The sequence below is a fragment of the Micromonospora sp. NPDC048868 genome, assembly GCF_043198195.1.
GTDB lineage: Bacteria > Actinomycetota > Actinomycetes > Mycobacteriales > Micromonosporaceae > Micromonospora > Micromonospora reichwaldensis.
This window is the reverse complement of record NZ_JBICUN010000025.1, coordinates 1-93,250: the sequence shown is the minus strand read 5'-3', so window position 1 is coordinate 93,250 and position 93,250 is coordinate 1. Positions and strand designations below refer to the sequence as shown.

The following is a 93,250-nucleotide window of genomic DNA, read 5'->3' as shown; positions in this document are numbered from 1 at the left end:
CCCTCAACGCCCTGATCCTCGCCTACGGCGACCGGATCACCATCTAACAACCTCGATCACACCACAGGCCCAAACACGGAAATCGACACACTCCCACGGACGGCGGTGGTCGCCGGTGCCGGACGTTGGTCGGGGGGATGGGTGGTCAGTCGCATTGACTTCCTTCCTGCGTACGGGTGGTGGTGGTGCGTGGTGGTCCGCCTGGCATGCGGCTGCCCGGGGACCGGATGCCAGGCGGGTCGGCGTCGGCCCGCTCTGGTTCCGTAGACGACGGCAGGGTCACGTCGACAACGGAAATTCAGAACTTTGTTTGGATCGCCTACTTACTTGGACAGTGACGGGCGACGATCTTTACAGGCGCATTTCGGTGTGCGAGCATGCCGTGAGCTGCGTCGTCACCGGTGCAGGACCGGCAGGAGGACGCCGGTCCGGGCGGCGGGAGGCACGCCGGATCCGGTCGGTCCGCCCACCCGCGACGTGAGGAGGGACCGCCACCGTGACCGGCAGCGACGTCCACGCGCCGGCCCACGACGCGGAACTGGGCCCGGGGACGCGCGACCCGTCCCACCCGGACGTGCCCGCCCTGGTCGCCGCCGCCCGCGCGGGTGACGGGGCGGCGCTCACCGAGCTGGTCTCCGCGCACCTCCCGCTCGTCTACGGGATCGTGGGGCGGGCGCTCAACGGGCACGCCGACGTGGACGACCTGGTCCAGGAGACGATGGTCCGGGTCATCCGGGGCCTGCCGGACCTGCGGGAGCCGGAGCGGTTCCGCGCCTGGCTGGTGTCCATCGCGTACCGGCAGGTGCAGCTCCACCTGCGCGGTCAGGCGCGGACCCGGCGCCGCGAGCAGGAGACCGACGCGGACCTGCCCGACCCCGGCGGCGACCTGGCCGAACGGACCGTGGCCGAGCTGATCCTCAGCGAGCAGCGCCGGGAACTGGCCGAGGCCACCGGCTGGCTGGACGACGACGACCGGCGGCTGCTGCGGTGGTGGTGGCGGGAGGCGATCGGCGAGCTGACCCGCGCCGAGCTGGCCGACGCGCTGTCGGTCAGCCCGAAGCACGCGGCGGTACGGCTGGGCCGGATGCGGACGCGCCTGGACGAGAGCCGGCTGATCGTCCGCGCGCTGCGCGCGACACCCCGCTGCCCGGAGTTGGCCGCGCTGCTGCGCGGCTGGGACGGCACCGCCGGACCGCTGTGGCGCAAGCGGCTGAGCCGGCACGGCCGGGGCTGCCCGCGGTGCGGATCGCACGGGCACGTGCTGCTGGCACCGGAGCGGCTGCTGCCGGGGATGACGACGTTCCCGGTCGCCGCCGGGCTCGTGGCGGGCGTCCCGGCGGCCCCGGCCGCCGGGACGTTCTGGGCCATGGTCCAGGGCTTCTTCGCCAACAAGGTCGTGGCGGGCGCCACGGTCGCCACGGTCGCGGCCGGGGGCATCGGCTACGCCGTGCTCCAGGCCCCCGACCCGGGCGGCGTCCCCGCCCCGGCCGGCCCCACGGTGGCCGCGCAACCGTCCCGGCCCACGGGTGCGCCCACCGCCGCCGGGCCGACCCGACCCGCCGCCCCGGCGGCGGGGGCCGAGATCCACGTCGCACCGGGCGGCTCGGACGCCGGCACCGGCAGCGCCGACCGCCCGTACGCCACGCTGGGCCGGGCCGTCGCGGCGGTACGCCCGGGCCAGACCATCGTGCTGCGCGGCGGGACCCACCGGCTCACCGAGCCCCTGGTCATCACCACCAGCGGCACCGCGCAGAGACGCATCACCGTCAGCGGCTACCGCGACGAGCGGGCGGTGGTCGACGCGAGCCGGGTGCCCGCCGGCGAGTGGGCGATCACGCAACGGGCGAGCTACTGGACCGTACGCGGGCTGGAGATCAGGAGCGCGCCCGACCACGCGTACGTCTGCGTCTCCTGCCGCCACACCGTCTTCTCCCGGCTGTCGGTCCACGACAACGGGGGCATCGGCCTGCTGCTGCGCGACCCGGGCACGGTGGGCAACCAGGTGCTGGACAGCGACTTCCACGCCAACCACGACACCTCGGACGACGGCGGCACGGCGGACGGGCTGGCGTTCAAGTACGGCTCGGGCGCCGGCAACCTCGTACGCGGCTGCCGGATGTACCACAACTCGGCCGACGGGCTGGACCTCAGCGAGTTCACGGACCCGGTGAGCGTCGAACGGTCCTGGGCGTACGGCAACGGGGTCGACCGGTGGGGGATCCCCGGCTTCACCGAGGGCGGCGGCAACGGCTTCAAGCTCGGCGGCGGTGACCCCGCTCCCGAGGTGCGGCACCGGGTGACCCGGAGCGCGGCCTGGGACAACGCCGGGTACGGCTTCACCGAGGCGGCCAACCACGGGCAGCTGCGGATCACGAACAGCACGGCCTACCGCAACGGCAAGGCCGGGTTCGCGTTCGTCGGCTCGCCGTCGGTGCTGCGGCACAACCTGGCCCTCGCCAACCGCGACGAGACATGGCTCGGCGGGACGGTCGACGACGAGGACAACTCGTGGAACCAGCGGGACTGGGCGACGACGACCCTGCGCAGCGGCGATCCGTCCTCGGCCGAGGGGCCACGGGGTGCCGGGGGCGCGCTGCCGGAGACCACGTTCCTGCTGAACCGCCGCGATCCGGCGATGGGCGCCGACATGCGGTGACGGCGGTGCCGCCGACCAGGCGCAGCCGGCGGGGTGAGCCGTCGACATCGTGCGGCCGGCACCCGTACGGCCGGCGGGAGGGGTTACCTTGCGCAGATGGATCTGGCGTACCTGCGGGCGCACCCGAAGCACCTGCCGACCTTCCTGACCCACCAGCGGATCCGGGAGACGCCGGTCGCCGGCGGCGACATCTGTGCCGCGTCCCGGCTGACGCTGGACGACGGGCACTCGGTGTTCGCCAAGACCTGGCCGGAGGCCGCCGGACGGCCCGCGCCGGAGGGCTTCTTCGCCGCCGAGGCGGCCGGCCTGCGCTGGCTGCGCGAGGCCGGGACGGTCGCCGTACCGGAGGTGGTGGCGGCGCTGCCCGGGCTGCTGGCGCTGGAGTGGATCGAGCCCGGCGAGCCGACGCCCGAGGCGGCCGAGCGGTTCGGCCGGGAGCTGGCCGGGCTGCACCGGGCCGGGGCGTCGGCCTTCGGGGCCGGGTGGAACGGCTTCATCGGGGCGCTGCCGGCGGACAACACACCCGATGACGGCCCCTGGTCGGGTTGGTTCGCGCGGGCCCGGCTCGTCCCGTACCTCCGGATGTCGGTCGACGGCGGCGCGCTCACCGGCGCCGAGGCCGGCCTGGTCGAGCAGGTCGTCGAGCGGATCGGCGAGTTCGGCGGTGACGAGCCGCCGGCCCGGATCCACGGGGACCTCTGGCCGGGCAACGCGCTCTGGGGCGCGGACGACCGGGTCTGGCTGGTCGACCCGGCGGCGCACGGCGGTCACCGCGAGACCGACCTGGCGCAGCTCGCGCTCTTCGGCGGCGCGCCGCACCTGAACCGGATCCTTTCCGCATACGCGGAGACGTGGCCGCTGACCGACGGGTGGCGGGAACGGGTGCCGCTGCACCAGCTCCACCTGATGCTGGTGCACACCGCACTGTTCGGCGCGGCGTACCGGGATGCGGTCGCCCGTACCGCCCGGTCGGCCCTGGCCGGGCTCGGGCGCGCTACCGTCGACGGGTGACCGCCGCCCCGCCGACCGACGGCGCCCTCGCCGACCGGTACGGCCGCGTCGCCCGGGACCTGCGGGTCTCCCTCACCGACAAGTGCAATCTGCGCTGCACCTACTGCATGCCGGCCGAAGGGCTGGCCTGGCTGCCCGGCCCGCAACTGCTCGGCGACGACGAGATCGTCCGGCTGGTCGGGGTCGCGGTGCGCCTGCTCGGCGTGACCGAGGTCCGGTTCACCGGCGGGGAGCCACTGATCCGGCCCGGCCTGGCCGACATCGTGGCCGCCGTGGCGGCGCTGGAGCCGCGCCCCCGCATCTCGCTCACCACCAACGGGATCGGGCTGGACCGGCTCGCCCCCGGGCTGCGCGCCGCCGGGCTGGACCGGGTGAACGTGTCGTTGGACACGCTGGATCCGGAGCGGTTCGCCCGGCTGACCCGGCGCCCGCGCCTGGCGGACGTGCTGGCCGGGCTGGCCGGGGCCGCCGACGCCGGGCTGACCCCCGTGAAGATCAATTCGGTGCTGATGCGGGGCGTCAACGACGACGAGGCGCCCCGACTGCTCCGCTTCGCCCTCGACCACGGCTACGAGCTGCGGTTCATCGAGCAGATGCCGCTGGACGCCCAGCACGGCTGGGACCGGCGGACCATGGTCACCGCCGACGGGATCCTGGCCGCCCTGCGCGGGGAGTTCGACCTGGTCCCCGACCCGGCGGAGCGCGGCGCGGCACCGGCCGAGACCTGGCTGGTCGACGGCGGCCCCGCCCGGGTCGGCGTGATCGCCAGCGTCACCCGGCCGTTCTGCGGCGACTGCGACCGCACCCGGCTCACCGCCGACGGGCAGGTACGCGCCTGCCTCTTCGCCACCGAGGAGTCCGACCTGCGCGGGGCCCTGCGGGCCGGGGCGGACGACGACGAGCTGGCCCGGCGCTGGCGGGCCGCGATGTGGGGCAAGCGGGCCGGGCACGGCATCGACGACCCGGCATTCCTCCAGCCCGCCCGGCCGATGTCCGCGATCGGAGGCTGACCGTGGCAGAACCGACGCGCCCGGCCGACCCCGGGCCACCGGCCCAGGCACGCCCGGCTGACACCGGACCGCCGGCCCAGGCACGCCCGCTCCGCACCGGGCCGCCCGTCCAGGACGCCGGGGCGCCGGTTACCGTCCGCTACTTCGCTGGGGCGCGGGCCGCCGCCGGCCGGACCGAGGAGACCGCATCCGCCGGGCGGTCCCTGGACGAACTCGTCGTGGAGCTGACCGACCGGCACGGTGAGCGGCTCGCCGTCGTCCTGAAGGTGGCGAGTTTCCTGGTCGACGGCGTGACCTGTCATGATCGGCAGGCACCGCTACCGGCCGGGGCCACGATCGACGTCCTGCCGCCCTTCGCGGGCGGCTGAGGGAGGCGCACACATGCTGGCGGCACTGGCGTTCGTCGCCACCATCGCGCTCATCACCGGCCTGATCCACCTCTACCTGTGGAAGCGCCTGGTGCGGGACACCACCGCCCCGGGGCGCTGGCGGCGGATCGGCGGGATCACCGCCCTGGTGCTCGCGTTGCTCGTACCGGCGACCATGGCCGGCACCCAGGCGGGCCTCTACTGGCTCGCGTGGCCGGGCTACCTCTGGCTCGCCGTCATGTTCTACCTGCTGGTCCTGCTCGTGGCGCTGGAAGTGCCGATGGCGGTGGCGAAGCTCGTGCTGCGTCGCCGGGTCGCCGCCGTGGAGCCCACCGCCGCCGCGCCCGAGCCCGCCATGGTGGGCGCGGCCGGGCCGGCGGACCCGCCGGCCGCCGACGCCGTCGCGCAGCCCGACCACGACCCTTCCCGCCGGTTGCTGCTCGCCCGCGGGACGGCGATCTTCGCCGGGCTCACCGCCACCGGCCTCACCGGGTACGGCATCCGCACCGCCCTCGGCCCGCCGCAGCTCGACCGGGTGCAGATCCCGCTGGCCAAGCTCCCCCGCAGCATGGACGGCCTGCGGATCGCCGCGGTCTCCGACATCCACCTCGGTCCGCTGCGCGGACGCGCGCACACCGAGCGGATCGTCGCCGCCATCAACCGCCTGGACGCCGACATCGTCGCCGTCGTCGGCGACCTGGTCGACGGCTCGGTGGCCGAGCTGGGCGAGGCGGCCGAGCCGCTGCGCGGCCTGCGCTCCCGGCACGGCAGCTACTTCGTCACCGGCAACCACGAGTACTACTCCGGTGTCGAGGAGTGGGTGCAGGAGCTGGACCGGCTCGGCCTGCGGGTCATGCAGAACGAGCGGACGGAGATCCAGGCCCGGGGCGGCGTGCTCGACCTGGCCGGGGTGAACGACGTCACCGCCGCCGGCACCGGTCTGGCGGCCCCGGCTGACTACGCGGCGGCGCTCGGCGACCGCGACCCGAACCGCCCGGTGGTGCTGCTCGCCCACCAGCCGGTCGCGGCGACGGAGGCGGCGAAGTTCGGCGTCGACCTCCAGCTCTCCGGGCACACCCACGGCGGCCAGATGGTCCCGTTCAACCTGCTGGTGAAGCTTCAGCAGCCGGTGGTCTCCGGCCTGGGCGAGGTGGACGGCACCAAGGTCTACGTCACCAACGGCGCCGGCTTCTGGGGCCCGCCGGTCCGCGTCGGCGCCGAGCCGCAGATCACCCTGGTGGAGCTGCGCTCCCGCTGACCCATAGCGCGGGCGGCCGGCGTTGTCCAGCACCGGATGCTCAGGTCACGGGTGTGCGTGGCGACGGGTGGGTAATGGCGCGGGCGTGACAGGATGCGGCGTGCCTCCGTTCAGTCCCGCACCCCCCGGCGGCGTCCCGCCGTTCGTCGCGGATCTGCACATCCACTCGAAGTACTCGCGCGCGTGCAGCCGCGACCTCACCCTGCCCAACCTCGGCTGGTGGGCGCGGCGCAAGGGCATCGGGGTGCTCGGCACCGGCGACTTCACCCACCCCGCCTGGTACGACCACCTCCGCGAGACGCTGCACCCGGCCGAGCCCGGCCTGCACCGGCTCAGCCCGGAGGCGGAGCGGGACATCGCCCGCCGGCTGCCGCCCCGGCTGGCGAGCGAGGCGGAGACGGATCCGGTCCGGTTCATGCTCAGCGTGGAGATCTCCACGATCTACAAGCGGGACGACCGCACCCGCAAGGTGCACCACCTGATCTACCTGCCCGACCTGGACGCGGTGGCCCGGTTCAACGCGGCGCTCGGGCGGATCGGCAACCTCGGCTCGGACGGCCGGCCGATCCTCGGCCTGGACTCCCGGGACCTGCTGGAGATCACCCTGGAGGCCAGCGCCGACGGCTACCTGGTGCCGGCGCACATCTGGACGCCGTGGTTCTCCGCGCTGGGCTCCAAGTCGGGCTTCGACGCGATCGCCGACTGCTACGCCGACCTGGCCGAGCACATCTTCGCCGTGGAGACCGGCCTCTCCTCCGACCCCGACATGAACTGGCGCGTCGGCAGCCTGGACGGCTACCGGCTGGTGTCGAACTCCGACGCGCACTCGCCGCCGGCGCTGGCCCGGGAGGCGACCGTCTTCGCCACCGCCCGCGACTACTTCGCGATCCGGGACGCCCTGCGTACCGGTGACGGGCTCGCCGGCACCATCGAGTTCTTCCCCGAGGAGGGCAAGTACCACGCGGACGGGCACCGGCTCTGCGGGGTCAACTGGTCGCCCGAGGAGACCCGGGCCGCCGATGGCCGCTGCCCGGAGTGCGGCAAGCCGCTGACCGTGGGCGTACTCAGCCGGATCGAGGAGCTGGCCGACCGGCCGTCGGGGCACCGCCCCGCGCACGCCCCCGACGTCACCCACCTGGTGCCGCTGGCCGAGATCCTCGGCGAGACCAACAAGGTGGGCGCCCGGTCCAAGCGGGTCGAGGGGAAGCTCCACGAGCTGATCGCCGCCCTCGGCCCGGAGCTGGAGATCCTCACCAGCACGCCGCTCGACGAGATCGGCCGGGTCGGCGGGGAACTGCTCGCCGAGGGCATCGGCCGGCTGCGCCGGGGCGACGTGCGCCGGGTCCCCGGCTACGACGGCGAGTACGGCGTCATCACCCTCTTCGACCCGGCCGAGCTGGGCGGCAACGCGGGCGGGGCCCAGGAGACGCTCTTCGACGTACCCGTGCCGGCGCAGCGCACCCCCGCGGAGCCGGCGCCGAAGCCCCGGGCCAAGCGCCCGGCGGCGGCCAAGCCCGAACCGAAGCGCAAGGCCGCGCCGGCCGCGCCCCCGCCCCCGATCGCGCCGACGCCCTCGCCGCACGAGCCGTTCGAGCCGATGCTCGCCGGCATGGAGGAGGTCGGCACCGGCCTGCTGGACCGCCTGGACGCCATGCAGCGGGTGGCCGCCTCCGCGCCGGGCGGGCCGCTGCTCATCGTCGCCGGGCCGGGCACCGGCAAGACCCGGACGCTGACCCACCGGATCGCCTACCTCTGCGCGGAGCTGAACGTCTTCCCGGAGCAGTGCCTGGCGATCACGTTCACCCGGCGGGCCGCCGAGGAGCTGCGGCACCGCCTCGACGGGCTGCTCGGGCCGGTCGCCGAGGACGTCACCGTCGGCACCTTCCACTCGCTGGGCCTGACGATCCTGCGGGAGAACGCCGACGCCGCCGGCCTGCCGACGGACTTCCGGATCGCCGACGACGCCCAGCGGGCGGAGGCCCGCGCCGAGGCCGGCGACGACGATGCCGGCTACTCGGCGCTGCTGCGCAAGCAGGACCTCGTCGACCTGGACGAGCTGCTGACCCTGCCGGTCGCGCTGCTGAGGGCCGACAAGAAGCTGGTACGGCACTACCGGGAGCGCTGGCGCTGGATCTTCGTCGACGAGTACCAGGACGTCGACGAGGTGCAGTACGAGCTGCTGCGCCTGCTCAGCCCCGCCGACGGCAACCTCTGCGCGATCGGCGACCCGGACCAGGCGATCTACTCCTTCCGGGGCGCCGACGTCGGCTACTTCCTGCGCTTCTCGCAGGACTTCACCGACGCCCGGCTGGTCCGGCTGAACCGCAACTACCGCTCCTCCGCGCCCATCCTGGCCGCCGCCGTGCAGGCCATCGCGCCGTCGTCGCTGGTGCGTGGCCGCCGGCTCGACCCGGCCCGGCTCGACCCGGAGGCCCCGCTGGTGGGTCGCTACCCGGCGGCCTCCGTCTCCGACGAGGCCGACTTCGTCGTACGCACCATCGACGAGCTGGTCGGCGGCCTCTCCCACCGGTCGCTGGACTCGGGGCGGATCGACGGCCGGTCCACCTCGCTGTCGTTCTCCGACATCGCGGTGCTCTACCGCACCGACGCGCAGGCCGCACCGATCGTGGACGCCCTCGCCCGGGCGAACATCCCGGTGCAGAAGCGCTCGCACGACCGGCTGCGGGACCGGCCCGGGGTGGCCGCCATCGCCCGCGAACTGCGGCACGCCGACGGGCTCGACGGCTCGCTGGCCGCCCGGGTCCGGCTGGCCGGTCAGGTGCTGGCGGAGCGCTTCGCGGTGCCCACGCTGGACGGTGCCAGCGCGGTACGCCCGGAGGACGTCCGCTCGGCCGTCGACCTGCTCACCCCGCTGGCCCGCCGCTGCGGCGACGACCTGCCGCTGTTCCTCTCCCAGCTCGCCACCGGCGCGGAGGTGGACGCGCTCGACCCGCGCGCCGAGGCGGTCACCCTGCTCACCCTGCACGCCGCCAAGGGGCTGGAGTTCCCGGTGGTCTTCCTGGTCGGCGCCGAGGACGGGCTGCTCCCGCTGCGCTGGCCCGGCAGCACCCCCGACGACGACGCGATCGCCGAGGAGCGGCGGCTCTTCTTCGTCGGGCTGACCCGCGCCCAGGACCGGCTGTACGTGACCCACGCCGCCCGCCGCACCCGGCACGGCACGGAACGCGACTGCGCCCCGTCGCCGTTCCTCGACGTCATCGACCCGGGCCTCTTCGAACGCTTCGGCGAGGCCGAACCCCGCCGCCCCCGCGACCGCCAGCTCCGCCTGATCTGAGCCACCCCGTCGGGCTGTGGGTCCTTCCGGCCGTGAGTGACCGCTCGGGCGGTCAGGGCGGCCCGGTGTGCCTGTCCGTGCGGGGGGCGCGTCAGGCCGTCAGGCACCGGCGCGCCGGTGCGTGCGGCGGCCTCAGGCGGCCAGTGCGGCCAGCCAGGCACCGGTGAGCAGGGCCGGGCCCAGCGGGAGCGGGGTGTCGCGACGCACTCTGCCGGCCACCAGCAGGACGAGCACCAGCACACCGTGCAGCAGGTGCGGCAGGAGCAGCCCGAGCGCCAGGGGCGACCCGCCGAGCCAGCCGAGCGGCAGGCCCAGGACGGCGGCGAGCTTCACGTCGCCGAAGCCCAGCCGGGAGCCCGGCAGCACCGCCAGCACCACGTGGCAGGCGAAGCAGAGCGCCGCCCCCGCCACCGCGCCGAGCAGGCGCCCGGGGCTACCGGCCGTCGCCGCCACACCGGTCAGCCCGACGGCGGCGACCAGCGCGGCGGCACCGACCAGCGGGTCGGGCAGCCGCAGGCAGGCCAGGTCGACCAGGGCGAGCACCAGCCCGACGGCGGCCAGCACGAGGAGCACCGGCAGGACCGGCTCCGTCCCCAGGGCCGCCGCGAGCCCGGCGAAGGCGACCGCACCCGCCGCCGCGCCCCACCCGGCGGACGGCACCGCCCCGGCGACGCGCGGTGCGAGCGGCGCGGTGAAGTGGCGGGCGGCCCGGGGTGCGGCGAGGCCGGCCAGGGCGCCGAGCAGCGCCACGCATGCCAGCAGCCCGGTCGACACGGGCGGACGCTACCGGCGCGACGGCTCCGGCGCGGCCCCCTGGACGGGACGTCGCGGTCTCTCGGTGCTCACCACGAGGGCCACCCCGGCGACGATGACCGCGCCGCCGAGCACCACCCGCGCGGTGACCGGCTCGGCGGCGAACAACGCGCCGAGCGCCACCGCGACCACCGGGTTGACGTAAGCGTACGTGGAGGCCAGCGAGATCGGGGCGTGGTGCAGCAGCCAGACGTACGCGGTGAAGGCGACGAGCGAGCCGGCCACCATCAGGTACGCGAGCGCGAGCCACGACCGGGTGGTCACCGCGCCCAGGTCGAAGCCGCGCAGCTCGCCCCGGCCCACCGAGAGGAGGGCCAGCGCCGCCGCCCCGGCGAACATCTCGTAGACGGTGGCGACGAACGGATCGGCGGGCATCCGCATCCGCCCGGAGAGGAAGGAGCCGATCGACCAGCAGGTGGCCGCCGCGACCACGGTCAGCGCCCCGGTGAGCGGCACGGCGTCCGTCCCGCCGGTCGGCAGCACCAGCAGCACCAGGCCGACGAAGCCCAGCGTCACCCCCGCCAGCGTCCACGACCGGGGCCGGTCGCCGGTGACCGTACGCAGCAGCACCACCAGCAGCGGAACGGTCGCCACCAGCAGGGCGGCGACCCCGGACGGCACCGCCACCCCCACCGGGCCGGACTCGGCGAGCACCACCAGCCCGTTGCCGCAGGCCAGCAGGAGGACCCCGACCAGCGCGGCCGAGGCGAGCTGTCGCCGGTCGACCCGCAGCGCGCCCCGCCCCCGCAGCGCCCGCAGCACGATCGCCAGCACCAGGCCGGCGGCGGCGAACCGGGCGGCCGCCGAGCCGAGCGGCGGCATGGACTCCACCACGATCTTGATGCCCAGGTAGGTGGAGCCCCACAGGACGTAGACCAGCAGCAGTGCGGTCCAGAGCAGGGCCGGCGCGGCAGCAGCCGTACGACCCGCCCCGGCGGCCGGGCCGGGCGGGGTACCCGCGTCGACGGGCGGCTGCGCACTCGGTGGAGGTGGGCTCATCGGTGGACACGCTACGGTGACGTCGGCGTCGGCGTCCCTGGTTGGTGGCCGGCCTCTCACCACTCGCACGGGAGGCGTGCATGGCGAACTACGGACCACCGGGTCGCGGGGACCCGGACCCGTGGCACGGGCGGCACCCCGACGAGTCGTACGGTCCGTCGGCCGGGTCTGCGGGGCAGGAGCCCTGGGCGGACGCGTACGGCCCACCCCCGCCGGGGCACGGCCCGGTGCCGTACGCCGCCCGGAGCGACGGCACCGCCGTCCCCTCCCCGTACGCGGCAGGTCCCGCCCCGCCACCGCGAAGGCGGCGCGGGCGGACGGCCCCGGTCGTCGCGGTGCTGGCCACGGTGACGTTGCTGGTGCTGGTCGGCGGGGCCGCGGTGCTCTACCTGCTCGACCAGGACGACAGGAAGCCCGTCGCCACGCCGAGCGGGCCCGCGCCCGCGGCCCGGACCGACCCGCCGGAATCCCCGGCGGGCGCGACAGCCGCCACGCCGAGCACACCCGCCCCCGAGTCCTCCACCGATCCGCGCTTCGTCAAGGCCGGCCAGTGCGTCCGCAACGACGGGCCGGCCGGCGGCAAGCCCAAGCTGCTGATCAGCGACTGCGCGCCGCAGACGTACGAGGTGCTGCGCCGGATCGACGGGGCGACCAGCGGCGAGAAGGACGCCGCGGCGAAGTGCGCCAAGGTTGACGGCTACACCAACTGGTACTTCTTCGACAGCGAGCTGGACACCCTCGACTTCGTGCTCTGCCTGAAGCAGCGCTGAGCCACCGCACCCCTGAGGAAGAGATGACGACCTACGGATCACCCGCACAGCCGGACGACCCCTACCAGCGCCCGCCCGGCACCCCGGGCGGCCCGCCCCCCATCGACCCGACCCTGCCGGAGTGGGGGCAGCCGCCAGCCGCCGCGCAGTGGGGCCAGCCGCCGGCCAGCAACGAACCGCAGTGGGGCCAGCCGCCGTACGGGGGTGAAGCGCCGGCCACCCCGCAGTGGGGCCAGCAGGACCCGGCGTGGAACCAGCCCGCGCAGCCGCCGGCGCCGGAACCGGGCTACCCCCCGCCGCCCTCCTCCGGGGCCGGGTACCCGCCGCCCACCTCGGGGGCGGGCTACCCGCCACCGACCTCCGGGGCCGGATACCCGCCGCCCACGTCCGGGGCCGGATACCCGCCGCCCTCCTCCGGGGCCGGCTATCCGCCGCCGCCCGGGGTGCAGCCGCCGGCGGGCCAGGGGGGCTACCCGCAGGCGGGACCGTATCCGCCGGCCGGGCCGGCACCCACGCCCGGCAACCAGTGGGGCGCCCCGCCGCCAGGGCCCGGCGGGTACGCGATGCCGCCGGCCGCTCCGCCCGCGAACAAGAGCGGTGGCAAGGTCGCGATGATCATCGGCCTGGTGGCGGTGCTCCTGCTCTGCCCGTGCCTCGGCCTCGCCGGCTGGGGATTCTGGCAGGCCGGCGACGACGACCCGGTCACGGCCCCGACGGTGAACGCCACCGCCGGCCCGACGGGCCAACCGACGAGCAAGCCGACGAGCAAGCCCACGGACGAGCCCAGCGTGGAGCCGACCACCGCCGCACCGAGCCCCAGCAGGAAGGTGTTCGCCAAGGGCGACTGCGTGGTCAACGACGGCACGGCCAGCAAGGCCGAGCTGCGTAAGGTGCCCTGCGGCCCCAACACGTACGAGGTGCTCCTGCGGATCCCGGGTACGGCGGACGGTGACCGGTGCAAGACCCGGGCCCCGGAGGCGACCGCGAACTACGTGCACGACAACTCGATCGACATCCTCGACTACGTGCTCTGCCTGAAGAAGCGCTGATTACCAAAACTAGGGCTGTCTAGCATGGACGCTAGACAGCCCTAGTTTTGTGTCGAGACCGATCCCGGTGACCCGACACGCCGGTTGCCCCATCTACGGATGTCTAGTCCCCCAGCTAGACGGCCCGATACTGTGCGATGCGTGGATCCGGTCCGCAACCCGTACGCCCCGGGCGCCGGTCAGCGTCCCCCCGAACTCGCCGGGCGGGGGCGCGAGCTGGACGTCTTCGACGTCGTGCTGGAGCGCATCGCCCGGGGCCGGCCGGAACGCAGCCTGATGCTCACCGGCCTGCGCGGGGTCGGCAAGACGGTGCTGCTCAACACCCTCCGCTCCCAGGCGATCAACCACCTCTGGGGCAGCGGCAAGATCGAGGCCCGACCGGACCAGTCGCTACGCCGACCGATCGCCGCCGCGCTGCACATGGCCGTCCGGGAACTGGCGCCCCGGCACCGCGCGCCCGACCGGATCGACGCCTTCCTCGGCGTGCTCAAGGCGTTCGCCCAGCGGACCGCGCCGACCGGTCGCGGCACCGCCGCCCCGAAGCTGCGCGACCGGTGGCAACCGGGCATCGACGTGCCCGCCGCCAGCGGCCGCGCCGACTCCGGCGACATCGAGATCGACCTGGTCGAGCTGCTCACCGACGCCGCCGCGGTGGCCGCCGACGTCGGCACCGGCATCGCGATCTTCATCGACGAGATGCAGGACCTCGGCCCGGAGGACGTCTCCGCGCTCTGCGCCGCCTGCCACGAGCTGTCCCAGCTCGGCGCGCCACTGATCGTGGTCGGCGCCGGGCTGCCGCACCTGCCTGCCGTGCTCAGCGCCGCCAAGTCGTACTCGGAGCGGCTCTTCCGCTACCAGCGCATCGACCGGCTCGACCGGATCGCCGCCGACCAGGCGCTCTGCGCGCCGGCCGAGCGCGAGGAGGTCGAGTACGAGCAGAAGGCGCTCGACCTGCTCTACGAGAAGTCCGGCGGCTATCCCTACTTCGTCCAGGCGTACGGGAAGGCGACCTGGGACCACGCGCCCCGCTCGCCGATCACCGCCGCCGACGTACGGGTCGCCGCGCCCGAGGCCGAGGCCGAGCTGGCCGTGGGCTTCTTCGGCTCCCGCTTCGAACGGGCCACCCCGGCCGAACGCGAGTACATGCGGGCCATGGCCACGCTGTCCCTGGTGGAGGGCGAGGCGGACGGCGGGGGACGCGACGACATGGACGCCGCCGTGCCGACGGCGGAGATCGCCCGGGCCCTGGGGCGCAAGCCGGCCAGCCTCTCCCCGGCCCGGGACGCGCTGATCAAGAAGGGCCTCATCTACTCCGGTGAACGCGGTACGGTCGCCTTCACCGTCCCGCACTTCGGCCGCTACCTGCGTACCCAACCGGCCTGACCGGCCGCGCCGAGCCGCGACGGGCGTCAGACCTTGGACCAGGGCGGCGGGAAGAGCACCTCGCCGCGCGGCGGCGGACCCTCGCCGCTCGTGGCCGGCGGCAGCACCAGCGCCTGCCAGGGGTCGCCGAGACCCGACCAGGGGCTGGTCAGGCCCATCCGGTCGGCCCGGCCGAAGCCGAACCGGTGGTAGTAGCCCGGGTCACCGAGCACCACCACCAGCCGCTCGCCCAGCTCCGTGGCCGCCTCGATGGCGGCCTGCACCACCGCCGTGCCGAGCCCGATCCGCCGCCGGTGCGGCGCGACCGCCACGGGGCCGAGCGCCAGCGCCGGCGCGGTGTGGTCGTCGGACTTGACCCGGACCCGGGTGAGCAGGGCGTAGCCGACGACCTCACCGCCGTACTCGGCGACCATCGCCAGCTCCGGCAGCCAGGCGTCGCTGTCCCGCAGCTCCGCGACCAGCCCCACCTCGGGCGGCGTGGTCACGTCGGGGCGGGCGAACGCGCCGGCCAGCACCCGCCGGACCGCGCCGGTGTCGGCCGGGTCCTCAGGTCGCAGCCGCAACGTCGTCACGCGGGGCACGTTACCCCTCACGGGCCGTCCATCAGCGACGGTCGCTCGAATCGGCGTGGCGCGAGGTGCACGTCCACCGATCCGGATCGGCGGTTGCGGGGGTAGCCGGGCCGACGACGGGGTATGACTGACCCATGAAACCCGTACGTTCCCTCGCCCGCGCCATGCTCAGCGGCATCTTCGTGGTCAGCGGGTTCACCAACCTCCGGAACCCCGGGCGGCTGGTCCCGGCCGCGAAGCCCGTGACGGACCGGGTGACTCCGCTGCTGGAGAAGACCGACCCCCGCATCCCCACCGACACCGAGACGCTGATCCGCGTCAACTCGGCGGTGCAGGTCGGCGCCGGGCTGATGCTCGCCACCGGACGGTTCGCCAGGCCGGCGGCGCTTGTCCTGGCCGGCACGCTGGTCCCGGTGACCCTCGCCGGGCATCCCTTCTGGAACAACGACGACCCGGCGGCGCGGCGCAACAACCAGATCCACTTCCTGAAGAACCTCGGCCTCTTCGGCGGGCTGCTGCTCGCCGCCGCCGACACCGGCGGCAAGCCGGGGCTGCGGTGGCGGACCGGGCACCGGATCGGCCACTCCCGACGTTCCATGCAGCGAGCCGTCCGTACCGCCCGCAGGGAGGCCCGAATCGCCGTACGATCGGCAGCGACGGCCCGTCGACTGCCTGGCTGACCTGCGTCGATACCTCCCCCCGCCCGGGCCTTCACGTGTCAACGCCGCGAATCACCTGAACCACCCGACAGGCGTTAACGCGGTGGAAATGTCAAAAACATGTGTGGGATCGGACACGGTCGCATAACGCGGGAGGCATTAACGTGAGGCGCCGTTCTAGGCTCCGTGCAGGACCTGGACGGGTAGGACGACCTTGGTACGGGGGTGGCCACGCCATGCCGGCGACCGTCGGAAGACGGGTGGACCGCCTCGCCCCAGTCCGTCGCGTAACGCGTGGGATCGATCGTAGGACAGTCGTACGGGCTGGCATCGTGGCCGCCGTCGCCTATGCCGCATGGCTCGCCATCGGTGCTTTCGGGCGGCCGTACAACTTCTTCGACATGAAGATCTACCACGGCGCGGTGGTGTGGTGGGCGAGCGGTCACGAGCTCTACGAGTTCATCGCACCCGGCACCACCCTCGGCTTCACCTACCCGCCGTTCGGCGGCCTGGTGATGCTGCCGATGGCGCACCTGCCGGTCGAGCTGGCCGGGACGGTCAACGCGCTCGCCAGCATCGCCGCCCTGGCCGTCGTGCTGGCCGGGCTGCTCCGCCCCATCGTCGACCGGCTCGGCTGGCCCCTCTGGTTCACCGTGGGGATCGCGACGCCGCTGGCGGTCGCCATCGAGCCGGCCCGGGAGACCCTCGGCTACGGCCAGGTGAACCTGCTCCTCTTCGCACTGATCATGGCCGACCTGATCGGCCTGCGCTGGCGGGCCCGCCGGGGCACCCACATCCCCCCGACCGACGGCCCGCTGCTGCGCTTCGTCTACAGCGGGGCGTGGGCCGGCGTGGGCATCGGCCTGGCCACCGCCGTCAAGCTGACCCCGGCGCTGTTCATCGCCTACCTGATGATCACGCGGCAGTGGCGTGCCGCGACCACCGCGATCGGCACGGTGATCGCGGTGACCATCGGTTCCTTCGCGGTCGTCGGCACCGAGTCGCGGGCCTACTTCGGCGGCGTGCTCTGGCAGACCGAGCGCGTCGGGGCCGCCGACATGACGCCCAACCAGTCGCTGGCGGGGCTGCTGGCCCGGCTGTACGACTCGATCGAGACGCCCGGCCTGCTCTGGCTGGCGTTCTCGGTGCTGATGCTGGCGGTCGGCCTCTCCCGCGCCGTCAACGCCCGCGCCGACGGCGACGAGCTGACCGCGTTCACGCTTGTCGGCCTCACCGCCAACGTGATCAGCCCGATCTCCTGGACGCACCACCTGGTCTGGGTGATCCCGGCGATCATCGTGCTGGCCGACGCGGCCGTACGCCGTCGCGAGGCCAGCCGCGGGTTGGCGCAGCGGGCCGGCCAGGGCGGGTACGGCGGGCCGCCGGGGGTGACGGGGCTGCGCCCGCCGATCTGGTACCCGACGCTCACCGGGCTCCGGCACGGCGTCGCCGCCGTCGGGCTCTACCTGCTCTTCCTGGTCTCCCCGATCTGGCCGTACGAGCACCAGCTCCCCGAGGTGTCGCACTACCAGGACGGCCTCTTCGGCGCCCTGATGGAGAACTCGCTGGCGCTGGCCCTGATCCTGCTGGTCGCCGCCCTGCCGTGGCGCCCCGGCGCCGAGCCGGCCTTCTACGCCGACCGGTTCGGCCGGCAGGCCGCGCCGAGCCTGCGCCGCTGACCGGGTGGGCCGCCCCTCAGGGGCAGTTCACCCACTCCTCGGTGCCGTCGGCGAAGACCTGCCGCTTCCAGATCGGTAGCCGCGCCTTGACCTCGTCGACCAGTCGGGCGCAGGCCGCGAACGCGGCGGCCCGGTGGGCGGTGCTGACGGCCGCCACCAGGGCCGCGTCGCCGATGGCGAGCGGGCCGACCCGGTGCGACACGGCGACCGCGTACACGTCCGGGTCGGCGGCTATCTCGGCCGCGACCTCGCGCAGGATCCGCGCGGCGCTCGGGTGGCCCTCGTACTCCAGGCTGGTCACCGCCCGGCCGTGGTCGTGGTCGCGGACCACCCCCTGGAACGAGACGACCGCGCCGGCCCGGTGGTCGGCGACCGCCGCCTCGTGCGCGGCGAGGTCGAGCGGCCGGTCGGTGACCTCGCCGAACGTCGTGGACCGGCCCGACGCGTCGGCCGTCGGCGTGGTCACCACGCACGCTCCCCGGGCAGCAGCGGCAGCGGTACGACCGGCACCCGGTCCCCCGGCTCGCCGGAGGTGCCGGGGCGGATGACGGCGAACCCGTCGGCGCCCGCCAGCCCGCGCAGCATCGCCGAGCCGACGTGCCGGACCGGGTGGGCGGTGCCGGCGGTCCGGTCCAACCGGACCAGCGCCAGGTGGGTGTACTCGCCCCGGCCGCGCACCGGCTCGGCGAGCGTGGCGTGCGGCAGCACCGGCATCGGGCGCCCCGCCAGCCCGGCCAGCAGCGGGGCGACAAGCGAGACCAGGGCGACGATGGCGGACTGCGGGTTGCCGGGCAGCCCGGCGACGAACCGGACCCGGCCGTCGGCGTCGGCCAGCCGCGCCAGCAGCATCGGGAAACCGGGCCGCACCGCCACCGTGTTGACCACGTAGTCGGCGCCGAGCGCCTCCAGCGTGGGATGCAGGTGGTCGACCGGCCCGTGCATCGTGCCGCCGGTGGTGCACACGAGGTCGGCGGTGCTCAGCGCCGCGCGCAGGGCGGCCACGTGCGCGGGGAGCGTGTCCGCCACCGGTCCGACCATGTCCGACGGGCGGACCAGGCAGCCGTACCGGCGCAGCCAGGCCGGCACCGCCGGCCCGAGCGCGTCGCGCACCCGTCCGGCGCCGGGCGGGCCGGCGGTCAGCAGCTCGTCGCCGAAGACCAGCAGCGCGGCGCGGGGCTGCCGCCGCACCAGCAGGCTGTCGTGCCCGCAGGAGGCGGCCAGGCCGATCAGCGCCGGGTCGACCGGCGTGCCGGCGGGGACCAGTTCCTCCCCGGCGTACGCCTCCTCGCCCGGCTCGCGCCACTCCGGCGCCGGCCGCGGCGTGCCGTCGACGAGGCCCTCCGGCGTACGACGGGACTCCTCCACCCGCAGCACGGATGTGGTGCCCTCCGGCACCATCGCGCCGGTGGCGATCTCGACGGTCGTCCCGTCGTCGGTCAGCGGGGCGGGGGTGCCGCCCGCCAACACCCGCCCGACCGGCCGCCACGGCCCGGTGCCGCGCACGGCCCAGCCGTCGACGCTGGAGGTGGGGAAGGCGGGCAGGTCCGTACGGGTGGCCAGCGGCTCGGCGAGGGTGTGCCCGTCGATCTCGGCGAGCGGCCGGCTGACGGCGGGGAGCGCGGCGGCCAAACCGACCGCGTACACCCGGGAGCGGGCCTCCTCCCAGCCGGCGGGCGGGGGCGCGGTGGCCGGCTCGGCGGCCGGGGCGGTTTCCGTGCTCACCGGCCGAGCCTAACGGTGCGGCATGCCGGCCGCGCCGTCAGCGGCGCCGCGCCCACCGGTTGGTCGCGGCCCTCCCGCGTCGTCAGTGGTCGCCGCCGCGGAGCTGGTCGACGGCGTGGCGGAGGATCGGCCCGAGCACGGCGAGGCCGTCCCTGGCCCCGCCGGTCGACCCGGGCAGGTTGACCACCAGCATCCGGCCGACGACGCCGGCGAGCCCCCGGGAGAGCGCGGCGGCGGGGACCTTGTCGCGGCTGTGCGCCCGGATCGCCTCGGCGATGCCGGGGACCTCGTGATCGAGCAGCGCCCGGGTCACCTCGGGGGTGCGGTCGGAGGGGTTGATCCCCGTACCGCCGCTGGTCAGCACCACGTCGATCCCGTCGGCCAGGGCGGCACGCAGCGCCTCACCCACGGGCTCGCCGTCGGGCACCACCACCGGCTCGTCCACCTCGCAGCCGAGGTCGCGCAGGCCCGCGACGAGCAGGGGGCCGCTGGTGTCCGCGTACACCCCCGCCGCGGCGCGGTTGGACGCCACGACCACCCTGGCCCGGATCACGGCCGCTCCTGCGGGCGGACCCACAGGCCGGTCTTGCCGCCCTCCTTGCGCAGCACCCGGACCGCGTCGACGCTGGCCGCCGGGTCGACCGCCTTGACCATGTCGACGAGCGCCAGCCCGGCGACGGCCACCGCGGTCAGCGCCTCCATCTCCACACCGGTGCGGTCCGCCGTCCGCGCGGTGGCGGTGATCTCGACGGTGTCGTCGGTGAGCGTCAGGTCGACCGTGACGCCGTGCAGGGCGATGGGATGGCAGAGCGGGATCAGGTCGGGGGTGCGCTTCGCGCCCATGATGCCGGCGAGGCGGCCGACCGCCAACGCGTCGCCCTTGGGCAGCCCGTCGCGGCGCAGCAGCTCGACGACCTCGGGCGTGGTGCGGAGCCGGCCGGCGGCGACGGCCAGGCGGCCGGTGACCGCCTTCGCGGAGACGTCGACCATACGGGCCGCGCCCGCCGGATCGACGTGGGTGAGCTGCGCGGGATCGGTCACGCTCGCGAGCCTATCTTTTCCGGTACGCGTGCACGGGGGTCACCCGCGCGGGCACGCCGGGCGACGACGGGGCCCGCACCGGCTGAACCGACGTCCCTTTCGATCGCGCGACGGCCGCGACTCCTCGCAACTGGGCACCACCCCTGTCGCGAATTCGGAACGCGTTTCCGGCCCGTTGTCCCGCGGCCGTTTCCCTCCCACTTCATGGACCGGACCGATAGCCCGCCCTTCCCGGTGGACGGTAGCTCGGGATGACGTCCCGTAACGACGGGACGTCATTGACTCCGCGACGCCACGGAAGCGATCATCACCATCGGGAGAATCCTCCGGCCGCATCGATCGGGGCGGCAACGGGCAACGTACGGAGTGCATCTTGCTCCCGTCGTTCCGTGACCTCGTCGGGGCGGCGGCAGGCGGTGAGCGCTGACGGAACCACCCGGGCGGACGGGCGTACCGGCACGGAAGCGGTGGTCTCGACCACGCGATGTGCCCAGGGCACGCGCCACGACCCGGTGCCACGTCGTCGGCCGCTGCAAACTGCACCGTCGTGTCCGATGCGCCGACGCCGCCACCGGTTCATTATCTAGCGTTAACCGGAAGTCGATAGACACACAGCACTGAGTTCCCGGCCAGAAGCAGAAAGTCACGCCGCAGGGCACGGTTCTCATCCATTGCCCATAGTCACATATATCCCTCCATAATTGGCCGAACCGCACTTAGGCTGTCGGCGTCGCGGAACACAGCCGCGCAAGGGCCAACGCGAAACCGGGGAGGGATAGCGATGTCGGCACACGAGTGGAACTGAGGATTGTGGCTGGCGCGTGACCGCGGGTAATCTTGGCGTGCTTTGCAGTCGGAAGCAGTCGGGATGCCGTGACACGACCAGACGTGGGCAAGACAGAGGCCGAGCGGCGGCTCACGCTGCACGTCGGCCTCGTCTGCGTTGTGGCCGCCATCGCGGCCGCCCTGTGTCTCCGCGAGCTGACCCGGCTGGACTGGTCACGCAACCACCTGACGCTCTCGCTCACTCTGGTCTGCCTGGCCCTCCTCGCCATGACGATCAAGTGGCGGATCCGGATCCGCGCGACGGTCCACGCCATCTCCTGGAGTGAGACGGCGATCATCCTGAGCCTGGCGGTCGCGCCAACCCCGCTGGTGATCCTGACCACCGGCATCGGGGTGGCGATGGCCCAGTACCTCGCCAAGCTCCCGCCCCTGAAGGCCGCCTTCGGAGTGGCCAAGACCATGCTGCTGGCGGTGGGCGGCGGAGCAGCCCTCCACGCGACCGGAGGATCACCACCGATCACCGACCTGTGGCCGGCCCTCGGCCCGATCGGGGTCGCCTACGCCGTCACGGTCGTCCTCGACGAAGTGCTGACCCTCCCGGTCATCGCACTCGCCACCGGCACCCGGCTCAGGCAACTCTTCCGCGAGGGCCTCGGGCTGCGCCTGACGAGCGCGCTGGCGCGCTTCGTCCTCATCGTCACCACGCTGTTCATCCTCCACGGGGACCCCCGGCTCCTGCTGGCGGTGCCGCCCCTCGTACTCAGCCTCCACCTGCTCTACTCCAACCAGGTCAAGGCCCGCACCGAGCAGCAGGCGTGGCAGCGGCTGGCCCGCACCACCGACGCGCTCAACGTGGTCGACCTGGACAAGGTCCTCACCACGGCGGTCACCCAGGCCGCCGAGCTCTTCTCCGCCGACGAGGTGGAGATCGAGCTGCGCGACGGCGGCCGGACAGTACGCGGCGGTGCCGTCGCCATCACGTACGACGGGCCGGCCGGCGAGCCGACCGCCGTGGACGGCACCGTGGTCCCCGCCGCCCTGGAGGGGCACGACCGGACGGTCGACGTGGGCGTACTGCGGCTGCGGTTCCGGGGGCCCGTGCAGCTCTCCGAGCGGGAGCAGTACACGCTGCGCACCTTCGCCTCGGCGCTCTGCACGGCCGTGCGCAACGCGCAGGCGTACGCCGAGCTGGCCCGGGTCGCCGACGAGCACGCGTACGCCGCCACCCACGACGCGCTGACCGGGCTGGCCAACCGCCGGCACCTGCTCGACCAGGGCACCGAACAGCTCGACACCCGGCACGCCGACGGGGTGACCGCGCTGGTGCTTATCGACCTCAACCACTTCAAGGAGGTCAACGACACCCTCGGGCACGCCGCCGGGGACCACGTCCTGGTGCAGGTCGCCGAACGGCTGCGCGACGCCGCCCAGGAGGGGGACCTGGTGGCCCGGCTCGGCGGCGACGAGTTCGCCGTACTCCTGCGGGGTCTGCCGGCCCCGGCGGTGGCCGCGCACCGCGCCGAGACCCTGCTCGCCACGCTGCACGAGCCGTTCGACCTCGACGGCATGCGGATCAGCGTCGAGGCGAGCGGCGGGATCGCCGCCGCACCCGCCACCGGCGGCATGCCGGAGCTGCTGCGCCGCGCGGACGTGGCCATGTACCAGGCCAAACGGGCCGGCCAGCGGACCTCGACGTACGCACCGACCCGCGACACCGCCGACCTCGGCCGGCTCACCCTCGGCGGCGAACTGCCGCGCGCCGTCGCCGACCACGAGTTCACCGTCAACTTCCAGCCCATCGTCGACCTCGGCACCGGCCGGGTCACCGGCGCGGAGGCCCTCGCCCGCTGGCACCACCCCACCCACGGGATGATCGACCCGCTGCGCTTCCTGGAGGCGGTGGAACGCTCGGGCCTGCTCCCCGCCTTCGCCGAGGCGATCCTCGACCAGGCCCTGCTCGCGGCGGGCAGCTGGCGGGACGCCGGCTTCGACGTGCCCGTGGCGGTCAACGTGTCGCCGCGCAGCCTCCTCGACGCCCGCTTCCCCGGCTCCGTGCTGGCCCGGCTGCGGGCCCACGACCTGCCCCCCGACCGGCTGGTGCTGGAGCTGACCGAGACGCTCACCCTCAGCCAGCTCGACGTGGTCGACCGGGTGCTCAGCCGGCTGCGCGACGAGGGGGTCCGGCTGGCGCTCGACGACTTCGGCACCGGCTACTCCTCCCTGTCGCTGCTCTCCCGCATCCCCGTGCACGAGCTGAAGATCGACCGCAGCTTCGTGACCGCCATGGAGACCTCCGCCGAGGCCGCCGCCGTCATCCGCTCCACCCTCGACCTGGGCCGCAGCCTCGGGCTCGACGTGGTGGCCGAGGGCGTGGAGAGCGAGCCGCAGCGCCGGGCCCTCTGGGAGCTGGGCTGCACCGCCGGCCAGGGGCACCTCTTCGCCCGGCCGGTGCCCGCCGGCACGCTCCTCGCGGCGTTCCGGCGCGGCTCCGGGGGCAGCCCCGGCACCCTCGCCCCTCCACTGCACGACGCCGGAGCCGTGATCCGGCTCGCCCCGGGCCGCCGGCCGGGCGGGCGCGGCCGCACCGACCGCCACCTGCCCGCCTGACGCGGCGGCAGGCGCCATCCGCCCACCTGACGCGGCGACGCGCACCTGCTGCCAGACTGGCCCGCGTGACCGCCGCCCCGACCGCCCGCCGCCGTGGCTGGCAGCGCCTCGACTCCGCCGCCGGCGGCCTCGCCCTCGACCTCGGCCTGTACGCCGCGTCGGCAGCGTTCGCCGCGATCACCGCCGCCACGTCCACCCTGCTCCCGCACCGGGCCTGGGGCGCCGTCGCCGCCGTCGGATACCTCCTCGCAGCCATCGCCGCGACCGGCCAGCTCCTGCTGCGACGGCGCGACCCCGCAGCGCCGGCGGCCGGGCTGCGGGCCCGCTGGGCGGTCACCGGGTTCGCCTGGTTCGCCACCGCCCTGCTGCCGCTGGCCTGGCAGAGCATCCAACGGGCCGGCGGACGCACCGACCGGGCACAGGAGGAGGTGCTGGTCGTCGAGGAGTCCGGCCGGCGGCTCGTCGACACCGGCACGCCGTACCTCGGGCCCGACGCGATCGCCGCCCTGCCACCCGGCGAACAACTGCTCGGCTACACCCCCTACCAGCCGGGAATGGCACTGTTCGGGCTGCCCCGGGCGGCCGTCGACGCCTGGTGGACCGACGCCCGCGTCTGGTTCGCCGTCGGGACCGCGCTGGCGCTCGCCCTGGCCGTCCGCGCCCTCACCCGCGGCGTACGCCGGAGGGCGGACGACCACACCGGTGCCGCCCTGCTCCGGGGCGTACAGGCCGCCACCGTCCTCCCGATCTGCGCACTCACCCTCGCCACCGGCGGCGACGACCTGCCCGTACTCGCGCTCTGCCTGCTCGCCCTCGCCCTCGCCGCCGCCGGACGGCCGGGCCGGGCCGGTCTCGCGGTCGGCCTGGCCGGGGCGCTGAAGCTCTTCGCCTGGCCGGTCGCCCTCGTGCTGATCATTTGGGGCCTGACCCGGCGGGCCGGCCTGCGGGTCGCCGCAGGCGCGATCGGCGTGCCCGCCGCCGCGCTGCTGCCGGCCCTGCTCGTCGACCGCGACGCGCTTGTCGAGAACGTGCTCCGCTTCCCGCTCGGGCACGGCCTGGTGACCAGCCCCGCCCAGTCGCCGTTCCCCGGCCACCTGATCGCCACCGCGCTGCCCGCCGGCCGCGCCGTCGCCGTCGCCCTCCTGCTCGCCGCCGGCCTGGCCATCGCCGTCCGGCTCGCCCGCCGCCCGCCCCGCACCGCCGCCGCCACCGCCCTGATCTGCGGGTACGGCCTGCTCGCCGCGATCCTGCTGATGCCCACGACCCGCTTCGGCTACCTGCTCTACCCGCTCGCCCTCCTCGCGTGGGCCCCCGCCCTGCACCCCCCGGTTTCCGCGAACCGGCGGGCGGAGGCCGGCGACACGGCGTAGACCTGAGGCATGACCACCTACCGCGACCGCGAAGAGGCCGGCCGGACGCTCGCCGAACGGCTCACCGCACTCATCGGCGCACCGGACGTCATCGTCCTCGGACTCGTGCGCGGCGGCGTGCCCGTGGCCCGGGTGGTCGCCGAGCGGCTCGGCGCACCCCTCGACGTGCTGGTCGTCCGGAAACTCGGCATGCCGTGGGCGCCCGAGGTGGCCTTCGGCGCGCTCGGCCCCGGCGGCGTGCGGGTCCTCAACGACGTCGTCGCCAGTCGACTCACGGAGGGCGACGTCGCCGAGGTCGTCCGCCGCGAGGAGGCCGAGCTCGAACGGCGGGAACGGCTCTACCGCGCCGGTCGTCCACCGCTCGACCTGACCGGGCGCACCGCCGTGATCGTCGACGACGGCCTGGCCACCGGGGCCACCGCCCGCGCCGCCGTCCAGGTCGCCCGTCACCTCGGCGCCCGCCGGGTCGTGGTCGCCGTCCCGGTCGGCTCCCAGGAGGCCTACGAGATGCTGGCCGCCGAGTCCGACCAGGTCGTCTGCGCCCAGCACCCGCCGGAGTTCATGGCGGTGAGCACCTACTACGAGGACTTCCACGAGGTCGCCGACTCCGAAGTCACGGAAGCGCTGACAGCGACTGCGTGACCGGACCGGGTACGGTCGGAGGATGAGCCTGACCTGTCCCAAGTGTCACGGAGAAATGCGCCAGTACGAGCGCAGCGGCGTCACCATCGACCAGTGCGGCGAATGCCGGGGGATCTTCCTCGATCGCGGTGAGCTGGAGAAGCTGTTCGAGGCGGAGGCCAACTGGAGTCGCCAGCAGGGCGCGGCCCCGGCACAGCCCGCCCACCAGCAGGGCGGCTACCCCGGCCAGCCGAGCCACCAGCAGGGCGGTTACCCGCCCCCGCCGCCCCCGCCGCCCGCTCCCGCCCCGCACCAGCCGGGCTACGGCGCCGTCCCGCCGCCGCCCCCGCCGGTGCACGGCTACCCGCCGGCCCCCGCCTACGGCCAGCAGCACCACGGCTACCACGGGCACTACAAGCGCAAGAAGCACAAGAGCTTCCTGGACGAGATGTTCGGCTGAGCCACTCCGTCGACCGGGCCGGCGCCTCGACCGGCCCGGTCACCCGTGGTTCGGTTCCACGCCCCGCGCCACCGCCGTTCGCCGTGCCGAGCGGCGGCGGCCGTGCGACGCTGCGCTCCATGACGCACCGCGGACGACACCTCGCGCTGGCGCAGGCGTACGACGGGATCACCCGCGTCGTCGCCGACCTCGACGACGCGGACCTGCAACGGCCCACCCGGTGCCGGGGCTGGCTCGTCGCGGACCTGCTGTTCCACGTGCTCTGCGACGCCCAGCGAGCGCTGGTCGCGCTGGCCAGCCCCGCCGAGGGCCCGGCCGACGTGGACGACGTGACCTACTGGCGCGCGTTCCCGTCCGAAGGAAACGGCGACGGCGCGCGGCACGCCTGGTGGGCCCGCCGCTCCGCAGCCGCCTTCGACCGCCCCGGCGGGATCGTCCGGCTCTGGGCCGACACCGCACCCGCCGCCGTACGCGCCGCGGGCGCGGCCGACCCCGACGGCCACGTGACCACCCAGGGGCACGTGCTGCGGGTGCCGGACCTGCTCGCCACGCTGACCACCGAGGCCGTCGTGCACCACCTGGACCTGGTCCTCGACCTGCCCGACGCGCCCCTGCCCGGGGTGCTGGCCACGCGGGTCGCCGTGACCACCATGGACGGCCTGCTCAGCGACGACGCCGTCCGGCCGGCCGCGTGGAGCGACGCCGAGTTTCTGCTCAAGGCCACCGGCCGGCTGCCGCTCACCGACCGCGACCAGCTCGAACTCGGCGAGGTCGCCGGCTGGTTCCCGCTGCTGGGCTGACCGGCGCGGCCGTCCTCAGACGATGGCCATGTCCACGAAGCGCGACAGGTGGAGCTGCGCGGCCACCGTCACCGTGTCGGTCGGACCATTTCTGTGTTTGGCAACAATAAAATCCGCCTCCCCGGCACGCGGCGACTCCTTGTCGTAGTAGTCGTCGCGGTGCAACAGGATCACGACGTCGGCGTCCTGCTCGATCGAGTTGTGGGTGGCGATGCCGTTGGCGATGAAGTTGTGGGTACCGAGGACAGTGGCGTCGAAGACGTCGTGGCTGCCGAGTGACTCGATCGACACGATCTCATCCCAGAAGATGTCGTTCGTAGCGTGCAGGTCGAGGTCGGCGGCTTCGAGGACCGATGCGATCTTCGCAAGCCTGGATCGACTTGGTGCGTGCTTCCACAACGTGCTGCCACAGAACTGGGAGTCGATCGCTGCGGCGAACTCGCGGTGGGTCATGCCGTTCTCCGCCAGGATCTCCCGGACCCGGCCCCACACCTCGCGCGGCACCGTGTCGACGTTGGTGTTGCTGCGCATCGCCGTGAGCGATGTGAGCAGCTCGGCGCAGTTGAGCGCCCTGTCGCCGTGCACGCCGATCTCCCGGAGGAACCGCAACTGGTCATCCCGTCCGGAAACGTCAAGCGTGTACTGAGGTCGGTGACGTTCGACCGGCACCACTTTGATCCGAGCGGTGATGCCGTATCGCAGCAGCAGCCGGGATATGTCCTCCAGCATCCGGCGGCTTGTCGACGAGAAGTAGATGCGGCCACCACGGCCGGACTTGTTCACGGTCACCGAGCCGTCCGTGGCCCACATGTGCCGGAGGAAGAGTGTGATCTGCTCCTTCGGCACGCCGAAGACCGCCGCCGGGATGAACTTCTCATGCGACCGCAGGCCGAACAGTCCCAGACCGTCCAACCACTCGGCGATCGGATTGCGCCGGCCGCGAGCGAGACGGTAGGGAGCGGGAAGCCTCAGGGTGGTGACCCTGGCTGCCTCGTAGTCGTCACGGATGGCGGTGATGCCGAAATGTTTGGCGGCCTCCGCCACGGCCTGCAGATTGCCTTCGTCGCGGCTCGCGTACCGAATAGGCTGCCGGCGCACGAACGAGCCGTCGCCTAGCAGGTGCGCCAGCAGGACGACCTCCGGCTCCGCCCACGGTCGGATCGTGAGTGGAGGCGGAACGTGCCGGGGGGTGGCGAGACGCGCTCCCGGCGCCAACTCCCCGAGCGGCAACCATCCGGCGAAGGTGAGAAACGGATGGTTCGACGTCGCGTCAATCTGCTTACCCGAGGCCAGCTTCATGCGGAACACCTCCCGATTGCCGCTCGGGAAGACGTGGGTCATCGTTCGCGGGGTGTAGCGCAGTGTCTCGTCCAGCGCCCATACCGGGACGTCCTTGGTTCCGTCGGCGAGCAACTCGCCGAGGGTCACTTCGGAGTTGTTGTCGGCCCGGATCAGCCGGGTCTCCGCCGTCAGGCAGCCCGATTCACGCAAGTCGGACAGCTGTGGTCGCTTGTCGGTGCGCTGCTCCGGGCCACGGTTCAGCTGGCTGACCGCGATCACCGGGCACTCCACCTCCTTGGCGAGCAGCTTGAGGCCACGGGAGAGGTCCGCGACCTCCTGCTGCCGGCTCTCGGTGCGCTTCGGAGAGGTCATCAGCTGGAGATAGTCGACCACGATCAGCTTGAGGTCGTGCCGCTGCTTGAGCCGGCGTGCCTTGGCCCGGATCTCCATCAGGTTCATGCTCGGCGTGTCGTCGACGAAGAGCGGCGCCTCACTGATCTCGCCCATGCAGCGGGCGAGCTTGGTCCAGTCGTCGTCGGAGAGCTGGCCGCTGCGTAGGACGTGCAGGGGCACGCGCGCCTCGGCCGACAGCAGCCGCATGACGATCTCGACCTTGCTCATTTCCAGCGAGAAGATGGCTGCCGCTTGATTTGCCCGAATTGCAGCATTTCGGGCGAAATCCATACTTGCTGTCGATTTGCCTAACCCGGGGCGTCCGGCAACGATCACCAGCTGCCCTGCGTGCAAACCGTTGAGCAGCCGGTCCAGGTCGGTGAAGCCGGTGGGGACGCCGGTCATGACGCCGCCCTGGGCGCCCACCGCCTCGATCTCGTCCAGTGTCGGCTGGAGCATGTCGGCGAGTACGGCGAAGTCCTCGCTGACGCGGCGCTCGGTGACGTCGTAGACCGCCTGCTGGGCGAGGTCCACGATGTCGTCGACGTCGCGGCTGCCGCCCTGGCTCGTGCCGTAGCCCAGCTGCACGATCTTGGTGCCGGCCTCGACCAGGCGCCGCAGGACCGCCCGCTCGCTGACGATCCGGGCGTAGTACGCCGCGTTCGCGGCGGTCGGCACGCTGGCGATCAGCGTGTGCAGGTAGGGGGCGCCGCCGATCCGCACCAGGTCGCCGGAGTCGGCCAGGGCCGCCGCCACGGTGATGGAGTCGGCCGGCTCGCCCCGGCCGTAGATCTCCAGGATGATGTCGAAGATGGTGGCGTGCACCGGCCGGTAGAAGTCGTTGGTCTTGAGGATCTCGACGACGTCGGCGATGGCGTCCTTGGAGAGCAGCATGCCGCCGAGGACGCACTGCTCGGCGGCGACGTCCTGTGGCGGGGTCTTGTCGAACTGGCCGTCGCGCTGCGGCGGCGGGGACGCCTGCCCCCCGCCCGATCGCGAGTCCGCCCGCATGTCGTCGGTGACCGACACGGGTCCCCCCTCCACTGCGTCGGATCCGGATCCAGCCCTGTCGCCGGGATGGACAACCTCGACCTGCCGGTCGATCGGGGGTCATCGCACGACCGGTCGGGGGCCAACCATACGGAACCCGAGGTCAGCCCCTCAACCACGTCGGTGGACGAGCCTCGGGACAACCTGTGGACGCCGGGGGACAAGCATGTGCGCAGGCTGTGCACAGCCTGTGGACAACGGCTGGGGAATTCTCCGCCGCAAGGCGCTGAGCTGCGGAAACACAATCCCCAGCCTGTGGATGGCAAGTTTTCGGTCGAACTGCGCGGTCGAACGTCCCGTACTATCTCCAGCGAACGGCTACACCTGCACAGGGGATTGCGCCATCGGTTGAGAAGGGTCACGCTCCGGCCGTGAGTAACCGGGACTGGGGACGCGGAGATGGCGGTCCGCGCGAGCCGGTCGCCCCCTGGGACGATCCCGCCGACCCGGCACCGGTCGATCCGTACGAGCGCGCTCCCGCGCGGCACCGCACGCCGAGCCGGCGCCGGGCCGTCGAGCGCGGGCAGCGGGAGCCGGTCGACAGCTACCTGCCGCGTTGGGCCCTGGAGTCGGGGATCCGCAGCGCCGACGGCGGTGGCCGCCATGCCGCGCCCGACGACGAGGTGGGGGTCGAGGCCGAGCAACCGCACTCCGGTGCCTGGCGGGCCACGGAGACCACGAGCAGCTGGCACCGGGTCAGCGAGACGAGTTGGCACGAGTCCCCGGCGATCGGCGCGGCCCCGCAGTCGGAGCACACCGGGGAGTGGACGTTAGGCGCGGCCCCGCAGTCGGAGCACACCGGGGAGTGGACGTTCGACCGTCCGCAGGAGCGGGGATACTCCGGGCGGCGGCGGGCCGAGGACGACCCCGTCTCGGGGTCGGCGCCGCTGAGCCGGCCGAGGCGCCTGCCGTCGGAACGCCCGCAGGTCGTCTGGTCCGGCCTGGAGCAGGCGAACGCGTCCGGGTCCGTACCGGATGGGGAGGCCGAGCGGCCGGCCCGGCGGGGCCGGCGGGCGGCGGAGGACCGCCCCGCCGTCGATCCCTGGGACCGGGAGTCGCACCTCGCCGCGTCCGGGAGCACACCCTCCCTTCCGGCGGTGGACGCGTGGGACGCGTCGGGTGTGCACGCGTGGCGCCCGGCCGGTGAGGTCGAGGGCTGGGACCACACCGACACTGGCCGGTGGGACCGGGCCGACGACACCGGCAGCTGGGACCGGAGCGACGGCACGGGTCGGTGGGACCGGACCGACGGTACCGGTGAGTGGCGCCGGTCCGATGACACCGGTGCGTGGGAGCGGTGTTCCGACGACGGTGGGTGGGACAGGACCGCGCCGGGTTCCGGCGGGGGCGCCGTGCAGGATTTGCCCTGGCCGGGGCGGGACGACCGGAGCGAGGGTTTCTGGTCGGGCACCCGGCTGGCGGGCGACGATCCCCGCTGGATGGACCCGCCGGCGTCGGCGCCTCGGTCACCCGTGGTGCCCTACTCCGCGCCGCGGCCGCGTGCGGCACCGCGTCGGCGCGTGGCCGAGCCGGTCGGTGCCGCGACGGCGTCGGCCGTACGCCGTCGGGCCGGGACCGCCGGGGCGGGGGCGTGGGGCCGTCGTATCGAGGACGACCTGCTCGATCCCGATCCGGGCGGGCCGTGGCGGTCGCTGCTCTACACGGTCGCGTGCTATCTGGTGCCGGCGGCGCTGATCTTCGTCTGGTTGCTGACCCTGGACGGGCAGGTGCCGGCGGGGTGTGTCACCGACATCAGCGGAGGGGGTTGCGACTCGCCCCGGGCGCGGGCGCTCGGCTCGCTGGCAGCGGGCCTGCCGCGCTTCGGGTTGGCGCTGGCCAGCAGCCTGGTCGTGGCGCTGCTGCTGCGCCGGGTCGGGACGACGTGGCGTTCGGCCAGCGTCGCGCTGGCGGCGGCCGTGGTCGGCGGCGGTCTCTCGACGGTGATGATCAGCGCGGTGACGGGCCAGCCGATCGGCTGACAGTCAGTGCGACCGCACGACCATGCTGCCGCTGCGCGCCGAACGCGCCGGCCGGCTTGTCGGGCTGATGATCAGCGCGGCCGCCCGATGGCTGACGCGCCGCCGCCCTGGTCGGCCCACATTACGACGAACTGGCCGCCCGCGAGCGGGAGCGTGCGCCGCAGGCCGTACACGAACAGGGCCCGCACCGGTCGGTGCGGGCCCTGTCGTGGTGCTCGGGTGAGGTGTCAGCCCTGGACGACGTTGAGGTCGAACTTGGCGCTCACCTCGGGGTGCAGCTTGATCTGCACCGGGTAGGAGCCGATCGACTTGATCGGACCGGACAGCTCCAGCCGACGACGGTCGAGGGCCGGACCACCGGCGGCCTTGACGGCGTCGACGATCTCGGCCGGGGTGACCGAGCCGAAGAGCCGACCGCCGTCGCCGGCGCGGGCCTTCAGGTTGACCTTGAGGCCCTCGAGCTGGCCCTTGACCTCGTTGGCGTGGCCGAGGTCGCGGATCTCGCGGGCCGAACGGGCCCGCTTGATGACCGTGACCTGCTTCTCCGCACCCTTGGTCCAGGCGATCGCGAAGCCCTGCGGCAGCAGGTAGTTACGGCCGTAGCCGTTCTTGACCTCGACGATGTCGCCCGGGGCACCGAGGCCGGACACCTCCTGAGTCAGGATGATCTTCATATCGGTGCCTCCTCTCAGCGGGCCGTGGCCGTGTACGGCAGGAGCGCCATCTCACGGGCGTTCTTGACCGCACGGGCGATCTGCCGCTGCTGCTGCGAGGTCACGCCGGTCACCCGCCGAGCGCGGATCTTGCCGCGGTCGGAGATGAACTTGCGCAGCAGCGCGGTGTCCTTGTAATCGATGTAGGTGATCCCGTCCTTGTCGAGCGGGTTCACCTTCTTCTTCGGCTTGCGAAGTGCAGCGGCCTTGGCCATTGCTCGTGCTCCTGGTTTGCGATCGCGGGCGCTCGGCGCCATTAGAACGGGGGCTCCTCGTCGAAGTTGCCGCCACCCGAACCACCGCGCGAGGGTGCCGGTGCAGCCGATGCCCAGGGGTCGTCGAAGTTGCCTCCGCCGCCGCCCTGGCCGCCTCCACCACCACCGCCGCCGAAGCCGCCGCCACCGCCGCCGGAGCGGGACATCTTCTGCACCTTCGCCGTGGCGTAGCGCAGCGACGGGCCGATCTCGTCGACCTCGAGCTCGATGACGGTGCGCTTCTCGCCCTCGCGCGTCTCGTACGACCGCTGACGCAGCCGGCCCGAGACGATCACGCGGGCGCCCCGCTGGAGCGACTCGGCGACGTGCTCCGCCGCCTGCCGCCACACGGTGCACGCCAGGAAGAGCGGCTCGCCGTCCTTCCACTCGCCGGAGGCCTTGTCCATGAACCGGGGCGTCGAAGCGACCCGGAACTTGGCGACCGCCGCACCGGACGGGGTGAACCGCAACTCGGGGTCATCGGTCAGGTTGCCGATGACCGTGATGGTGGTGTCTCCTGCCATGACATCTCCTCGCGCACTCATCAGTTCTGCCGTCCAGGCTCTCAGAGCCCTCCGACAGTGCCGATGAGGCTGATCCGGGTGGACCGGGGTTGAATGCTTTAGCGCATCTCCGGCCGGATGACCTTGGTGCGCAGCACGGACTCGTTGAGCCGCAGCTGACGGTCCAGCTCGGCCACCGCTGCGGGCGTCGCCTGCAGGTCGATGACGGCGTAGATGCCTTCGGCCTTCTTGTTGATCTCGTACGCGAGGCGCCGGCGGCCCCACACGTCCGTCTTTTCGACCGAGCCACCCGCGGTCCGGATCACGTTCAGGTACGTGTCGAGAGACGGGGCGACGGTGCGCTCCTCGAGGCTGGGGTCGAGGATCACCATGACTTCGTAATGACGCAAGACGTGCTCACCTCCTGTGGGCTAAGCGGCCACGGTCCTTCCGTGGCAGGAGGTCGTGCGTCGTGGCCCGCGCCGGTTCCGGGGGAACCCGGCCGTACGCGGACAACCGGACCAGGATACCCGGTCCCGACGATCATGCCCGGGGTGGTCGGTGGAGCCCTTCCACCGGGCGAGGCGAGACGGGGGCCCGCATCGACGTCGCTGTCGATGCGAGCCCCCGTACACGAGGCCGCGGGGCGTCCCGTCCGCATTCCTTGGGTGGGACCTGGGGAGGAACGACCACACCGATGAGGTTGGACCGGGGACGCCCCGCGGAGCTTTATCGTGTTGTTACCTGACGTTACAACGGCTCTTGCCCCTTGTCGGGGGAAATAGCGGAATTCTCCGACAAATTTCCCGATGAGCCCAGTTCCGTCGGGGCGGGCCCCCGCCGCGCCGGGCCGCGCGACGGGGGTGCCCCCGCTCTCGGGCGGTTCGACGCGCCTCCGGGACGGGCCGACCAGCGGCCGTTCCGGGCCGGCGGCGGCAACCGTGGATCCCACTCGCATCAACGACCGCCGCCGCCGGGAGGTGACGCGAGGAACGGCGAGTCCGCCACCGCCGTCATCCCGGCTGTCGGCGACGCGACGTAGGCTCCCGTGCATGCGTATCGGAGCCCACGTCGATTCGACCGACCCGGTGGCGGAGGCGACCGCCCGCGGGGCCGAGGCCGTGCAGTTCTTCCTCTCCGACCCTCAGGGGTGGAAGGCGCCGAAGCCGCGGGAGGACACGGACCGGCTGCGGGCGGCGGGCGTCGACCTCTACGTGCACGCGCCGTACGTCATCAACGTCGCGACCCTGAACAACCGGATCCGGATCCCCAGCCGCAAGCTGCTGCTCGGGCACGCCCAGGCGGCCGCCGCCATCGGCGCCAAGGGGCTGATCGTGCACGGCGGGCACGTCAACGCCGGCGACGACCTGGCCGTCGGCTTCGACAACTGGCGCAAGACCTTCGCGTACGCGGCGGACTCCGGCGGCTTCGGCGTGCCCGTCCTGATCGAGAACACCGCCGGCGGTGACAACGCCTGCGCCCGGCGGCTCGACGCGCTCGCCCGCCTCTGGGACGCCGTCGGCGATCACGAGGTGGGCTTCTGCCTGGACACCTGCCACGCCCACGCCGGCGGCGAGGAGCTGCTCGGGCTCGTCGACCGGGTCAAGGCGATCACCGGCCGGATCGACCTGGTGCACGCCAACAACTCCAAGGGCGCGTTCAACTCCGGCCAGGACCGGCACGACAACCTCGACGGCGGCACGATCGACCCGGAGCTGGTGGTGGCGGTCATCCGCGCGGCCGGCGCACCGGTCATCGTCGAGACCCCGGGCGGGGTCGACGGTCAGGGCGCCGACATCGCCTTCCTCCGCGACCGGCTGGGCGCGGGGAGCCCGGCGGCATGACGACCGAGCAGTCCGCCTCCGGCAGCCCTCGTCCCGACGCAGCCGCCGAGAAGGCCGACACTGCCGGGAAGACGGGAGCCGCCGGAAAGACCGACCCGGCCGCCGCCACGCCCGGCCCGGCCGCCGCCGGGACCGCCGGGGCCGAACCCAGGACCGGCGGGACCCGATCCAAGGCTGAAGCAGCCGAGCCCAAGACCGGAGCGGCCGAACCCAAGGCTGGTGGAGCCCGACCAGGTGCCGACACGGCCCAGGCCGGGGCCGGGACACACGCCGGGGCCGTCGGGACCGACGGGACCGACGCGACCGAGACGACCGAGACGACCGAGACGGGGAACGGTAAGACCGACGCCACGGCGGGCGGGGCCGACAAGACCGCAACCAAGGCGGGCAAGGACGACGCCAGGGCGGGCAAGGACGACGCCAGGGCGGGCGCAACCGACAAGGACGACGCCAAGGCCGGCTCAGCCGACAAGGTCGACGCCAAGGCCGGCTCAGCCGACAAAGACGGCGCCAAGGCGGGTGCAGCCAGCAAGACGGACACCAAGGCGGGCAAGGACGGCGCCAAGGCGGGTTCAGCCGACAAGCCGGACGCCAAGGTGGGTTCAGCCGGTGTGGCCGGGGCCGGCGAGGGCAAGGGCGGCGACAAGGCGGAGGGCAAGAGCCAGGACGGGGGTGACAAGGAGGGAAAGCCGGACCGGTGGGAGGCCTTCGCGTCCGCCCCCGAACCGGTGCCCTCCCGGATCGGGCGCGCCGCGCGGGCGGTCGGTCGCCTGCTGATCCACGAGTGGACGCTCGCGACGCTCGCCTCGCTGGCGTTGGCCGTGCTGCTGACCTGGCCCACGCTGCGCTACCCGCGACACACCCTGCCGCAGGACTACTGGGACCCCAGCCTCCAGGCGTGGCAGATGGCCTGGTCGGGGCACATCCTGCTGACCAACCCGGGGCAGCTGTGGCAGTCGAACACCTTCTTCCCGGAGTCCTGGAGCTTCGCCTTCTCCGACACCCTGCTCGGCTACGCCCCGGCGGGCATGATCGGCACCGGTCCCGAAGCCGCCGTGCTCCGCTACAACATCATGTTCGTGCTGGCCCACGCGCTCGCCATGCTCGGGGCGTACGCGCTGGCCCGGCAGCTCGGCGCCGGCCGGATCGGCTCCGCGGTGGCCGGGGCGAGCTTCGCGTACGCGCCGTGGCTGCTGGCCCAGGCCGGGCACCTGCACGTGATCTCCAACGGCGGCATCCCGCTCGCGTTGGCGATGCTCGCCCGGGGGCACGGCTGGTCGTTGCGGCACGGGTACCGTCCCGAGCGCCGGCACGACGGCTGGGTCTACGCCGGCTGGTTCGTGGCGGCCTGGCAACTCAGTCTCGGCTTCGGCATCGGGCTGCCGTTCGCGTACTTCCTCGCCGGGACCGTGCTGGTCGCGGCCGTCACCTGGTTCCTGCGGCGGTGGGTCGTCCGGCCGGTCAAGCGCCCGTTCGGCCGCCGGTTGCTGATCGCGGACCTGGTCGGCGGGCTGTTCTTCGCCGGCGTCGGCGGCCTGCTGGCCATCCCGTACTTCAAGGTGGCGGGGGCGCACCCGCAGGCGGAGCGTTCCATCGGCGACATCGGCGTCTACTCGCCGCCGGCGGCCGGCTTCTTCACGGCGCCCGCCGAGTCGCGGGTCTGGGGCACCCTGCACGAGGGCGCGCGGGCGGCGCTGCCCTGGCACCCGGAGATGACCCTGCTGCCCGGCTTCGTGCTCTACGCGCTCGCCGCCGGCGGGCTCTTCTTCTCGGTGTGGAAGCTGCGCCACCGGCTGCTGCTGCTCGCCGGGGTGGTGGTGACGATGGTGCTCGCCATGGGCACCCGGTTCTTCGACGGCACCTTCACCTACGTGCCGCTGTTCGACCATCTGCCCGGCTGGAACGGCATCCGTACCCCGGGCCGGCTGATGCTCTGGACCACGCTGCTGCTCGGGCTGCTCGCGGCGGGCGCGGTCAGCGCGTTCGCCACCCGGGTTCGGGAGGTCTACGCCGAGCGGATCCCCTCCTGGCCGAGCCCGTGGCTGCGGCTGGCCACGCTGCTGCCGCTGGTGCTGGTGCTCGGCGAGGGGTTGAACGCCACGCCGCACCCGGTCGTGCCGTCCCAGCCGGCCGCGATGCGCACCGTGGACGGGCCGCTGCTGGTGCTGCCGAGCAGCCAGAGCCTCGACCAGCCGGTGATGCTCTGGTCCACCAGCAAGTTCCAGGACGTGGTCAACGGGGGCAGCGGTTTCACCCCGCGCCAACTCGACGACGTACGCCGGGTGACGCTGGCCTTCCCCGACCAGACCAGCGTCGACTACCTGCGCGTCCTCGGCGTACGCAACGTGCTCCTGATGCGGGAGCACATCGCCGGCACGCCGTGGGAGGTCACGGTGGACGCACCGGTCGACGGGCTCGGCATCACCCGCGAGGAGATAGGGAACATCGTGGTCTACCGCTTGTGACCCTCATCGCCCTCACATTCGCCGCGAAGCAGCCTCCCGGTCGTCCAGTCTGCCGAAGAGCTTGCGGGCAGCGGAGAGGATCGCCAACACGGCGACCGTGAACAGCCCGAACAGCCCGTTCAACCCCCAGTCGACCGTGTCGGCGGAGAAACACAGGTTGTCCGGTGTGCAGTCGGCGTCGCCGAGTTCGAACCTGCCGGCGATGACTCCGGCGGGAAGGCAGGCCAGCGCGACACAGCCGCCCAGGCCGAAGAACCACCCGGACACCCGCCGGACGAGGGCCAGGCCGAGCCAGACCGTGACGAGCAGCACGGGCAGGATCGCGTCGACGGCGCTCACACCGGTCAACGGGTCAGGGACTTCCGACAGGACGCCATCAGGACGTCACTCGCCGGCCACCGTCCCCGTCCCCGCCGCTGGCGCCCGGGGTCGTCAGCGCCGAGCTGGCCGCCAACTCCGTCGGTTGCGGCGAGGCCGGGGCTGGTCGACGCCAGCGAGCCACCCAGGGTGCGTCCCTGGCGCCATTGAACACGCCACCGTCCGGATCGTCCGGATAGGTCTTGCGGACCGCGTCCAGTTCGGGGTGCAGGATCTCCCGGACGACCAGCACGCACAGCAGCACGACGGTGGCCAGGCGCAGCGTCGAGGCCAGCACGAAGACGCCCTCCGGGAAGACCGGCTTGCTGGTCGCCGCGCCGAGCAGCTCGCCGTAGAAGGCCACGAAGTAGCAGACCTCGGCCACCTGCCAGGCGAGGAAGGCGCCCCACTTCGGGCGGGCGAGCACCACCAGCGGCAGCAGCCAGAGCACGAACTGCTGCGACCACACCTTGCTGAAGATCAGGAAGGCGGCGACCACCAGGAACGCGAGCTGGGCGAGCCGGGGCCGGCGCGGCGCCAGCAGCCCCAGCGCGGCCACCCCGAGGCAGGCCAGCCCAAAGAGGGCGTACGACAGGGTGTTCAGCGTCGGGATGTTGGCGTTCAGCCACTCGAACGGCCCGAGGTCGGCGGGGTTGGCGTTGCCGAACTTTCCGTCCACGTAGCGGCCGATGTACCAGAGGGTGCCCCAGTCGATGGGCCGGGTCGAATTCAGCTCGAAGAAGCGGTCCCAGTTCTCCCGGTAGGGAATGGCGACCGGAAGGTTCACGAGGACCAGGGAGACGAGGGCCGCGCCGAAGGCGGTGAGAGCGGCGCGGAGCCGCCCGGCGCGCAGCCCCAGCACCAGGATCGGGCCGAGGATGAACAGCGGCCACATCTTGGCCGCCCCGGCGAGACCGAGCAGGATCCCGGCCGCCAGTGGTCGGCTGCGGGCCCAGGCGAAGAGGCCGAACGCGGCCAGGCCGATGGCGAGCAGGTCCCAGTTGACCGTGGCGGTGAGCATCAGCGCGGGAGCGAGCGCGAAGAGCGCGGCGTCCCATGGTCGACGGCGGCGTAGGGCGAGGAGCACTGCCACGGTGGCGACCGCCAGCGCGCCGAGCACCAGCGCGTTGAGGTTGTAGAACCACATGCCCTGGTTGAGCCCCGGGTCGTTCTGGCCGAGGGCGTGCACGGGCAGGCCGAGGGCGCCCATGAAGTACCCGGTGAGCACCGGGTACTCGACGGGGTGGTCCTGGTAGGGCACCGCACCCTCGTTGAGCCGCTCGGCGTAGTAGAGCGCCAGCACGTCGGTGTAGCAGAAGCGGGTGTACTGCACGTTGTTCTGCCAGGCGCCGTCCTGGCAGGGCGACTTCTGCACCCAGTGCAACGCCAGGGTCAGGCAGACGAGGGCCAGGACGATGCGGGCCGCGGTCCAGAACCGACTCTCCCGCCCGGCGGGCCGGTCCAGGGCGACGGCGTGGTCGCCCAGCGGGCCGCCGATCGCGCCGGAGACGCCCCGGACGAAGCCGTCGGAGCGGGACGGATGGTCAGGGGCACCGGCGTCGTCGATGCCTCGCGTCGACTGCGTGCTCATGAAGGTGCATCCTGCCGTACATCGGGCCTCCGCGTCCCCTCCCTCTCACGACACGTCGATACGTGAAACGCCGCCGGCGGCCGGAAAGTTGCTCCGGCCGCCGGCGGCGTTCGTCGATCAGTCGTTGTCCGGCCTGGGTGTCAGGCTCGGTAGCAGCCCGCCGCCGCCGCCGTCCCGGCCGGGGCGCGGGTCGGTCGGGGTGGTGGGCACGCCGGGGCCACCGGGGCCACCGGGAGGAGTGCCGCCGCCGTTGTTTCCACCGCCGTTGTTGCCGCCGGGGCAGAACAGGCCGAGCGGATCGCAGTTCGGCGGGCCCGACGGAGGCGGCGGGGGCGGGGGCGCCTCACCGTTGCCGCTGTTCGGGTCGCCAACGTTCGCCGCGGGCGGGAAGTCCTTCTTCTCCCATTTCTTGGCCTTGTGTGCCTCGTCCATGAACCGTTCCCAGATGGTGCCCGGCAGGTTGCCGCCACTGATCTTGTTGCCGTTCTTCAGCTTGAGCGGCTTGCGGTCCTTGACGTTGCCCACCCAGACGGCGGTGGCGATCTGCGGGGTGTAGCCGATCATCCAGGCGTCGCCGTTGTCGTCGCTGTCCGCCTTGAGTTCCCAGGTGCCGGTCTTGGAGGCCGCCTTCCGGCCGTCGTCGAGCTGGTGGTTGACCTGCGCCGGATACCGCTCCAGCACCGAGGTCACGTCCGCCACGACGTCCTTGTCGATACGCTGCTCACCCTTGAGCGAACCCTCGTCGGCGATCTTCTTCCACTTGCCGGTCACCTCGTCCCGCTTCTCGACCGAGAAGAGGAAGTGGGCCTTGTGGTAGCGGCCCTGGTTGGCGAAGGTGGCGACGCCGTTGGCGTGGTCCAGGACGGTGATCGGATACTGGCCGTAGCCGACGACGTGGAAGAACGGGTTCGGCGCGATCTTCTTCGGGTCTTCCTTGGTGAGGTCGTAGCCCTTCGGCGGGTCGGTGTCCGAGCGCCACATCATGCTGACGCCGGCCTTGGCCGCCATGTCGACGACCTTGTCCGGGCCGATCTCCTGGGTGACGTGGTAGAACGGCACGTTCAGGGACTTGAGGGTGGAGACCGTCAGGGTGCAGGAGTTGCCGCACTCGGGGTTGTCCACGCCGGCGTTGCTGACCTTGAACTTGGTGCCTTCGGGCGTGAAGGCCCTGCCCTTCCAGCGCGACTCGAGGGCCTTGCGCTCCTTGAGCGCCGCCGCCAGGGTGTAGATCTTGAAACTCGAGCCCGGCGGGTGACCGCCGTAGGGGTTGCCGGAAGCGTCGAGGTTCCTGCCGGCGTAGTCGGTGCCGGTGCCGTTGTCGCCGCCGTAGTAGGCGAGCACGCGACCGTTCTTCGGCTCGATGGCGACCACCGCCGCCATCAGGTTCGGCGGCTGGCCGGCGAGTTCCGACCCCTTGGTCTTGCGCTGGGCGGTCTCGACCGCCGCCTCCTGGATCTTCGTGTCGATCGTGGTGCGGATCTTGTAGCCACCCGACATGAGCGCCTGGGAACAGAGCGGCTTGGCGTCGGTGATCTGCTCCTCCTTGTCGACGCAGATGCCCTTGTCCCGCATCTCCTGCTTGACGTAGTTGATCACGTTGCCGTACGGGGTGTTGACGCCGAAGTCGATGCCGGCGCCGCCCTGGTTCGGCTTCTTGGGCATCGGGTACTCGGCCAGGGTGGGTGCCGCCGGCTTGCCTGGGGCGTTCAGCCAGCCCTCGGCGACCATGCCGCCGATCACGTACTCCCAGCGGGACTTGGCTTCGGCAAGGTTCACCGCCGGGTCGTAGCCCTTGTGGCCCATCCCGGCCTCCGGCTGCTTGATCAGCGCGGCGAGGACCGCGCCCTCGGCCACGCTCAGCTTGTTCGCCGGCTTGCCGTAGTACGTCTGCGCCGCCGCCTCGATGCCGTGCGCGCCCCGCCCGAAGTAGATGATGTTCAGGTAGTGCTGCATGATCTGCGGCTTGGTGTACTCGTCGTTCAGCTTGGAGGCGAGGATCGCCTCCTTGACCTTCCGGGCGTAGGTGTCGTCCTTCAGGTTGTCGAACGCGTTGCGCGCGTACTGCTGGGTGATCGTCGAGGCGCCCTGCTTGCTGCCGCCGGAGACGTTGTTCCACGCGGCCCGGACGATGCCCTTGTAGTCCACACCCGAGTGCTCGTAGAAGTTGCGGTCCTCGGCCGCGGCGACGGCGTCCTGCACCCACTTCGGGATCTGGTCGATGGTGACCAGGGTCCGGTTCTGCGTGCCGACCTTCGCGATGATCGTCTTGTTGTCGGAGGCGTAGAGGGTGGTCGCCTGCGGCGGCGTGGTGTCCTCCGGAAGGACCACGTTTGTCGAGTAGTAGGTGAAGCCGACGACGCCGAGCCCGGCGAGCATGATGAACACGGCGAAGGCGGCGATCAGCATGTTGACCCGCTTGCGCTTCTTCGCCCGCGACGAACCGGCCGGGTCGCCCGCGCCGCGCCCGCGCCGGCCGGGGCCGGTCGGCCCGCCGGGCCCACCAGGGCCGCCTGCGGCCGGGGAGACGCTCGCCCGGGCCGAGGCACGGCCGCTGACGCCGCCGACCGCCGCCGATCCGACGCTGGCCCGTCCGGCCGGGGCGGCGCCGACGGCGGCGGAGCCCACCGAGGCGCGACCTGCCGGCCCGCCGGCCGGGGAGACCGGCACCGAAGCGCGACCCGAGCCCGCCGCCCGGCCGGTGCCGGGCGCAGGCGAGACCGGCACGGCCCGGCCCGGCGCCGCCCGACCGACCGAGGCCGAACCCACCGAGGCTGTTCCGGCGCGCGGCGGGACGGCTGCGGACGCCGAACCGGAGACGGAACCGCCGCGCGGCGGAACGGCGGCCGAGCCGCCGACCGAGGCCCGCCCGCCGGCGGCGCGGGGCGCGACCGAGGCGCGGCCCGCGGGTGCCGTACCGTCCTGTGCAGCCGACCAGCCGCCCCCGGAGGCGTCACCGCCGGGGTCGCCGTGCTGGCCCGGAATCTGGGCCCGCCCGCGCGGGGAACTGGAATCGCCGTACGAGTTCATTCCTCACACCCTGCCGTCGCGGTGGGACGCGACTGCGCCGCCACCGGTTTGCCGTGAGATGGGACACCTGTCGAGGGCGGCACGTGCGTGCCGGCCGACCGGTGCCACTTGCGAATCAATCGGGCCAATCAGACCAACGATCCGTCGGTCTCCCCAGGCGTGCGTGCGCTGGCCGGGGTCGGCCGATCGAGCGAAGATCACCGTTGCGCCTCTCGCCTCCGTCGACTGCCCGCACCGTTACCCGAGGCGGCCGCGCCGCCCACCGCGTCCTGCTCCTGCCCACCCTCCGGATTCCCGGCCAGGCCGTCCCGGCCGAGCAGGTACTGCTCGACGAGATGGTTCCAGTCACAGCCGAGGCACACCTCCACCACGAAGACCTGGAACTCACGCACCGTCATCGCCAGCACCGGCAACTCGGCCAGTCTCCGGGCCTGGCCGGCGGACTGCTTGAGTTCGTCGCCGTAAATGTAGTGGACGTGGGTCAGGTTCTCGCTCCGGCAGATCGGACACCGCTCGTCGGTCGGCTCACCGTGGAAGCGGGCGGCGTTCTTCAGGTAGGGCGAGGCGTCGCAGACGTCGTACGTGCCGACCCGGCCCGCGAGGAGCTCACGCAGCACCGCTCGCTTCCGGAGCGAGTAGTCGACTACCTGGCGCTGCGTACGCATGCGGAGAAGGGTACGCGGTCTCGTCGGACGGGGCGACCACGGTGACGATGCGTGACCGGAGAACCTCGGAGCGGAGGTTTGCCCTGATCACGGCGATCCGCTAGCGTGCGATGTATCGGTCCGATACATCGCGGCGGTTACCGCTCCGCGTAGAGGGTACAGAGAGGATGGCCCGTGCTCGAGCTCGCCATCCTCGGCCTCCTGCAGGAGTCTCCGATGCACGGCTACGAGCTGCGCAAGGAGCTGACCGCCAAGCTCGGTGCGATCAGGGCGGCGATCAGCTACGGCTCGCTCTATCCCACGCTGCGCAGGTTGCAGGCGGCGGGATGGATCACCGAGGCCGCGGAGGCACCCGCCACGGTCGAGGAGGTTCCCGCGCTGACCAGCCGACGAGGTCGGGTGGTCTACGAAATCACCGCGGAGGGCAAGGAACGCTTCGCCCAACTGATCGCGCAGACCGGGCCGGAGACGTACGACGACACGGGTTTCGGCGTGCACTTCGCGTTCTTCGCCCGGACCGACCAGGCGACCCGACTCCGCATCCTCGAGGGTCGCCGGCGAAAGATCGAGGAACGCCGTGAAGGGCTTCGCGACGTGCTCGGCAGGGCGGCCGAGCGGCTCGACGCCTACACGCTGGAACTGCAGCGCCACGGCCTGGACGCCTGTGAGCGCGAGGTCCGCTGGCTGGAGGAGCTCATCGCCAACGAGCGCTCCGGCCGTGCCCCGACGGTCCCGTCAACCGGGACGGCCGGCGGCCGACGAGAAGACAACAGCCCGCCTCCGCCTGGAGAGTCCAGGAAAGAGCGGCCGTGATGAAGAAGAAGGAGGCAGACGCTATGGGCTCCGTCCGCGTCGCCATCGTCGGTGTGGGTAACTGCGCCTCGTCCCTCGTACAGGGCGTGGAGTACTACCGGAACGCCGACCCGAACGACCGCGTCCCGGGTCTCATGCACGTCACCTTCGGCGACTACCACGTTTCGGACGTGCAGTTCGTCGCGGCGTTCGACGTGGACGCCAAGAAGGTGGGCATGGACCTCGCCGAGGCGATCGTCGCCAGCGAGAACAACACCATCAAGCTCTGCGACGTGCCGCCGACCGGCGTCACCGTGCAGCGCGGTCCGACCTTCGACGGTCTGGGCCAGTACTACCGCGAGATCGTCGAGGAGTCCGACGCCAAGCCGGTCGACGTCGCCCAGGCGCTGCGCGACACGCAGGTCGACGTCGTGGTCTCGTACCTGCCGGTCGGCTCCGAGCAGGCCGACAAGTTCTACGCCCAGGCCGCGATCGACGCCGGCTGCGCGTTCGTCAACGCGCTTCCGGTCTTCATCGCCTCCGACCCGGAGTGGGCCAAGAAGTTCGAGGACGCGGGCCTGCCGATCGTCGGTGACGACATCAAGAGCCAGGTCGGCGCCACCATCGTGCACCGCGCGCTGGCGAAGCTGTTCGAGGACCGGGGCGTCGAGCTGCTGCGCACGTACCAGCTCAACTTCGGCGGCAACATGGACTTCATGAACATGCTGGAGCGCAACCGCCTGGTCTCGAAGAAGATCTCGAAGACCCAGTCGGTCACCTCGCAGATCCCGCACGAGATGAGCAAGAGCGACGTGCACATCGGCCCGTCGGACCACGTGCCGTGGCTGGACGACCGCAAGTGGGCGTACATCCGCCTGGAGGGTCGCTCCTTCGGCGACACCCCGCTCAACGCCGAGCTCAAGCTCGAGGTGTGGGACTCGCCGAACTCGGCCGGTGTCATCATCGACGCCGTCCGCGCCGCGAAGATCGCGCTGGACCGGAAGATCGGCGGCCCGATCCTGTCGGCCTCGTCGTACTTCATGAAGTCCCCGCCGGTGCAGTACGCCGACCACGACGCGCACGCCGCCGTCGAGGCGTTCATCGCCGGTGACGCCGAGCGCTGACGCGCCGACAGCAGCACCGTCGAGGGCCGGGTCCGCACGGATCCGGCCCTCGCCGCGTCCGGCCCTTCCGCAGCCGTACGCGCAACGGGCCACCGACCTCACACGGGGTCGAACGGACGGCGACTCGCCGTTACGCTGACCGACGTGACGTCCCTCCCTCACGGCGGCGCGCGACGGGTCGTCGGGGCTCTCGCCGTCGCGGTGCTCCTTCCGGTCCTCGTCGGCTGCGCGGCGCCGGGATCCGACCCGACCACCACGCCGGCCGGCGGCGTGGCGCTGGCCGACGGCACCACGACAGCGGGTGGCACGGCACCGGCAGCCAGCACGGCACCGGACGGCGGCGTCGGCTCGGCCCGCCCGGCCGCCTCCGCGACGCCGCCCGAGGCCGACTGCGCCAGGGCGGGCACGCCGGTCGCGCGCCCCGGGCAGGTCGCCCCGTCCGGTGGCGGGGTCCCGGCCGTCACGTCGCGTCCGCCCGGCACCCGACAGCCGCTGACCGACGAGCAGCGCCGCGCGGAGGAGTTCCGCCGCCAGCAGGCGGCCAACGACGCCTTCCGGCAGCGCGGGACGCTCGGCGAGGAGGCGGCCACCGGCGCACGGGCCTGCGCTGCGGACGTCAGGAGGAGCCTCAGCCTGCTGACCGCCGGCGGCCGGGACCAGCCCGGGCAGGAGGCCGTCCGGCGGGCGATCGTGGCGACGGGGCTGACCGGGGTCACCGTGCGACCACCGGGCCGGCTCGACCTCGGCCCCGTCGACGGGCTGGTCTTCGCGGGCTGGACCGGCCGGGCGTGCGTCTTCGGCAACGTCCGGGCGGGCGACGTCACGGTCGAGATCGGCACCCGCATCGCCGACGGCGGCTGTCTGCCCGCCCCGAGCTGAACCGGGCGGATGCGGACGGGACCGCGTCAGGACCAGGCGCGGCGCAGGGCGACCCCGGCCTCCAACTCCAGCAGCTTCACCTTCCGCTCCAGGCCGCCGCCGAAACCGACCAGCTTGCCGCCGGCGCCGACGATCCGGTGACACGGCACGAGCACCGGGATCGGGTTGCGGTTGCAGGCCACCCCGACCGCGCGGGCGGCACCCGGGTCGCCGAGCCGGCGGGCCACCTCGCCGTAGGTGAGCGTCTCCCCGTACGGGATGCGGGTCATCTCCCGCCAGACGCCCCGTTCGAAGTCGGACCCGCCCGGTGCGGCCAGCGGCACCGCGAACCCGGTCAGCTCGCCCGCGAAGTACGCCCGCAGCTCCGCCAGCGCCTGTCGGGCCGCCTCGTCGCCCGGCTCCTCGGCGGCTGCGTCGACCCGGCCGAAGTGGGCCTGGCACACGTGGGTGCCGTCGGTGGCGACGGAGAACTCGCCGATCGGGGAGTCGAGCACGGTCCAGCGCATCCGCCCATTGTCCCCGGTGCCCCGACAGTGCCTCCCACCCGAGCCGCCGGGCATCCGGGTCGCCGACGAGAGGCGGCCGGGCCGGTCATCTGCCGACGGTGGTCAGGGGTTGCCGAGGACACGGGTGGCTCCTTCTCGCCGATGTCGAGATCGGCGCTCGATCCGAATCTTGTCAACAGCTAGATTGCGGGCGGCGGCAAAGTTCGGACGCCGGGGAGCGTCAGAGCTACCGGAGGTGGGCGGTGACCGAAGGGACCGACGGGGAGTTCACCGCGTTCGTCAACGAACGGGGAAACGTCCTGCTGCGCATCGCGTACGCCCTGGCCGGCGACCAGCACGGCGCCGAGGACCTGCTGCAGAACGCGCTGGCCAAGGCGTACGCCCGGTGGCCCCGGATCCGCGGCGACGCCGAGCCGTACGTGCGGCGGATCCTCTACCACGACCAGGTCTCCGGATGGCGGCGCCGGTCGCGGCGGCCCGAGGTGCCGGTCGCGGTGCTGCCCGAGCGGGTCGGCAGCCGGGACAGCGGTCAGGACGCCGACCTGCGGATGCTGCTGCGTGACGCGTTGCTGTCGCTGCCGCCCCGGCAACGTGCCGTGCTGACCCTGCGATACCTGGAGGATCTCAGCGTCGAGCAGACCGCCGCGCTGCTCGGCTGCCGTGCCGGCACGGTCGCCAGCCAGACCTCGAAGGCACTGGCCAGACTGCGGCAACTGGTACCCGTCCTCGACGACAGCGTCACGGAGGAGGTCCGATGAACGGCTCCGGGGAGGACGTCCTGCGTTCCGCCGTACGGGAGATCGCGGCCGAGGCGCGGGCTGCGCCCGACCTCGCCGACCGGGCCCTACGACGGGGCCGACGGCTGCGTCGCCGTCGCCGCACGACCGCCGCCGGCGGTGCCGTCGCGGCGCTGGTCGCCCTCGTCGGGCCGTACGTATGGCTGCGATCCGGCGCACCCCCGGACGCCGCCACCGGGGCACCGGTCGTCACCCCGGTGGCGACGGTGTCGGCCGCCCCGCGCACGATGCCCGTCGTCCCCGCGCCGACCGGCGACTGGACGCGGGCGGTCGTGACACTGCCCGGCGACTGGGTGCTGACCGGAGCCACCTCCACCGGCACTCCCGCCGTGCAGGGGTACGCCCTGGACCGCGAGCGCGGCCGGTACGTCGCCGCCGACCGCCGGTACGAGGAGACCTGGGCCGCGCCCCGGGGCGGAACCGCCGCCGTCGTCGACTACGAACGCGCCGGCCGGATCGGCCTGCTCGACCTGGGCCACGGCACGGTCCGCTGGATCCGCACCGGCAGCCACATCATGACCCCGCACTGGTCGCCGGACGGGCGGCGGTTGGCGCTGACCGTGCTGGACAAGGAGAGCGGCAGCTTCTCCCTCGGCGTGCTCGACGCGGCCACCGGCGCCTACCGCACCTTCCCGGTGGACACCGACCGGTACTTCTGCACCGACCACTGCTTCTTCACCTGGAGCCGGGACGGCCGGGAGGTCGCGCTCCAGCAGACCGATCCCGGTGCCCCGCGCTCGGAGTCCCGGCCGCACACGCGCCGGGGCGTGCAGTTCTTCTCCGCGACGAACGGCCGGCCGACCCGGTTCGTGCCCGTCCCGGGCGACCCCGCCGGCCCATGGTCGTGGTCGCCGGACGGGCGGCTCGTGATCATCAAGGGCCAGGACGGCCCGAAGTTGGCGGAGGTGGCGACCGGGCGGGTGATCGGCCTGGCTCCCGCCGAGGACGCCGTGTGGGTCGCGGGCGACCGGCTGCTGCACCGCGTCGGCTGGACGGCCGAGATGGCGCTGGTCGACCTCGACGGTCGGGAACTGGCGCGGCAGGCCCTCCCCGCGTCGCTGGACGTCAACCTGACCCTCGCGATCGCGCCCCGCTGAACGGCCCCGCGTCGCGGCCCCGCCGAACCGCCGGCTTCCCGACCGACGTTGCGGGGCACCGATACCGTGCAGGCCGTGGCCACGGGGACGCTGATCTTCCTCATCATCGGCGGCGCGGGCGTCGCGGTGCTGGCGCTCGCCCTGCTCGGCGGCGAGCTGCTCCACTTCGGCAACCCGGACTTCGACGGTCCGGTGTCGGTGGAGGCGGTCGCCGGGTTCACCGGAGCGCTCGGCTTCGGCGCCGCGATCGTCAACGAGCTGGTCGGTGGGCGTACGCCCGGCATGATCGCCGTGGCCCTGGCCGGCGGCGTCGTCGCGGCCGTGCCCACCGCCTGGGCCGCGGCCCGGCTGAGCCGGGCGGCCCGCGACATGCGCACCGACCCCACCCCCACCCGCCACCACCTAGTCGGCGCGCTCGGCCTGGTGGTCACCCCCGTGCCCGCCGACGGCTACGGCGAGGTCCGGGTCCGGGTGGCCGGCCAGCCGGTCAAGCTCAACGCCCGCGCCGACCGACCGATCCCGGTCGGCGCCCAGATCTTCGTGGTCGAGGCGCTCAGCGAGACCAGCGTGCACGTCGAGACCTACTGAACCCCCCTCATAGAAAACAGGACGGTCACATGCCCCTTCTCATCGCCATCGGCGGCGCGGTCCTCCTCGTCCTCGTGCTCGTGCTCTTCGTGCTCTCCCGCATCAAGGTGGCCGGGCCGAACGAGGCATTCATCGTCACCGGCCGCAAGGGCCGCACCACGCAGACCGCCGACGGTGGCCGGTCGACCGACAACTCCGGGCAGAAGGTCGTGCTCGGCGCGTCCGTCTTCGTCCTGCCCGTGGTGCAGAAGCTCCAGTCGCTCGACCTGTCCAGCCGGCGGATCGACGTCGGCATCAAGGGCGCGGTCAGCAAGCAGGGCATCCGCGCCGACCTGCACGGCGTCGCGATCGTGAAGGTCGGCGGCACCGAGGACGCCATCCGCGCCGCCGCGCAGCGCTTCCTGCACCAGCAGGACGAGATCGAGGACTTCACCCGGGAGGTGCTGGCCGGCGCGCTGCGCTCGATCGTCGGCCGGCTCACCGTCGAGGAGGTCATCCGGGACCGGGCGGCGTTCGCCAGCGCGGTCGCCGAGGAGGCCGAGCACTCGATGACCAACCAGGGCCTGGTGCTGGACACCTTCCAGCTCCAGGACATCCTGGCCGAGGGCTCCTACCTCCAGGACCTGGGCCGGCCGGAGGCCGCCCGGGTGCTCAAGGATGCGGCCATCGCCGAGGCGCGGGCCCGGCAGCAGGCCGAGCAGGAGCGGCTGCTCGCCGAGGAGGCCATCGCCGAGGCCAACCGGAACCTGTCGCTGAAGCAGGCCGCCATCCAGGCGGAGATCGACGCGGCCAAGGCGAAGTCCGCCGCCGCCGGACCGCTGGCCCAGGCCGAGCGGGACCAGGCGATCCTCTCCGAGCAGCAGAAGGTCGCCGAGCGCAACGCCGAGCTCAAGCAGCGTCAGCTCGACACCGAGGTGCGCAAGCCGGCCGACGCCGCCCGGTACAAGGTGGAGCAGGAGGCCGAGGCGTCCCGCAACGCGGCCGTGCTGAACGCCGACGCGCAGCGCCAGGCCGTCATCGCCGCCGCCCAGGCCGCCGCCGAGCAGGCCCGGCTCACCGGTGAGGGCGAGCGGGCCCGCCGGGCCGCGCTGGCCGAGGCCAACGCCATCGAAGGCGCCAAGGAGGGTGAGGCCGAGCAGCGCCGCCGCTCCGCCATCGCCGAGGCGGTCGAGCGGGAGGGTGCGGCCGAGGCCGCGGCCATCCTGGCCAAGGGGCAGGCCGAGGCCGACGCGATGGCCCGCAAGGCCGAGGCCTTCGCGGCGTACGGCGAAGCCGCCGTGCTGGACCTGCTGGTCAAGGTGCTGCCGCAGGTCGTCGAGGCGGCCAGCGCCCCGATCGGCGCGATCGACAAGATGACCGTCATCTCCACCGACGGCGCCTCGTCGCTGACCAAGTCGGTGGCGGGCAACGTGGCCCAGGGGCTCCAGCTCGGCAGCGACCTGACCGGCATCGACCTGGCCGGCCTGCTGGGGAAGCTCGGCTCGGCGGCGGCGACCACCGGCAACGGCAAGCCGCCCGTCGACGGCACGGCGGTCGAGACCCGCTGACGCGACCCGACACGACTGCCCGGGCTTGGGCAGAACGGCGCCCGCCGAGCCGTGCTCCTGAGACGGCTCGGCGGGCGCCGACGTTCGGTGGGGCGGTGGGGCGAAGATCACCTGACGGTGGTGACCGTCCGGCGGAGGCCCGGTGGGCCGGCACCCGCCGCGCCGCCCGAGGAGCCGACACGGCGGGTGCCACAGGGGCCGTCAGACAACGTCGACGGTGAACTTCTGTGCGGTTCCGAGACCCAAGGTCGGGCTGGACCAGTCGATCGTCCGGTCCGAGATCAGCGGGTTGGCACCGGCGGTGATCGCCTGCCCGTCAACGTACGCACGCAGATAGATGGAGCCGTCCGCGTTGTAGTCGATGAAGTCGAACACCTCTGCGGGGCCGACGGTGGTGCTCGTGGCGATCAACGGCTTCGTGCCTTCGCTCGCCGCGGTCACCAACTTGCCGTTCACCAGGGGGCGCAGCGTGAAGAAGCTGCCCTCGGGGAGGAAGGCCAGTTCGTACTTCTCCCAGCCGCCGACGGCAGCGGCGCCGGCGATCAGCGGCTTCGTGCCCGCACCGTCCGCGGCGACGAACCTGCCGTTCGCCGCCGCCCTGAGGCTGACGATCGGGTTCGGTGCCTCCAGGTCGAACTTCGCCGAGGCGCCGATGGCATCGGCGCTCGCGATCAGCGGCAGCGTGCCCCCGCCGTCCGCGACGACGAACTTGCCGTTCACCACTGCCTTGAGGCTGACACTGCCATCGGTGTTGTGGACGATCTGGAACTTCTCCCACCCGCCGATGGCAGCGGCGCCAGCGATCAACGGCTTCGTGCCCGCACCGTCCGCCACGACGAACCTGCCGTTGGCCCGTGCCCGCAGCCCGACGTACCCGCTTCCGGCGTCGACGATGTCGAACTTCTCCCACCCGCCCATGGCAGCGGCGCTGGCGATCAACGGCTTCGTGCCCGCACCGTCCGCGACCACGAACCTGCCGTTGATCCGCGCCTTCAGCCCGTACGAACTGCGGGCCACCGGCCCGGTACCGACCTGGAGAAAGCGGTCCAGCGAGCGCTGCGTGTCGTGGACGGCGCCGGAGAGGCCACCGGTCACGATGCTGTCGCGCACCTGCGACGGGCTCCACGTCGGGTTCGCCGCCAGCAGCAGCGCCGCGGCGCCGGCGACGTGCGGTGACGCCATCGAGGTGCCGCTCAGCGTCGCGGCGCCCGTCGTGGAACCGATGGTGGCGGAGGTGATGCTGACGCCCGGCGCGAACGTGTCGACGCAGGCGCCGTAGTTGGAGAACCAGGCCCGCGCGTCGATCTTGTCCGTGGCGCCGACCGTGATCGCTGCCGGCACGGACGCCGGGCTCACCAGGCAGGCGTCCTGCATGGAGTTGCCCGAGGCGACCGCGTAGGTGATGCCGCTGGCGATCGAGGCGTTCACCGCGTCGTTGACCGCCTGGACGTTGCCGCCGAAACCGAGGCTCATGTTCGCCACGGCCGGCTTGACGGCGTTCGCGGTCACCCAGTTGATACCGCTGAGGAGTTCCTCGCTCGTGCCGGAGCCCTCGCAGTCCAGGACCCGCACCGCGACCAGCTTGACGTCCTTGGCGACGCCGTACCTGGTGCCACCCACCGTGCCCGCCACGTGCGTGCCGTGCCCGTCGCAGTCACTGGCGTCCTTGGTGGAGGTGCGGTCGGACATGGCGTTGAAGCCGTAACTGGCCCGGCCGCCGAAGTCCTGGTGCGTGATGTTGATACCGGTGTCGAGGACGTACGCGGTGACGCCCGCCGCCGACGTGCCGGGGTAGGTGTAGGAGCCGTCCAGCTTCGGCGACACCTGGTCGATCCGGTCCAGGCCCCAGGACGGCGGACTGCTCTGGGTCCCGGTGGCGGAGGCCCGTACGACGGGCTCCACGTAGGCCACCTGCGGGTCCAGCGAGAGCCGCTTCACCTGACCCGCGCTGGCCTCCATCGAGTACCCACGCAGGCCGTTGGTGAAGACCTTGCGTACCTTGCCCCCGTTCTTCTGCGCGAGCGCGGACGCGGCGGCCCGGGTCTCGCTCGGTGTTGCCTTGCCGTCCTTGAGGACGACGATGTAGCGGCCCGGTACGACCTCGCCGGGTTCGGCACCGCGCACGGGTGCCCGGGTCGGTTCGGCGGGCTCGGCCATCGCCGCGCCGCCCGAACCAGCGACGGCGACGGCCGTCGCGGAGGCGAGAAGCAGGCCCGCCACCGCTGAGCGGCGCGCAACGCCACGACGTCTCACAAATGACTCCCCGTTGATTCGAAGGACCGTCCGCTGTGGACTCGGACCGGTCACACGGCCAGCCTCTACCGGACTCGGAGGGCTGGAGAATTCCGCCCCATCATCAGTAATGATCAGTAGCTGACGCGTCAGCCATTCGGTCGATACGTTGGCGTCTCGTACTCGCTATGCGAAGCGGTACGCCCCGCCGTCGGAGGACGCCGGCCGGCATCGGCACCGGTCTGCGCTACAGGCCCTCGTCGCGGGCCCAGCGCAGCAGCTCCGCCTCGGCCTCGTCGCGGTCCAGCGGGCCGCGCTCCAGGCGCAGCTCCTTGAGGTGCTTCCAGGCCTGTCCGACGACAGGCCCCGGCGGTACGCCCAGCAGCTCCATGATGGCGTTGCCGTCCAGGTCGGGCCGGACCCGCGCCAGGTCCTCCTCGGCGGCGATCCGGGCGATCCGCTCCTCCAGCGCGTCGTAGTCGGCGGCGAGCTGGGCCGCCTTGCGGCGGTTGCGGGTGGTGCAGTCCGACCGGGTCAGCTTGTGCAGCCGCGGCAGCAGGTCACCGGCGTCGGCGACGTAGCGGCGCACCGCCGAGTCGGTCCACTCGCCCCGGCCGTAGCCGTAGAAGCGCAGGTGCAGCGCCACCAGCGCGGTCACCTTGGCGGTGATCTCCTTCGGGTAGCGCAGCGCCTTCAGCCGGGCCTTGGTGAGCCGGGCGCCGACCACCTCGTGGTGGTGGAAGCTGACCCGGCCGTCCGAGCCCACCGCCTTCGTCGCCGGCTTACCGACGTCGTGCATCAGCGCGGCCATCCGCAGGACGAAGTCCGGCCCCTCGGTCTCGTACGAGACGGCGTTGCTCACCACGGTCAGGGTGTGCTCGTAGACGTCCTTGTGCTGGGCGTGCTCGTCGATCTCCAGCTTGAGCCCGGTCAGCTCCGGCAGGAAGCGCTCGGCGAGCCCGGTGTCGACCAGCAGCCGCAGCCCGGTGATCGGGTCAGCGCCGCAGAGCAGCTTGGTGAACTCGTCGCGGATCCGCTCGGCCGTGATCCGGTCCAGGTCGCCGGCCATCCGGGTCATCGCCGCGTACGCGTCGGGGTGCACCGCGAAGCGCAGCTGCGCGGCGAAGCGGGCCGCGCGCAGCATCCGCAACGGGTCGTCGCCGAAGGACTCCGCCGGGGTGCCCGGGGTGCGGATCACCTTGGCGGCCAGGTCGTCCAGCCCGCCGTGCGGGTCGGTGAACCGGTGCTCGGGCAGGCTGACCGCCATCGCGTTGATGGTGAAGTCGCGCCGCCGCAGGTCCTCGGCGAGGTCGGTGCCGTACTCGACGACCGGGTTGCGGCTGACCTGGTCGTAGGACTCGGCACGGAAAGTGGTGATCTCCAGCCGCAGCCCGTCGCGCTGGCACCCGATGGTGCCGAACTCCCGGCCGGTCTCCCAGATCGACTCGGCCCAGCCGCGCACGATGCGCAGGGTCTCGTCCGGGTGCGCGTCGGTGCAGAAGTCGAGGTCGTCGCCGAGGCGGCCGAGCAGGGCGTCGCGTACCGAACCGCCCACCAGGTGCAGCTCGTGGCCGGCCCGCGCGAACCGGCGGCCCAACTCGTCGGCGACCGGGGAGACCCGGAGCAGTTCGGCGACGGCGTTGCGCTGCGCGGCGGTGAGTTCGCGGCGGTCGGCGGCGTGGGGAGCGGAGGCTTCGGACATGGGAGCGCCAGACTATCGGTCCCGACGGGGATGCGGTCCGCCGGGCGCGGGTAACGGGTGGCCGTTGACTATCGTCTGTGACGTGCGGGCCGTGGCCCGGCTCCGACGTACCTCTCTGCCTTGGAGGCGACAAGATGAGCGGCGGTCTCTACCGCAGCGCGAACGCCGCCCAGGGCGGCGCCGCGCCCGGCCGGCCGTCGGACGGCGCCACGTTCATCTCCGCCGAGCCGCTCAACCAGCCGGCCATGGAGTCGACGGCGCCGCCGCAGGAACAGGTGGGCGAGGCAAGCGCCGCGACCAACAGCGCGGTGATGGCCATGGGCAGCCTGGTCAGCCGCGGTACGGGCTTTCTGCGCAACCTGGTGATCGCGGCGGCGCTCGGCGGCGCGCTGGTCGGTGACGCGTACACCACCGCGCAGATCCTGCCCGGGATGGTCTACGAGTTCCTGCTCGGCGGCGTACTCACCAGCGTGCTGATCCCGGTGCTGGTACGGCGGCGCAAGTCGGACTCGGACGGCGGCCAGGCGTACGCCCAGCGGCTGCTCACCCTGGCGGTCCTCGCCCTCGGCGTGGCGGCCCTGCTCGCGGTCGGGTTCGCCTCGACGCTGACCTGGCTCTACGGCAGCGGCGAGTCGACGGACGGCTATTCGGGCCTGGTCACGGCGCTGGCCCGCCTGATGCTGCCGATGATCTTCTTCTCCGGGTTGAGCGCGCTGATCAGCGCGGTACTCAACACCCGGGGTCACTTCGCCGCCCCCATGTGGGCGCCGATCCTGAACAACCTGGTGGTGATCGCCACCGCCGGCCTCTACATCGCGATCTTCGGCGCGGACATCATCAAGCCGGAGGAGATGACGACCGGGCGGATCCTGCTGATCGGCGGCGGCACCCTGCTCGGCGTCGCCATCCAGGCCGCCGGCCTGCTGCCGGCGCTGCGCAAGGTGGGCTTCCGCTGGAAGCTGCGCTTCGACTTCCGCGAGCTGGGCCTGCGCGAGCTGGGCCGGCTCGGGGCGTGGATGTTCTGCTACGTCGCGGTCAGCCAGATCGGCCTGATCGTGCTGTTCAACCTGCTGAACCGGGCGGGCAGGGAGAACGCCGCCGGCCCGCTGATCTACAACAACGTCTTCCTGCTGCTGATGACGGCGCACGGCATCATCGCCGTCTCGATCATCACCGCGCTGATGCCCCGGATGAGCGCCGCCGCCGCCGACGGCCGGTACGCGGACGTGGCCGCCGACCTGTCCCGGGGCACCCGGACGGTCACCGCGGTGCTCGCCCCGATCGCGGTCTGCTACGCCGTGCTCGCCTCCCCGATCTCGTTCACGCTGTTCCGCTGGGGCGCCTTCGACGAGGGCAACGCCACCGCCACCTCGCTGGTGCTGCTGGCCGCCGCGCTCGCCCTGGTGCCGTTCGCGGTCAGCCAGCTCTTCACGTTCGCCTTCTACGCCCTGCCGGACACCCGCACCCCGGCGCTGATCAACATTCCGGTGGTGGCGCTGCGCATCGGGGTGCAGATCGTGCTCTTCGCGGTCTTCTCGGCAAGCTTCGCCGGCGCCGGCATGATGATCGGCAACGCCGTCTCCTACCTGGCCGCCGCGATCGCCTCCGCCTGGCTGCTACGTCCCCGGGTGGGTCGGATCGGCCTCGGCGAGATCATGCGCACCAGCGCGCGGGTCGCGGTCGCGGCGCTCGGCGCGGCGGTGGTCGGCCTGATCGTGGTCAAGCTGCTGCCCGGCGACGACACGCCGAGCCGCCTGGAGGCCGTCGTCCAGCTCGTGGTCGGTGGGGCGGTGATCGGCGGGACGTACCTCGGGCTGGCCATGGTCCTGCGGATCGGCGAGATCACCGAGGTCGTGGGCATGGTCCGCCGCCGGCTGGGCCGCTGACCGATACCCGTCTCCTCGGGCGGGCGACACGCTGCGGGCGGACTGCACTCTCTGTGAACGAGGATCACCAGCCTGGGGATGCGCCTGTGGATAACTCCGTGATTCGCCGCTCAGGCACCGAAAGGGCCTGTGGATAACCAGCCGTACGGCTGAGCATGGCGGTCCGGTCGGGGGGAACCCGGCTGCGTCGGCGCGCTCGCCGCAACGGCCGGCCCCCTCCCTGCGGGCGCTTGCGGCCAACCTCTAGATTGGCCAGTACATGTGCCAGCAACGTGGCTGACAACGGGAGCAACCGGACAAGTCGGTCGCGTGCCGGCAGCTCGGCCCGGGAGCGGCGCGAAGATGACATGTCGGGGAGACGGCCAACCCGGGTAAGGTCGCTCTCGACGGGTACGGCAGGCGCCGACGCTCCGCGTCGACACCGGTCGGCCGGTTCCTTCGAAGGCAGAGCGGGAAGCCACATGCCCAGCAGCGCGGGTCCATCGATCGACACGATCACCGAGGGAGGACGGGTGACCCAGGTCGGCGAAGGTCAGGAGGCGGAGGAGAGCGCTCCTCAGGTCATGACCTTCGGTGCTCCCACGGCCGGTGAAATCCTCGCCGAGCGTTACGAGCTGGTCGAGCACATCAACAACGACAGCGCGGGTCGGCTGGTCTGGCGCGGGGTCGACGTCATCCTGCGCCGTCCCGTCGCGGTCGTGCTGCGCTACCCGGGTGGCGACTCGGCCACCGAGATGCTCCAGGGCGCCGTCGCGGCCAGCCGCGTCATCCACCCCAACCTGGTCGGCGTCTACGACGCGATCGACGAGGCCGAGCGGGCGTACGTGGTGCGGGAGTGGGTCGACGGGCAGTCGCTGCGCGAGCTGGTCACCGACGGGCCACTGGACCCGGCGCGCGCCACCACCATCGGCAACGCGGTCGCCAGCGCCCTCGCCGCCGTGCACGCCACCGGCATGGTGCACGGCAACGTCCACCCCGGCACGGTGATGATCAGTGACGACGGCCGGGTGGTGCTGGCCGACGCGCGCACCGACGGCGCCGACAGCCAGCAGAGCGACGTCCGCGCGATCGGCGGGGTCCTCTACTTCGCCCTGACCGGGCACTGGCCGCACGCCGAGGCCCCGCTGCGTGGCGCCACCGCCGGCCACGGCCGGGCCGCCATCCCCGACGCCGTACGCGACGCGGGCGGCGCGCTCGCCGCCCCCCGGCAGGTGCGGGCGGGCGTGCCGGCGTACCTCGACGACCTCACCATGGACCTGCTCGACGCCGAGATCGAGCCGCCCTCGTCGGACGTGCTCGCGGCCGAGCTGGCCCGGCTGGACGTGCCGGCCGACGAGCAGTTCCTCGACAGCGCCGGCCCGCTGCGCTTCGCGGCCGACACCGGCGAGGAGCCGTCGCCGCTCGCCGCCGCCGGCGGACGCAAGGTCGCGATCGGCATCGCCAGCCTGCTGGCGGTCGCCCTCGTCGGCCTGCTGATCGGCATCACCGCCCTGGGCGGCGGTGACGACGACCCACAGACCAACCCGGTCGCGGCGCCCTCGTCGAACGCGCCCGCCGGCGACGCCACCCCGGCCGCCATCACGGCCGGGCCGCTGAAGATCAGCACCGCCCGGATCATCGACCCGGAGGGCGACCGGACCGAGGTCCGCAACGCCGACAAGGTGTACGACGGGGACGAGGACGAGGGCTGGGAGACCCAGACCTACCGGGGCCGCGCCAACTTCGGCAACCTCAAGAAGGGCATGGGTGTCTGGATCGACCTCGGCGGCGAGCACACGGTCAAGTCCGTGCAGGTGCTCCTGTCCGCCCGGGGCGCCTCCGCCCAGCTCTACGCCGGCACCACCGACCGGCCGTCGTCGTCCTCCGGTGACGCCCAGCTCTTCGCGGACTACAAGAAGACCGCGATCGGGCAGCCGTTCGAGGAGCACGAGGGCACCAAGATGACCTTCAACGGCTTCAACGCCGACCAGAAGTACCGCTACCTGCTGTTCTGGATCACCGAGCTGCCGTCGAGCGACGGCGGCTACAAGCTCGGCGTCCAGGAGATCACGGTCCAGGGGTCGTGAGGCGGCCACCGCGCTCCGGGCACCGCATCCGCCGGACGTGGTGATGGGCGTACGCGGGGAACGGGTGACCGGTGGACCGGCGGGTCCGCCGGTCTCGTCGTCGGTGCCGCCGTCCGGGCCAGCGGACCTCGACCTCCTGCACGCCCACGTGGCCGGCGACCCGCACGCCTTCGCCGAGCTCTTCCACCGGCACCGGGACCGGCTCTGGGCGGTGGCCCTGCGCACGCTCGGCGACCGCGAGGAGGCCGCCGACGCCCTCCAGGACGCCCTGCTCTCCGCCCACCGCGCCGCCGGGCGGTTCCGGGGCGACTCGGCGGTCACCACCTGGCTGCACCGGATCGTGGTGAACGCGTGCCTGGACCGGATCCGCCGCCGCCAGGCGCACCCGACGGTGCCGCTGCCGGACGGCGTCCGGGACACGGACTCCGGCACCGGGGGCGTCGAGCCGGCGGCACCCGTGCAGGACCACGACACGGCGCTCGTGGTCCGGCAGGCGCTCGCCGAGCTGCCGGCCGAGCAGCGGGCGGCGCTGATCCTGGTCGACGTGCAGGGCTACCCCGTGGCCGAGGTGGCCCGGATCCTCGACGTGGCCGAGGGGACGGTCAAGAGCCGGTGCGCCCGGGGCCGGGCCCGCCTGGCGACACAGCTCGGACATCTGCGCCCCACCAGGCAGAAGCCGGAGCCGCAGACCACCCCGCAGCGGGCGGAGCCGGCCCCGGCGACGGGCCCGAACGTGCCGGCCGTCACCCGAGGGAACCCCCGGTCGCCCGAGGGCGTCCGATCGGGGTCGGGACGGTCCCGGCGGGATCTCCACCAGGAGGACGCGTGACTGCCGGGGGGTACAGGGAGGTCGACCACGACCTGCTCGCCGACTACCTCGGCGGGGCGCTGGACGGCACCCCGGACGAGGATCTCGTCGCCCGACTGGTCGACGAGGACCCCGACTGGGCGCAGGCGTACGCGCTGCTGGCCCCGGCCGTGGCGGACGTCCACGCGGACCTGGCCACCTGGGGCGCGTCCGCGCCCGAGATGCCGGCCGACGTCACCGACCGGATCGTTGCCGCCCTGGCCCACGCCACGGCGTCCGACCCCGCCACCGCGTCCGGCCTCGGCACCGCGTCCGGCCCCGCCACTGCGGACTCCGCCGGGCCGGGCCGATCCGAGCCGGACCGTTCGGGGCCGGGCCGGGCCGAGCCGGGCGGCCGGAGGGCTGGGGACGACGCGACGTCCGCCGGGGAACGGCCGGCGGAGGGGCAACCTACGGTCAGAACGGGCATCGGGGCGGTACCGGCACAGCCGCTCGGCGGGTCCGGGAGACGTCCTGCCGGCGTACCCCGGTCGGAGCCGGGCCGCGGCGGGGCCACCGGGCCCGGCCGACGACGGCGCCGCTGGACCCGGCTGGCCGGGCCGGTCGCGCTGGCCGCCGTGTCGATCGCGGCGGTCGGGCTCGGCGTCGACCAACTCACCAGGGACCAGCAGACGGGCGGGGCCGCGGACACGGCGTTGCCCGCGACGAACCGTGAGGGCGCCGCCCCCGCCGCCACGCCCTTCCGGATCGCCGGCGAGCCGTCGGTACGCAGCGGAACGGACTACACGCCGGAGTCCCTGGCCGCCCTTCCGTCGTCGCCGAAGGCACGGCCGTTCACCGGCGGCCCGCCCGGAGAGCAGCCCGGCGTCCAGGCGGAGGGCGGGCGGCTGCCCGGCTCCGTCACCGGGCTCGACCGGCTCACCGACCCCGCCGCGCTGGGTGCCTGCATCGGCGAGATCAAGGCCGAGCACGGCAACGGTCCGCTGGTGGTCGACGTGGTCGACTACGCCCGGTTCCAGGGCCGCCCGGCGCTGATCGTGCGCTTCACCGACGCCACGGGAGCGCACTGGGCCTGGGCGAGCGGGCCGGAATGCGGTGTGCCCGGGTCCGGCTCGGACAGCCGCTACCGCACGCGGGTAGGGTGAATTCGCGGTCACCGGCCGTTTGGCCGTCCACGTGACCTGACCCACCGGATGACCGGCTCGGGAATCCCCGGTTCGTACGATGACGTTCTGCACATCGAAGTGCCGGCACCGAGCGGCGTCGGCATCGGATCGGCATCGGTGCGCGCCGATGGCGAACAACACAATCGGGAGACGGCAGTGGACGAGGTCCGCAACCTGATCATCATCGGCTCCGGGCCAGCCGGTTACACGGCGGCGGTCTACGCGGCGCGCGCCAACCTCAAGCCGCTCATCATCGAGGGCGTGCAGTCCGGCGGCGCGCTGATGACCACCACCGAGGTGGAGAACTTCCCCGGTTTCGCCGACGGCATCCTCGGCCCCGAGCTGATGGACAACATGCGCAAGCAGGCCGAGCGGTTCGGCGCGGAGTTCCTCACCGACGACGTGACGCGGGTCGAGCTGAAGGACACCGGCAGCGTGGGTTCCGACGCCGTCAGCACCGTCTGGGTGGGCCAGACCGCGTACCGGGCCAGGGCGGTCATCCTCTCCACCGGCTCCGCGTGGCGTCCGCTCGGCGTGCCCGGCGAGCAGGAGTACCTGGGCCACGGCGTCTCGTCCTGCGCGACCTGTGACGGCTTCTTCTTCCGCAACCAGCACATCGTGGTCGTGGGCGGCGGTGACTCGGCGATGGAGGAGGCCAGCTTCCTCACCCGGTTCGCCGAATCGGTCACCATCATCCACCGCCGGGACTCCTTCCGGGCCAGCAAGATCATGGCCGAGCGGGCACTGAGCAACGACAAGATCAAGGTCGAGTGGAACACCACGGTCGAGGAGATCCTCGGCGACGACGGCAAGGTCTCCGGGGTGCGGGTACGCAACACGCACACCGGCGAGTCCAAGGTCCTCGACGTCACCGGCGTCTTCGTGGCCATCGGTCACGACCCGCGCAGCGAGCTCTTCCGGGGGCAGGTGGAGCTCGACGACGAGGGCTACGTGAAGGTCCAGGCGCCCAGCACCCGGACCAGCGTGCCCGGCGTCTTCGCCGCCGGCGACCTGGTGGACCACACGTACCGGCAGGCGATCACCGCCGCGGGCACCGGCTGCGCCGCCGCGCTGGACGCCGAGCGCTTCATCGCCACGCTGCAGGGCTGAACAACCGAAACACATCCCGGAGGAGGGTCATAGTGGGAGCAACGAAGTCGGTCACCGACGCTAGTTTCGCCGCCGACGTGCTGAAGTCCGACAAGCCGGTTCTGGTGGACTTCTGGGCCGAGTGGTGCGGCCCGTGCCGCAAGGTGTCGCCGCTGCTCGAGGAGATCGCCGGCGAGATGGGCGACCAGGTCACCATCGTCAAGCTCAACATCGACGAGAACCCGGAGACCGCCCGCACCTACCGGGTGATGTCGGTCCCCACCCTCACCGTCTTCAAGAACGGCGAGCCGGTGCAGTCGATCGCCGGCGCCAAGCCGAAGGGCGAGCTCGTCAGGCTCATCGAATCGGCGCTCTGAGCAGCACCGACGCGCGTCGACCCCGTACCCGGTCCGCCGGGCACGGGGTCGACGCGTTTTTCCCGACGTGGGGCACCCGGAGCCCCCGGAACGCATAGCCTCAAGCGGGGGCCGCCCGGCCAGCAACCGTCCGTGCAGAGGGGGTCGTGCGTGCGTCCGATCCGACCCGGTGACCGTGGACCCGCGGTGACCGAGATCCGTACGGTGCTGACCGGCCTCGACCTGCTCGTTTCGACGGCACCGGGCGCCGACGAGTTCGACACGCACACCGAACGGGCCGTGCGGGCCTTCCAGCAGTCGCGTGGGCTCAGCGTGGACGGCCGGGTCGGTGCGGAGACCTGGCGGGCCCTGGACGCCGCCCGCTGGCGGCTGGGCGCCCGCACGCTCTACCACGCGGTCCCGGAGCCGCTCACCGGTGAGGACGTCCGCTCGCTCCAGGAGCGGCTGCTGGAGATGGGGTACGACGTCGGGCGCGCGGACGCCATCTACGGCGTACGGACCTCCCGGGCGGTCGCTCAGTTCCAGCGCGAGGTCGGGCTGACGCCCGACGGCTCGTGCGGTCCGCACACCATGAACGCGCTGCGCAGGCTCGGCCGCAAGGTCGTCGGCGGGCGGCCGCAGTGGCTGCGCGAGTCCGACGCCATCCGGCAGTCCGGCCCGGCGCTGGTGGGCCGGACCGTCGTCATCGACCCCGGGCACGGGGGCACCGACCCGGGGGTGGTGGTGCCGGACGGGTCGCTGCGGTGGACCGAGACGGACCTCGTGTACGACCTGGCCAGCCGGTTGGAGGGCAGGCTCGCCGCCGCCGGCGTCCGGGTGCAGCTCACCCGTGGGCCGGCCCAGGAGGACTGCCTGCCGGACGTCGACCGGGCGGAGCTGGCCAACTCGCTCGGCGCCGACGTGTTCATCTCGCTGCACGTCGACGAGCACGTCAACCCGGCGGCCGAGGGGGTGGCGACCTACCACTACGGCACCGACAACGGGGTGACCTCGGCGACCGGGGAGCGGCTGGCCGGGCTGGTGCAGCGGGAGATCGTCGCCCGCACCGGGCTGCGCGACTGCCGTACGCACGCGAAGGCCTGGGACCTGCTCCGGCTGACCCGGATGCCGGCCGTACGCGTCGAGGTCGGCTACCTCACCTCGCCCACCGACCGGGCCCGACTGGTCGACCCCCGGTTCCGGGACAGGGTGGTGGAGGCCGTCGTCGCCGCCGTGCAGCGCATGTACTTCCCCGTCGAACGCGACGTCCCCACCGGCTCGATCGACGTGAGCGCGCTGCGGGCGGTGGTGGCCGCCGGCACGGTCGTCGACTGAGCCGCCTGCCGACTCCCGACCGGGCTCCGCCGCCGGGGCCGGACGCGCCGGCGTCAGATCAGCCGGCGGTCGAGCGGGTGGCCGGGGCCGGACGGACCGGGCGGAGCAGCGTCTCGGGGCTCATCGAGCCGAGCAGCTTCTCCAGCGCGTACTCGACGTCGGACTTCCAGCTCAACGCGGTACGCAACTCCAGCCGCAGACGGGGGAAGCGCGGGTGTGGGCGGACCGTCTTGAAGCCCACGGAGAGGAAGAAGTCGGCCGGGGCGACGCAGGCACCGGCGGGGTCGGCCGCGTCGCCGAACTTGGCGTCGCCGAAGGCCTCGATCGCCTTGATGCCGCGCTTGGTGAGGTCCCGGGCGACGCCCTGGACCAGCATCCGGCCCAGCCCGCCGCCGGCGAAGGCGGGCACCACGTTGGCCGTCATCAGCAGCGCGGCGTCGGCGGAGACCGGGGAGGTGGGGAAGGCCATCGAGCGGGGCACGTAGGCCGGCGGGGCGTACAGGACGAAGCCGGCCGGCATGCCGTCGACGTAGACGAGCTTGCCGCAGGAGCCCCACTCCAGCAGCGTCTGCGAGACCCAGGCCTCCTTCTCCAGCCCCGGGTCGCCCGCGGCACAGGCCCGGTCCGCCGAGACCGGATCAAGCTCCCAGTAGACGCACTGCCGGCACGGGCGGGGCAGGTCCTCCAGGGTGTCGAGGGTCAAGCTGACCAGACGTCGCGACATTGGTGTATCCCCACATTAGGCTCGGAGGTGAGACCGGCACGGAACGACGACACCGCCTACCTGCCCCCGACGAGCGATCGTACGCCGCAAACGGACGCTGCGGGAGGGGACGCGCGAATGCCTCTCCTTCCGGGGCGCCGGCCGGGGTCCGCGATGTGGACGCCGGTCACTTAGCGGTTACACCCCTGGCAGACGGCGACTAGGATCGACACTCGGCGCCCCGCGTCGCCATGGTCGCAGGTGCCCCGGGTACCCCGGGGCGGGAGCCACCCGAGCAGCCATCGAGGTGATGTCATGACCGGCACGACGCTCGACGACTACACCGACCGGTACGCCCGCCGCGTACGGGGCATGACCGCCTCGGAGATCCGCGCGCTCTTCGCGGTGGCCAGTCGGCCGGAGGTGGTCTCGCTCGCCGGTGGCGCCCCCTACATCGCGGCGCTGCCGCTCGACGCGGTCGGCGAGATGCTCGGCCGGCTCGGCGCCGAACACGGCGCCACCACCCTCCAGTACGGCATCGGCCAGGGCACCCTGGAACTGCGCGAACGGATCTGCGAGGTGATGGCGCTCTCCGGCATCGACGCCGCCTGCGGCGCCTCCCCGGACGACGTGGTGGTCACCGTGGGCGGGCAGCAGGCCCTCGACCTGGTGGCCCGGCTCTTCCTCGACCCCGGGGACGTGGTGCTCGCCGAGGGCCCGACCTACGTCGGCGCGCTCGGAGTGTTCCAGGCTGCCCAGGCGCAGGTCGTGCACGTGCCGATGGACGACGACGGGCTGATCCCGGAGGCGCTGGAGGCGGCCATCGCCGAGCAGGCGCGCGCCGGCCGGCGGGTGAAGTTCCTCTACACCATCCCGACCTACCAGAACCCGACAGGCGTGACGCTGACCGAGCAGCGGCGGGAGCGGGTGCTCGACATCTGCGAGCGCGCCGGTCTGCTTGTGGTCGAGGACGACCCGTACGGTCAGCTGGGTTTCGAGGGGGACGCGCCGGCGCCGCTGCGCGCGCGGCGCCGCGACGGGGTCTTCTACCTCAGCACCTTCTCGAAGACCTTCGCCCCGGGCCTGCGGGTCGGCTGGATCCTCGCGCCGCACGCCGTCCGTGACAAGCTCGTCATCGCCAGCGAGGCGCAGATCCTCTGCCCGAGCGGCTACGCGCAGGCCGCCGTCTCCACCTACCTCGGCACCATGCCCTGGCGGGAGCAGCTCAAGGTCTACCGCGAGGTCTACCGGGAACGGCGCGACGCGATGCTCGCCGCGCTGGACGACCTGATGCCCGCCGGCACGACCTGGACGACGCCGGGCGGCGGCCTCTTCGTCTGGGCGACCCTGCCCGACGGCCTCGACTCCAAGGCGATGATGCCGCGGGCCATCGCCGCCCGGGTGGCGTACGTCCCGGGCACCGGCTTCTACGCCGACGGCACCGGCAGCGGCAACATGCGGCTCAACTTCTCGTTCCCGTCCCCGGAGCGGATCCGCGAAGGTGTGCGCCGGCTGGCCGGCGTGATGGAGCAGGACATCGCCACGCGGCGGGTGTTCGGCGCGGTCGGCCGCCCCGGCACGCGGCGCGGGCAGGCCGGCGCGGACACGCCGGGACCCGACTTGGCATGATTCCGGCATGGTTCCCACCGCTGCCGACCGTTCCGTCGTGACCGACTCCGCCGTCACCGCCGACCTGCGGGTGCTGGTGCTCGCCGGCGGGCTCTCCTACGAACGTGACGTCTCGCTGCGGTCCGGACGCCGGGTGCTCGACGCGCTGCGCGCGGTTGGGATGGACGCCGAGCTGCGGGACGCCGACGTGGCGCTGCTGCCGGCCCTGAGCGCCGACCCGCCGGACGCCGTCGTGATCGCCCTGCACGGCGCCACCGGCGAGGACGGCTCGCTGCGTGGCGTGCTCGACCTCTGCGGCGTCCCGTACGTGGGGTGCGACGCCCGCGCGTCCCGGCTCGCCTGGGACAAGCCCTCGGCCAAGGCGGTGCTCCGCGAGGCGGGCATCCCGACCCCGGACTGGGTCGCCCTCCCGCACGACCGGTTCTCCGAGCTGGGCGCCGTGGCGGTGCTGGACCGGATCGTCGAGCGGCTGGGGCTGCCGCTCATGGTGAAGCCCGCCCAGGGCGGTTCAGGGCTGGGCGCCGCCGTGGTCCGGGACGCCGCGTCGCTGCCGGCCGCGATGGTCGGCTGCTTCGCGTACGACCCCACGGCGCTGGTCGAGCGGTACGTGCCCGGCATGGACGTGGCGGTCTCGGTGGTCGACCTGGGCGACGGGCCGCGCGCCCTGCCTCCAGTGGAGATCGTGCCCCGCAACGGGGTGTACGACTACGCCGCCCGCTACACCGCCGGCCGGACGACCTGGCACACCCCCGCCCGGCTGGAGCCGGCGGTGGCCGGTGCGGTCGCCGACGTCGCGCTGGCCGCGCACACCGCGCTGGGGCTGCGCGACCTGAGCCGCGTCGACCTGATCGTGGACTCAGCCGGCCAGCCGCACGTGCTGGAGGTCAACGTCTCGCCGGGGATGACCGAAACCTCCCTGCTGCCGCTCGCGGTCCAGGCCGCCGGTCTCGATTTCGGCAGGATGGTCGGCACGCTGGTGGCCCGCGCCGCAGCCCGGCACCCCTGACCGACCGGTCCACCGGCCCACCTTCCGGGCGGGGGTTCGGCGCTGAGGTGCCGCCGCCAGCCGTCGCCTCGTCCGGTCCGCCGCCTCGCTGGCCGGACTGGCGGTGGCCACCTGGCTCGCCGCGCTGGCCAGGCTGTCCGCTGCGCGGCCACCCGGAGGTACTTCCTCGGGTGGCCGCCCCCGTCCTACGTCTGGCTGCCCGACCGTCCGGCGTCCGTGGCGGGCGCCTCGCCCTCCGGCTCCTGCGCCGGCGGCGTCTCCTCGGCGGACTCGATCACGGACACCGCCTCGCCCTCCGTCGGAGCGTCTTCCGCCGGGGGCTGCCCGGTGAAGCTGGACGGGGCCTGCCACTGGATGCGCGGTGGCTCCGCCAGCGGTCGGCCCCCGAACTCCGCCAGCCAGGCGGCAACCATGGCGAGATTCTCCCGCCACCGCGCCTCGGAGATGGGCGGCAGGATGGAGTCCCACAGGGAGAGGAAGGTCCCCCGCAACTGGAGCTGCCCGTAGGGCCGCGCCAGGAACCACATGTGCAGGTGCGCCGAGCCGTCGCCCCAGCGGTTGACGTGCACCCGGGCGACCCCGTCGAGGGACCGAATGGCCCGCTCCAGCCGTACGGTCATCACCCCCAGTTCGGCGGCGAGCAGATTCGGCAGGTCGCCGAGGTCGAGATGCGAGCGGGATTCCAGGATCAGCACCATCGGGAGTCCGGTAGGGCGGTCCATGGCGCGTACCCGCCATCGCTCACCCACCCAGATGTAGGCGTCGTCGGGGGCATTACAGGCGGTGCATTCCCGGTTCCCCTCGCCCTTGCGCGGCGGCTCGACCGGGACCGGGTCATCGAGTTGCTTGACACGAAGGTCGCCCTCGAAGGGAAAGGACGGCCACTGGGTGAAGTCCGGAACGGAGGGAGGGGTGTCGTGCACGACGCTGACACTAACCGGTCTCGGCACCGCTGTCCCTACCCGAACGACCAGCCGGACGGCCCCAGTCCGACCATGACGGCAGAACCGAGAGCGGCTCTGTCCACAGGTATCCACAGGCGCCCACGGGTTGATGAGACGCCGGACACACGCCGTCATCCACAGGCTGCCACCCCGTTTCACGCGGGGTTTCACGTGAAACGGGGTGGCCTGTGGATAACTGCTGTGGATAACTTTCGGGCGCGATCGCGGATCCTTCGCCGGGGTGGAGTCGTCGGTTCCACGTGAAACGGAGGCACGCCGGGCGGGTTCCGTCATCGCTCGTCCGCTGCCGCTGAGCGCCGTGGTCGGCATCGCCGTGGTCGACGTCCCTATGGCCGGCATGGTCGTGGTCGGGCATCGTCGTGGCATTCGGGATCTTGTCTCTGCTAACTCAGGTCGGCTCCGCGCGAACCACCGCGAGCGGTCCACCGCTTCCGCAGCCGCAGCCACCGGGTTCCGGGCAGTGTCGCGCCGCCATGGACCTACCCCGGCGCAGGGCGGCAGGTGAGCGGAAGGCACGGGCCGGCGTGTTGCGGCGAAGGCACCGAGCGGCAATGGCCCGATGCGTTCAACGAACGCCAGGACCGGTTGCTCATTCGCGGCCGGGCCGGTGCGGCCGGGCCGGTGCGGCCGGGCGGCAGCGCGTGCAGCCTGTCGGGAGAAAGCCTGGGAGCGAGGAGGTAAGCGGGCAGATGCAGGAACGGGCCGGTGCTGATCGGCCACGCAGCAACCGCCGAGCGTTGATCCGAACCGGGTGGACAGCGGCAGCGTCCGCCCACGCGGGCTCGCAGTTGCCGTGGCCTCGCAGTTGCCGTGGCCTCGTAGGTGGCGCCGGCTGACACTCGACGCAGGACGCGTCCGGCCGCCGAGCGGGCGGGCGGGCGGGCGGGCGGGCGGGAAGAGCGGAGAGGCCGGGAGACCGAGAATCCTGAACCGCTGAGACAACGGTGGCGGTGCGGGTACGCAGCCCGTGGCCGGCCTGGCATCGAGATAGGCCAGCAATGGAATGGCCAGGACAAGCCGGTGGCCGGCCGGAGGTACTCCGCACCTGCGGCCCGCCGCAGGTGCTGGCCGACCCGATGAGCGTGGCCCGGTGAGAGGTGGGTTGGAGGGACCCCACCCGCATCGAAACTGCCGCAATGGTCGGGGACAACCGGAACTATCAGAACGACCAGAACCCCCAAGAGGACCAGAGCGGCCAGGAGAGCCAGAGCGGCCAGGAGGACCAGACGGTCAGGAGAACTGGAACGGCCAGGAAAGCCGGGCCACCCAGTAGCAGGGCCATCGGCGACGCGAGGCATCGGGCGTTCTTCCCGTGTCAGCGGGGTAGCCGTGCGCCGGTCTTGGTAGCGACGCGAGCGGGCCCCCGGCCTCTCGCGGCGCTGAGCCGCCCGTCGAGTGGCCCAGCCCTGTGGCTGGGTACCGATCGGCAGCGCTGAGGCCCTCAGCACGGGCTGAGCGTCGGCAACAGGCACCGAGGGCCGCCGCTGACGCGGCTGCGTCTCCCTTGGCGGCTTTCCGCTACCGGTTCGCAGTCACCGAGGGGCGCGGCTGGCCTGAACCCAGCCAAGGCGCCTCCGGGCTATCAGAGTCCGGGCTCAGAGCTCCGCCTTCGTCCGTTGCCAACCAGCCGGTCGAGGTTTGACTGGGAAGCAGGGCCGAATGGGGAGGCTCCGGCACCGACCTGCCCACCGCTTCGCGGATCGCAGGCCCGGCCCGTTTCACGTGAAACCGTCGAGCCGACTGAAGAAGCCGTCCTGACCCGATCCCGAGTTTCACGTGAAACGCCGTCGCCCGCCCGGATCTCCTGAACGCGCTGCGGGGCGGCAACGGCATCTCGTCAGCCGCAGCGCATGCAACGGCCGCGTGATCCGGGATCACGCGGCCGGCAGTGGTGCCATCCGCAACGACGCGGGGCCCGGCCGTGAAGCCGAGCCCCGTCGCGCAACGCGGCGTCGTCCCGACAGGACCGCCGATCGAGGTCAGGCCTCCGGCTCCTCCTCCTGGCCGACGCCGATGAGGCCGACGATCCGCTCCAGGTCGTCGACCGTCGCGAACTCGATGGTGATCTTGCCCTTGCTCCGACCGATGTCCACCTTCACGCGGGTGTCGAACCGGTCGGAGAGGCGGTCGGCCAGATCCGTCAGGGCGGGAGCGTGCGGCTTCGGACGACGCTTGGCCGTCTCCTTCTTGCTCGTACCGTCGCTCAGGGCCAGTGCGACGATCTCCTCGGTCGCACGGACCGAGATCCCCTCGGCGACGATCCGGCGCGCGAGCTGCTCCTGTGCCTCGGCCTCGTCGAGGCTCAGCAGCGCACGGGCGTGCCCGGCGGAGAGGATGCCTGCGGCGACCCGGGTCTGGACCTGCGCGGGCAGATTGAGCAGCCGGATGGTGTTCGAAATCTGCGGTCGGCTCCGCCCGATGCGCCGGGCGAGTTCCTCGTGGGTGGCGCCGAACTCGTCCAGCAGTTGCTGGTACGCGGCCGCCTCCTCCAGCGGGTTCAGGTTCGCCCGATGGATGTTCTCCAGCAACGCGTCCCGGAGCATGGCGTCGTCGTGGGTGTCCCGGACGATCGCCGGGATGTTCTCCCGCCCGACGGCCTGCGCGGCTCGCCAGCGCCGCTCACCCATGACCAGCTCGTACTTCTCGTCGTCGAGCTGTCGTACGACGATCGGCTGGAGGAAGCCGACCTCCTGGATGGAGGTCTTCAGCTCCTCCAGGGCGTCCTCGTCGAAGACCTGGCGCGGCTGCTTCGGGTTCGGCACGATGGCGTCGACCGGGATCTCGGCGAACCGGGCACCCGGCACCGGGCTGAGCTCGGGCTGCGGCTCGGGCTGTGCCACCACAGGTGAAATCGCCGCGGCCGGTACCGGGCCGGTCGGCATCTGTCCCGCCGGCGCAGCCGCGGCAGTGTCAGCAGCCGCCTCCACGGGAGCTGGCGACTCCTCTGCGGTGGTCGGCTCGACTACGGCGGTCGGCGCCGGCCCGGTCGGGATGAGCGCCCCCAGGCCTCGTCCCAGACCGCCCCGAGGACGGTTCTTCATGCCACGCCTCCCAGCGACTGTTCCGCATTACGCATTCCGGCCCACCGGCTCCTTGACGCCACGCTCGGCGATCTCCTGGGCGGCTTCGAAGTAGCTCGTCGCCCCCCGCGATCCCGGATCGTAGGTCATCACCGACTGGCCGTAGCTGGGTGCCTCCGAGACGCGGACGTTGCGGGGGATGACCGCCTGGAGCACCTTGTCGCCGAAGTGGTTTCGCACGTCCTGCTCGACGGCGTCGGCCAGCCGGGTGCGCCGGTCGTACATGGTGAGCAGGATGGTGGAGACATCGAGCTTCGGGTTCAGGTGCTGGCGCACCAGGTTGATGTTGTTGATCAGCTGGTTCAGCCCCTCCAGCGCGTAGTACTCGCACTGGATCGGAATGAGCACCTCCTGCGCGGCCACGAGCGCGTTGACCGTGAGCAGGCCGAGCGAGGGCGGGCAGTCGATGAAGACGTAGTCGAAGTGGCCGGGGTAGGCGGCGATCGCCCGGGCCAGCCGGGACTCGCGGGCCACCACCGACACCAGCTCGATCTCCGCGCCGGCGAGGTCGATCGTCGCCGGTACGCACCAGAGGTTGGGGATCCCCTCGACGCCCTGGGCGACCTCCTCCAGCGGCACGCTGTTGATGAGGCAGTCGTAGACGTCCGGCACACCGGTGTGGTGCGGGACGTTCAGCCCGGTGGAGGCGTTCCCTTGCGGGTCCAGGTCGACCACCAGCACCCGGTTGCCGTGCAGGGCTAGCGCCACCGCAAGGTTGACCGTGGTCGTGGTCTTTCCCACGCCGCCCTTCTGGTTCGCGACGCACATGACCCGGGTCCGCTCCGGACGAGGCATCGTCACCTCGCCACTCGGATTAAGGATCTGCACGGCGCGCATCGCCTCCATAGCCAACGGTGGGTCATCCTCTTCGCGCGTCGGGGTTTCACGTGAAACGTACGCGGCCTCGGCGACTGCGGCTCCGGGGGAGCCGGCCGGGGGCGCGAACGGGTCGGTGACGGGAACGGGTTCGGGAGTCGCGTCCGGCACGGAGTCCGGGGTGGGCTGCTGTGGCACGGCGGACTCGAACCGCGCCGAGGCCGAAGGGTTGCGCCGAACGGACACCACCCGACCGCCGGCCGAATTGCCGGCCCGTGGCACGTCGGGCGCGGCGCGGGTCGCCGGAGGCTCCGGCACGACCGGCTCGGCGCCGCCCGGCCGGACGGCCTCGTCCCGGTCCGGGGGCCGGACCGTCGGCCCGTCGGGCGACCAGCTCGGGTAGTCGGTTTCACGTGAAACGGGGTCGCCCGCCGGCCCCGTCACGCGTGGATCGTCGTACCTTCCGTCGTCATGCACCTGTCATCCCTGCCCGCTTCGGATGGTCGGTCCGCACCCCGTCAACTGGCCGTACGCGATCGCACCGCGGAGCGTACGGCCCGGCGGGAGCGGCGGGACCGGTGAACGTCCGTTGCCGCCCGCTCCACACTATCGACGCGCAGCCAGCCTACGGCTCACGGGCGCGGCCGGTCCACGTCGGGTTCTCATCCTTCCGTCCACCCGTACCGGTTCAACGACGCAACCGCCGGCCGGGAAGCCGGTAGGCGGACATCCCGCGCGGGTGTCCGAGAGGGACTCAACGCCGCCGGGAGCGGCCGCCACGCGCGCTCTTCGCGGCCTTCGGGCGGGCCGGCCCGACCATCCGCTCCCGCACGATCTCCACCACCGTCGTCGGCGGGTCGATCACTCCCTCGCCGCAGCGGTGCACCTCGGGCTCACCGCCACCGAGTCGGGCCACGGTCTGCGCGTGCTCGGCGATCTCCTCCGCGGCGGACGCCCCCTTGAGGGCAATCAGCCGACCGCCGCGCACGGCCAGCGGCAGGCACCACGTCGAGAGCCGGTCGAGCGGTGCGACGGCGCGCGCGGTGACCACGTCTCCGCTCAGCGGACCGATGCCCGTCGACCCGCTCGCCGCCTCGTCGGCGCGCCCCCGGAACACCCGAACCATCTTGGCCAGCCCGAGGTGCTGCACCGCCTCGATGAGGAAGGAGGTGCGCCGGGAGAGCGGTTCGATCAGGGTCACCGTCAGGTCGGGTCGCGCGATGGCCAGCACCAGGCCGGGCAGCCCGGCCCCGGAACCGACGTCGAGCACCGTCGCGCCCTCCGGGATGCGCTCGGCAACCGCCGCGCAGTTGAGCAGGTGGCGATCCCAGATCCGGGGCGCCTCGCGCGGGCCGATCAGGCCGCGGACCACGCCGTCGGTGGCGAGCAGTTCGGCGTACGCGGCGGCCAGGTCGAGGCGGTCGCCGAAGAGGGTGCGCGCCGCACCGGCCAACGCCGGCGGCAGCACCGCCACGGCCGGAGAAGCGCCCTCCGCAGCTACGGCCGAGGACGGGGCGCCCTCCCCCGTCAAGGCCGAAGACGGGGCGTCCTCGGAGGTGTCGGTCGCTGACAGGACGCCCTCAGGGGCGACGGCCGAGGACAGGGCGCTATCGGAGGCGTCGGTCGACGGCGCGGCGTCCGGGGTCGCCGTCGGCTCGGGCCGGACAGGCGACGGCGCGGCGTCCGGGGTCACGGTCGGCTCGGGCCGGACAGGCGACGGCCCGGGCGGCGTGCCACCCGGGCCGTCCACGGCACCGGCCGTGGTGTCGTCGTGGGTCACCCGGTCAGTCCGCCGGCCGGACGATGATGCGCCGGTTCGGCTCGACGCCCTCGGACTCGCTCTCCACGCCGCTCATCGCGTTGACCACGTCGTGCACGCACTTGCGCTCGAACGCGGACATCGGCTCCAGGCGCACGGGCTCGCCGTGCTCCTTGACCTTCTCCACGGCGTTCTTGGCGACGGCGGCGAGTTCCTTGCGGCGGGTCGCCCGGTAGCCGCCGACGTCGAGCAGCAGCCGGCTCGGGGTGCCGGTCTGCCGGAAGACGGCCAGCCGGGCGAGCTCCTGGAGCGCCTCCAGGGTGGCGCCGCGCTGGCCGACGAGGTTCTGCAGCCGGCCGCCGACAACCTCGACGACGGGACGACCGGCGGAGACCAGCTCGTCGATGTCGCCGTCGTAGTCGAGGATGTCGAGCAGGCCCTCGACGTAGTCGGCCGCGATCTCGCTCTGCCGGAACAGCTCGCTCTCGCCGACGGCCTTCTTCTCCCGGGTGCCCGACTCCTCGTCGGTCTCCTCGGTCTCGCCGTTCACCGCGGTCGGCTCGGTCCCCTCCTCGTCCAGGGACTCGTCGGCGCGGGGGGTGCTGGTGTCGGTCACGGTCTCATCTCCGTAGTCGCTCGGCCGGACCGTCGGGTCCGCTGGTTTCCCGGGGCCGGCGGGAGGTCGCCGGTGCCCACGGGCACGTCTGTCGTACGGGCAGTTTCGCCCGTGGCCGCGCCGCGCGCGGCGGTTCCGCCCGGCGCCGGCCGTACGGCGGCTGCGCGGTGCGGAACGGGCCGCCGCCGGTCTCCCGACGGCGGCCCGGACGTTCTCAGCCCTGCCGCTTGGCGGGGCCCTTCTTCGGGTTGACCGGCTTGGCGCCCGGCTTGGGGCCGGCGACCTTCGGCGCAACCGGCTTGGCCGGGGCCGGGGGGGCCGACTTGGTGCGGCCCAGCAGGCCGCCCGTCTTCGCCGGCTGCACCGGGTTGCGGGACGAGGCGCCCGGCTTGCTGGTGGCGGTGGGCGGCGGCGGGAACTTCCGCAGCACCCACTGCTGCTGCGCGAGGGTGAAGAGGTTGTTGGTGACCCAGTAGATGATCACACCGATGGGGAAGATGGCCCCGGAGATGAGCAGCGACAGCGGGATGCCGTAGAGCATCAGCTTCTGGATCATCCGCTGCTGCGGGTCCTCGGCCCAGCCGGTCTTCAGGATCATCTGACGGCTGGTGAGGTAGGTGGTGCCCATCATCACCAGGACGAGGATTCCGGCGATGATCTTCACGGTGGTGCCGTTGGCGCCGAGCCGCGTCAGCTCCTCGGCGGTGGAGCCGAACTTGCCGGCGATCGGGGCGGTGAAGAGCTTCGCGGACGAGGCGCTCTCGAACTGGCTGATCGTCCAGCCGTAGAGGGTCTTACCGGCCTCGCTCTTGTCCGGGTTGAGCCGACGGAGCACGTGGAAGAGGCCCAGGAAGACGGGAATCTGGAGGAACATCGGAAGGCAGCCCATGAGCGGGTTGGCCTTTTCCTTCCGGTAGAGCTCCATCATCTCTTTCTGGAGCGTCTCCCGGTCACCCTTGTGCTTCTCCTGCAGGGCCTTCACCTGTGGCTGGAGCGCCTGCATCGCCCGCTGCGACTTGATCTGCTTGACGAAGACGGGGAACAGGATCACCCGGACGGTGACCACCAGGAAGATGATGGCGAGGATCCAGGCCCAGTTGGTGCCGATCACCGCCGGATCCGGCACCCCGACGAAGTCCCAGGCCCCGTGCCAGACCAGCAGGATCCACGAAATCGCGTAGTAGATCCAGTCGAGACTCAATTCTCAGGCTCCAGTCACATCGGCGCGGCGGCGGCCGCCCGGCTTCGGCACCGGGTCGTGTCCACCTGGGTGAAAGGGGTGGCAGCGCAACAGCCGCCGGGCCGTCAGGCCAGCTCCCCGGATCGCGCCGTGCACCGCCACCGCCTCCAGGGCGTAGGCACTGCACGACGGGTAGAACCGACAGCGGGCCGGCAGAGCCGGACTTATCCACCGACGGTACGCGATGACGGGCCCGCTCAGCACCCGGGCACCGATCGTCGTCGGCCGGGGCTCGGCCGGTCCGCTGGTCACCGGGACCGCCGCCCGCGGGGCGCCTTCGCGGCGACGATCGCCGCGTCCAGGTCGGCGCCGAGTCGCGGGTACGAGGCGTCGGCCGCAGCGGGCTGCGCGCGTACGACCAGGGTGCTTCCCGCGGGCAGATCCGCCAGCCGCTCGCGGACCAGGTGCCGCAGGCGACGCCGGACCCGGTTGCGGACCACGGCGTTCCCGACGGCCTTGGACACGACGAAGCCGGCGCGGGCAGGTGCGGAGGGTTGCTCCGCACCGCTGCTCCGCGCCGGCTCCGGCGAGGTTGCTGTCGCGGCGTCGGGGGTTGTCGGCAGGCTCAGGTGGACGACGACCGCGCCACGGCCGGCACGTCGACCACCGCGGACCGCTGCGGCGAAGTCAGTGCTGCGCCGCAGTCGCTGTGCGGCCGCCAGCACGACTGCCCACGTCCCCCGGACCTGCCCCGGTCGGCCTCAGGCCGACAGGCGGGCGCGGCCCTTGGAGCGACGGGTCGACAGGATGGCGCGGCCGGCACGGGTGCGCATGCGCAGCCGGAAGCCGTGGGTCTTCGCGCGCCGGCGGTTGTTCGGCTGGTAGGTGCGCTTGCTCACGTCAGGCTCTCCGTTTTCGTACGCCCCGGGCGAGGGGTCGCCGGGATCGTGTGGTGGTCCAGGCCACCTCGGCGGTGGCCCCCGATCGGTGCTGCCCGGTGGCGCGGGACCTCGGCGATGCGGGGAAGCGACCGCGGACAGCAAGCACCTAACACCCTAGCAGAGGGCGAGAGAGCAGCCGTTCCAGCCTACGCAGGGCGGCAACGACCGTCAAACACCCTCAGCAGGGCGGACACCGGGCCCTCCCGGCGGCCGGAGCGGCGGTTTTCGCTGATGTCGGCGAGGGTCGCCGCGCGTCGGCGGTTGATGGCGCGCCGACAACGCTGTTACCGTGCCCGATTGCGGTCAGCGTCGAAAGGTCCGGTCGTCGCCGGCGGGCAAGACCGGACAAGGTAGTGAATCGTTCGGCACGGTGAACCCGCTTCAGCGCCCGTTCAGGCAGGGGGCAGGTCCGACCCGCGTCCGGCGGGCGGCCACAATCGGTGCGTACACAGGCTGTGGATAACTTGTGGACGAGGACCGGTCGGTCGTCCGGTGGGTGTCGTTCCACCCGCGCGTACGCGGCGGGCCCGGGACGGCCGACCGGAGAAGACGGCGGCGTCGGCGGAGCAGAGGCGAGGGGGTGGCACGACGGTGACCGGTACGACCGACCTTGCCGCGGTGTGGACAGCAACGACCGACGAGCTCGCCGACGAGATCATTTCCGCGCAGCAGCGGGCGTACCTGCGGCTGACCCGGCTGCGGGCCATCGTCGAGGACACGGCGCTGCTCTCCGTCCCGGACGCCTTCACCCGGGACGTGATCGAGTCCCGCCTGCGCCCGGCGATCACGGAGGCGCTCACCCGCCGACTGGGCCGACCGATCCAGGTCGCGGTGACCGTACGCGTGACCGAGGACGGCGGTTCCGGCCGCCCGGCGGGGACCGTCTACCGCAGTGTTCCCGAGCCGGGGCCGGCCGACCACGACGGCGGGCCGCCCGGCTACGCCGACGCCGGCTACGACGGGTTGCCCGGGCAGCGCGACGGCGGGGACCACGACGCCGGGCAGTCGCCACTCATCCCCGAGCAGGCGCACCCCCGGCGCCGGCCCGACGCGTCGTCGCCGGGCGACGACGGGCACCGGCCGGACGACCGGGACGGGCAGGAGGCCCTGTTCAGCACCGCCTTCGCCGAGCCGCCGCGCCCCGACCGGTCGGGGCCGCCGCGGCACCCGTCCGAGCGCCGGGGCTACGACGAGCAGACCGCCCGGCTGGACCCGCCGGCCGCCGACACCCGGGGGTACGAGCCGCGCTACCGCGAGGACGCCGTCTCCCCCCGGGACCAGCACGTGATCCGGGCCCTGCCCCGCGACACCGGCACGGACAACGGACCCGGGCGGGGTGGCGCGGATCACCGGCCCGGTGGCCGTGACGACCGCCGCATGCCCGGCGTCGACGGCGGGGGCAACCGGCTCAACCCGAAGTACATGTTCGAGACGTTCGTCATCGGCTCGTCCAACCGCTTCGCCCACGCGGCGAGCGTCGCGGTCGCCGAGTCGCCGGCGAAGGCGTACAACCCGCTGTTCATCTACGGCAGCTCGGGGCTGGGCAAGACGCACCTGCTGCACGCCATCGGGCACTACGCCACGACGCTGGGCAACGCGCGCTCGGTGCGGTACGTCTCGACCGAGGAGTTCACCAACGACTTCATCAACTCGCTCCGGGACGACAAGACCAGTGCGTTCCAGCGGCGCTACCGCGACGTCGACATCCTGCTGATCGACGACATCCAGTTCCTGGAGAACCGCGAGCGTACGCAGGAGGAGTTCTTCCACACGTTCAACACCCTGCACAACGCCAACAAGCAGATCGTGATCACCTCGGACCGGTCGCCGAAGCAGCTCGCGACCCTGGAGGACCGGCTGCGTACCCGCTTCGAGTGGGGGCTGCTCGCCGACATCCAGCCGCCGGACCTGGAGACCCGGATCGCGATCCTGCAGAAGAAGGCGGCTCAGGAGCGTCTCTACGCCCCACCGGACGTGCTGGAGTTCATCGCCTCGCGGGTGTCGAACTCGATCCGGGAGCTGGAGGGCGCGCTGATCCGGGTGACGGCGTTCGCCAGCCTGACCCGCTCGACGGTCGAGCTGGCGCTGGCCGAGGAGGTGCTGCGGGACTTCATCCCGGACGGCGCCGGGCCGGAGATCACCGCCGACCAGATCATGGTCTCCACCGCCGACTACTTCGGGGTGAGCCTGGAGGACCTGCGCGGCCACTCCCGCTCCCGGGTGCTGGTGAACGCCCGCCAGGTGGCCATGTACCTGTGCCGGGAGCTGACCGACCTGTCGCTGCCCCGCATCGGGCAGGCCTTCGGCGGCCGGGACCACACCACGGTCATGCACGCCGACCGCAAGATCCGTCAGCAGATGGCCGAGCGCCGTTCGCTCTACAACCAGATCGCCGAGCTGACCAACCGGATCAAGCAGAACACCTGAGCGACGGCCGACGAACGCGCCCGACCGGACCATCGGTCGGGCGCTTTTTCGTCCTCCACAGCCGGTCCCGGCTTGACCCTCGACATGGTCTAGGCCACAGCATCTGAGCCGTGACCGTCCACCGCCCCGATCGTTGTCCACATCTCGTTGTCCACAGCCTGTGGGAAACTACGGTCCGTCCACGCTCCGGTTACCCACAGGTTGTGGACAAACCCTGGGGACGACCTGTGGACGCCTGGGGACAACCGGGTGGTTGTCCACCGACGACGGTCGGCCTGTGGGAAACCTGTTGAAGGTTCTGGGGATGACGCCGTCGCTGCGGCTTCCGCCTGTCCACAGGTCTGGGGAGAAAGTCGGTGGATAACCGGTGGATAACCGGTGGACGACGGTGGACAACCTGGGGGCGCTGGCCGCCTGTGGACCGGAAGGCGAGTTTTACCCCGGGTTCTCCACAGGTAAACCACCGGTGGATAACGTGTCTGAGCTGCGTAAACGCGGGTTCTCCACAGTTTGCACAGGTGCGATGAAGATGACGAGTTATCTCTTCTAAGAGAACAAAAACCAATCATCACCGTTGGACTTCCTGTGGATTGGCCGGAACGCCGTCGTGGACGGCCTCCCGGCACCAGGAGTCCACGGGGTCGGGCGCACAGCCGATGCCCACGCGCCCTAAGGTGCGATGGGTACCCGCACGGACAGGCGGGTCGGTAGGCAGCGGTCGGCATGAGAGAGTTGTCGCTGACGTCGACGCGGAGGCATTGATGAAGTTCCGAGTGGAGCGCGACGCGCTCGCTGAGGCCGTGGCCTGGACCGCGAAGAGCCTGCCCAACCGGCCGTCCGTACCGGTGCTCGCCGGCGTGATGCTGCGCGTCACCGACGGCAACCTGCAGGTCTCGGGCTTCGACTACGAGGTCTCCAGCCAGGTGACCGTCGAGGTGCAGGGGGACGCCGACGGCGCCGCCCTGGTCTCCGGCCGGCTGCTGGCCGAGATCACCAAGGCACTGCCCGCCAAGCCGGTGGACATCGCCGCCGTCGGCGCGCACCTCGAGCTGGTCTGCGGCAGCGCCCGGTTCACCCTGCCCACCATGCCGGTCGAGGACTACCCGTCCCTGCCGGAGATGCCGGAGAGCACCGGCACCGTCAACGCCGCCGCCTTCGCCGCCGCGGTCGCCCAGGTGGCCATCGCCGCCGGGCGCGACGAGACGCTGCCGATGATGACCGGCGTACGCATCGAGCTCTCCGGCGGCACGCTGGCCATGCTCGCCACCGACCGCTACCGGCTGGCCCTGCGCGAGATGGAGTGGAACCCGGACGACCCCGAGGTGAGCGTCAACGCCCTCGTGCCGGCCCGGACCCTGCACGACACCGCCAAGGCCCTCGGCCCGATCGGTGGCCAGGTCGTCATGGCGCTCTCCCAGGGCGCGGCCGGCGAGGGAATGATCGGCTTTGCCGGCGGCACCCGGCGCACCACCAGCCGGCTGCTCGACGGCGCGAACTACCCGCCGGTGCGCTCGCTCTTTCCGGCCAGCCACAACGCCGAGGCGAGGGTGCCCGTCAGCACCCTGATCGAGGTCGTCAAGCGCGTCGCCCTGGTGGCCGAGCGGACCACCCCGGTGCTGCTCAGCTTCAGTACCGACGGCCTGGTGGTCGAGGCCGGCGGCACCGAGGAGGCGCGGGCCAGCGAGGCCATGGAGGCCACCTTCACCGGCGACCCGCTGACCATCGGCTTCAACCCCCAGTACCTGATCGACGGCCTGACCAACCTGGGGGCCCAGTTCGCCGTGCTCTCGTTCGTCGACGCCTTCAAGCCCGCGGTGATTTCGCCCGCCGGCGAGGATGGCGAGGTCATCCCCGGGTACCGGTACCTCATCATGCCGATCCGCGTCTCCCGCTGATCGCGCCCCGAGAAGACCCCGACGCACGGAGGTAGGAACACATGCAGCTCGGCCTGGTAGGGCTCGGCCGGATGGGCGGCAACATGCGCGAGCGGTTGCGCGCCGCCGGGCACGAGGTGGTCGGCTTCGACCACAACGCGGAGCTGAGCGATGTCGCGACCCTGGCGGAGCTGGCGGAGAAGCTGGAGTCGCCCCGCGCGATCTGGGTCATGGTCCCCGCCGGCGTCACCGACGCGACCATCGACGAGCTCGCCGACGTCCTCGGCGAGGGCGACATCATCATCGACGGCGGCAACTCCCGCTTCAGCGACGACGCGCCCCGCGCCGAGCGGCTGAACGAGCGCGGCATCGGCTACCTCGACGCCGGCGTCTCCGGCGGCGTCTGGGGCCGGCAGAACGGCTACGCGCTGATGGTCGGCGGCGCCCAGGAGCACGTCGACCGGCTCATGCCGATCTTCGAGTCGCTGAAGCCGGAGGGCGAGTTCGGCTTCGTGCACGCCGGGCCGGTCGGCGCCGGGCACTACGCCAAGATGGTGCACAACGGCATCGAGTACGGCCTGATGCACGCCTACGCCGAGGGCTACGAGCTGTTGGCCAAGTCCGAGCTGGTCACCAACGTGCCGGGGGTGTTCAAGTCCTGGCGTGAGGGCACCGTGGTCCGCTCCTGGCTGCTCGACCTGCTGGACCGGGCCCTCGACGAGGACCCGGAGCTGGCCGAGCTGAGCGGCTACACGGAGGACACGGGCGAGGGCCGCTGGACGGTCGACGAGGCCGTCCGGCTGGCCGTGCCGCTGAACGTGATCACCGCCTCGCTCTTCGCCCGCTTCGCCTCCCGCCAGGACGACTCGCCCGCCATGAAGGCCGTCGCCGCGCTGCGCCAGCAGTTCGGCGGGCACGCCGTCCGCAAGCGCTGACCGGAATCCCCGCGCCTGTGTACGTCCGCCGGCTCGAACTGGTCGACTTCCGCTCGTACGAGCGGGTCGGCGTGGACCTGGAGCCGGGGGCGAACGTCCTGACCGGTGCCAACGGCGTCGGCAAGACGAACCTGGTCGAGGCGCTGGGCTACGTGGCGACCCTGGATTCGCACCGGGTCGCCACGGACGCCCCCCTCGTCCGGATGGGCGCCTCCTCGGCGGTGATCCGCTGCGCGGTCGTGCACGAGGGGCGCGAGCTGCTGGTCGAGCTGGAGATCGTTCCGGGCAAGGCCAACCGGGCCCGGCTCGGGCGGTCGCCGGCCCGCCGGGCGCGGGACGTCCTCGGCGCGCTGCGGCTGGTGCTGTTCGCCCCGGAGGACCTGGAACTCGTCCGGGGCGACCCGGCCGAGCGCCGCCGCTACCTCGACGACCTGCTGGTCAGCCGTCAGCCCCGGTTCGCCGGGGTGCGGGCCGACTACGAGCGGGTGGTCAAGCAGCGCAACGCGTTGCTGCGCACCGCGTACCTGGCCCGCAAGACGGGCGGGTCGCGGGGCGGGGACCTGTCGACCCTGGCGGTCTGGGACACCCACCTGGCCCGACACGGCGCCGAGCTGCTCGCCGGCCGGCTGGAACTGGTCGCCGCGCTGGGCCCGCACGTGACGAAGGCGTACGACGCCGTCGCGGCGGGACGGGGGGCGGCCGGGATCGCGTACCGGCCGTCGGTGGAACTGGCCGAGCCCACCACCGACCGCGAGGCCCTGGCGGCGGCGCTGACCGCCGCGCTCGTCGAGTCCCGCTCCGCCGAGGTCGAGCGGGGCACCACCCTGGTCGGCCCGCACCGCGACGAACTGGCGCTGACGCTGGGCCCGCTGCCCGCCAAGGGGTACGCGAGCCACGGCGAGTCCTGGTCGTACGCCCTGGCGCTGCGGCTCGCCGCCTACGACCTGCTCCGCTCCGACGGCATCGAGCCGGTGCTGGTGCTCGACGACGTCTTCGCCGAGCTGGACGCCGGGCGGCGGGAGCGGCTGGCGGAGCTGGTCGGCGGGGCGAGCCAGCTGCTGGTGACCTGCGCGGTCGACGAGGACGTGCCGGTGTCCCTGCGCGGCGCCCGGTACGCCGTGGGCGAGGGGACGGTGCGACGTGCCGGATGAGCAGCTTCCGCCGGCCCGGCTCGGCCCGGGCCGGGCCGGCGGAACGACCGGAGGCGCGGCGGGCAACGGCGGCGCGGCGGACTCCGGTGGCCCGGCGGACGGCGCGAGCGGGCCGGAGCTGGCCCGGGCGGTGCTGGACGCGGCGAAGGCCCGCCGGGAGGCGGCGCGCACGCGGCGGCGTACCTCAGGTGGCGGCGGAGGCGACGGCGGCCAGGAGCGGCGGCTGCGCGGCTACTCCGGCCCCGGGCCGGACCCGCGCGATCCGCAGCCGCTCGGCGCGGTGCTCAACCGGCTCGTCAAGGCGCGTGGCTGGCAGCAGCCGGCGGCCGAGGCGACGGTGTTCGGCGCCTGGGAGCGGGTGGTGGGCCCGGAGGTGGCCCAGCACAGCCGGCCGGTGAAGCTGGAGGACGGCGAACTGACCGTGGAGGCCCGCTCGACCGCGTGGGCCACCCAGCTGCGGCTGCTGGCCGGCTCGCTGCTCAAGCAGATTGCCAGCGAGGTCGGCCACAACGTGGTGCGCAAGCTGCACATCCACGGCCCGGCGGCGCCCTCCTGGTCGAAGGGCCCGCGCCGGGTCCGTGGCCGCGGCCCGCGGGACACCTACGGCTGACGGTCAGCGACCCTCGCGCCGGGCCTCCCGCTCGGCGCGCTTGCGCTCGCGCTGCTCGCGGCTCCACTGCTTGCGCCGCTCCAGGTCCCGCTTCCACGCCTCCCGGGCGTGGTTCGAGCCGCCCTGCACCGCGCCCTGTACCTCGGGCGGGCCGGCGAGGCGCCGGAACGCCCAGGCCATCAGGCGGCCGCCCTCGCCCGGGGCCTTCGGGGTGGGCTTCTCCTCGGTCATCGCCTGGCCTCCGGTGCGACGGGAACGATTGGCGTACAAAACATTGGTACACCAATCATTGGTACGCTCGCAACGACGACGAGGAGGCCCGCCCGTGACCGACAAGCCCGACGGGGATCCCCTGGCGCTGGAGCAGCAGGTGTGCTTCGCGCTCTCCGTCGCCGCGCGCGGCGTCGTCGCCGTCTACCGCCCCCTGCTGGAGCCGATGGGGCTCACCCACCCGCAGTACCTGGTGATGCTCGCCCTCTGGCAGCACGCACCGCTGTCCGTACGCGACCTCAGCCGCCTGCTCCAGCTCGACCCCGGCACGCTGTCGCCCCTGCTCAAGCGGCTGGAGGCGACCGGCTACGTCCGGCGCGAGCGCGACCCCGCCGACGAGCGGAGCCTCGCGGTGACGCTGACCGCCGCCGGCCAGGCGCTGCGGGCGCGGGCCGAGCAGATCCCGCCCGCGATCGTCGAACGGCTCGGCATGCCGGTCGAGGACCTGCGCCACCTGCACGCCGTGCTGACCCGGGTCATCGACGCCGCCAACCGCGGGTCAGCCGCGGAGAGGGGTCAGGCGTCGGCGTAGACGGCGAAGCCGCGGTCGGCGCAGCGCCGGTAGAAGGCCGCCAGCACGGCCAGCTCGGCGCATGTGAAGTTCCACTGCGGCGGCTCGCCGCTCTCGTCGCGCAGCGCGTCCAGGCGGCTGTCGAGCCAGCGCAACTGCTGCTCGGCCAATCGCCCGTCGGCGAGCAGCGACCGCAGCACCTGGCTCACCGAGTCGAAGGTGACGGCCTCGCCGTGCGGGCGGTGGCCCGTCACGAACCGCTCGATGCCGCCGGCGACCCAGGCACAGCCGTCGGGATCGATCACCGGATCCTCGTCCTCGGCCGCCGCGTCAGTGGCGTAGAGCACACCCTCCAGGCCGAGCAGGAGGTCGACCAGTTCGGTGTACGCGGTCGCCCGCACGGTGCCGGTCTTGGCGATCAGCTCGGCGAGCGCCGCGGTGGGCGCGGAGATGCGGGGCATGTCGACAATGTCGCCGAAGTCGACGAACTCGGCCGGCGCGACCGGATCGTAGAAGCGGCCGGTCCGCGGCCACTGCACCGCGACGTTGTCCAGCCCCATCGGGCGTCACCTCTTCGAGAGCACGGATAGTTCGTATCGGCTCGATCGTCCGGTTCCGGCCCGAAAAGATCAAGGCCGGGCCGACGGCGTGGCGGCGGTGGCGTTCCCGCCGCCCGACCGGCACCGATCGTCAGGCGGCGCCGCCCTCGATCGCCCCCTGGCGTGTAGGGGGAGTCGCGGGCGGCGCGGTTCGGCCGGCTACGTCGGTCTCAGCCGCCTCGCAGGGGTGCCGAGTGGTGGTTCTGTCGTCCGCGCACAGTAAGATTGAGCCTGAGACGAAGACCCGGTGCGGAGCGACGAGACACGGGCCCGGAGCGGGGCCCGCGATCATTGTCCACGTCGGGTCGAGCCGATCGCGATCCGCGGGCAACCGCGGCGACCGGCGCGTTCGACCCGTACCCCGGAATTGTCCCGGTGCCGGTCTGCGCGTCGACGTCGCGTCCTGTCCGCCGAACCCGCGCCCGACGCGCCACCAGGCGCGGACGGCGCGAGAAAGTGGCCGAAGGTGGCAGCGCAGGACAAGCAGGAGTACGGCGCCGGGTCGATCACCGTTCTCGAGGGGCTGGAGGCGGTCCGGAAGCGCCCCGGTATGTACATCGGGTCGACCGGTGAGCGCGGTCTGCACCACCTGGTGTGGGAGGTCGTCGACAACGCGGTGGACGAGGCGCTGGCCGGCCACTGCGACACCATCGACGTGGTGCTGCTCGCCGACGGCGGGGTCCGGGTCACCGACAACGGCCGGGGTTTCCCGGTCGACCTGCACCCGAAGCTGAAGAAGCCGGGTGTCGAGGTGGCGCTGACCGTGCTGCACGCGGGCGGCAAGTTCGACGGCAAGGCGTACGCGGTCTCCGGCGGTCTCCACGGCGTCGGCGTCTCCGTGGTGAACGCCCTCTCCACCAAGATGGCGGTGGAGATCCACAAGTCCGGCTTCGTCTGGCGGCAGCAGTACCACAACTCGAAGCCGACCCCGCTGGAGAAGGGCGAGTCGACCGACCGCACCGGCTCCGCGGTGGCCTTCTGGCCCGACGCCGACGTGTTCGAGACTGTCGACTTCGACTTCCAGACCATCTACCGGCGGCTCCAGGAGATGGCCTTCCTCAACCGGGGCCTCACCATCCACCTGCTCGACGAGCGGGTCCCGGAGGGCGAGGAGGGCAAGCCGCGCGAGGTCACCTTCTGCTACAAGGGCGGCATCGCCGACTTCGTCCGGCACCTCAACGCCTCGAAGAACCCGATCCACAAGACCGTGGTCGAGTTCGGCGCCGAGGAGGAGGGCATGTCGGTCGAGATCGCCATGCAGTGGAACGAGTCCTACGGCGAGTCGGTCTACACCTTCGCCAACACGATCAACACCCACGAGGGCGGCACCCACGAGGAGGGCTTCCGGGCCGCGCTGACCAGCGTCGTCAACCGCTACGGCACCGACAAGAAGCTGCTCAAGGGCGACGAGAAGCTCTCCGGCGAGGACATCCGCGAGGGCCTGGCCGCGATCATCTCGGTCAAGCTGGCCAACCCGCAGTTCGAGGGCCAGACCAAGACCAAGCTGGGCAACACCCCGGTGAAGAGCTTCGTGCAGCGCGTCTGCAACGACCGGCTGGTCGACTGGTTCGACCGCAACCCGGCCGAGGCGAAGATCATCATCCAGAAGGCGTCCCAGGCCGCCCGGGCCCGGATCGCCGCCCAGCAGGCGCGCAAGCTGGCCCGGCGCAAGTCCCTGCTGGAGTCCGGCTCGATGCCGGGCAAGCTGGCCGACTGCCAGTCCACCGACCCGCGCGAGTCCGAGGTCTTCATCGTCGAGGGCGACTCGGCCGGCGGCTCGGCCAAGCAGGGCCGTGACCCGCGGACCCAGGCGATCCTGCCGATCCGCGGCAAGATCCTCAACGTGGAGAAGGCCCGGATCGACCGGGTGCTGAAGAACAACGAGGTCCAGGCGCTGATCACCGCGCTGGGCACCGGCATCCACGACGACTTCGACATGGAGAAGCTGCGCTACCACAAGGTGGTGCTGATGGCCGACGCCGACGTCGACGGCCAGCACATCCAGACGCTGCTGCTCACGCTGCTCTTCCGCTTCATGCGCCCGCTGGTCGAGATGGGGCACGTCTACCTGGCCGCCCCGCCGCTCTACAAGATCAAGTGGAACAAGCGCGGCGACGACGCGCAGTACGCGTACTCGGACCGCGAGCGGGACGGGCTGATCGCGCTGCGCCAGCAGAAGAAGCCGAACGCGAAGCCGGACGACATCCAGCGGTTCAAGGGCCTCGGCGAGATGAACTACCCCGAACTGTGGGAGACCACGATGAACCCGGCAACGCGTACGCTGCGTCAGGTCACGCTCGACGACGCGGCCACCGCCGACGAGTTGTTCAGCGTGCTGATGGGTGAGGACGTCGAGGCGCGCCGCTCGTTCATCCAGCGCAACGCCAAGGACGTCCGGTTCCTGGACATCTGACGGGTCCCGGCGGGCCGGCCGGTCATCCACCGGTCGACCCGCCTGTCCACAGAGTTATCCACAGCGCGGCCGGTATCCACAGCCGTTATCCACAGCACGAAAACGACTCTGAGTCTGATAAGGGTTAACAGTGACCGATATCCCCGAGTCCACACCCAACGAGCCCGAGCTCCCGGAGACCGTCGCCGCCGTCGTCGCGCACGACCGCATCGAACCGGTCGGGCTCGAGGTGGAGATGCAGCGCTCCTACCTCGACTACGCGATGAGCGTCATCGTCGGGCGGGCGCTGCCGGACGTCCGGGACGGGCTCAAGCCGGTCCACCGCAAGATCCTCTACGCCATGTTCGACTCCGGCTACCGGCCGGACCGGGGCTACGTGAAGTGCTCCCGCGTGGTCGGCGACGTGATGGGCCAGTTCCACCCGCACGGCGACTCGGCGATCTACGACGCGCTGGTCCGGATGGCGCAGCCCTGGTCGCTGCGCTACCCGCTGGTCGACGGCAACGGCAACTTCGGCTCGCCGGGCAATGACCCGGCTGCGGCCATGCGCTACTGCCTGACCGGGGACGCGCGGGTTCGTACCGCCGAAGGGTCCGTCCGGATCGGTGAGATCGTGCCCGGCGCGGCGCCGAGCAGCGAGACGGACATCGACCTCAAGGTCCGGGACCGCAACGGCGACCTGGTCCGCGCCTCGAAGTTCTTCCACTCCGGCGAGCACCCGACGCTGAAGCTGCGCACCCGCGAGGGGTACGAGCTGACCGGCACCCACAACCACCCGGTGCTCTGCCTGGTGGACGTGGCCGGCGTGCCGACCCTGCTGTGGAAGCTGCTGGCCGAGATCTCCCCGGGCGACCGGGTGGTGCTCCAGCGCACGGTGCCCGACGAGATCGGCTACCCGATGTTGGAGCACGTCGAGGCCGCCGTCCTGGCCGGTGCCTTCGTCAGCGAAGGCTGGGTCTCGGAGGGGCGGGCGGGCTTCAACAACGTGGACCGCGAGTTCTTCGTCCGGGTCCTCGCGGCCTACGACCTGGCAGTGGGCGGCCGGCGGTACGTCAGCCAGCGCACCATCGCCTCCGGCAGCCTGCTGCACGAACTCGACGTCCAGGACCTCTCCGCCCTCCGGCAGAGCCTCCTCGGCGATCTGGTCGGGGCGCGCAGCGCCGACAAGTTCGTGCCCGAGTTCGTCTGGCAGGGGCCGGCGGCGGTCAAGAGGGCCTTCCTCCAGGCGCTCTTCGAGGGCGACGGCTCCTCGTCGCTGCTGCCGCGCAACACCATCCAGGTCTCGTACTCGACCCGCAGCGAGCGGCTGGCCCGCGAGGTCCAGCAGTTGCTGCTCGAGTTCGGCGTGGTCAGCAGGCAGTGCCGGTACGACAACGGCGAGATCAAGGTCGTGGTGACCAACCGCCGCGACGCGCGGATCTTCGCCGCCCAGGTCGGCTTCCTCGGCCGCAAGCAGACCAAGCTGGAGTCCGAGCTGGCGTCGATCCCGGCAACCAGCACCGCGCTCTCCGGCGACCACGCCCCGCTCGTCGGTGACTTCATCCGCGAGCACGGTGCGAGCCGCTGGACCGAGCGGGACTGGCTGCGTCGGCACAACGTCGACCGCATCGAGCGTTGGGAGCGGGACCGCGACGAGATCGCGGCCCGGATCACCGACATCGAGGTGCTCGACGTGGTCGAGCCGTTGGTCGACGGCCGGTTCTACTACGCCGAGGCCACCAGCGTCGACGACGCCGGGGTGCAGCCGGTCTACAGCATCCGGGTGGACACCGACGACCACTCGTTCGTCTCGGACGGCTTCGTCAGCCACAACACCGAGTGCAAGCTCGACCCGCTGGCCATGGAGATGCTGCGGGACATCGACGAGGACACCGTCGACCTTCAGGACAACTACGACGGCCGGGCCAAGGAGCCCACCATTCTGCCGTCGCGGATTCCGAACCTGCTCGTCAACGGCTCCGAGGGCATCGCGGTCGGCATGGCCACCAAGATCCCGCCGCACAACCTGCGCGAGATCGGCGCGGCCGTGCAGTGGTGCCTGGAGCACCCGGAGGAGGACGAGGCCACCACCCTCGACGCGCTGCTGGAGATCGTCAAGGGGCCGGACTTCCCCACCCACGGCCTGATCGTGGGCACGCAGGCGATCCAGGACGCGTACCGCACCGGGCGCGGGTCGATCCGGATGCGGGCCGTGGTGGAGGTCGAGGAGGACAAGCGGGGTCGCCCCTGCCTGGTCGTCAGCGAGCTGCCCTACCAGGTGAACCCGGACAACCTGGCCGAGCGGATCGCTGAGCTGATCAAGGAGGGCAAGCTCGCCGGCATCGCCGACATCCGCGACGAGTCCTCCGGGCGTACCGGCATGCGGATCGTGCTCGTGCTCAAGCGCGACGCGGTCGCCAAGGTGGTGCTGAACAACCTCTACAAGCACACCCAGCTCCAGGAGACCTTCGGCGCCAACATGCTGGCGCTTGTCGACGGGGTGCCGCGCACGCTCAACCTGGCCCAGTTCATCCGCTACTACGTCGAGCACCAGATCGACGTGATCCGCCGGCGGACGGCGTTCCGGCTGCGCAAGGCGGAGGAGCGGGCGCACATCCTGCGCGGCCTCTCCAAGGCGCTGGACGCCCTCGACGAGGTGATCGCCCTGATCCGGCGCTCGCCCACGGTCGAGGACGCCCGGCAGGGCCTGATCCGGCTGCTGGAGATCGACGAGATCCAGGCGACCGCGATCCTCGACATGCAGTTGCGCCGGCTCGCCGCGCTGGAGCGGCAGCGGATCCTGGACGACCTGGCAAAGCTGGAGGTGGAGATCGCCGACCTCAAGGACATCCTCGCCAAGCCCGAGCGGCAGCGCAGGATCGTCTCGGAGGAGCTGGGCGAGATCGTCGCCAAGTGGGGCGACGAGCGGCGCACCAAGATCGTGCCGTTCGAGGGCGAGGTCTCCATGGAGGACCTCATCGCCCGCGAGGACGTGGTGGTCACGATCACCCGTACGGGTTACGCGAAGCGGACCAAGGTCGACCTCTACAGGTCACAGCGTCGTGGCGGCAAGGGTGTCAGCGGGGCGACGCTCCGACAGGACGACATCGTCAGCCACTTCTTCGTATGCTCGACCCACGACTGGATGCTCTTCTTCACCAACAAGGGGCGCGTCTACCGGGCGAAGGCGTACGAACTGCCGGAGGCCAGTAGGGTGGCCAAGGGCCAGCACGTGGCCAATCTGCTCGCGTTCCAGCCCGACGAGCAGATCGCGCAGATCATCGAGATTCCGAATTACCAGGTGGCCCCCTACCTGGTACTTGCCACGAAGAACGGCCTGGTGAAGAAGACTCGGCTCGAGGAGTTCGACTCCCCCCGGTCCGGCGGCATCATCGCGATCAACCTGCGCGACGAGGACGAGCTGGTCGGGGCGGCGCTCGTCGCGCCGGAGGAGGATCTGCTGCTGGTCTCGAAGAACGCGCAGGCGATCCGGTTCAACGCGAGCGACGAGGCGTTGCGCCCGATGGGGCGGGCCACCTCGGGCGTGATCGGCATGCGCTTCAGCGAGGAAGACGTCCTGCTGGCCATGGAGGTGGTCCGCGAAGGGCTGGACGTCCTGGTGGCCACGAACGGGGGATACGCGAAACGCACCCCGATCGAGGAATACCCCGTGCAGGGCCGGGGAGGTAAGGGCGTGCTGACTGCGAAGATCACCGAGCGGCGCGGTGGTCTGGTCGGCGCGGTGGTGATCGACCCGGACGACGAGCTGTTCGCGATCACCAGCAACGGTGGTGTCATCCGGACTCCGGTGAAGCCTGTACGCCGTACGCGTGACCGGAACACAATGGGGGTCAAGCTGATGGACCTTCCGGATGGCGTGACTATCGTGGCGATTGCTCGCAATGCCGACGAGCCTGACGAACAGGACTAGTTGAATGACGGAGACACAGGCGAAGTCGGGGAACACGGGGACCTCGGCCACCCCGGTCGACGAGGAGGCCGCGAAGAGCGGCACACCAGCGACCGGCCGCGCGGCCGTGGGCCGGGCGACCGTCCCCGCCGACGCGCCTGCCCCGAAATTCACCCGGGCCCCCGGGATGACACCGCCTCCGGACAAGCCCTCCGAGGACGGCGACGCGGCGGACCGGACCGAAGCGGTGGGGGTCGACAAGCCGGCCCCCGCCGCCAAGCCGGCCGCCGCCACACCGACGACAACGCAGCCGCTGAAGGTCGGTGCCGCCCAGTCGACCGGCACCACCGGGACACAGCCGCGGATCACGGGCACCACCGGCACGCAGCCCCGCGTCACGGGCACCGCGAAGCCGCAGCCGGACGGCGCCCGCCCGACCGGCGCCGGCCGCCCCGCCAACGGGGGCGGCCTGCCGCCGGGTATCAGCGGCGCCGCCGCCGTCGGGGCGGCCCGTGTGGGTGACGCGGTACGCGCCGCGCGTACGTCGGTCAGCTCGGCCGCGTCGCGCGGGCCGCGCCGGGCCCGGCTGAACCTCAAGCGGATCGACCCCTGGTCCGTCATGAAGTTCGCGTTCGCGGTTTCGGTGGTGCTCTTCATCGTCGTGGTGGTGGCCACCTCGGTGCTCTACCTGGCCCTCGACGCGATGGGCGTGTTCACCAGCGTCAACGACAGCCTGACCGACCTGGTCAGCGCGGGCGGCGGCCAGAGCACCAGCGGCTTCCAGATCACCGCCAAGGGCGTGATCCTCAGCTCGGCGCTGATCGGCCTGGTCAACGTCGTGCTGTTCACGGCGCTCGCCACGCTCGGGGCGTTCGTCTACAACGTCTGCGCGGACCTGGTCGGCGGCATCGAGCTGACCCTCGCCGAGCGCGACTGAACCACCTCGGAAGCCGGGGCACCGCCGAGCGCGGAGCCCCGGCTTTCGTGCGTCCGGAGCACGTCACCGGGCGTCGGGGCGGGCCGTGCGGGCGGCGTAATCGGCTGGGTCGGGCGGGAAGCCTCCGGTAGGTTCAGAAGCGACGGCAACGCCCGGACGTCGCGGCGGCCCCCGATTTGGGGCCGGCCGGACGGATGGGTTAACCTTGCTCGTCGCCACGCGGGGCTATAGCTCAGTCGGTTAGAGCGCAGAGCTGATAACTCTGAGGTCGCTGGTTCGATTCCAGCTAGCCCCACCGCACATTCGTCCGACGGCAGTCGAGCGCGAGGGTAGGCCCCATGTTCAAGAAGCTTCTGATCCTGGCCGGCGTCGTTGGTGTGGCAGCCGTGGTGGCCAGGAAGGTCAAGGCTTCCAACGACGAGCGCGCCCTGTGGCACGAGGCGACCACCGCGCCCGACCTGCGCTGATCCCGCTGGCACTGCCGGCACCGGCGGCTTCGTCCGCCTCCCGGGGCCCTAGCTCAACTGGCAGAGCACTGCCTTTGCAAGGCAGGGGTTAGGGGTTCGAGTCCCCTGGGCTCCACCAATACCGCCTCTGAGCAGGCGAATTCTCATCGCAAGATCAACGGGCACAAGCCGGGCACAGGTCAGTCATGATCTTGCGGCCGGATGGTCGCCCTGTTGGCACGTTCCGCCGCTGAGCTCAGGACCGAGCCAATGACGCCGCTGGGCCGGTCTCGCTTCGGTAGCCAGTGCACGTACGTCTCCAACGTGATGCGCAACGTCCTGTGCCGGAGCAGACGCTGCACCTCCTGCGGCTCGACGTGGTTGGTGATCAGCGTCGTGGCGAAGAAGTGCCGAAGTGCGTGAAACCCGCCATGCTTCTGAGGCCAACCAGCGGCATCACGCCATCCGGCCCACTCTCGGGACCACGTGCGATCAGTGAAGGCGTTGCCCCGGGTGGTGGTGAACAGCAACGGAACGGTTCGCCGCACGGGCTCACCGGAGGTGATGTCGACCATCTCCACCGGTTCGGGCGGGAAGTCCCGGACGTGATCGGCCAGCACTTGACCCACGAACGGATCAAGATCGATGGTGCCCGATGATCTGGACTTCGGCTCGCACAGGTAGACACCGCCGTATTCCTGCGGTGCATAGCGCAGCTGCTGAACGACGTGCAGCTCCCCGCGCCCCCGGTCGACACACCGGGTGCCAGCCTCCATCCCCAACATTTCACCGAACCGGCAACCCTGGCCGGCACCCAGCCAGACGGCCGCCCGGTACCGCGCCGGCACGGCGTCCAACAGCGCGAGCACGTCGCCCTCAGTCGGAACCCACTTCGGGACCCGAGACATGCCCCGCAGGACCTGAGAGAGCCGCACCCCATCGCACGGATTGTCAGCAATGATCTTGTCGGTGACGGCGGCGTTGAGGACCGCATCCAGCAGTTCGAAGTACAGCTTCAGCGACGATTTCGGCGTGCCTTCGTCCAACCGCCGAGTCAACCACTCCAACACCCCGGTCAGCCGGATCAACCGAAGCGGACGGTCACCAAACACCGGGTACAGGTGGCGGCTCAGGTTGGACTTGACCCGGTCTCGGGTCTCCAAGGCCCAGCCGATCTCACGCGAGAGCCGCCACCGCTCGCCGTACTCGCGGAAGGTGACCTGCCGTTCCGCCTGATCAATCTTGGCTTCCTCCGCGATGCCGGCACGGGCCTTCAGGTCGAAGGCTTCCGCGTCGGTCTTGCGCTCGAACAGCTTCTCTCGGGACTCACCAGCCGCGTCGGCGTAGCGCACACGCCACCGCTTGCCCCTGCCGTGCGGGACTGCGTAGATTTCCGTGTTTGACCTGGGTGTGGTCCGTTGGACAGGACGTCGATCCTGTCCAGGAAGGACCACGTCATGGCAGACAAGAAG

Annotated in this window: 76 protein-coding genes, 2 tRNA genes and 1 pseudogene; 47 read left to right on the top strand and 32 right to left on the bottom strand. The window is 72.4% G+C overall.

Annotated elements, in window-relative coordinates; translation table 11 throughout:
- Positions 1–496: 496 nt before the first annotated feature.
- The 6 genes from ACGFNF_RS28045 (at position 497) to ACGFNF_RS28020 (ending at position 9,598) form a co-directional block, all read left to right on the top strand.
- Positions 497–2,656 carry a sigma-70 family RNA polymerase sigma factor gene (locus tag ACGFNF_RS28045; protein ID WP_393171775.1) on the top strand — a complete coding sequence of 720 codons (2,160 nt, stop codon included), beginning with the start codon at positions 497–499 and terminating at the stop codon, positions 2,654–2,656.
- Between the two features lie 96 nt (positions 2,657–2,752).
- Complete coding sequence (locus tag ACGFNF_RS28040) at positions 2,753–3,667, top strand: fructosamine kinase family protein (protein WP_393171773.1); 915 nt, start codon at positions 2,753–2,755, stop codon at positions 3,665–3,667.
- Positions 3,664–4,677, top strand: a complete 1,014-nt coding sequence (gene moaA, locus ACGFNF_RS28035; protein WP_393171771.1) for a GTP 3',8-cyclase MoaA — start codon at positions 3,664–3,666, stop codon at positions 4,675–4,677. The genes ACGFNF_RS28040 and moaA overlap by 4 nt, the downstream gene beginning before the upstream one ends.
- A 2-nt stretch (positions 4,678–4,679) precedes the next feature.
- A complete protein-coding gene (locus tag ACGFNF_RS28030) occupies positions 4,680–5,045 on the top strand; it encodes a MoaD/ThiS family protein (protein WP_393171769.1) in 366 nt (121 codons plus the stop codon).
- Positions 5,046–5,058: 13 nt separating this feature from the next.
- Entirely contained in the window at positions 5,059–6,303 is a 1,245-nt protein-coding gene (locus tag ACGFNF_RS28025; protein ID WP_393171767.1) for a metallophosphoesterase, read from the top strand.
- Between the two features lie 100 nt (positions 6,304–6,403).
- A complete protein-coding gene (locus tag ACGFNF_RS28020) occupies positions 6,404–9,598 on the top strand; it encodes a UvrD-helicase domain-containing protein (protein WP_393171765.1) in 3,195 nt (1,064 codons plus the stop codon).
- Positions 9,599–9,730: 132 nt separating this feature from the next.
- Here the strand turns inward: ACGFNF_RS28020 and ACGFNF_RS28015 are convergent, their stop codons facing one another.
- Positions 9,731–10,372, bottom strand: coding sequence for a prepilin peptidase (locus ACGFNF_RS28015; protein WP_393171763.1), 642 nt, complete (start codon positions 10,370–10,372; stop codon positions 9,731–9,733).
- Positions 10,373–10,381: 9 nt separating this feature from the next.
- Positions 10,382–11,410 (bottom strand): EamA family transporter, encoded by a 1,029-nt coding sequence (locus ACGFNF_RS28010; RefSeq protein WP_393171761.1) that lies wholly within the window; start codon positions 11,408–11,410, stop codon positions 10,382–10,384.
- 227 nt (positions 11,411–11,637) lie between these two features.
- Between ACGFNF_RS28010 and ACGFNF_RS28005 the strand changes: the two genes are divergently transcribed.
- The 3 genes from ACGFNF_RS28005 (at position 11,638) to ACGFNF_RS27995 (ending at position 14,612) form a co-directional block, all read left to right on the top strand.
- The gene (locus tag ACGFNF_RS28005) at positions 11,638–12,180 is read left to right on the top strand and encodes a hypothetical protein (RefSeq protein ID WP_357577787.1); all 543 of its coding nucleotides are present in this window, start codon (positions 11,638–11,640) and stop codon (positions 12,178–12,180) included.
- A 563-nt stretch (positions 12,181–12,743) separates the two neighbouring features.
- Positions 12,744–13,229 carry a hypothetical protein gene (locus ACGFNF_RS28000; RefSeq protein ID WP_393171780.1) on the top strand — a complete coding sequence of 162 codons (486 nt, stop codon included), beginning with the start codon at positions 12,744–12,746 and terminating at the stop codon, positions 13,227–13,229.
- Between the two features lie 141 nt (positions 13,230–13,370).
- On the top strand, positions 13,371–14,612 hold the full coding sequence (locus tag ACGFNF_RS27995; RefSeq protein ID WP_357577738.1) for an ATP-binding protein: 1,242 nt from the start codon (positions 13,371–13,373) through the stop codon (positions 14,610–14,612).
- Between the two features lie 26 nt (positions 14,613–14,638).
- Here ACGFNF_RS27995 and ACGFNF_RS27990 read toward each other — a convergent pair whose 3' ends face one another.
- Complete coding sequence (locus ACGFNF_RS27990; protein ID WP_311410102.1) at positions 14,639–15,193, bottom strand: N-acetyltransferase; 555 nt, start codon at positions 15,191–15,193, stop codon at positions 14,639–14,641.
- Positions 15,194–15,318: 125 nt separating this feature from the next.
- Between ACGFNF_RS27990 and ACGFNF_RS27985 the strand changes: the two genes are divergently transcribed.
- Both ACGFNF_RS27985 and ACGFNF_RS27980 read left to right on the top strand, forming a co-directional pair.
- The gene (locus tag ACGFNF_RS27985) at positions 15,319–15,864 is read left to right on the top strand and encodes a DoxX family protein (protein WP_393171759.1); all 546 of its coding nucleotides are present in this window, start codon (positions 15,319–15,321) and stop codon (positions 15,862–15,864) included.
- Between the two features lie 215 nt (positions 15,865–16,079).
- On the top strand, positions 16,080–17,522 hold the full coding sequence (locus tag ACGFNF_RS27980; protein ID WP_393171757.1) for a glycosyltransferase 87 family protein: 1,443 nt from the start codon (positions 16,080–16,082) through the stop codon (positions 17,520–17,522).
- A gap of 16 nt (positions 17,523–17,538) precedes the next feature.
- Here ACGFNF_RS27980 and ACGFNF_RS27975 read toward each other — a convergent pair whose 3' ends face one another.
- From ACGFNF_RS27975 to moaC, 4 genes are all read right to left on the bottom strand, one after another.
- Positions 17,539–17,988 carry a molybdenum cofactor biosynthesis protein MoaE gene (locus tag ACGFNF_RS27975; protein WP_393171755.1) on the bottom strand — a complete coding sequence of 150 codons (450 nt, stop codon included), beginning with the start codon at positions 17,986–17,988 and terminating at the stop codon, positions 17,539–17,541.
- A complete protein-coding gene (locus ACGFNF_RS27970) occupies positions 17,985–19,244 on the bottom strand; it encodes a molybdopterin molybdotransferase MoeA (RefSeq protein WP_393171753.1) in 1,260 nt (419 codons plus the stop codon). Before ACGFNF_RS27970 ends, ACGFNF_RS27975 begins: the two co-directional genes overlap by 4 nt.
- 82 nt (positions 19,245–19,326) lie before the next feature.
- Positions 19,327–19,797 (bottom strand): molybdenum cofactor biosynthesis protein B, encoded by a 471-nt coding sequence (locus ACGFNF_RS27965; protein WP_393171751.1) that lies wholly within the window; start codon positions 19,795–19,797, stop codon positions 19,327–19,329.
- Positions 19,794–20,285 (bottom strand): cyclic pyranopterin monophosphate synthase MoaC, encoded by a 492-nt coding sequence (moaC, locus tag ACGFNF_RS27960; protein WP_151456340.1) that lies wholly within the window; start codon positions 20,283–20,285, stop codon positions 19,794–19,796. The genes ACGFNF_RS27965 and moaC overlap by 4 nt, the downstream gene beginning before the upstream one ends.
- Positions 20,286–21,173: 888 nt before the next feature.
- Between moaC and ACGFNF_RS27955 the strand changes: the two genes are divergently transcribed.
- The 5 genes and pseudogenes from ACGFNF_RS27955 to ACGFNF_RS27935 all read left to right on the top strand — a co-directional run bounded on the left by ACGFNF_RS27955 (position 21,174) and on the right by ACGFNF_RS27935 (position 26,929).
- Positions 21,174–23,678, top strand: a complete 2,505-nt coding sequence (locus tag ACGFNF_RS27955) for a putative bifunctional diguanylate cyclase/phosphodiesterase (protein ID WP_393171749.1) — start codon at positions 21,174–21,176, stop codon at positions 23,676–23,678.
- A gap of 65 nt (positions 23,679–23,743) precedes the next feature.
- Positions 23,744–25,068: pseudogene (locus ACGFNF_RS27950) on the top strand (glycosyltransferase 87 family protein); the annotation flags it as partial.
- A complete protein-coding gene (locus ACGFNF_RS27945) occupies positions 25,058–25,690 on the top strand; it encodes a phosphoribosyltransferase (RefSeq protein WP_393171747.1) in 633 nt (210 codons plus the stop codon). The pseudogene ACGFNF_RS27950 and the gene ACGFNF_RS27945, both read left to right, overlap by 11 nt.
- Before the next feature lie 22 nt (positions 25,691–25,712).
- Positions 25,713–26,129: a zf-TFIIB domain-containing protein gene (locus tag ACGFNF_RS27940; RefSeq protein WP_327030029.1), complete on the top strand. Its 417-nt coding sequence runs from the start codon at positions 25,713–25,715 to the stop codon at positions 26,127–26,129.
- A gap of 119 nt (positions 26,130–26,248) precedes the next feature.
- A complete protein-coding gene (locus tag ACGFNF_RS27935; RefSeq protein ID WP_393171745.1) occupies positions 26,249–26,929 on the top strand; it encodes a maleylpyruvate isomerase N-terminal domain-containing protein in 681 nt (226 codons plus the stop codon).
- A 15-nt stretch (positions 26,930–26,944) separates the two neighbouring features.
- Here the strand turns inward: ACGFNF_RS27935 and ACGFNF_RS27930 are convergent, their stop codons facing one another.
- On the bottom strand, positions 26,945–29,647 hold the full coding sequence (locus ACGFNF_RS27930; protein WP_393171743.1) for a replicative DNA helicase: 2,703 nt from the start codon (positions 29,645–29,647) through the stop codon (positions 26,945–26,947).
- A 377-nt stretch (positions 29,648–30,024) separates the two neighbouring features.
- Between ACGFNF_RS27930 and ACGFNF_RS27925 the strand changes: the two genes are divergently transcribed.
- Entirely contained in the window at positions 30,025–31,632 is a 1,608-nt protein-coding gene (locus tag ACGFNF_RS27925; RefSeq protein WP_393171741.1) for a hypothetical protein, read from the top strand.
- Positions 31,633–31,859: 227 nt separating this feature from the next.
- Here the strand turns inward: ACGFNF_RS27925 and rplI are convergent, their stop codons facing one another.
- The 4 genes from rplI to rpsF all read right to left on the bottom strand — a co-directional run bounded on the left by rplI (position 31,860) and on the right by rpsF (position 33,512).
- Complete coding sequence (gene rplI, locus ACGFNF_RS27920) at positions 31,860–32,306, bottom strand: 50S ribosomal protein L9 (protein ID WP_357577728.1); 447 nt, start codon at positions 32,304–32,306, stop codon at positions 31,860–31,862.
- 14 nt (positions 32,307–32,320) lie between these two features.
- A complete protein-coding gene (gene rpsR / locus ACGFNF_RS27915; protein WP_007073789.1) occupies positions 32,321–32,560 on the bottom strand; it encodes a 30S ribosomal protein S18 in 240 nt (79 codons plus the stop codon).
- A gap of 41 nt (positions 32,561–32,601) precedes the next feature.
- Positions 32,602–33,123, bottom strand: a complete 522-nt coding sequence (locus ACGFNF_RS27910; RefSeq protein WP_121399156.1) for a single-stranded DNA-binding protein — start codon at positions 33,121–33,123, stop codon at positions 32,602–32,604.
- 98 nt (positions 33,124–33,221) lie between these two features.
- Positions 33,222–33,512 carry a 30S ribosomal protein S6 gene (gene rpsF / locus ACGFNF_RS27905; protein ID WP_121397433.1) on the bottom strand — a complete coding sequence of 97 codons (291 nt, stop codon included), beginning with the start codon at positions 33,510–33,512 and terminating at the stop codon, positions 33,222–33,224.
- 642 nt (positions 33,513–34,154) lie between these two features.
- Here rpsF and ACGFNF_RS27900 point away from each other — a divergent pair.
- Positions 34,155–34,946 carry a deoxyribonuclease IV gene (locus tag ACGFNF_RS27900; RefSeq protein WP_393171739.1) on the top strand — a complete coding sequence of 264 codons (792 nt, stop codon included), beginning with the start codon at positions 34,155–34,157 and terminating at the stop codon, positions 34,944–34,946.
- A complete protein-coding gene (locus ACGFNF_RS27895; protein WP_393171737.1) occupies positions 34,943–37,411 on the top strand; it encodes a hypothetical protein in 2,469 nt (822 codons plus the stop codon). Before ACGFNF_RS27900 ends, ACGFNF_RS27895 begins: the two co-directional genes overlap by 4 nt.
- A 12-nt stretch (positions 37,412–37,423) precedes the next feature.
- Here ACGFNF_RS27895 and ACGFNF_RS27890 read toward each other — a convergent pair whose 3' ends face one another.
- From ACGFNF_RS27890 to ACGFNF_RS27875, 4 genes are all read right to left on the bottom strand, one after another.
- A complete protein-coding gene (locus ACGFNF_RS27890) occupies positions 37,424–37,759 on the bottom strand; it encodes a hypothetical protein (RefSeq protein WP_393171735.1) in 336 nt (111 codons plus the stop codon).
- 28 nt (positions 37,760–37,787) lie between these two features.
- Positions 37,788–39,359, bottom strand: a complete 1,572-nt coding sequence (locus ACGFNF_RS27885) for a glycosyltransferase family 87 protein (RefSeq protein ID WP_393171733.1) — start codon at positions 39,357–39,359, stop codon at positions 37,788–37,790.
- Positions 39,360–39,476: 117 nt separating this feature from the next.
- Positions 39,477–42,386 carry a transglycosylase domain-containing protein gene (locus ACGFNF_RS27880; protein ID WP_393171731.1) on the bottom strand — a complete coding sequence of 970 codons (2,910 nt, stop codon included), beginning with the start codon at positions 42,384–42,386 and terminating at the stop codon, positions 39,477–39,479.
- Between the two features lie 197 nt (positions 42,387–42,583).
- A complete protein-coding gene (locus ACGFNF_RS27875; RefSeq protein WP_393171729.1) occupies positions 42,584–43,051 on the bottom strand; it encodes a DUF5318 domain-containing protein in 468 nt (155 codons plus the stop codon).
- A gap of 174 nt (positions 43,052–43,225) precedes the next feature.
- On the opposite strand from ACGFNF_RS27875, the gene ACGFNF_RS27870 reads away from it, so the two are divergent.
- The 3 genes from ACGFNF_RS27870 to ACGFNF_RS27860 all read left to right on the top strand — a co-directional run bounded on the left by ACGFNF_RS27870 (position 43,226) and on the right by ACGFNF_RS27860 (position 45,846).
- Positions 43,226–43,864 carry a PadR family transcriptional regulator gene (locus tag ACGFNF_RS27870; RefSeq protein ID WP_121397428.1) on the top strand — a complete coding sequence of 213 codons (639 nt, stop codon included), beginning with the start codon at positions 43,226–43,228 and terminating at the stop codon, positions 43,862–43,864.
- A 23-nt stretch (positions 43,865–43,887) separates the two neighbouring features.
- A complete protein-coding gene (locus ACGFNF_RS27865) occupies positions 43,888–44,967 on the top strand; it encodes an inositol-3-phosphate synthase (RefSeq protein WP_393171727.1) in 1,080 nt (359 codons plus the stop codon).
- Positions 44,968–45,111: 144 nt separating this feature from the next.
- Complete coding sequence (locus ACGFNF_RS27860; protein ID WP_393171725.1) at positions 45,112–45,846, top strand: hypothetical protein; 735 nt, start codon at positions 45,112–45,114, stop codon at positions 45,844–45,846.
- Between the two features lie 26 nt (positions 45,847–45,872).
- Here ACGFNF_RS27860 and ACGFNF_RS27855 read toward each other — a convergent pair whose 3' ends face one another.
- Positions 45,873–46,352: a methylated-DNA--[protein]-cysteine S-methyltransferase gene (locus tag ACGFNF_RS27855; RefSeq protein ID WP_393171723.1), complete on the bottom strand. Its 480-nt coding sequence runs from the start codon at positions 46,350–46,352 to the stop codon at positions 45,873–45,875.
- Between the two features lie 242 nt (positions 46,353–46,594).
- Here ACGFNF_RS27855 and ACGFNF_RS27850 point away from each other — a divergent pair, with 242 nt between their 5' ends.
- From ACGFNF_RS27850 to ACGFNF_RS27835, 4 genes are all read left to right on the top strand, one after another.
- A complete protein-coding gene (locus tag ACGFNF_RS27850) occupies positions 46,595–47,110 on the top strand; it encodes a SigE family RNA polymerase sigma factor (RefSeq protein ID WP_151455441.1) in 516 nt (171 codons plus the stop codon).
- Positions 47,107–48,246 carry a TolB family protein gene (locus ACGFNF_RS27845; protein WP_393171721.1) on the top strand — a complete coding sequence of 380 codons (1,140 nt, stop codon included), beginning with the start codon at positions 47,107–47,109 and terminating at the stop codon, positions 48,244–48,246. Before ACGFNF_RS27850 ends, ACGFNF_RS27845 begins: the two co-directional genes overlap by 4 nt.
- A 66-nt stretch (positions 48,247–48,312) precedes the next feature.
- The gene (locus tag ACGFNF_RS27840) at positions 48,313–48,834 is read left to right on the top strand and encodes a hypothetical protein (protein ID WP_225852283.1); all 522 of its coding nucleotides are present in this window, start codon (positions 48,313–48,315) and stop codon (positions 48,832–48,834) included.
- Between the two features lie 29 nt (positions 48,835–48,863).
- The gene (locus ACGFNF_RS27835; RefSeq protein ID WP_101413437.1) at positions 48,864–50,381 is read left to right on the top strand and encodes a flotillin family protein; all 1,518 of its coding nucleotides are present in this window, start codon (positions 48,864–48,866) and stop codon (positions 50,379–50,381) included.
- Between the two features lie 201 nt (positions 50,382–50,582).
- Here the strand turns inward: ACGFNF_RS27835 and ACGFNF_RS27830 are convergent, their stop codons facing one another.
- Positions 50,583–52,634 (bottom strand): S8 family serine peptidase, encoded by a 2,052-nt coding sequence (locus ACGFNF_RS27830; RefSeq protein WP_393171718.1) that lies wholly within the window; start codon positions 52,632–52,634, stop codon positions 50,583–50,585.
- A 226-nt stretch (positions 52,635–52,860) separates the two neighbouring features.
- A complete protein-coding gene (locus ACGFNF_RS27825; protein WP_393171716.1) occupies positions 52,861–54,315 on the bottom strand; it encodes a CCA tRNA nucleotidyltransferase in 1,455 nt (484 codons plus the stop codon).
- Between the two features lie 134 nt (positions 54,316–54,449).
- Here ACGFNF_RS27825 and murJ point away from each other — a divergent pair, with 134 nt between their 5' ends.
- The 7 genes from murJ to ACGFNF_RS27790 all read left to right on the top strand — a co-directional run bounded on the left by murJ (position 54,450) and on the right by ACGFNF_RS27790 (position 63,021).
- Positions 54,450–56,201, top strand: coding sequence for a murein biosynthesis integral membrane protein MurJ (murJ, locus tag ACGFNF_RS27820; RefSeq protein WP_393171714.1), 1,752 nt, complete (start codon positions 54,450–54,452; stop codon positions 56,199–56,201).
- 461 nt (positions 56,202–56,662) lie between these two features.
- Entirely contained in the window at positions 56,663–58,267 is a 1,605-nt protein-coding gene (locus tag ACGFNF_RS27815) for a protein kinase family protein (protein WP_393171712.1), read from the top strand.
- A gap of 43 nt (positions 58,268–58,310) precedes the next feature.
- A complete protein-coding gene (sigM, locus tag ACGFNF_RS27810) occupies positions 58,311–59,096 on the top strand; it encodes an RNA polymerase sigma factor SigM (protein WP_393171710.1) in 786 nt (261 codons plus the stop codon).
- Positions 59,093–60,220, top strand: coding sequence for a hypothetical protein (locus tag ACGFNF_RS27805; RefSeq protein WP_393171708.1), 1,128 nt, complete (start codon positions 59,093–59,095; stop codon positions 60,218–60,220). Before sigM ends, ACGFNF_RS27805 begins: the two co-directional genes overlap by 4 nt.
- Positions 60,221–60,397: 177 nt before the next feature.
- Entirely contained in the window at positions 60,398–61,351 is a 954-nt protein-coding gene (gene trxB / locus ACGFNF_RS27800) for a thioredoxin-disulfide reductase (RefSeq protein WP_357580831.1), read from the top strand.
- A gap of 32 nt (positions 61,352–61,383) precedes the next feature.
- A complete protein-coding gene (gene trxA, locus ACGFNF_RS27795) occupies positions 61,384–61,707 on the top strand; it encodes a thioredoxin (RefSeq protein WP_151452747.1) in 324 nt (107 codons plus the stop codon).
- Between the two features lie 150 nt (positions 61,708–61,857).
- On the top strand, positions 61,858–63,021 hold the full coding sequence (locus ACGFNF_RS27790; protein WP_357577069.1) for an N-acetylmuramoyl-L-alanine amidase: 1,164 nt from the start codon (positions 61,858–61,860) through the stop codon (positions 63,019–63,021).
- 58 nt (positions 63,022–63,079) lie between these two features.
- On the opposite strand, the gene ACGFNF_RS27785 is transcribed toward ACGFNF_RS27790, so the two are convergent.
- Positions 63,080–63,745: a GNAT family N-acetyltransferase gene (locus ACGFNF_RS27785; protein ID WP_132235474.1), complete on the bottom strand. Its 666-nt coding sequence runs from the start codon at positions 63,743–63,745 to the stop codon at positions 63,080–63,082.
- A gap of 294 nt (positions 63,746–64,039) precedes the next feature.
- Here ACGFNF_RS27785 and ACGFNF_RS27780 point away from each other — a divergent pair, with 294 nt between their 5' ends.
- Positions 64,040–65,353: a PLP-dependent aminotransferase family protein gene (locus ACGFNF_RS27780; protein ID WP_311409963.1), complete on the top strand. Its 1,314-nt coding sequence runs from the start codon at positions 64,040–64,042 to the stop codon at positions 65,351–65,353.
- A gap of 7 nt (positions 65,354–65,360) precedes the next feature.
- Positions 65,361–66,359: a D-alanine--D-alanine ligase gene (locus tag ACGFNF_RS27775; protein ID WP_393171705.1), complete on the top strand. Its 999-nt coding sequence runs from the start codon at positions 65,361–65,363 to the stop codon at positions 66,357–66,359.
- A 185-nt stretch (positions 66,360–66,544) separates the two neighbouring features.
- On the opposite strand, the gene ACGFNF_RS27770 is transcribed toward ACGFNF_RS27775, so the two are convergent.
- The 9 genes from ACGFNF_RS27770 to rpmH form a co-directional block, all read right to left on the bottom strand.
- Positions 66,545–67,057 carry a hypothetical protein gene (locus ACGFNF_RS27770; RefSeq protein WP_393171703.1) on the bottom strand — a complete coding sequence of 171 codons (513 nt, stop codon included), beginning with the start codon at positions 67,055–67,057 and terminating at the stop codon, positions 66,545–66,547.
- A gap of 2,246 nt (positions 67,058–69,303) precedes the next feature.
- The gene (locus tag ACGFNF_RS27765) at positions 69,304–70,365 is read right to left on the bottom strand and encodes a ParB/RepB/Spo0J family partition protein (protein ID WP_393171701.1); all 1,062 of its coding nucleotides are present in this window, start codon (positions 70,363–70,365) and stop codon (positions 69,304–69,306) included.
- Positions 70,366–70,392: 27 nt separating this feature from the next.
- Positions 70,393–71,697 carry an AAA family ATPase gene (locus ACGFNF_RS27760; RefSeq protein WP_393171699.1) on the bottom strand — a complete coding sequence of 435 codons (1,305 nt, stop codon included), beginning with the start codon at positions 71,695–71,697 and terminating at the stop codon, positions 70,393–70,395.
- A gap of 277 nt (positions 71,698–71,974) precedes the next feature.
- The gene (gene rsmG / locus ACGFNF_RS27755) at positions 71,975–72,694 is read right to left on the bottom strand and encodes a 16S rRNA (guanine(527)-N(7))-methyltransferase RsmG (RefSeq protein WP_393171697.1); all 720 of its coding nucleotides are present in this window, start codon (positions 72,692–72,694) and stop codon (positions 71,975–71,977) included.
- Positions 72,695–73,004: 310 nt separating this feature from the next.
- Positions 73,005–73,595, bottom strand: a complete 591-nt coding sequence (locus ACGFNF_RS27750; RefSeq protein WP_151452753.1) for a R3H domain-containing nucleic acid-binding protein — start codon at positions 73,593–73,595, stop codon at positions 73,005–73,007.
- A gap of 214 nt (positions 73,596–73,809) precedes the next feature.
- Positions 73,810–74,796, bottom strand: coding sequence for a membrane protein insertase YidC (gene yidC, locus ACGFNF_RS27745; RefSeq protein WP_132235461.1), 987 nt, complete (start codon positions 74,794–74,796; stop codon positions 73,810–73,812).
- A gap of 3 nt (positions 74,797–74,799) precedes the next feature.
- Positions 74,800–75,039 (bottom strand): membrane protein insertion efficiency factor YidD, encoded by a 240-nt coding sequence (gene yidD, locus ACGFNF_RS27740; protein ID WP_207914193.1) that lies wholly within the window; start codon positions 75,037–75,039, stop codon positions 74,800–74,802.
- A 44-nt stretch (positions 75,040–75,083) separates the two neighbouring features.
- A complete protein-coding gene (gene rnpA / locus ACGFNF_RS27735) occupies positions 75,084–75,500 on the bottom strand; it encodes a ribonuclease P protein component (protein ID WP_393171694.1) in 417 nt (138 codons plus the stop codon).
- Positions 75,501–75,536: 36 nt separating this feature from the next.
- Positions 75,537–75,674, bottom strand: coding sequence for a 50S ribosomal protein L34 (gene rpmH / locus ACGFNF_RS27730; RefSeq protein WP_089002791.1), 138 nt, complete (start codon positions 75,672–75,674; stop codon positions 75,537–75,539).
- Positions 75,675–76,307: 633 nt separating this feature from the next.
- Here rpmH and dnaA point away from each other — a divergent pair.
- The 5 genes from dnaA to ACGFNF_RS27705 all read left to right on the top strand — a co-directional run bounded on the left by dnaA (position 76,308) and on the right by ACGFNF_RS27705 (position 82,713).
- A complete protein-coding gene (dnaA, locus tag ACGFNF_RS27725; protein ID WP_393171692.1) occupies positions 76,308–78,143 on the top strand; it encodes a chromosomal replication initiator protein DnaA in 1,836 nt (611 codons plus the stop codon).
- A 761-nt stretch (positions 78,144–78,904) separates the two neighbouring features.
- Positions 78,905–80,038 carry a DNA polymerase III subunit beta gene (dnaN, locus tag ACGFNF_RS27720; protein ID WP_393171690.1) on the top strand — a complete coding sequence of 378 codons (1,134 nt, stop codon included), beginning with the start codon at positions 78,905–78,907 and terminating at the stop codon, positions 80,036–80,038.
- 41 nt (positions 80,039–80,079) lie between these two features.
- Entirely contained in the window at positions 80,080–80,952 is an 873-nt protein-coding gene (gene gnd, locus ACGFNF_RS27715) for a phosphogluconate dehydrogenase (NAD(+)-dependent, decarboxylating) (protein WP_132235451.1), read from the top strand.
- A 17-nt stretch (positions 80,953–80,969) separates the two neighbouring features.
- Positions 80,970–82,103, top strand: a complete 1,134-nt coding sequence (gene recF, locus ACGFNF_RS27710; protein ID WP_357577062.1) for a DNA replication/repair protein RecF — start codon at positions 80,970–80,972, stop codon at positions 82,101–82,103.
- The gene (locus ACGFNF_RS27705; protein WP_393171687.1) at positions 82,093–82,713 is read left to right on the top strand and encodes a DUF721 domain-containing protein; all 621 of its coding nucleotides are present in this window, start codon (positions 82,093–82,095) and stop codon (positions 82,711–82,713) included. The genes recF and ACGFNF_RS27705 overlap by 11 nt, the downstream gene beginning before the upstream one ends.
- A gap of 3 nt (positions 82,714–82,716) precedes the next feature.
- Here the strand turns inward: ACGFNF_RS27705 and ACGFNF_RS27700 are convergent, their stop codons facing one another.
- Positions 82,717–82,944, bottom strand: a complete 228-nt coding sequence (locus tag ACGFNF_RS27700) for a hypothetical protein (protein WP_132235445.1) — start codon at positions 82,942–82,944, stop codon at positions 82,717–82,719.
- A 94-nt stretch (positions 82,945–83,038) separates the two neighbouring features.
- Here ACGFNF_RS27700 and ACGFNF_RS27695 point away from each other — a divergent pair, with 94 nt between their 5' ends.
- Positions 83,039–83,515 carry a MarR family winged helix-turn-helix transcriptional regulator gene (locus ACGFNF_RS27695; RefSeq protein WP_393171685.1) on the top strand — a complete coding sequence of 159 codons (477 nt, stop codon included), beginning with the start codon at positions 83,039–83,041 and terminating at the stop codon, positions 83,513–83,515.
- Here ACGFNF_RS27695 and ACGFNF_RS27690 read toward each other — a convergent pair.
- Positions 83,500–84,054 (bottom strand): hypothetical protein, encoded by a 555-nt coding sequence (locus tag ACGFNF_RS27690; protein ID WP_132235441.1) that lies wholly within the window; start codon positions 84,052–84,054, stop codon positions 83,500–83,502. The genes ACGFNF_RS27695 and ACGFNF_RS27690 overlap by 16 nt on opposite strands.
- Positions 84,055–84,559: 505 nt before the next feature.
- On the opposite strand from ACGFNF_RS27690, the gene gyrB reads away from it, so the two are divergent.
- From gyrB to ACGFNF_RS27660, 6 genes are all read left to right on the top strand, one after another.
- On the top strand, positions 84,560–86,506 hold the full coding sequence (gyrB, locus tag ACGFNF_RS27685) for a DNA topoisomerase (ATP-hydrolyzing) subunit B (RefSeq protein ID WP_151452763.1): 1,947 nt from the start codon (positions 84,560–84,562) through the stop codon (positions 86,504–86,506).
- A 235-nt stretch (positions 86,507–86,741) separates the two neighbouring features.
- Positions 86,742–90,416, top strand: a complete 3,675-nt coding sequence (gene gyrA, locus ACGFNF_RS27680; RefSeq protein ID WP_393171777.1) for an intein-containing DNA gyrase subunit A — start codon at positions 86,742–86,744, stop codon at positions 90,414–90,416.
- A 4-nt stretch (positions 90,417–90,420) separates the two neighbouring features.
- Complete coding sequence (locus ACGFNF_RS27675; RefSeq protein ID WP_357577058.1) at positions 90,421–91,332, top strand: DUF3566 domain-containing protein; 912 nt, start codon at positions 90,421–90,423, stop codon at positions 91,330–91,332.
- 221 nt (positions 91,333–91,553) lie between these two features.
- Positions 91,554–91,627, top strand: a tRNA-Ile gene (locus ACGFNF_RS27670).
- Between the two features lie 43 nt (positions 91,628–91,670).
- On the top strand, positions 91,671–91,799 hold the full coding sequence (locus ACGFNF_RS27665; RefSeq protein WP_210834795.1) for a DLW-39 family protein: 129 nt from the start codon (positions 91,671–91,673) through the stop codon (positions 91,797–91,799).
- 42 nt (positions 91,800–91,841) lie between these two features.
- Positions 91,842–91,917, top strand: a tRNA-Ala gene (locus ACGFNF_RS27660).
- 61 nt (positions 91,918–91,978) lie between these two features.
- Here the strand turns inward: ACGFNF_RS27660 and ACGFNF_RS27655 are convergent.
- The gene (locus tag ACGFNF_RS27655; protein WP_393171682.1) at positions 91,979–93,130 is read right to left on the bottom strand and encodes a tyrosine-type recombinase/integrase; all 1,152 of its coding nucleotides are present in this window, start codon (positions 93,128–93,130) and stop codon (positions 91,979–91,981) included.
- Positions 93,131–93,250: the final 120 nt, after the last annotated feature.

Bases quoted from the DNA above. Each gene is read 5' to 3' on its own strand.
- rplI (WP_357577728.1), bottom strand. From the start codon at position 32,306: ATGAAGATCATCCTGACTCAGGAGGTGTCCGGCCTCGGTGCCCCGGGC.
- ACGFNF_RS27665 (WP_210834795.1), top strand. From the start codon at position 91,671: ATGTTCAAGAAGCTTCTGATCCTGGCCGGCGTCGTTGGTGTGGCAGCC.
- ACGFNF_RS27845 (WP_393171721.1), top strand. From the start codon at position 47,107: ATGAACGGCTCCGGGGAGGACGTCCTGCGTTCCGCCGTACGGGAGATC.
- ACGFNF_RS27765 (WP_393171701.1), bottom strand. From the start codon at position 70,365: ATGAAGAACCGTCCTCGGGGCGGTCTGGGACGAGGCCTGGGGGCGCTC.
- ACGFNF_RS27895 (WP_393171737.1), top strand. From the start codon at position 34,943: ATGACGACCGAGCAGTCCGCCTCCGGCAGCCCTCGTCCCGACGCAGCC.
- ACGFNF_RS27910 (WP_121399156.1), bottom strand. From the start codon at position 33,123: ATGGCAGGAGACACCACCATCACGGTCATCGGCAACCTGACCGATGAC.
- ACGFNF_RS27935 (WP_393171745.1), top strand. From the start codon at position 26,249: ATGACGCACCGCGGACGACACCTCGCGCTGGCGCAGGCGTACGACGGG.
- ACGFNF_RS27900 (WP_393171739.1), top strand. From the start codon at position 34,155: ATGCGTATCGGAGCCCACGTCGATTCGACCGACCCGGTGGCGGAGGCG.
- ACGFNF_RS27700 (WP_132235445.1), bottom strand. From the start codon at position 82,944: ATGACCGAGGAGAAGCCCACCCCGAAGGCCCCGGGCGAGGGCGGCCGC.
- gnd (WP_132235451.1), top strand. From the start codon at position 80,080: ATGCAGCTCGGCCTGGTAGGGCTCGGCCGGATGGGCGGCAACATGCGC.
- sigM (WP_393171710.1), top strand. From the start codon at position 58,311: ATGGGCGTACGCGGGGAACGGGTGACCGGTGGACCGGCGGGTCCGCCG.
- rpsR (WP_007073789.1), bottom strand. From the start codon at position 32,560: ATGGCCAAGGCCGCTGCACTTCGCAAGCCGAAGAAGAAGGTGAACCCG.
- ACGFNF_RS27835 (WP_101413437.1), top strand. From the start codon at position 48,864: ATGCCCCTTCTCATCGCCATCGGCGGCGCGGTCCTCCTCGTCCTCGTG.
- ACGFNF_RS27770 (WP_393171703.1), bottom strand. From the start codon at position 67,057: ATGGTGCTGATCCTGGAATCCCGCTCGCATCTCGACCTCGGCGACCTG.
- ACGFNF_RS27775 (WP_393171705.1), top strand. From the start codon at position 65,361: ATGGTTCCCACCGCTGCCGACCGTTCCGTCGTGACCGACTCCGCCGTC.
- ACGFNF_RS27785 (WP_132235474.1), bottom strand. From the start codon at position 63,745: ATGTCGCGACGTCTGGTCAGCTTGACCCTCGACACCCTGGAGGACCTG.
- ACGFNF_RS27945 (WP_393171747.1), top strand. From the start codon at position 25,058: ATGACCACCTACCGCGACCGCGAAGAGGCCGGCCGGACGCTCGCCGAA.
- dnaN (WP_393171690.1), top strand. From the start codon at position 78,905: ATGAAGTTCCGAGTGGAGCGCGACGCGCTCGCTGAGGCCGTGGCCTGG.
- ACGFNF_RS27985 (WP_393171759.1), top strand. From the start codon at position 15,319: ATGAAACCCGTACGTTCCCTCGCCCGCGCCATGCTCAGCGGCATCTTC.
- ACGFNF_RS28000 (WP_393171780.1), top strand. From the start codon at position 12,744: ATGCCGCCGGCCGCTCCGCCCGCGAACAAGAGCGGTGGCAAGGTCGCG.
- ACGFNF_RS27885 (WP_393171733.1), bottom strand. From the start codon at position 39,359: ATGAGCACGCAGTCGACGCGAGGCATCGACGACGCCGGTGCCCCTGAC.
- ACGFNF_RS27875 (WP_393171729.1), bottom strand. From the start codon at position 43,051: ATGCGTACGCAGCGCCAGGTAGTCGACTACTCGCTCCGGAAGCGAGCG.
- ACGFNF_RS28040 (WP_393171773.1), top strand. From the start codon at position 2,753: ATGGATCTGGCGTACCTGCGGGCGCACCCGAAGCACCTGCCGACCTTC.
- ACGFNF_RS27980 (WP_393171757.1), top strand. From the start codon at position 16,080: ATGCCGGCGACCGTCGGAAGACGGGTGGACCGCCTCGCCCCAGTCCGT.
- ACGFNF_RS27675 (WP_357577058.1), top strand. From the start codon at position 90,421: ATGACGGAGACACAGGCGAAGTCGGGGAACACGGGGACCTCGGCCACC.
- ACGFNF_RS28010 (WP_393171761.1), bottom strand. From the start codon at position 11,410: ATGAGCCCACCTCCACCGAGTGCGCAGCCGCCCGTCGACGCGGGTACC.
- ACGFNF_RS27940 (WP_327030029.1), top strand. From the start codon at position 25,713: ATGAGCCTGACCTGTCCCAAGTGTCACGGAGAAATGCGCCAGTACGAG.
- ACGFNF_RS27690 (WP_132235441.1), bottom strand. From the start codon at position 84,054: ATGGGGCTGGACAACGTCGCGGTGCAGTGGCCGCGGACCGGCCGCTTC.
- ACGFNF_RS27815 (WP_393171712.1), top strand. From the start codon at position 56,663: ATGCCCAGCAGCGCGGGTCCATCGATCGACACGATCACCGAGGGAGGA.
- gyrA (WP_393171777.1), top strand. From the start codon at position 86,742: ATGCAGCGCTCCTACCTCGACTACGCGATGAGCGTCATCGTCGGGCGG.
- ACGFNF_RS27825 (WP_393171716.1), bottom strand. From the start codon at position 54,315: ATGTCCGAAGCCTCCGCTCCCCACGCCGCCGACCGCCGCGAACTCACC.
- murJ (WP_393171714.1), top strand. From the start codon at position 54,450: ATGAGCGGCGGTCTCTACCGCAGCGCGAACGCCGCCCAGGGCGGCGCC.
- ACGFNF_RS27865 (WP_393171727.1), top strand. From the start codon at position 43,888: ATGGGCTCCGTCCGCGTCGCCATCGTCGGTGTGGGTAACTGCGCCTCG.
- ACGFNF_RS28025 (WP_393171767.1), top strand. From the start codon at position 5,059: ATGCTGGCGGCACTGGCGTTCGTCGCCACCATCGCGCTCATCACCGGC.
- ACGFNF_RS27855 (WP_393171723.1), bottom strand. From the start codon at position 46,352: ATGCGCTGGACCGTGCTCGACTCCCCGATCGGCGAGTTCTCCGTCGCC.
- ACGFNF_RS27880 (WP_393171731.1), bottom strand. From the start codon at position 42,386: ATGAACTCGTACGGCGATTCCAGTTCCCCGCGCGGGCGGGCCCAGATT.
- ACGFNF_RS27780 (WP_311409963.1), top strand. From the start codon at position 64,040: ATGACCGGCACGACGCTCGACGACTACACCGACCGGTACGCCCGCCGC.